Source organism: Leuconostoc mesenteroides subsp. mesenteroides (assembly GCA_009676745.1).
Lineage (GTDB): Bacteria > Bacillota > Bacilli > Lactobacillales > Lactobacillaceae > Leuconostoc > Leuconostoc koreense.
The window spans coordinates 450,344-562,500 of record CP046062.1; the positions used below are offsets into that span (position 1 = coordinate 450,344).

Annotated in this window: 104 protein-coding genes, 1 tRNA gene, 1 rRNA gene and 1 pseudogene (2 of these 107 running past the window's edge); 37 read left to right on the forward strand and 70 right to left on the reverse strand. The window is 37.5% G+C overall.

Annotated features, from left to right (window positions below):
* From GJV51_02145 to GJV51_02175, 7 genes are all read right to left on the reverse strand, one after another.
* A protein-coding gene (locus tag GJV51_02145) for a hypothetical protein (protein ID QGM24852.1) crosses the window boundary here: on the reverse strand, positions 1 to 759 show its 5' portion. 45 nt of this gene lie to the left of the window's left edge; the window shows 759 of its 804 coding nt (coding positions 1-759); the start codon lies at positions 757 to 759; the stop codon falls past the left edge of the window.
* 57 nt (positions 760 to 816) lie between these two features.
* Positions 817 to 2,109 carry a hypothetical protein gene (locus GJV51_02150; protein QGM24853.1) on the reverse strand — a complete coding sequence of 431 codons (1,293 nt, stop codon included), beginning with the start codon at positions 2,107 to 2,109 and terminating at the stop codon, positions 817 to 819.
* Positions 2,099 to 3,964, reverse strand: coding sequence for a cell wall metabolism sensor histidine kinase WalK (gene walK, locus GJV51_02155; protein QGM24854.1), 1,866 nt, complete (start codon positions 3,962 to 3,964; stop codon positions 2,099 to 2,101). Before walK ends, GJV51_02150 begins: the two co-directional genes overlap by 11 nt.
* A 63-nt stretch (positions 3,965 to 4,027) precedes the next feature.
* A complete protein-coding gene (locus tag GJV51_02160) occupies positions 4,028 to 4,735 on the reverse strand; it encodes a response regulator (protein ID QGM24855.1) in 708 nt (235 codons plus the stop codon).
* A gap of 108 nt (positions 4,736 to 4,843) precedes the next feature.
* A complete protein-coding gene (locus GJV51_02165) occupies positions 4,844 to 5,824 on the reverse strand; it encodes a ribose-phosphate diphosphokinase (protein QGM24856.1) in 981 nt (326 codons plus the stop codon).
* A 104-nt stretch (positions 5,825 to 5,928) separates the two neighbouring features.
* Entirely contained in the window at positions 5,929 to 6,426 is a 498-nt protein-coding gene (locus GJV51_02170; GenBank protein QGM24857.1) for a thiol peroxidase, read from the reverse strand.
* A 95-nt stretch (positions 6,427 to 6,521) separates the two neighbouring features.
* Positions 6,522 to 7,334, reverse strand: a complete 813-nt coding sequence (locus tag GJV51_02175) for a Cof-type HAD-IIB family hydrolase (GenBank protein QGM24858.1) — start codon at positions 7,332 to 7,334, stop codon at positions 6,522 to 6,524.
* A 326-nt stretch (positions 7,335 to 7,660) separates the two neighbouring features.
* Here GJV51_02175 and GJV51_02180 point away from each other — a divergent pair, with 326 nt between their 5' ends.
* Positions 7,661 to 8,053: a RutC protein gene (locus tag GJV51_02180; protein QGM24859.1), complete on the forward strand. Its 393-nt coding sequence runs from the start codon at positions 7,661 to 7,663 to the stop codon at positions 8,051 to 8,053.
* A 430-nt stretch (positions 8,054 to 8,483) separates the two neighbouring features.
* Here the strand turns inward: GJV51_02180 and GJV51_02185 are convergent, their stop codons facing one another.
* The gene (locus GJV51_02185) at positions 8,484 to 10,925 is read right to left on the reverse strand and encodes a phosphoketolase (GenBank protein QGM24860.1); all 2,442 of its coding nucleotides are present in this window, start codon (positions 10,923 to 10,925) and stop codon (positions 8,484 to 8,486) included.
* Positions 10,926 to 11,111: 186 nt separating this feature from the next.
* A complete protein-coding gene (locus tag GJV51_02190) occupies positions 11,112 to 11,840 on the reverse strand; it encodes a UTRA domain-containing protein (protein QGM24861.1) in 729 nt (242 codons plus the stop codon).
* A gap of 92 nt (positions 11,841 to 11,932) precedes the next feature.
* Between GJV51_02190 and GJV51_02195 the strand changes: the two genes are divergently transcribed.
* Together GJV51_02195 and GJV51_02200 are read left to right on the forward strand one after the other, a co-directional pair.
* Entirely contained in the window at positions 11,933 to 12,418 is a 486-nt protein-coding gene (locus GJV51_02195) for an aminoacyl-tRNA deacylase (GenBank protein ID QGM24862.1), read from the forward strand.
* Complete coding sequence (locus GJV51_02200) at positions 12,411 to 12,953, forward strand: hypothetical protein (GenBank protein QGM24863.1); 543 nt, start codon at positions 12,411 to 12,413, stop codon at positions 12,951 to 12,953. Before GJV51_02195 ends, GJV51_02200 begins: the two co-directional genes overlap by 8 nt.
* A 104-nt stretch (positions 12,954 to 13,057) precedes the next feature.
* Here the strand turns inward: GJV51_02200 and dnaB are convergent, their stop codons facing one another.
* The 14 genes from dnaB to GJV51_02270 form a co-directional block, all read right to left on the reverse strand.
* Positions 13,058 to 14,521: a replicative DNA helicase gene (gene dnaB, locus GJV51_02205; GenBank protein ID QGM24864.1), complete on the reverse strand. Its 1,464-nt coding sequence runs from the start codon at positions 14,519 to 14,521 to the stop codon at positions 13,058 to 13,060.
* 1 nt (position 14,522) lies between these two features.
* Positions 14,523 to 14,975, reverse strand: a complete 453-nt coding sequence (rplI, locus tag GJV51_02210; protein QGM24865.1) for a 50S ribosomal protein L9 — start codon at positions 14,973 to 14,975, stop codon at positions 14,523 to 14,525.
* Positions 14,976 to 14,991: 16 nt separating this feature from the next.
* Positions 14,992 to 17,019, reverse strand: a complete 2,028-nt coding sequence (locus GJV51_02215; GenBank protein ID QGM24866.1) for a hypothetical protein — start codon at positions 17,017 to 17,019, stop codon at positions 14,992 to 14,994.
* A 163-nt stretch (positions 17,020 to 17,182) separates the two neighbouring features.
* Positions 17,183 to 17,467, reverse strand: a complete 285-nt coding sequence (gene rpsR, locus GJV51_02220) for a 30S ribosomal protein S18 (GenBank protein ID QGM24867.1) — start codon at positions 17,465 to 17,467, stop codon at positions 17,183 to 17,185.
* A gap of 33 nt (positions 17,468 to 17,500) precedes the next feature.
* Positions 17,501 to 18,067 carry a single-stranded DNA-binding protein gene (ssb, locus tag GJV51_02225; GenBank protein ID QGM24868.1) on the reverse strand — a complete coding sequence of 189 codons (567 nt, stop codon included), beginning with the start codon at positions 18,065 to 18,067 and terminating at the stop codon, positions 17,501 to 17,503.
* Between the two features lie 33 nt (positions 18,068 to 18,100).
* Positions 18,101 to 18,397: a 30S ribosomal protein S6 gene (locus GJV51_02230; GenBank protein QGM24869.1), complete on the reverse strand. Its 297-nt coding sequence runs from the start codon at positions 18,395 to 18,397 to the stop codon at positions 18,101 to 18,103.
* A 254-nt stretch (positions 18,398 to 18,651) separates the two neighbouring features.
* Positions 18,652 to 20,082, reverse strand: a complete 1,431-nt coding sequence (pepV, locus tag GJV51_02235; protein ID QGM24870.1) for a dipeptidase PepV — start codon at positions 20,080 to 20,082, stop codon at positions 18,652 to 18,654.
* Positions 20,079 to 20,906, reverse strand: coding sequence for an energy-coupling factor transporter transmembrane protein EcfT (locus GJV51_02240; GenBank protein ID QGM24871.1), 828 nt, complete (start codon positions 20,904 to 20,906; stop codon positions 20,079 to 20,081). Before GJV51_02240 ends, pepV begins: the two co-directional genes overlap by 4 nt.
* Position 20,907: 1 nt before the next feature.
* Positions 20,908 to 22,584, reverse strand: coding sequence for an ATP-binding cassette domain-containing protein (locus GJV51_02245; protein QGM24872.1), 1,677 nt, complete (start codon positions 22,582 to 22,584; stop codon positions 20,908 to 20,910).
* Between the two features lie 31 nt (positions 22,585 to 22,615).
* Complete coding sequence (locus GJV51_02250) at positions 22,616 to 23,179, reverse strand: ECF-type riboflavin transporter substrate-binding protein (GenBank protein QGM24873.1); 564 nt, start codon at positions 23,177 to 23,179, stop codon at positions 22,616 to 22,618.
* Between the two features lie 22 nt (positions 23,180 to 23,201).
* Positions 23,202 to 24,083: a DNA-directed RNA polymerase subunit delta gene (locus GJV51_02255; GenBank protein ID QGM24874.1), complete on the reverse strand. Its 882-nt coding sequence runs from the start codon at positions 24,081 to 24,083 to the stop codon at positions 23,202 to 23,204.
* A gap of 334 nt (positions 24,084 to 24,417) precedes the next feature.
* Complete coding sequence (recQ, locus tag GJV51_02260; protein ID QGM24875.1) at positions 24,418 to 26,226, reverse strand: DNA helicase RecQ; 1,809 nt, start codon at positions 26,224 to 26,226, stop codon at positions 24,418 to 24,420.
* Positions 26,227 to 26,271: 45 nt separating this feature from the next.
* On the reverse strand, positions 26,272 to 26,730 hold the full coding sequence (locus GJV51_02265; protein ID QGM24876.1) for a Tellurite resistance protein: 459 nt from the start codon (positions 26,728 to 26,730) through the stop codon (positions 26,272 to 26,274).
* A 154-nt stretch (positions 26,731 to 26,884) separates the two neighbouring features.
* Positions 26,885 to 27,298, reverse strand: coding sequence for a helix-turn-helix domain-containing protein (locus GJV51_02270; GenBank protein ID QGM24877.1), 414 nt, complete (start codon positions 27,296 to 27,298; stop codon positions 26,885 to 26,887).
* Positions 27,299 to 27,856: 558 nt separating this feature from the next.
* On the opposite strand from GJV51_02270, the gene GJV51_02275 reads away from it, so the two are divergent.
* Together GJV51_02275 and GJV51_02280 are read left to right on the forward strand one after the other, a co-directional pair.
* Positions 27,857 to 28,051 (forward strand): helix-turn-helix domain-containing protein, encoded by a 195-nt coding sequence (locus tag GJV51_02275; protein ID QGM24878.1) that lies wholly within the window; start codon positions 27,857 to 27,859, stop codon positions 28,049 to 28,051.
* A gap of 269 nt (positions 28,052 to 28,320) precedes the next feature.
* A complete protein-coding gene (locus GJV51_02280) occupies positions 28,321 to 29,277 on the forward strand; it encodes an EamA-like transporter family protein (GenBank protein QGM24879.1) in 957 nt (318 codons plus the stop codon).
* A gap of 175 nt (positions 29,278 to 29,452) precedes the next feature.
* Here GJV51_02280 and GJV51_02285 read toward each other — a convergent pair whose 3' ends face one another.
* The 4 genes and pseudogenes from GJV51_02285 to GJV51_02300 form a co-directional block, all read right to left on the reverse strand.
* Entirely contained in the window at positions 29,453 to 29,974 is a 522-nt protein-coding gene (locus GJV51_02285; protein QGM24880.1) for a PadR family transcriptional regulator, read from the reverse strand.
* A gap of 106 nt (positions 29,975 to 30,080) precedes the next feature.
* Positions 30,081 to 31,613, reverse strand: a pseudogene (locus GJV51_02290) (DHA2 family efflux MFS transporter permease subunit).
* A 208-nt stretch (positions 31,614 to 31,821) separates the two neighbouring features.
* On the reverse strand, positions 31,822 to 33,174 hold the full coding sequence (locus GJV51_02295; protein QGM24881.1) for a sodium:proton antiporter: 1,353 nt from the start codon (positions 33,172 to 33,174) through the stop codon (positions 31,822 to 31,824).
* 356 nt (positions 33,175 to 33,530) lie between these two features.
* Positions 33,531 to 33,782, reverse strand: a complete 252-nt coding sequence (locus tag GJV51_02300; GenBank protein QGM24882.1) for a hypothetical protein — start codon at positions 33,780 to 33,782, stop codon at positions 33,531 to 33,533.
* Positions 33,783 to 34,108: 326 nt separating this feature from the next.
* On the opposite strand from GJV51_02300, the gene GJV51_02305 reads away from it, so the two are divergent.
* From GJV51_02305 to GJV51_02325, 5 genes are all read left to right on the forward strand, one after another.
* A complete protein-coding gene (locus GJV51_02305) occupies positions 34,109 to 34,990 on the forward strand; it encodes an ATP-binding cassette domain-containing protein (GenBank protein ID QGM24883.1) in 882 nt (293 codons plus the stop codon).
* Positions 34,991 to 35,006: 16 nt separating this feature from the next.
* Entirely contained in the window at positions 35,007 to 35,768 is a 762-nt protein-coding gene (locus GJV51_02310; protein ID QGM24884.1) for a multidrug ABC transporter permease, read from the forward strand.
* Positions 35,761 to 36,024: a hypothetical protein gene (locus tag GJV51_02315; protein QGM24885.1), complete on the forward strand. Its 264-nt coding sequence runs from the start codon at positions 35,761 to 35,763 to the stop codon at positions 36,022 to 36,024. The genes GJV51_02310 and GJV51_02315 overlap by 8 nt, the downstream gene beginning before the upstream one ends.
* A 429-nt stretch (positions 36,025 to 36,453) precedes the next feature.
* Positions 36,454 to 38,895: a phosphoketolase gene (locus tag GJV51_02320; GenBank protein QGM24886.1), complete on the forward strand. Its 2,442-nt coding sequence runs from the start codon at positions 36,454 to 36,456 to the stop codon at positions 38,893 to 38,895.
* Positions 38,896 to 39,109: 214 nt separating this feature from the next.
* Positions 39,110 to 39,577, forward strand: a complete 468-nt coding sequence (locus tag GJV51_02325) for a hypothetical protein (GenBank protein ID QGM24887.1) — start codon at positions 39,110 to 39,112, stop codon at positions 39,575 to 39,577.
* Positions 39,578 to 40,119: 542 nt separating this feature from the next.
* Here the strand turns inward: GJV51_02325 and GJV51_02330 are convergent.
* The gene (locus GJV51_02330) at positions 40,120 to 41,352 is read right to left on the reverse strand and encodes an MFS transporter (protein ID QGM24888.1); all 1,233 of its coding nucleotides are present in this window, start codon (positions 41,350 to 41,352) and stop codon (positions 40,120 to 40,122) included.
* A gap of 414 nt (positions 41,353 to 41,766) precedes the next feature.
* On the opposite strand from GJV51_02330, the gene GJV51_02335 reads away from it, so the two are divergent.
* The 3 genes from GJV51_02335 to GJV51_02345 all read left to right on the forward strand — a co-directional run bounded on the left by GJV51_02335 (position 41,767) and on the right by GJV51_02345 (position 44,760).
* Positions 41,767 to 43,227, forward strand: coding sequence for a glucose-6-phosphate dehydrogenase (locus GJV51_02335; protein ID QGM24889.1), 1,461 nt, complete (start codon positions 41,767 to 41,769; stop codon positions 43,225 to 43,227).
* A gap of 214 nt (positions 43,228 to 43,441) precedes the next feature.
* Complete coding sequence (locus GJV51_02340) at positions 43,442 to 43,882, forward strand: MarR family transcriptional regulator (GenBank protein ID QGM24890.1); 441 nt, start codon at positions 43,442 to 43,444, stop codon at positions 43,880 to 43,882.
* Positions 43,879 to 44,760 (forward strand): metal ABC transporter substrate-binding protein, encoded by an 882-nt coding sequence (locus tag GJV51_02345; protein QGM24891.1) that lies wholly within the window; start codon positions 43,879 to 43,881, stop codon positions 44,758 to 44,760. Before GJV51_02340 ends, GJV51_02345 begins: the two co-directional genes overlap by 4 nt.
* 99 nt (positions 44,761 to 44,859) lie before the next feature.
* Here GJV51_02345 and ubiE read toward each other — a convergent pair whose 3' ends face one another.
* The 22 genes from ubiE to GJV51_02455 all read right to left on the reverse strand — a co-directional run bounded on the left by ubiE (position 44,860) and on the right by GJV51_02455 (position 66,840).
* Positions 44,860 to 45,570: a bifunctional demethylmenaquinone methyltransferase/2-methoxy-6-polyprenyl-1,4-benzoquinol methylase UbiE gene (ubiE, locus tag GJV51_02350; protein ID QGM24892.1), complete on the reverse strand. Its 711-nt coding sequence runs from the start codon at positions 45,568 to 45,570 to the stop codon at positions 44,860 to 44,862.
* Entirely contained in the window at positions 45,567 to 47,006 is a 1,440-nt protein-coding gene (menE, locus tag GJV51_02355; protein ID QGM24893.1) for an o-succinylbenzoate--CoA ligase, read from the reverse strand. The genes ubiE and menE overlap by 4 nt, the downstream gene beginning before the upstream one ends.
* 69 nt (positions 47,007 to 47,075) lie before the next feature.
* Positions 47,076 to 47,597 (reverse strand): GNAT family N-acetyltransferase, encoded by a 522-nt coding sequence (locus tag GJV51_02360; protein ID QGM24894.1) that lies wholly within the window; start codon positions 47,595 to 47,597, stop codon positions 47,076 to 47,078.
* A gap of 155 nt (positions 47,598 to 47,752) precedes the next feature.
* Positions 47,753 to 48,778 (reverse strand): HoxN/HupN/NixA family nickel/cobalt transporter, encoded by a 1,026-nt coding sequence (locus tag GJV51_02365; GenBank protein ID QGM24895.1) that lies wholly within the window; start codon positions 48,776 to 48,778, stop codon positions 47,753 to 47,755.
* 476 nt (positions 48,779 to 49,254) lie between these two features.
* Complete coding sequence (locus GJV51_02370; GenBank protein QGM24896.1) at positions 49,255 to 50,241, reverse strand: DUF4097 family beta strand repeat protein; 987 nt, start codon at positions 50,239 to 50,241, stop codon at positions 49,255 to 49,257.
* Between the two features lies 1 nt (position 50,242).
* Complete coding sequence (locus GJV51_02375) at positions 50,243 to 50,848, reverse strand: DUF1700 domain-containing protein (protein QGM24897.1); 606 nt, start codon at positions 50,846 to 50,848, stop codon at positions 50,243 to 50,245.
* Between the two features lie 4 nt (positions 50,849 to 50,852).
* Complete coding sequence (locus GJV51_02380; protein ID QGM24898.1) at positions 50,853 to 51,161, reverse strand: PadR family transcriptional regulator; 309 nt, start codon at positions 51,159 to 51,161, stop codon at positions 50,853 to 50,855.
* Between the two features lie 204 nt (positions 51,162 to 51,365).
* Positions 51,366 to 52,154: a translation factor (SUA5) gene (locus tag GJV51_02385; GenBank protein QGM24899.1), complete on the reverse strand. Its 789-nt coding sequence runs from the start codon at positions 52,152 to 52,154 to the stop codon at positions 51,366 to 51,368.
* Between the two features lie 46 nt (positions 52,155 to 52,200).
* On the reverse strand, positions 52,201 to 52,785 hold the full coding sequence (leuD, locus tag GJV51_02390; GenBank protein ID QGM24900.1) for a 3-isopropylmalate dehydratase small subunit: 585 nt from the start codon (positions 52,783 to 52,785) through the stop codon (positions 52,201 to 52,203).
* Positions 52,786 to 52,794: 9 nt separating this feature from the next.
* Complete coding sequence (gene leuC / locus GJV51_02395; GenBank protein ID QGM24901.1) at positions 52,795 to 54,171, reverse strand: 3-isopropylmalate dehydratase large subunit; 1,377 nt, start codon at positions 54,169 to 54,171, stop codon at positions 52,795 to 52,797.
* Complete coding sequence (gene leuB / locus GJV51_02400) at positions 54,168 to 55,241, reverse strand: 3-isopropylmalate dehydrogenase (protein QGM26096.1); 1,074 nt, start codon at positions 55,239 to 55,241, stop codon at positions 54,168 to 54,170. Before leuB ends, leuC begins: the two co-directional genes overlap by 4 nt.
* Positions 55,242 to 55,245: 4 nt before the next feature.
* On the reverse strand, positions 55,246 to 56,415 hold the full coding sequence (locus GJV51_02405; protein QGM24902.1) for a 2-isopropylmalate synthase: 1,170 nt from the start codon (positions 56,413 to 56,415) through the stop codon (positions 55,246 to 55,248).
* A gap of 301 nt (positions 56,416 to 56,716) precedes the next feature.
* Entirely contained in the window at positions 56,717 to 57,028 is a 312-nt protein-coding gene (locus GJV51_02410) for a DUF59 domain-containing protein (protein QGM24903.1), read from the reverse strand.
* 56 nt (positions 57,029 to 57,084) lie between these two features.
* Positions 57,085 to 57,963 carry an NAD(P)H-binding protein gene (locus tag GJV51_02415; protein QGM24904.1) on the reverse strand — a complete coding sequence of 293 codons (879 nt, stop codon included), beginning with the start codon at positions 57,961 to 57,963 and terminating at the stop codon, positions 57,085 to 57,087.
* Positions 57,964 to 58,016: 53 nt separating this feature from the next.
* Positions 58,017 to 59,447 carry a Fe-S cluster assembly protein SufB gene (gene sufB, locus GJV51_02420; protein QGM26097.1) on the reverse strand — a complete coding sequence of 477 codons (1,431 nt, stop codon included), beginning with the start codon at positions 59,445 to 59,447 and terminating at the stop codon, positions 58,017 to 58,019.
* A 13-nt stretch (positions 59,448 to 59,460) separates the two neighbouring features.
* Positions 59,461 to 59,895 carry an SUF system NifU family Fe-S cluster assembly protein gene (locus GJV51_02425; GenBank protein QGM24905.1) on the reverse strand — a complete coding sequence of 145 codons (435 nt, stop codon included), beginning with the start codon at positions 59,893 to 59,895 and terminating at the stop codon, positions 59,461 to 59,463.
* Positions 59,882 to 61,108, reverse strand: a complete 1,227-nt coding sequence (gene sufS, locus GJV51_02430; protein QGM24906.1) for a SufS family cysteine desulfurase — start codon at positions 61,106 to 61,108, stop codon at positions 59,882 to 59,884. Before sufS ends, GJV51_02425 begins: the two co-directional genes overlap by 14 nt.
* Complete coding sequence (gene sufD, locus GJV51_02435; GenBank protein ID QGM24907.1) at positions 61,095 to 62,279, reverse strand: Fe-S cluster assembly protein SufD; 1,185 nt, start codon at positions 62,277 to 62,279, stop codon at positions 61,095 to 61,097. Before sufD ends, sufS begins: the two co-directional genes overlap by 14 nt.
* Position 62,280: 1 nt before the next feature.
* Positions 62,281 to 63,081 carry a Fe-S cluster assembly ATPase SufC gene (gene sufC, locus GJV51_02440; protein QGM24908.1) on the reverse strand — a complete coding sequence of 267 codons (801 nt, stop codon included), beginning with the start codon at positions 63,079 to 63,081 and terminating at the stop codon, positions 62,281 to 62,283.
* A 1-nt stretch (position 63,082) separates the two neighbouring features.
* The gene (locus tag GJV51_02445) at positions 63,083 to 63,925 is read right to left on the reverse strand and encodes an XRE family transcriptional regulator (GenBank protein ID QGM24909.1); all 843 of its coding nucleotides are present in this window, start codon (positions 63,923 to 63,925) and stop codon (positions 63,083 to 63,085) included.
* Positions 63,926 to 64,572: 647 nt separating this feature from the next.
* On the reverse strand, positions 64,573 to 65,562 hold the full coding sequence (locus tag GJV51_02450) for a D-2-hydroxyacid dehydrogenase (protein QGM24910.1): 990 nt from the start codon (positions 65,560 to 65,562) through the stop codon (positions 64,573 to 64,575).
* Positions 65,563 to 65,592: 30 nt separating this feature from the next.
* On the reverse strand, positions 65,593 to 66,840 hold the full coding sequence (locus tag GJV51_02455) for a tyrosine--tRNA ligase (protein QGM24911.1): 1,248 nt from the start codon (positions 66,838 to 66,840) through the stop codon (positions 65,593 to 65,595).
* 393 nt (positions 66,841 to 67,233) lie between these two features.
* On the opposite strand from GJV51_02455, the gene GJV51_02460 reads away from it, so the two are divergent.
* The 3 genes from GJV51_02460 (at position 67,234) to GJV51_02470 (ending at position 69,230) form a co-directional block, all read left to right on the forward strand.
* On the forward strand, positions 67,234 to 67,584 hold the full coding sequence (locus tag GJV51_02460) for a PadR family transcriptional regulator (protein ID QGM24912.1): 351 nt from the start codon (positions 67,234 to 67,236) through the stop codon (positions 67,582 to 67,584).
* A complete protein-coding gene (locus GJV51_02465) occupies positions 67,571 to 68,905 on the forward strand; it encodes a DUF4097 family beta strand repeat protein (protein ID QGM24913.1) in 1,335 nt (444 codons plus the stop codon). Before GJV51_02460 ends, GJV51_02465 begins: the two co-directional genes overlap by 14 nt.
* A 61-nt stretch (positions 68,906 to 68,966) precedes the next feature.
* Entirely contained in the window at positions 68,967 to 69,230 is a 264-nt protein-coding gene (locus GJV51_02470; GenBank protein QGM24914.1) for a PspC domain-containing protein, read from the forward strand.
* Between the two features lie 82 nt (positions 69,231 to 69,312).
* Here the strand turns inward: GJV51_02470 and GJV51_02475 are convergent, their stop codons facing one another.
* Complete coding sequence (locus tag GJV51_02475) at positions 69,313 to 70,206, reverse strand: alpha/beta hydrolase fold domain-containing protein (GenBank protein QGM24915.1); 894 nt, start codon at positions 70,204 to 70,206, stop codon at positions 69,313 to 69,315.
* Positions 70,207 to 70,334: 128 nt separating this feature from the next.
* On the opposite strand from GJV51_02475, the gene GJV51_02480 reads away from it, so the two are divergent.
* On the forward strand, positions 70,335 to 71,789 hold the full coding sequence (locus GJV51_02480) for a glutamate--cysteine ligase (GenBank protein ID QGM24916.1): 1,455 nt from the start codon (positions 70,335 to 70,337) through the stop codon (positions 71,787 to 71,789).
* Positions 71,790 to 71,825: 36 nt separating this feature from the next.
* Here the strand turns inward: GJV51_02480 and GJV51_02485 are convergent, their stop codons facing one another.
* From GJV51_02485 to GJV51_02500, 4 genes are all read right to left on the reverse strand, one after another.
* Entirely contained in the window at positions 71,826 to 73,007 is a 1,182-nt protein-coding gene (locus tag GJV51_02485; protein ID QGM24917.1) for an FtsX-like permease family protein, read from the reverse strand.
* Positions 72,994 to 73,683, reverse strand: a complete 690-nt coding sequence (locus tag GJV51_02490; GenBank protein ID QGM24918.1) for an ATP-binding cassette domain-containing protein — start codon at positions 73,681 to 73,683, stop codon at positions 72,994 to 72,996. Before GJV51_02490 ends, GJV51_02485 begins: the two co-directional genes overlap by 14 nt.
* Positions 73,676 to 74,716 (reverse strand): biotin/lipoyl-binding protein, encoded by a 1,041-nt coding sequence (locus GJV51_02495; protein QGM24919.1) that lies wholly within the window; start codon positions 74,714 to 74,716, stop codon positions 73,676 to 73,678. Before GJV51_02495 ends, GJV51_02490 begins: the two co-directional genes overlap by 8 nt.
* A gap of 66 nt (positions 74,717 to 74,782) precedes the next feature.
* The gene (locus GJV51_02500; GenBank protein ID QGM24920.1) at positions 74,783 to 75,271 is read right to left on the reverse strand and encodes an MFS transporter; all 489 of its coding nucleotides are present in this window, start codon (positions 75,269 to 75,271) and stop codon (positions 74,783 to 74,785) included.
* Positions 75,272 to 75,692: 421 nt separating this feature from the next.
* On the opposite strand from GJV51_02500, the gene GJV51_02505 reads away from it, so the two are divergent.
* From GJV51_02505 to GJV51_02515, 3 genes are all read left to right on the forward strand, one after another.
* The gene (locus tag GJV51_02505; protein QGM24921.1) at positions 75,693 to 76,460 is read left to right on the forward strand and encodes a helix-turn-helix domain-containing protein; all 768 of its coding nucleotides are present in this window, start codon (positions 75,693 to 75,695) and stop codon (positions 76,458 to 76,460) included.
* Positions 76,461 to 76,917: 457 nt separating this feature from the next.
* The gene (locus GJV51_02510; GenBank protein ID QGM24922.1) at positions 76,918 to 77,697 is read left to right on the forward strand and encodes a 2-keto-4-pentenoate hydratase; all 780 of its coding nucleotides are present in this window, start codon (positions 76,918 to 76,920) and stop codon (positions 77,695 to 77,697) included.
* Positions 77,698 to 77,734: 37 nt separating this feature from the next.
* Positions 77,735 to 77,805: transfer RNA gene (locus GJV51_02515), tRNA-Ile, on the forward strand.
* 7 nt (positions 77,806 to 77,812) lie between these two features.
* Here GJV51_02515 and GJV51_02520 read toward each other — a convergent pair.
* Positions 77,813 to 78,805, reverse strand: coding sequence for a putative sulfate exporter family transporter (locus tag GJV51_02520; protein QGM24923.1), 993 nt, complete (start codon positions 78,803 to 78,805; stop codon positions 77,813 to 77,815).
* A gap of 139 nt (positions 78,806 to 78,944) precedes the next feature.
* Here GJV51_02520 and GJV51_02525 point away from each other — a divergent pair, with 139 nt between their 5' ends.
* Entirely contained in the window at positions 78,945 to 79,772 is an 828-nt protein-coding gene (locus GJV51_02525; protein ID QGM24924.1) for a LysR family transcriptional regulator, read from the forward strand.
* Here GJV51_02525 and GJV51_02530 read toward each other — a convergent pair.
* The 7 genes from GJV51_02530 to rpmH form a co-directional block, all read right to left on the reverse strand.
* Positions 79,767 to 80,336, reverse strand: coding sequence for a xanthine phosphoribosyltransferase (locus GJV51_02530; GenBank protein QGM24925.1), 570 nt, complete (start codon positions 80,334 to 80,336; stop codon positions 79,767 to 79,769). The two genes, GJV51_02525 and GJV51_02530, sit on opposite strands and share 6 nt — an antisense overlap.
* Before the next feature lie 134 nt (positions 80,337 to 80,470).
* Positions 80,471 to 81,394: a magnesium transporter CorA family protein gene (locus tag GJV51_02535; GenBank protein ID QGM24926.1), complete on the reverse strand. Its 924-nt coding sequence runs from the start codon at positions 81,392 to 81,394 to the stop codon at positions 80,471 to 80,473.
* A complete protein-coding gene (locus GJV51_02540) occupies positions 81,391 to 81,855 on the reverse strand; it encodes a GNAT family N-acetyltransferase (GenBank protein ID QGM24927.1) in 465 nt (154 codons plus the stop codon). The genes GJV51_02535 and GJV51_02540 overlap by 4 nt, the downstream gene beginning before the upstream one ends.
* Complete coding sequence (gene lepB / locus GJV51_02545) at positions 81,824 to 82,429, reverse strand: signal peptidase I (protein ID QGM24928.1); 606 nt, start codon at positions 82,427 to 82,429, stop codon at positions 81,824 to 81,826. Before lepB ends, GJV51_02540 begins: the two co-directional genes overlap by 32 nt.
* A gap of 113 nt (positions 82,430 to 82,542) precedes the next feature.
* Entirely contained in the window at positions 82,543 to 83,379 is an 837-nt protein-coding gene (gene yidC, locus GJV51_02550; GenBank protein QGM24929.1) for a membrane protein insertase YidC, read from the reverse strand.
* Positions 83,376 to 83,726, reverse strand: a complete 351-nt coding sequence (rnpA, locus tag GJV51_02555; protein QGM24930.1) for a ribonuclease P protein component — start codon at positions 83,724 to 83,726, stop codon at positions 83,376 to 83,378. Before rnpA ends, yidC begins: the two co-directional genes overlap by 4 nt.
* A gap of 138 nt (positions 83,727 to 83,864) precedes the next feature.
* The gene (gene rpmH, locus GJV51_02560; protein ID QGM24931.1) at positions 83,865 to 83,999 is read right to left on the reverse strand and encodes a 50S ribosomal protein L34; all 135 of its coding nucleotides are present in this window, start codon (positions 83,997 to 83,999) and stop codon (positions 83,865 to 83,867) included.
* A gap of 268 nt (positions 84,000 to 84,267) precedes the next feature.
* Between rpmH and GJV51_02565 the strand changes: the two genes are divergently transcribed.
* On the forward strand, positions 84,268 to 84,942 hold the full coding sequence (locus GJV51_02565; GenBank protein QGM24932.1) for a cyclic nucleotide-binding domain-containing protein: 675 nt from the start codon (positions 84,268 to 84,270) through the stop codon (positions 84,940 to 84,942).
* 79 nt (positions 84,943 to 85,021) lie between these two features.
* The gene (locus GJV51_02570) at positions 85,022 to 86,377 is read left to right on the forward strand and encodes a SidA/IucD/PvdA family monooxygenase (GenBank protein QGM24933.1); all 1,356 of its coding nucleotides are present in this window, start codon (positions 85,022 to 85,024) and stop codon (positions 86,375 to 86,377) included.
* A gap of 147 nt (positions 86,378 to 86,524) precedes the next feature.
* Here the strand turns inward: GJV51_02570 and GJV51_02575 are convergent, their stop codons facing one another.
* The 6 genes from GJV51_02575 to GJV51_02600 form a co-directional block, all read right to left on the reverse strand.
* The gene (locus tag GJV51_02575; protein ID QGM26098.1) at positions 86,525 to 86,743 is read right to left on the reverse strand and encodes a hypothetical protein; all 219 of its coding nucleotides are present in this window, start codon (positions 86,741 to 86,743) and stop codon (positions 86,525 to 86,527) included.
* A 141-nt stretch (positions 86,744 to 86,884) separates the two neighbouring features.
* A complete protein-coding gene (locus GJV51_02580; protein QGM24934.1) occupies positions 86,885 to 87,748 on the reverse strand; it encodes an NAD-binding protein in 864 nt (287 codons plus the stop codon).
* A gap of 47 nt (positions 87,749 to 87,795) precedes the next feature.
* Positions 87,796 to 88,605 (reverse strand): HAD-IIB family hydrolase, encoded by an 810-nt coding sequence (locus tag GJV51_02585; GenBank protein QGM24935.1) that lies wholly within the window; start codon positions 88,603 to 88,605, stop codon positions 87,796 to 87,798.
* A 106-nt stretch (positions 88,606 to 88,711) separates the two neighbouring features.
* Positions 88,712 to 90,562, reverse strand: a complete 1,851-nt coding sequence (locus GJV51_02590; protein ID QGM24936.1) for an FAD-dependent oxidoreductase — start codon at positions 90,560 to 90,562, stop codon at positions 88,712 to 88,714.
* 180 nt (positions 90,563 to 90,742) lie between these two features.
* Positions 90,743 to 91,684, reverse strand: coding sequence for an AEC family transporter (locus GJV51_02595; protein ID QGM24937.1), 942 nt, complete (start codon positions 91,682 to 91,684; stop codon positions 90,743 to 90,745).
* A gap of 120 nt (positions 91,685 to 91,804) precedes the next feature.
* Positions 91,805 to 92,431, reverse strand: coding sequence for a carbonic anhydrase family protein (locus GJV51_02600; protein ID QGM24938.1), 627 nt, complete (start codon positions 92,429 to 92,431; stop codon positions 91,805 to 91,807).
* A 623-nt stretch (positions 92,432 to 93,054) separates the two neighbouring features.
* On the opposite strand from GJV51_02600, the gene dnaA reads away from it, so the two are divergent.
* From dnaA to asp3, 10 genes are all read left to right on the forward strand, one after another.
* Complete coding sequence (gene dnaA / locus GJV51_02605) at positions 93,055 to 94,401, forward strand: chromosomal replication initiator protein DnaA (GenBank protein ID QGM24939.1); 1,347 nt, start codon at positions 93,055 to 93,057, stop codon at positions 94,399 to 94,401.
* Positions 94,402 to 94,613: 212 nt separating this feature from the next.
* The gene (gene dnaN / locus GJV51_02610; GenBank protein QGM24940.1) at positions 94,614 to 95,750 is read left to right on the forward strand and encodes a DNA polymerase III subunit beta; all 1,137 of its coding nucleotides are present in this window, start codon (positions 94,614 to 94,616) and stop codon (positions 95,748 to 95,750) included.
* Positions 95,751 to 95,942: 192 nt separating this feature from the next.
* Complete coding sequence (yaaA, locus tag GJV51_02615) at positions 95,943 to 96,389, forward strand: S4 domain-containing protein YaaA (protein ID QGM24941.1); 447 nt, start codon at positions 95,943 to 95,945, stop codon at positions 96,387 to 96,389.
* Positions 96,371 to 97,495, forward strand: coding sequence for a DNA replication/repair protein RecF (gene recF / locus GJV51_02620; GenBank protein ID QGM24942.1), 1,125 nt, complete (start codon positions 96,371 to 96,373; stop codon positions 97,493 to 97,495). Before yaaA ends, recF begins: the two co-directional genes overlap by 19 nt.
* Before the next feature lie 63 nt (positions 97,496 to 97,558).
* Positions 97,559 to 99,568: a DNA topoisomerase (ATP-hydrolyzing) subunit B gene (gene gyrB / locus GJV51_02625; protein ID QGM24943.1), complete on the forward strand. Its 2,010-nt coding sequence runs from the start codon at positions 97,559 to 97,561 to the stop codon at positions 99,566 to 99,568.
* 73 nt (positions 99,569 to 99,641) lie between these two features.
* Positions 99,642 to 102,188 carry a DNA gyrase subunit A gene (gene gyrA, locus GJV51_02630; protein QGM24944.1) on the forward strand — a complete coding sequence of 849 codons (2,547 nt, stop codon included), beginning with the start codon at positions 99,642 to 99,644 and terminating at the stop codon, positions 102,186 to 102,188.
* A gap of 144 nt (positions 102,189 to 102,332) precedes the next feature.
* Positions 102,333 to 102,806: a redoxin family protein gene (locus tag GJV51_02635; protein QGM24945.1), complete on the forward strand. Its 474-nt coding sequence runs from the start codon at positions 102,333 to 102,335 to the stop codon at positions 102,804 to 102,806.
* A gap of 290 nt (positions 102,807 to 103,096) precedes the next feature.
* Entirely contained in the window at positions 103,097 to 104,545 is a 1,449-nt protein-coding gene (asp1, locus tag GJV51_02640) for an accessory Sec system protein Asp1 (protein QGM26099.1), read from the forward strand.
* A gap of 27 nt (positions 104,546 to 104,572) precedes the next feature.
* Positions 104,573 to 106,093, forward strand: coding sequence for an accessory Sec system protein Asp2 (gene asp2, locus GJV51_02645; GenBank protein QGM24946.1), 1,521 nt, complete (start codon positions 104,573 to 104,575; stop codon positions 106,091 to 106,093).
* On the forward strand, positions 106,093 to 107,130 hold the full coding sequence (gene asp3, locus GJV51_02650) for an accessory Sec system protein Asp3 (GenBank protein ID QGM24947.1): 1,038 nt from the start codon (positions 106,093 to 106,095) through the stop codon (positions 107,128 to 107,130). The genes asp2 and asp3 overlap by 1 nt, the downstream gene beginning before the upstream one ends.
* 45 nt (positions 107,131 to 107,175) lie before the next feature.
* Here the strand turns inward: asp3 and GJV51_02655 are convergent, their stop codons facing one another.
* Complete coding sequence (locus GJV51_02655) at positions 107,176 to 107,550, reverse strand: hotdog fold thioesterase (GenBank protein QGM24948.1); 375 nt, start codon at positions 107,548 to 107,550, stop codon at positions 107,176 to 107,178.
* 35 nt (positions 107,551 to 107,585) lie between these two features.
* Between GJV51_02655 and menB the strand changes: the two genes are divergently transcribed.
* The 4 genes from menB to GJV51_02675 all read left to right on the forward strand — a co-directional run.
* Entirely contained in the window at positions 107,586 to 108,419 is an 834-nt protein-coding gene (menB, locus tag GJV51_02660) for a 1,4-dihydroxy-2-naphthoyl-CoA synthase (protein ID QGM24949.1), read from the forward strand.
* Positions 108,420 to 108,439: 20 nt separating this feature from the next.
* Positions 108,440 to 109,234 (forward strand): carbon-nitrogen family hydrolase, encoded by a 795-nt coding sequence (locus GJV51_02665; protein ID QGM24950.1) that lies wholly within the window; start codon positions 108,440 to 108,442, stop codon positions 109,232 to 109,234.
* Positions 109,235 to 109,244: 10 nt separating this feature from the next.
* On the forward strand, positions 109,245 to 110,429 hold the full coding sequence (locus GJV51_02670) for an aminotransferase class I/II-fold pyridoxal phosphate-dependent enzyme (GenBank protein QGM24951.1): 1,185 nt from the start codon (positions 109,245 to 109,247) through the stop codon (positions 110,427 to 110,429).
* Between the two features lie 490 nt (positions 110,430 to 110,919).
* A 16S ribosomal RNA gene (locus GJV51_02675) occupies positions 110,920 to 112,157 on the forward strand (it continues 319 nt past the right edge of the window).

Here is a 112,157-nt window from a genome sequence, read left to right on the forward strand (position 1 = left end):
ACCCGTACTGCCATTAGCGCGTGTTACAACAAATGCCCATACCGGTAAATAAATATCATAGCCATTAACCTTTACCGATGTATCATAGGATAGCGCACCTTTTGATAATTTATCTCCACTATTTAGTTCATTAAATTTGTAGAGCGCGACAATTGCTGCTTCCTCTGTAATTGTCGCGCGTTCATCACGCAATACTGTCACATTAGTTATTTTAGTTTGTGTAAAATCAGTTACCTTACGATCTTTATCTTTGTTAAAAATCATCAGCCCTTGTTTAGCAATGACCGGAAAATTATCAATATATTGAGAATAGGTTACACGATTTTTGCCATTAACTTTGGATAAAATAGGATTATACCGATATCCTGCATTGTGCGCTATCTTTGATGCCTCAACATCATCAGCCGCAGCTTTCTTACCACTACTTGTACTACTGGTATTTCCTCTACCTAGTTGTGAGGTTTTATTGAAAGTCACATAAAGTGTCTGATTATTAACATTCGCATTGAAATTTGATAATTTATCAATCGTTGACATTAGGCTATTTGACCGCTTGCCGGCTAAATAGCTAGCATACTTAACTGAGGTACTAAAATTAGCCACTTTTATTTTTTGATTTTTAATCTCACTAATGATATTCGTATTTGCATCAGTCACTTTAATACTTGGTCTCTGACTACTACGCCACCAAAAAAAGAGAAACACGTCCAAAAAAATGAATAATAGCGTCATTAATATTTTTAGTCGTCTAAACTGCATAAAAAACGTATCCCTCCTTTCATAGCTTTCAGCGACCTGTATCACACATACTGAAACCTATTCTCGATTGTCTAAAAATGTATTGACACTCATCCAACCTGTCGATGTCTCAATCATCCACGTAGGATTCATATTGACCGAAACATTGTTTTCTTTATTAGCCAACCACTCGTAACCTGGTGCAATAGAATAATAATCATTACTTTTGACACCTGCGGCTTGTAATTTTGCTAAAACATCTGCTGATTTTGGCAAAGTTACATCTTTTTCCGTATTAGGAACAGGCACACCTAGCTCATTTAGCGAATAGGTACTTGTCAAATTACCATATTTATCCAACGTCATATGAATCGCACCAATCTTTGATTGATAATAAACTGGTAGCCCCTCAACGAAAGTTCGATAAGTAATATCCTTCCCATTATCCCGACTTTGGTAAAAGCGTGTATCAGAGAGATCTAATTGTAACAAATTGATTTGCGAAAAGCCGATATTCAATCGGTTGTAATAGCTGCGCTGCAATGTACCGGTTGTTCGATTATCTGTAAATGTCACTGTTTCTAAATCTGGATCATAAATAATCTGTTGATTACTATATTTATTAGTATAAATTTTTTTATTATTCTCCGTGGTCTGGGTCAACTGGTTTGTAGTCCCCAAAAGTGCTGAGACATAAGTCGTTGGATCACGATGATTCACTAAATAAGAGTACACCGGCAATTTAAACTCTTTCGGGTAGTTCAACATCACCTGACCGTTAACTACTTTAAAATTTACCGTTAAAGCTTTAGGCAATCGTGTAGCAACCTGCCATGCCTCCGTTGTATCAATTTTACTAATAGTAACTGTCGTAATCGTCTTAGCCTGTGTATTAACAAAATATGCTTTTTTAGTATGGCTAAGTGGTACCACAACATAGTTAAAGTTAAAGCTTTTATGTGTTGATACATTCTGAGAATAATAAGAATTAAAATATTCAATTGGCACAACATCTGGATAGTGATACAAAGCTGTTTGTGTTTTATCCAGCAACTGGGTAATTTCTTTATTAGTCGCTTTTTTCTTTGTAGGATTGGTCATTATAGAATCTGCTAAATACTGATGAATGCTTTTATGCTGTGCATTCGTGGTATGCATAACCATGTGCTGTGTGCCACTTTTATCATTCACGATGTAATTGGTAGGTCTAAACAATTCTGAAGCTTGTTGCGACTGCTGGTCTGTTTGTGTTGGTGCCTCCTGACTACCTGCCGAAATAAATATTAATGCAGTTAGTACAATGGAAATAATAATAGCGATCGTCAATACAATACTAATTGCAACGCCTTGGACTGGTCGATTATTCTGCATCCCAATCGTCCTCCGGTTCTTCATCAACATAAGCTAACGAAATATAGAAGGTAGAACCTTTATTTTCAACTGAATCGACCCAAATACGGCCATTAAACTTTTCAACCACTTCCTTGGAAATAGCTAATCCTAATCCAGTTCCACCCTGCGCACGTGATCTTGATTTATCGACACGGAAGAAACGATTAAATATATTATCTAAATCTTTTCTTGGGATGCCTAGCCCTTGATCAGAAATACTTAATATCGCACGTGTTTTTGTCTTAATCAGTCGTGCTGTTATGGTACCACCGTCTGGTGAATACTTCACCGCATTATTCATGATATTGTCTAATACCTGAGTAAACTTGTCTGGATCAATTTCAACCCAAACATCTTCCTTAGTAAATTCACGCAAAATATTATAATTTTTAGTGATCGTATTTTCGTTTTTAGCGTCACTTTCCAAAATCATATCAAAACGATTCAAAACAAAATTAAACAAACTATTTAAATTAATAACTTCTAGCTTGACTGCCATTGTTCCTTGATCAAGGCGCGATAACTCTAACAAATCATTAATCATTCGAATCATACGTTGCGTTTCACCCTGAACAACGCCCAAAAAATTTTGTGCCATTTCTGGATCATCAATAGCACCCTCTGCCAAGGCATCCACGTACGATCGAACCGAAGTTAAAGGTGTCCTTAATTCATGCGACACATTGGAAACAAACATACGCCGTTCGGAATCTATACGTTGTTGTTCGGTAATATCATGCAGGACTACAACTAGTCCAGAAATAAAACCAGATTGACGTTTAATCAACGAAACATAGGTCTGAACTAACAGTTCTTTACTATCGTCTGATAAATCTACTCTGAAATCATTTAGATTTTCCAATATATCACGTAGTGTACGTTTACCTTCTAAACGTAGGAGACTAACAACATTTTGTCCAAGGGCATCTTCCCGGCTGACCCCTACAAAGTCTGCTGCAGCCTGATTAATAATGGTAACTTCACCACGGCGATTAGCTGCTAAAACCCCATCCGCCATGTGTGTCAAAACCGAATCCAAACGATTACGCTCTGCATTGACTGTTTCTGTTGACTCTTCAATGCGCATAGATAGATCATTAACCGATAATGCCAATTGGCTTAATTCATCAGAACCGTAAATGTGATTCACTATCGAGTAATCACCTTCAGCAATTTTAGTCGTCTGTTCACTGATTTGTTCAATTGGTCGTGTCAAAGTTCTTGCTAAAAATAGGGCCAACGCTACACTGGCAACTAGTGCAATCAAACCAGCAATAATAAACAGCCGCATAACGCTGTTAATATTCTTATATACTGGTAATAAACTGGCTTTTACAACAATAACACCAGAGACATCCTTTAATCTTCCTGCAGTCACCCCTAGAGGTGTCGTCATAATTTCTTTACGCTCACCGTTTTCATTGATCGTTCGAGTAGCAACATACGATTGATCCCCAGCAAGTGCTTTTTGTGCATTAATATCGGTCGTTTTTTGGCTAATTGTTTGCTGCCCCGATACAGAAGTTGTTCCTCGAATTGTTCCAGTCTTATCAATAACTTGCACTTCTTCAATGTTGGTATTATTTAATCCAGACAAAACGTCTTGAATTTCATGATTGCCTTCATCAGAGTTACTATTACGTAAAGCAGTGTTAATTGGATCAGTAACATATTTAGGTAAAGTGATTTGTTGTTGGAATGTCCTTAAGTTTTGACGTTCCATTTGGCGTACGAAAAAAGCACCCAAAAGTTCGAGTGCGATAATCATTAGCAACACAAAAACAAGTGTGATGCGAAAACGAATAGATTGGAAAAATTTAGTAATTGACGTCATTTTAATTATGCTCAGTGGTGAGCATTCTTCCCCTCATTATGTACGCGTAAACTTAAATTTCATTTATTCTTCTGATGGGCGTAAATAGTATCCGACACCACGACGTGTTGCTAACCAATTAGGATGACTAGGGTTGTCTTCAATTTTCTCACGTAATCGTCGAACCGTAACATCTACCGTGCGTACGTCACCAAAATAATCATAGCCCCATACTTGCTGTAACAAGTGTTCACGTGTCATCACCTGTCCAATATGTTGTGCTAAATAATATAATAATTCAAATTCACGATGCGTTAACTCAATATCAGCACCTTCCTTTGAAACCATATAGGCTTGGGGATGGATTACTAAGTCACCTAAATGAATATCTTCTGTACTATTGAAAGTCTCTTCAGAAGTTTGCGAAACAGATTTTCGACTTCGCAAATTTGCCTTAACTCTTGCGACCAATTCACGGTTAGAAAATGGTTTAGTGACATAATCATCGGCACCCATTTCTAAACCAAGAACTTTATCAATTTCACTATCTTTAGCGGTCACCATGATGACAGGTACATCTGACTTAGAGCGAATTTGACGCAATACCTCAATACCGTCTACTTCTGGTAACATCTGGTCTAGTAAAACTAAATCAGGATTTTCGTCATTATACATATCTAATGCTTCTTGACCATCCGCAGCGGTGACTACATCGTAGCCTTCTTTGGTTAGATTAAATTTAATAATATCAGAAATCGGTTTTTCATCGTCCACAACTAATACTTTACTCATGGCAGAACTCCTATCGTATATGTGTCGTTTCTTTTCATTATAACATTTTGGATAAACGAAAAGAACAAGCAATGTTACTTGTTCTCATAAAAATGCAACAATATTTTATTAATGCCCACGTCGATAGAAGCGATTTTTAAACAAAGAACTAATCGCTTCATTTTTGCTAATACGGGTAATTGCTTCACCAATTAGCTCACCAACAGAGACAATTTCTAATTTCTCAAATTTTTTGTCTTCTGGTAAATTGATTGAATCAGTTAGAATAACTTTTGTAAACACTGAATTCTGTAGACGTTCAATGGCTGGCCCGGAGAAAACAGCATGCGATGCTACTACATAAACTTCTTTGGCACCGTGTTCCATCACTAGTTGAGCACCCTGCGTTATCGTTCCAGCAGTGTCGATCATATCATCAATCATGATAGCCGTTTTACCTTTTACATCACCAACAATGCTACCAACTTCAGCCACATTTGGTTTTGGACGGCGCTTATCAATCACTGCAACTGGTGACTCAAGTTCCAACATATTATTCAAATTACGTGCGCGTGTCATCCCACCGTGGTCAGGTGAAACAACAACCGCATTGTTTTTATCAGCAATACCTGATTCAATCAAATAATCTGCTAGTAATGGCGCGCCTTGCAGGTGGTCCATTGGAATATCAAAGAAACCTTGAATTTGAGCAGCGTGAAGATCTAGTGCTAATACACGTGTCGCTCCGGCACGTTCTAACATATTAGCTACCAATTTAGCTGTGATTGGCTCACGAGAACGTGCTTTACGATCTTGACGTGCATAGCCGTAATATGGCAGAACAACATTGATTTGATTTGCACTTGCACGACGCAATGCATCAATCATAATCAATAACTCCATCAAATTGTCATTCACCGGTGCTGAAGTTGATTGAATAACAAAAACATTATCGCCACGAATACTTTCCTCAATGTTAATTTGTACTTCGCCATCAGCAAAGCGTTTAACGGAAATACGGCTCAACGGAACACCCACCGAATCGGCAATCTTTTGCGCAAGTGGTTCGTTTGAGCTGAGTGAAAAAAGTTTCAATTTAGGTTCTGGCATGTCTAACTCCGAGTTTTTATAGGTAGCTATTGTAGTATTACTGTATTCATTTTACCAAAAAAAACAGTTAAATACAGTTGTTATTACAATTTTTAAATAAGATATTACACTAAGACATTTGATAATGCTGTCAAAGCTGCATCGTAATCAGGTTCATCTGAAATCTCTGGCACGATTTGTGAATAAAGGACAACACCTGTCGCATCGATAATGTAAATCGAGCGTGTATCAAAGCCAGTGTCTGGTACGTATAACTTAGTTGCATATCCAAATGATTCTTGTTCATCTGAAAGCATACGCATATTTTGCACACCTTCAGCTGCACACCAATCACGTTGCTCTGCTACTGTATTTGTAGATATAGTTACAAAATTAACATCTGTAAATTGATCGACAGCTTGGTTAAAACGACGTGTCTGTAATGAACAAATATCTGTATTTAAATCTGGAACGACAGAAAGTAATGTCACTTTCCCTAATAAATCGGCCGTCTTTATCTTTTCATTGTTTTGATCTATTAACTTGAAATGAGGTACCTCGTCGCCAACTTTAAGTGGATCACCTTCCAGCGCAACTTTATTACCATTTAACAGAACGTTCATCTTTTTTGCCTCCTTGGCTTATATCAGAATATTTTAAATGAAGTAATCTATACAGATTATAACAGTAGTTGTGTCAAAATCGATATACAACTCTTTTAAAGAACATATTTTTCTAGGGCCTGTGCTACACCAGATTCATTATTTGTTGCTGTTTCGACGTCAGCTATCATTTTAATCTTATCAATTGCATTGCCCATGGCAACACCCAATCCTGCTCGTTCAATCATCGAATAATCATTTTCTTGATCTCCGATCGCCATTGTATTTTCAATATCAACATTTAAAGCGTTGGCTAGCGCTTCAAGTGCATTACCTTTCGAAGCAGCTTTATTGATAAACTCTAAATTATTAGCAGTTGACCTGATTACTGACATTTTGTTAGAAATACTTGCTGGTACAGTCGCTTGAACCCTGTCCAAATCATCAGATTCAGCGTTGGCAATACCCTTAATGATTTCAATATCCTCCAGTTTATTGTCATTATCTACAATATGTAACGGCAAATTTACAAGAGAATTTTCAAAACTAGCCCAACGATGGACTAAATGATTGGTCGTATAGGCCGCAAACTGATCTTCCGCTTGAATATACGTTTTTTGCTCGCGCATAAAAGCATTCAGTTCTTTATACTCTGCCAAATCTAGTGCAGCATGAAACAAAATTTGAGCGCCATCAGCAGTTTGCATTAAGCCTCCATTATGTGTAATAACGTATTGTTGGCTTCCTGCGATACCTAACTCATCTAATATATCGCGAACACCTGGAAGGGGCCTGCCAGTTGTAATAACAACTTTGACATCTTTGGCCAGTGCCTGTTGAACTGCAGATTTTACATCTGCTGGAATTTGTCGCTCATCGTTAATCAGTGTACCGTCAATATCGATAGACACAATTTTTATCTCTGACATGTCTTGACTCCATTTTTAAGGATACTATTATTATACCAAACAGCAACGCATTCAAAACATTAATTTATATATTATTAATTGCATTATAAAAAACGAATATTTTAAATATTCAGGACGAATCAAAGGAAAAATGGAATTATTTATATCTACCCTAATATTATCCAATGCTCTGCTAAACGTGTCACCTGATTATTTATCGTCTTTTAATATTATTAATTTATGTATCATGTTTTGTCTATTTGTTCTCATATTTTTAGTTTTTTATTCTACAAACATTGCATATTATGTTTTTTTAGATTAAAATATCAACCAGGAGGACATTATCCATGTCAAAGAAAGTCGTTTCAACAACTACAGCGCCCAAGGAACTCGGACCTTACTCACAAGCTATTTTAGATGATAAAACATTGTACATTTCTGGACAAATTGGTATTGACCCAGAAACTAACGAATTAGCTGGCGCTACGACAGCCGAGCAAGTACATCAAATTTTTAATAATATTGATAACATCTTACACGAAGCAGAATTTTCAAGAAATGACATCGTAAAAACAACATTATTTTTTGATAATCTCGCAGACTTTGCACTAGTTAATGATATCTATGCAAAATACTTCGATACAACTTCAGTTGAAGAACTTCCTGCTCGTTCAGCTGTTCAGGTAGCTGCTTTACCCAAAAATGCTAAATTAGAAATTGAAATTACTGCTATGAAATAAAAAGTAAGGTGTTTTCTTGTATACATTAGTTTTTCTACGATCTCACTAACAATAGTATGGCTCCAGCTAGTTCGACGAGCTATCAGTTTGCAACAGACCGTTGTGCTTAAAGCATACTTTTTTGCCATTTTGACGTTTTTGTCATTTTGGCATTTTTAATTTTCGTCCGAATTTAATTTAACAAATCATCACTACTAACATATGCAAGTATACTATTGGTATCACTTTCTCTAATTCCGTTTCACCGGTATAAGCGATGGTTGCATATTTTTGAAAATGAGTAGCCTTCGTAAGAATACAATCATCAAATCTCAAACCAATACATAAACAAAGTATGAGTCAACAATATAACCATTACGAGTTTTTCCAATGAATTATAAAAAACCAACTATTATAAAGTAATAGTTGGTTTTAATAGAATAATTTCAAATTACTTAAGAGGTGACCATGTCCAGTCAGTGAATTCTGCGATATCACGACCTTCATTACGTGTGACCTCAAAGTGCTTTGCCAATGTGTCATCCATCTTAGCGATGAATGTATCAGCTGCTGCTTGATCAATCTTACCATTTGCTGACAAGATTTCGGCAGCTTCCTTAGCTTGGTGGAAGCGATCCAAGTGTGAATAGACACGCATGTCATATGTCGTTGTGATGTCACCATCTTCACGATAGCCATGCACGTATACATCACCCGTGAACTTACGTTCGAAGAAGAATGATTCAATCAAGTTTTCATAAGCATGGAATCCAAAGATAACTGGTGTATCAGCTTGGAAGTACTTGTTAAATTCTTCAGGTGACAATTCACGTTCATCGTTCATGTTAGGTTCTGACTTCTTTTGCAAACGTAGTAATTCAACAACATTCACATAGCGGAACTTAACTGATGGGAATGCTTGGTTAATCAACCACAATGCAGCCAAAGTTTCAATTGTTGGTTCTGTACCAGCAGATGCAAATGTAATATCAACATCACCAGAAGGTGCAGTAGAAGCCCAATCAATGATCTTCAAACCTTCATTAGCCAATACATCAGCTTCTTCAACTGTGAACCATTGTTGACGTGGTTGCTTTGAAGCAATTAACAAGTTCACCTTATGACGTTCTGAGAAGGCGCGTTCTTGAACAGCCAACAATGAGTTACCATCAGCTGGCAAATATTCACGAATGAAGTTAGACTTCTTTTCAGCCAAGTGAGTTAACATACCTGGATCTTGGTGAGTATATCCATTGTGATCTTGTTGGAATGCAGTCGAAGTTGCAATCAAGTTCAATGATGGATAGTCATTACGCCATGCTTGTTCTGAAGCGTGACGCAACCACTTGAAGTGTTGTGTAACCATTGTATCAACAACACGCAAGAATGATTCGTATGACGCAAATATTCCAACACGACCTGTCAAAGTATAACCTTCAAGCCAACCTTCTGCTTGGTGTTCTGACAATTGTGAATCAATGATACGACCTGTGTGACTCAACAATTGGTCTTGTGGTTCCTTGATTTCTTCCATCCACTGACGTGGTGTGACATCAAACAAGCCCCACAAACGGTTTGACATTGTTTCATCAGGACCGAAGAAGCGGAAACGAGTTGGGTTCAATTTTGAAACTGCACCCAAGTAGTTTGACAATGTTGCCATGTCCATGTTGCGCTTGCTGTCAGCAAATTCCTTACCACGTGTATCATCATTGATATCGTTGGCGAATTCTCTCCAGTTAGGCAACTTCAAGTCTGAACGATCAGCACCGCCATTTGTAATTGGGTTGGCTGACATACGCTTGTCGCCCTTAGGAGCGATAGCTTTCAATTCATCCTTCAAAGAACCATCAGCATTGAATAATTCTTCAGGCTTGTATGAGTTCATCCAGTCTTCGAATTCTGGCAATGTTGCAAGGTCATTTTGTGAAAGAGGCAATGGCACTTGGTGGGCACGGAATGAATTCTCAATAGGATTGTTATTTGCATCGTGCGTTGGACCACCCCAACCCTTTGGCAAGCGAGCAATGATTACTGGCCATGCAGGGATTTCACCATCTTGGTACTTATCATTTTCACGAGCATCCTTTTGGATAGCTTGAATATCTTCAATAGCTTGATCCAAAACCTTAGCAGCAAGTTCGTGGTAAGTAGCGTAATCATGAATATCATCATTTTCGATGAAGCGAGGTGAGTAACCCAACCCTTCAAAGAACTTTGTGATTTCTTCATCACTCATGCGTGAGAAGATTGTTGGGTTTGAAATCTTAAATCCGTTCAAATCCAAGACGGGCAAAACGGCACCATCATTCTTAGCATTCAAAAACTTAATTGAGTGCCATGAAGCCATTGAAGGACCTGTTTCGGCTTCACCATCACCAACTACTGCAAATGCAACTTGGTCAGGATTATCCAAAACGGCACCAAAAGCGTGGCTCAATGAATAACCCAATTCACCACCTTCATGCAATGAACCTGGTGTTTGGGCTGTCATGTGTGATCCAATACCGCCAGGGAATGAGAAACGCTTGAATAAGTGGCTCATACCTTCGATATCTTGAGTGATTTCAGGATAATCTTCAGTATATGCGCCGTCTAAGTAAGCGTTAGTAACCATAACTTGGCCACCGTGACCAGGACCACCAACGTAAAACATATTCAAACCATACTTGTTAATCAAACGGTTTGCATGTGCATACAAGAATGTTTGACCTGAGATTGTACCCCAGTGTCCAATTGGCTTAACTTTTACATCTTCAGCCTTGATAGGTGTATTCGTTACTGAGAACAATGGGTTGCTCTTCAAAAAGATCATCCCAGCTGACAAATAGTTGGTTGCACGCCACCACTTATCAACGAGTTCCAAGTACTCTTTTGAATCGAAATCTGCCATGAGATTAAGTACTCCTTATTTTTTGCAAGAATCATAAACACCGTAAACCACGAACTTCTTCCGTTATTTACTCTTACAGTATAACCGATTACAGTTTTTTCTTCAAGGGAAATGGTTCAATTGGGCCAGATTTTTAAAAGATGTGGTTGGTTTTTAGATTATATTGGAACGTACCAATTATATGATTTATTCGGAGTCCAAACTCACAAAGGCATTGTACCGAAGATATTTATAATGTAGACGCATTGTCGAAAATTCTAGCGGAGTACCATCATCCATAAAGAAAATGCCTTCCATGATACCAACGGGTTCGTTAGCAGTTAGTTCTAGCAATTCTTGGTCCTCATCATTAGAAGGCTCTGCCATAATGGTCATAAACGACTTAGTCACCGTGCGGTGCTTTGTTTTTTCAATATATTCATAAACGGATCCAGAGACTATCGTTCTGTTCAAACCAGGCAAAACATTGATGGGTACATAACCTCGTTCAATCATAAAGGGTACCCCTTCTAACCGACGTAAGCGTTTAATTTCATAAACAAAATCACCCTCGTTTAAAAAGAGGGCCTGCTGTTGTTCAGGTGTAGCTGGAATGACTTGAAAATCCAGTAACTCAATACTTGGTGCTTTTCCACCAACGCGAAACGAATCAGAAACCCCTAGATTTGATCCTTCATGTTGAAAAATTGCGTGATTCTTTAGATAAAGCGGATTAACAAAGGTGCCACTGCCTCGCTTTTTAAATATGACGCCTTGTTGTACCAGTACATTAAGTGCCCGTTTGATTGATGAACGTGATACACCATATTGCTCAGCCAAAGAACGTTCGTCTGGTAATTTTAAATTAGGGAATTCGCCCTGGTAAATTTTTTGTTTTAGATCCGCTTGTACGGTAACATAAATAGATTCTGACATAGTAATTAATAGTATACCATACATTGGTCAGACCAGTCATTGTATTGGTGGACCCAATTTGTGATAAAATAGTACTTATGAGTAAAAAGAAAATGAAAAAAACGTTGCCCGAACAAGTCATGGACAAACACAAAGTGAAATATGAGCCACTTGAACTAAATATTTTGGATAAAACACCAGCTCAACGTGATGCAATACTGGAAACGTTTCACGTGAAACATGATGACATTTATAAAACACTCGCCGCTCATGGTGATAGGACTGGTCCTATTGTTGCAGTATTACCAATTACAAAACATCTGTCGCTAAAAAAGTTAGCAGCTGCATCGGGTAATAAAAAAGTCGCCATGTTGCCTCTTAAAGAATTACAAAAAACGACTGGTTATATTCATGGTGCTAATAATCCCGTTGGAATCTGGCAAAACAAACACTTTCCTATTTATTTCGATCTCAGCGCTACTGAGCAACCGTTTATTCTTGTCAGTGGCGGTGAGTTAAGTCGTTCAGATAAAATCGACCCGCGTGACGTTGCATCACTAGTTGATGCTGAGTTTGTAGATTTATTAGAGCATGATTGATTTTTCAACACAATTTGCACAAAATATTGGTTATTTTTTGGTTCTGCCTATCATAGTTGCTTGGTTAATTAGTTTTTTGTCTGGCTTATTATCACAGTGGCTAACAATTCACACATCTTATATAATAACCGCTATTTTAAGTTTTTTTGGTGTGGTAATACATGAATTGAGTCATCTAATTATTGCCATTGTTTTTCGCCATCACATTACTGGATTTCGTTTATGGCAAATTAGTGACGACGGTGTACTGGGTTATGTCAACCGCGAATATAATCCTAGTAATTTCTATCAAAAACTCGGCAATGTCTTTATTAGTATAGCGCCAATAGCGGGTATAACATCCGTTATCTGGTTACTCATGAACTTTATATGGGTACCTGGTTTATCTATTAGAAACGTACTTGTTATCTTAATTATCGGCAGCCTATTACTTGGGTTTAATCTATCATCTGCAGATTGGCAAAATTTTAGACGCGGTATACCGTTATACTTGATGGTCATTTTGCTCATCTCAATACTTCAATATGTATTTTAAAAAGCACCAGTACTTGTTCCGCTGTTTAAGCGAACAAGTACCGGTGCTTTTTATTTACTATCTAACATAAACTGAGATTTCCAGATAATTACCTGGTTGTTGTCTTACCACCCTGGACTAACATCGGGAGCACCAGCGTTCATGTCATTTCGATATAACGGTGCCATAGCATTAAACTTAAATGTTGGTTTATTGAACATTAAGGTAGCTGTACCACGAGCGCCAGCTCGGTTTTTTTCAAATATAATTTCAATCGGCACCGCTTCTTGTTCTTCACGTGGGTCCCCGTCACCATCTTCAGAGTCACCACGTGAATAATCATCTCGATACAAAAACGCAACAACATCAGCATCTTGTTCAATCGATCCCGAATCACGCAAGTCTGACAAAACTGGACGTTTGTCAGTACGTTGCTCCACACCACGACTCAATTGTGCTAGCGCGATAATGGGTGTATTTAATTCTTTGGCCATTTTCTTAATCGCTCGTGAAACCTCAGAAACGGCTTGTTGGCGGCTCTCGGAGTTATTAGACTCAATGAGGCCCAAATAGTCAATGACGACCATACCGATTGGATGAGGATTTTGAATACGCTCTTCTTGCGTCATATCATTTAATAAATCACGTTCTAGTTGGTGTAGTTTGGCACTAATCTGGTTAATTTTAATACCAGCAGTATCATCCATGTAGATTTTCATTTGTGCCAATGATTGCATAGCAAGCGTTAACGCCTGCCAATCTTCTTGTGTCATCTGCCCTGTGGTTAAATGATTAGAGTCAATTGATCCTTCACCTGCAAGCAACCGACCAACAATATCTGTCGCACTCATCTCCATTTCAAAAATAACAACAGGCACTTTTTCATTTTTAGCTACATTACGGGCAATATTCAACACAAAAGCGGTTTTACCAACAGCTGGGCGAGCACCAAAAACAATCATTTGATCATTTCGAAAGCCATGTGTAATTTTGTCCATTTCAGGATATCCTGTTGATAGACCAACAACATCACTATCATTTTTGACCGCTTCGTCTAGATTAGCTTGATATTCTTGTAATACATCTTTAATTTTTCTAAAGTTTTCATCGCCACGATTTTCTGCAATGGTATCAATGTTACGCGATAATTGTGCTAATAAATCTTCACTTGGTTCCGCAGCATCATAGGCCAATGACATTGTTCTCGTTAATGTGTCAATCATTTTCCGTAGAACTGATTTTTCTCGAACAATATTTGCATAATGCTTCAAATTGGCAGATGAAGCTGTCGATTCTGATATTTCTGCCAAATAAACCATACCACCAACGTTTTCAAGTTGATGCATACTATTTAGTTTGTCTTGCACTGTCAGCATATCAATTGGGCGATTTTCATCTACCAATGCCTGCATGGCTTTAAAAATAGTTTGGTTCGCTAACTTATTAAAATCCTCAGGTACCAAGATTGCACTAGCTTCAATCATCGCATTTTCTGACTTAACAGCAAAAAAGATGGATCCGAGAACTGCACGTTCAGCATCACCATCTTGCGGCACTTGCCGATATTCATTTGATACCGGATTATCCATATTAACCCTCGCTTACATGAACACGCAATTGTGCTGTTACTTCTCGGTGTAGTTTAACTGGTACATCTGTATAACCCAGCGCATGTATTGGTTGATTAAGTTCCATCTTTCGCTTATCAATTTTAATCTGATATTGCTTTTCTAAGGCAGCCGCAATTTGTTTTGTTGAAACAGCACCGAATAGACGTCCATCTGTTCCTGACTTTCCTGTTATCTCAACAACCGTCTTTTCGTTAGCGAAAAAATCTGCTAATTTTTTCGCTTCAGCTAGTTCCTCAGCTGCCGCTTTCTCTTCAGCCTTTTGACGCCCCTTAACTGCGCCCAAATTTTTGCCTGTAGCTGGCTCTGCTTTTTTATTTTTAATTAGAAAATTATTGGCGTACCCATCAGGTACTTCTTTAATTTCTCCTTTTTTTCCGCGACCTTTAACGTCTTCTAAAAATACTACTTTCATTTTTTAATCCCCTATATTAATCTTCTGATTGTTCCGCAATTACATTTAATAGTTGCTGTTTGGCTTCTTCGGTTGTGACATTAGCAATTTGGGTGGCTGCATTGGATAAATGTCCGCCACCACCTAAGGCTTCCATTGTACGTTGAACATTACGTTCTCCAGTTGACCGCGCCGAAATACCAACTCGTCCATCCTGACGTTTCGTGATAACAAACGAAGCATACACACCGCTAATCTGCAATAGTTCATCCGCAGCTTGTGCGGTAAGTAATCCAGAATAGATTTCCTTGCTATCACCAACAGCAATAGCATTTCCTTCATGAATCTCCGCTAAATTGACCAAATGACTTCGCGATTTAAAATCCGAAAACTTCTCTTTCATAAATGACTGAATCAAATTACTGTCAGCTCCGTTAGCACGCAAATAACTAGCAGCATCAAACGTACGTGATCCCGTACGCAAAGTGAAATTTTTAGTGTCAATCTGTATCCCACCTAACATCGCTGTTGATTCTAACTTTGTAATAGGTGCATGTGACTGATCTTGATATTGCAACAGCTCCACAACTAGTTCTGATGTCGATGATGCATATGGCTCTATATAAGACATTAGTGGTTTCTCATCTAAACCTTGCTCTGCCAGACGATGATGATCAATCACAACGACACGGTTGGCTAAGCGCTTGAGTAGCTGTGGCGCGCCGGAAATACTTGCTTTGGCATGGTCCACTAATACTAGTAAAGTATTATCACGTACTAACTTCAAAGCTCTCGCTTCATCTACGATAGAATCGTCAATATTGGATCCTGGTGCTACAAATTCTGCTGGCTTTTTGCGAAGCTCAGCTAACAGTAGCTGGATATCACTGTACACATGCTTTTCGTCCAACACAAGAAAAGCTGGTTTATTTTTGGTCTGAGCCATACGCCAAACACCCAATCCCGAGCCAATTGCATCTAGATCCGGCATGGCATGACCGACAATCATAATATTATCAGCCTGTTCCATTAATTCAGCAATAGTTTGTGATACCATACGAGCACGGACACGGGTACGTTTTTCCATCGGATTGCTGGCACCACCGTAAAAACGTGCCGCTGCCTGTTCAGATTTCACAACCACCTGATCACCACCACGCCCTAGGGCTAGATCCAAGTTTGTCTGAGCCATTTTAGCCAACTTATTAATATCTGTGTCATCATATGCTATTCCGACCGACAATGTCACAGGTGAATTTTGTTGTGCTGTTGCTTCTCTAATATCTTTTAGGACACTAAACTTATCTTTCTCAGCTTCTTTGAGAGCTAACTGATAACCAAACATGACATAATGCAGTGTATTCAGACGGCGAATATAAATATGATGTTCGAGTGCCCAATCAGACAATGCACGTGTCACATATGTCCTTAACGTAGACGTTTCGGACTCGCTCATACCATCAGTGACTTCCTCGTAGTTATCAACCGATATCAGCCCACTGAACAACTGATGATCTTCGTATTTTTGAGTAATCGCGGCATACTCACTGATATCCATCAAATAAATAACCCGTAAGTTTTGTTGAACAAATAAAGAAAACTGCCTTCCCTGCCAGGTGATTGTATTCGTCTCGGAAGCATCAGCATAGTTATCAATCTCTAAAGCTAACTTATTATCTAACTCGGACAACTCTAATCCAAGCACATCTCTTTTGTCTAGATATGCTTGCATATATGGATTAATCCAATCAATTTTTTTATCTTGATTAAGAAGAATAATCCCAATTGGCATTCGAATTAAAGCTTCTTGTTCACTACGTGCAATGCGGTAGCCCAAGCCAGATAAGTACTCTTGTGCATCTTCACTAACTTCTTTGAAGGCTTGTCCACTAAATACTAACCCAATAATAACTATGGCCAACCAAATCAGTCCAAATGTTATATTGAAAAGCATAGCAAAAATAACACTCATTACACTTGATACAAGTAACAAAAAGGCCACTGTACTTAGTTTAGTGTTCTGAAAGAATATCGGTAAATTTTTAAAACTGAAAAATCGTTTCACGTGCTACTTCCTTCTGGTTATCATATCTTCTATTTTACCACAGGGTGTCCTGATTAATATTAGAATACTTCAGACAAACCATCACATGATGCAGTAGACATAGATCAAATCTATACGAAATATACAAAAAAGCCTGAGGCGAACCGCCTCAGGCTTTTAGGAATTAATCTTCCGTAACGAATGGCAACAAAGCCATGATACGCGCACGCTTGATAGCAGTAGTTACCTTGCGTTGGTTTTTTGCAGAAGTACCAGTCACACGACGTGGCAAAATCTTACCACGTTCTGAGATGAAACGTTCTAACAATTCAGTGTTCTTATAGTCGATATATTCGATGTGGTTAGCAGCGATAAAATCAACCTTACGACGACGACGTGGACCGCCTTGTGGGCGACGTGAACGTTGTGGACGTTCTGAATTTTGTGGACGTGAGTTTTGTTCTGACATAATAAAGCTCCTTTCGTAGTGTTTAATTTATTTTTAGAATGGTAAATCATCATCTGATATATCAATTTCTGTATTGCCACTAGCCGCAAATGGGTTAGGGGCAGTATTCGACGGAGCTGATGATTGCGTATTTGAGTTTGAACTCGCACTTGCAAAAGGATCAACACCGTTAAATGAATTGTCATTACCGCCAAATGAATGATCATTTGATCCGCTAAAGTTATCTGCACCATTATTAGATGCCGATGATCCGTTCTGAGAACGACGTTTTTCACTTTCAGCGCGGGATTCAAGTAATGAGAAATTATCAACAACAACTTCTGTCACGTATACACGTTGGCCAGCATTATTTTCATAATTTCTTGTTTGCAAACGACCTTCAACGGCCACAAGTGCACCTTTCCCAGTGAAGTTTGCAAAGTTTTCAGCTGCCTTTCGCCAAATAACGGCGTTAATAAAGTCAGCTTCACGTTCACCACTTGCATTGGTGAAATGACGGTTAACCGCCAAGCTAAACGTACCGACTGCTACACCTGATTGTGTGTAACGTAATTCAACATCACGGGTCAATCGCCCAATTAATACTACTCGATTAATCATAATTAACGCTCCTTTCCCAGTGAAAATTTAAATTTATTCTGCGTCGCGCTTAACAATCATGTGACGTAAGATGTCTTGAGAAATCTTTGCCAAACGATCAAATTCATTGATAGCCTTATCGTCTTCTGCAGTAAAATTGATAATGTGGTATGTACCTTCACGGTAACCAGCAATTTCGTATGCAAAACGACGAGTAGCCCAGTCAGCTGACTTTTGAATTGTTGCACCATTATCTGTCAAGATTGCATCAAAGCGCTCAACAAGCGTCTTCTTAGCATCCGCATCCAAATCAGGGCGAACAATGTAAGTCATTTCGTATGATGTAGCCATTTTATTTCCTCCTTTTGGTCTCTGGCAGCCTTGGCTGCAAGGAGTGATCGCACAAACTGTGCATTCACAATTATTAATTGTACTACAATATGGCCTTACTTTTCAAGTGTTTATCAGAACTATTTCCACTGGTAACTTATAGTACGATTTTTGTGTCTGTCCTACTCATGTGCTGTCGCATTATAATAACTCCCATCTACCTATGCAAAAATTCATATGATTAGTAGTTAAGTTTACTAATGACCTTGTCTTCGTTATCGAGTCATCTCATACATGACTTGCGCGAAAATGGCTTGTGTCTTAGGGATGTTATCTACCAATACATATTCGTTTGGCTGATGGCTCATGACCGGTACATCAGGAAATTGTCCACCAAAAGCCACCCCGCGTTTTAATAGGCGCGCATACGACCCACCATTAGAAATTTTATATGTTTTTTGCGTATGCGTGTGCTGGGCATAAACATTCGCAAGTACTGTAACCATAGGATCACTGAGGTCCACCATGTGCGGATGTGTACCAAAAGCTTCTTGCTTAAATATTCTGGCGCTTAAGTTCCCCATATGCCGTTGCACTTGTGTCAAAATAGCAGTTTCCGTTATGCCCATTGGATAACGAAAATTAATCCGAATTTCACTGTCAGCATTAGCTTGAAATAAAATCTTACCCACATTTACAGTTAAATCACCCATAATATCATCATGATAGACCAATCCGAGTTTTTCGCCAAAAACATTTTTATGATTTGTCAAACCAAGAAACACTAAGAATCCATGGGCTTGATCATCAAAATTATAATTTAATAAAAAATTAGCCAAGTACGTTGCCGCGTTCAAACCATCTTCTGGATAAGCGCCATGAACAGATTTACCATACAACGTTAATATAATATGCCCATCATCATATTGGCCTATACCTGAAATCATTAATGTATTTTTGAGATAACGTTCATACGCAGTTAAGAAACCATTGATATCGACACTATCCGGCAGCTCAACATCAGCAACTGCTGTTCCTGGTACAACATTATCTCTTTCCCCAGACTGAAACCGATGTAATTTCCACGAACCCTGGGTTGTGCCTTGAAATTGAATTGATAGGGTTAAAACACCTTTTTCACCAGGAACAACTGGAAAGGCTCCATCAGGTGAAAAGCCAAGTGTCGGTTCACCTACTTGATCTAAATAAGCACGCATATCACGCCAATCAGATTCTTCATCACTACCAAAAATCAAACGTATTTTTTTGCGTGGTTGAAAACCAGCATCTTTTAATTGTTTCAAAGCGTAATAACTAGCTATTAAATCAGCTTTCATGTCGTGTGAGCCTCGCCCATACAAGCGATTACCGATAACTTTGGGACTAAATGGTAATGTTATCGTCCATGCATCCCCACCAGGAACAACATCGACGTGTGACAAGACTCCAAAGGTTTCCGTTGCCTCATCTGGCCCATAGTCAATAACAACAACCATATTATCAGCCACACGATCTACTTTAAACCCGTCACGCCTACCCATATCAACTAGAAATTGTAGTGCTGTTTCGATCCCTGTTCCAAAAGGTTGTTGAACATTAGCTGTTGTTTTATCTAGTACAGATGGTATTGATAAAAACTGTAATAAATCAGTCAATAATTCCGATTTGTACGATTGTGACTTTTGTTGCCACTGTTCAGCTGTCATTTGAAAGGATTCCACATCCGACCTCCATTAGTTATAAATAGCGAGATGCCAATCACGACAATCAATGCTGACCATAAAATCATGGCCACATCACGCACAGAAAAACGTTGTTCTTGATACCATGAACGTTTATTATAGTGACCAAAACGACGCAATTCCATAGCCTGGCTAATCGTATCAATTCGGCCTAAACTTGAAAATACTAAGGGTAGAATAATTTGTACAGTTCCCTTCATTCGTTCGATTAAACTAGATTTTTTTGATATTTCGTAACCACGTGCTTGTTGCGCCAAACTAATCGTCCGATAATCACTCTGTACGTCAGGAATATAGCGCAGAGTAATTGCAACAGCATACGATACCTTGTAAGGTACGCCAATTTTATTTAACCCAGCAGCAAACTCGCTGGGATTAGTAGTGAAAAGCAATACAATTGACAACGGAAATGAGAATAAGTACTTTAATAGAAGATTAAATTCGTAAAACAACTGTTCCTGTGTAATTGTAAACCAACCACTACCAAACATCACATGCTTCGTACCATATAATTGTTCACCATATTGAGGCGCCAAGACAGTGATCATTACAAGATTAATCACACCAATGAATAATACCAATTTTAAAAGTAGTGCGTATTCCTGGTATTTGATATGCGCCATTTTAATTAAAATAAATGACAGTATTGTTAAAGCAATTAAAAAACGCGTATCATAGGAAATCATACCAATCGTTGTTAATGCCAAAAAACCAACTAATTTCGCAGTACCCGTAGCTTGATTAATCCAAGTATTTCTTGCTTTATATCCGAAAAGTGAGTTATCCATCTTATTTCCTTATAGCTGCATTTAATTCTTCTGGATGCATAATGCTAAGACGCTGAGCTAAACGGTAAATACTGGTAGTTCGTAAACTAGCAGCGTCAACTAATGCCTCATTTGCTAGTAACTCCGCTGGTGTTGTATCCGCTAATATTTGCCCATCAACAACAACCAGGGCTCGTTGAACAAAGTTTGCTAATAAATGCATATCATGTGTAATGATTATAATAGTCGTACGGTTCGTAGTGTTAATATGCTGTAAGAAACTGAGTAGCTGAGATGTGTGCGTTGCATCTTGTCCAGCTGTCGGTTCATCTAATATTAAAATTTCTGGTTTCAAAACCAACACAGCCGCAATTGTAAGTCGCTTTTTTTGCCCAAAGCTTAATGCAGAAATAGGCCAATTACGCATACCATCAAGATCGACAAGTCGTAGCATTTCACGCACACGTTCTGTCACTTGTTCTTCATCGATGTGACGTAATCTTAGCCCACTGGCAACCTCGTCAAATACTGTTGCTTTCGTAATCATATGATTAGGATTTTGTAAAACATATCCTATATGATCAGCTCGTTCTTTAATAGAATCGCTTAGCAACGAACGTCCATCTAATCGAATATCTCCTCCACTTGGTGTCAGGAAGCCAGTTAATAGGTGGGATAGAGTTGTTTTACCCGATCCATTTTTACCTACAATACCAAGAATTTCACCTTCATGAATAGATGTCGATAAATTTTCAAACAGTGGTTCTTGCTGATCATAGGCAAAGGTCAAGTTTTGGATCAACAACTGTTCGTCATGACGAGTAACTGCCCGCACTGGTTCTGCCAAAGTTTCAATTTGATCTTTAAAGTTGGAAACGTTCACTTTTTCAACATCGGCTACGTGAGGTATTTCATTCACTGGAACGCCTGCTCGACGTAATAGTTGTATGTACAGTGGCTCGTCTAAGCCGTTCGCAGACAATGTGCCCGCTTGGATAATAGCAGTTGGTGTGTCATTGGCGATAATTCTACCATGCGCCATGACAATTACACGATCAACATGAGCTCGTAACACATCTTCTATCCGATGTTCAATCACAACCACTGTCATATTACGTTCTTGTTGCAGTTCATCAATCAATGACATTGCAGCAGCACCAGCAGCCGGATCAAGACTAGCCAGTGGTTCGTCAAATAGCAATAGATCCCCTTCATCAACCAAAACACCTGCCATAGCAGTACGTTGTTTTTGTCCGCCAGATAACGATTGTGGTGCCAATGTCAAACGCTTCCCTAGCCCAAATCGATTAGCCCATTTAGCGACTTTTTCTCTGACAATATTTATCGGCTGATTATCGTTTTCAAGAGAAAAAGCTATATCTTCGGCAACCGTCATACCCACAAATTGCGCATCAGAATCCTGAAGAACCGTACCAGCTTGCAAAGATAGGTCAAACAATGACTGATCTAAGATTTTTTTACCATTGATTGTCAGTTCACCAGTAATATCTCCCTGATACGCTTGCGGAATTAAGCCATTAAGTAAACGAAGTAACGTTGTTTTACCCGATCCAGAGGCACCTGCTATTAAAACCTTTTCACCAGGATAAATCTGAAAACTCACATCATGTAACGTCGGTTCAGATTGCGCGTGATATTTAAATGTCACATGTTGAAAATCAATAAATGGTTTTACCATGTTTTCCCCTATGTACGTAGCCCATGGCTACTTATTCACTACGTAATGAACTTTTCTTAGGTCGTGACTTGACATAAGCCACCAGTAAAAGAGAGCCAATAATAGCGACTGACAAGATGTTAACAATTGCTGCTGCTGCGCCCTGTAAGAACACCTTGTTAGCTGGCTGTTTGTATATTAATATATCGCCAATTGGCGCAACAATCAACCACGCAATAACGTTAGCAATTATTTGCCAAACATTAAACTGAACTAATTTTTTTGTAGAAAGATCCCCACCTTCAAGATCCAAGAATCTTTTACTCAAACCAAGCAATAGTCCAAACGTACCGTCAGCTAAAACCCATGACCACCAAGGGGCACCATAAGTCGCATCATTAATTGTGTGTCCAATAACACCAACTAAAAAACCAACAACTGGACCAAATAGACCGGCAATCAATGCTAACCACCCTTCAGCGACATTAACATTAGTATTTGGTACACCAATTGGAATAGCAATGTACTTCATTAAGATGAAAAATACCGCAGCACCGATACCAGTTGCAACGACAGAACGCACTGATAATCCTGTTTTTCTGTTATTTTGTTTCATTTTTCTCTCCTTTTATGTGACACTATTCTATTTCTTTCGTCAATGAAACAGCCCATCCTTGGCCAGCACCCACATGGTAAGTTTGCTCAAAACTACCCGTATGCAAACCAAATGCAACTGTATACACCGAATCAATATAAATTAATGGTTCGCCCGGATTAACGTCAGTAAATGTGTGCACATATGGTAATACCTCATCAAATAATAAATTACCATCACATTTAATTTGAACACGCAAAGTATCACCATATTGTAAATTCATTTTTTCAAATTCACGCAGGGGAATATTTGACCACAACGAACCAAAATTGACATCAGTGATATCAATATTACCTACTAGTTGTGGTTGACCATAAACCGTTTCTTGGTACGCACCAGGTGTAATTGGTAAACGTACCAAATCGCTAACTGATATTTCTTCAGTATAATCTTCAAACATGACTTGTCTACTAGCTAATTTAGCACCATTATAAGCATAAATATCACGACCATGAAATGTTGATGATTTTTCTGAACCGGGGAGGCGTTGCGTTGTTTCATCGATCACACGTACACTTTCGATCAAATCATTAGATAATAAATGTGATAAAGTGCCGTTATCTGGTGTCACAATGTAGTGCCCCGCTGTTGTCCTAGCAATTACTGACAAACGTTTTGACCCCACACCAGGGTCAACAACAGATACAAACACTGTCCCAGGTTGCCAGTAGTCAAAAGTTTGAAACAAGCGAAACGACCCTTCAAATATGTTAAATGGCGTGATGCCATGTGTTAAATCACTAACAACAATATTGTCAGCAACATTGTAGGCAACACCTCTCATGGAACTTACCGCACCATCTTGCAATCCAAAATCAGTTTGTAACACTAAATGATTGTTTGTCATTTCTATTTCCTCGGTCATCTTAATTAATGGCTTTCTAGTAGGTTATCAAATCGTCAGAAATACAAAAAGTCCCTGTTAATCATAACGATTAACAGGGACGTAAAGAACGTGGTACCACCCAGATTTAGCATCATACATGCTCTCATACTGTAACGGCGCTAACCGAACGTGAAACTCAATCACTTAAATCTCACGATATCATCCACGTTCATCTTCAATAAACGGCTTCATGTCATCTTTCACTATCCTGACTCGCTTAAATTTCCGCACGTTATTTACTCTTCGCTTCAACGATTTCAATATCCTAATAATACCTTAAGATAATTATGAATATTTGTCAATACATTTATGATTAAACTACAATAAAATCATTAATAACCTTTGCAAAATCATTATGATAAATTTCAAACTTCTTTTCACCCACACCTGAAATCGCTAAGAATTCTGTATCAGTTTGTGGACGCGCCTGTGCCATACTCATCAAAGTTTTGTCTGAGAATATTAAGAAAGGTGGTAATCCAGCTGACCGAGCTAATTCTAAACGTTTTTCCTTTAACTTTGCAAACAAACGATTATCTTCGTCGGAAAGCTTCAAATCATTATTAGTCACTTTCTGACTAACAATGCGAACCTTCTCAAGACGTTTTTTAATCTCCGTTTCACCCTTTAATACTTCGGCACCTAATGCTGTTACTTTTAATACAGGAAACTCTGCGCCCTCGAAACGCAAATATCCTTCAGCTGTTAGGTAGTCAATAAATCGTGTCAGCTCTTTTAGCGTTCGCTCTTTCATCAAACCAAATGTTGGTAACTCCTGTAAGAACTCATATTTACGCACACTAGCATCAGTTGATCCCTTTAACACCTTAGCAACCATCGTTTTGCCAAAGCGTTGATTCATACGCATCACATTCGCCAGTACTTTTTGCGCATCAAGCGTAACATCAACCCATTCACGTGTATCCAAACAATTTGAGCAATGGCCGCAATCTTCTGTCACTGTTTCACCGAAATATTGCAATAAATAGCGTACTAAACAAGTTTGCGTATTGGCAAAAGCATTCATTTCTCTAATTTTGTCATATTCGTTTTGCTTATGCTCTTCTGAACCTTCTGACTTTTGAACAAAAAATTCCTGCAGATGAATATCTTGTGGTGCATATAGTAATATAGCTTCGGCGGGTAACCCATCACGACCAGCACGACCAATTTCTTGATAATACGCCTCAATGTTTCCCGGGACGGAATAATGGATTACGTAGCGTACATTCGGTTTATTAATCCCCATACCAAAAGCATTTGTAGCCACAATCACTGCGTTTTCATCATATAAAAACGCTTCTTGCTGACTTTGACGTTCCTTTTCGGATAAACCAGCATGATAACGGCCAGCATTAATGCCAATTTTATTCAGATAAGTAGCCAGTTCATCAACTTGCTTACGCGTTGCTGCGTAAATAATACCAGTTTGTTCACGGTTTTTTTGTAAATATTCAACCACATACTTTCGTTTGTCCTGATTATGTACAATATTCAAAGCCAGATTATCCCGCGCAAATCCGGTCAAGACTGTGTCATCGTTATCTACTTGTAACAACTGTTGTAGGTTTTCACGAACACGCTCCGTTGCGGTGGCCGTCAAACCAAGAACTGCCGGGTGTCCAGAAATTTGTGCCAACAATGGTAAAATATTCAAATAACTCGGACGAAAATCATGTCCCCATTGTGATAAAACGTGGGCTTCATCAACAGCAATCAACTCAATATTGAGACTTTGGACAAAACTAAAAAAGCTAGGAACCTCTAGTCGTTCGGGCGCAACATACAACATTTTGTAAAGTCCGTGCCTTAGGTCCGACATGCGTTGCGCTTGTTCTTGCCCATCAACTGTCGAATTCAAGAACGTTGCAGGAATGCCCATGGTGTTCAGCCCGTCAACTTGGTCTTTCATTAACGAGATCAATGGGGAAATGACTAAGGTAATCCCCTCAAACATCATTGCTGGCAGCTGATAGGTAATTGACTTTCCACCACCAGTCGGCATAATCGCTAAAGCATGTTTATGTGCCAGAACTTTATTAATAACATCTAGCTGACCAGATCGAAAATTATCGTACCCAAATTTTTCTTTTAAAATTGTTTGTGGATTCACAGTTTGCATATTTTCTATTATAACATGTGCCCTTGTCTAAAAAGCAGACGACCATTAGTTGTCATCTAATGCCATAGGATTTAATTGAAATCTTACTGGCGTTACACGTCTTAGCAACCAGTTCACTATTGCCAGGATACCTGACACAAGCGTTAATAGCCAAAATTGCTTTGCTTGAAAGTTGCTAAATATTTGTAATAGAACAAAACCAATTGCAAACCAACCAAAGTACGCCGCCATCGTATTGCCACCAATTCGCAATACCTTATCTAATAAGTTTTCCGATTCATTCTGAAAAAACTTAACATGTAACCAATCGAAAAAAAGCATAATAAACACAAAACTAACTAAGTCCATAGAGACAAACTTCAATATCGTTATATAGTCTCTCGTGGGCTTAAAATGTGTTGATCCATGATATATCAACAACCCATATGTCATCATAATATCTGAACCAAATATGAATAACAACCAACTCATTGGCTTAGTTCGTACCATATCGCGAATTAACATATATCCCCCAGAAATCGATTTAACATCATGAGTATTTTAAATGATTATATCATTTATTGGGGGCTCTAATGGTGACGGAACAAAACTAAAAGACTATTTTTGTTTGCATATGGCTTTTTCACTATGGAAACATGTATTCATTCCTTATTATTTTTTACATTTTCTTACAAATCTTAAGATTGATTTTTTTACACACACATATGAATATATGAATTACTGTAACAAACGTCAGTATAACCAAAAAATGATTATCCGAATTAGTTGTATAAGAATAGATAAGACTGATCACAGCCACGAGTAATAAAATAACATTTAATAAATTATCAGCTGTCTTACTGAATTTCTTTTTCAACAAAACTTCTTTATAATTTTTATCTTCTCGTATAAGCTCATCTAACGATATACGATATAAATCTGATATACGAATAACATTCAATATATCTGGGTAGTCCTTCCCGCGTTCCCAATTAGATACGGCTTGACTAGATACTTTCAAACTTTTAGCCATATCATGTTGAGACAATCCGTTCATCCCACGAATTATCTTTATCTTCTCACCAATAAGCATCTTTTATCTCCTTAATTAATAAATTGATAACATCATCTTATCAATACTCATCTATCGATGTCACTAAAGTATTACTTGGGATGCTTTTAACGCGCAAAATATCTATTTAAGAAAGCATATAAGATTAGTTTATTCACACTAGAAGAATTGTAGCATTTGCTGATGTGTCAAATATGTTTGACATATTTACCGATAATGATATACTTTAAATGTAAAAAGTTTTTGACACCAAGGAGAGCACACAATGAATAAAGGTTACATTGCGCTATGGATACTAAGTTCAATCGTATTGGTAATAGATTTGGGCATGGTTATCTCAATATTAAAAAAGGGAGACGAACGAAGGCAAATAATTATTTGGAAATCAAGTACGTATACTTTTATCACAGTAATTGTTACTCTTTTCATGGATTCCATAATAAAATTAATAGCAGGCGTATTTAACTTGACAACAAATGTTTTTAATAGTCATACTAGCTCACTTTCGATATTAACCACCACTACGATAATATATTTCATAACTCTCAAATATAATAGTAAAAAATTGGGCGATTAAATATGAAAAATAAAATTAAATCGATACGGTCCCAAATGAAAATATCCCAATCATATTTAGCGAAGGCATGTGGTGTCTCAAGACAGACAATCAATGCCATCGAAAACAATAAATATGATCCTTCGCTTTCTTTGGCTTTTAATTTAGCACGAGAGCTAAACACGACCGTGGACAGATTATTTGAAAATGATTATTAAAGCAACATTGAATAATAGGTATGGTTGCACATAAAAATCTATAAGTTTGTTTACAGTATTCGCTTAACAACAGCACCTCTTTATCCAGATTATGCACCAAAGAACGATAGTTAAACATTTTATTTTTAAAATGCCTTACTAAATAAACCAAATTTCTCCCAATCGAAATTCTTGACAAAAATATGCGATTTCCCTACGATAATATCTATGATAACTACAGAATATGTATCTTACAATTCAGATATTTCTCAGAAAGTGGTGAAATTGACATGCCTTTATTTATTCTTGGATTAGCTATTGGTTTTGGCCTGCCTATACAAACTGCGGTCAATTCCAAACTTCGTAGTGCACTTGGTTCTCCGTTTAATTCTTCCTTAATTTCATTCGGGGTCGGCACACTTTTCCTAACAACTGTAACGCTAGTAACTACTGATTCTCTGACTATCAATGGTTCCTTTTTTTTAACTGAACCTTGGTGGAGCTGGATAGGAGGTGCACTCGGTGTCATCTATTTAACCGGCAATATTATCCTATTTCCGAAATTAGGTAGTGTCCAAACTGTCATTATGCCAATTCTTGGCCAAATTGCCATGAGTATGCTTATTGATAATTTTGGGTGGTTTTACTCTAAACAACACTATTTTACTTGGTTTAGAGGAGTAGGTGCCTTATTAGTCTTAACCGGCGTTTTTCTTTCTGTTTCACTAACGCAGCTAGTATTAAAGAAAAAAAGCAGTCCAAAAGAAGCAGTCTCACAAAATAATGAGTCGGCCTTCATAAGATTGCCTTGGCAATTCCTGGGATTCGTAACCGGTATGCTTAGCGCACTCCAAACAGCGATTAATGGGCATTTAGGTAAAGTAATTAGCTCCTCACTCAAGGCAGCTCTTATTTCATTCCTAGTCGGATTCATAACATTGCTTGTTATTTTCTTAATCAACCACTATGCTCATAAACAAAAACAAGCTATCCAACTTTCACAACAACCTTGGTGGATTTGGTTCGGTGGTATCATTGGGTCTCTATTTGTCTTAGGAAATGTTTATCTCGTGCCATTACTAGGTACTGGACTAGTAGTTGTCATTGTCCTAGTCGGACAGATTGTTGGCAGCCTATTCGTAGATCAATTTGGGTGGTTTGGCGCTAAGAAAAATCCCATTTCGGTCATTCAACTATTGGGGCTATGTTTCATGGTTGGTGGTGTTATCTTAATCAAATTCTTTTAAAAAGTAACTACGCTTATTCACCAACTCAACATAAAAATATTAAAAACGTAAAACATCCATCAATGTTTTACGTTTTTTATTAGGTGCCGCAAATGAATAATATGTTGCCTATTGATAGCTCTCAATCAATCTAACATTATAATATTTTGGTCGTCAAAATAATGAACAAATTTAACTATTCATATTTGTGTAAGAATTCTTTTAAAAGTTGAAGTGTTGATGTATAGTATGTCACGCCATAATCAAACGCTACCTTTTGCACATCCGTCATGCCATTATCCTGCCATGCATTAAGTTGCGATTTTAAATCATTGAGTTGCAACTGTTTACGGTTTATTTCTTCCTTTAGAAATTGCGTTACTTGTTCTGGTTCCAAATGATTACTAAAATATAATCGCATTAAAAAATCAGATTTTAATATTTCAGGAGACGTTGGTTTTAGAAGTTCTTCTGAAAAGATTCTCGTTCCTTTTTTTGTAATAGAATATACATTTTTATTTGGTTTATCAGTTTGTGTTATTTGCTCCTTAGCAACCAATCCATCCTTCTCTAATTTCTTTAGTGTTGGATAAATCATACCGTATGTGCCATCAAAAAAATGATTCAAACGCGTCTGTATCACTTCATTAATCTCGTATCCCGTACGTGGTCCATCTTGCAAAATACCTAAGACAATTTCTTTTCCTTTCATGGTCATGCTTTTTTCCTCCAAGTAGTTGCTCGTTATTATTATACACACTTGTTACCTGACCAAGGAATTTTACATTTTTTAAATATATCACTGCTATTATATTCCTAAATACTCATTTTTTACTTTTCAAGAACAACCCAATAATAGCTGATAATAACAAGAACGGTAATGATACCAAATAGAGATTTTCAAAGGACTTTCTCAGCTGTGTACTAGTATTATGTTCGATCCTTTGTATACTATATTTCAAAGTAGACGGCACATCATTAATATTCGTTTTAACAAAATTTGTTGCATTTAGATTCGTATTAATCTTATTCATCACATTTTCTTGCTCTGTATCAGTCAAATGTAGTTTCACTATTTGATTGTGTGCATCAATTTTCGATGCTGTTTTTGCCACTAACAAATTACTATACAGACCCGTAACAAATATGGCTACTGCCAGCATTGATCCTACTTGTCTCAAGACACTTGTCACACTTTGAGAGGCAGTAAGAAGTTTTCCTTCTAAGTTTCCAGCAGCTATTATTAAAATTGGTCCTGTGATAATACCATACCCCATACCGATAGCAAACCCTGACAAAACTGTTAGCGTTTGACTCATTAAAGCACCAAATGCAAGCCATATATAACCACTAGCCATAAACATAAAACCAATTAAAAGTAGCCATTTAGCACTAACACGCGCCTGTGCAAAACCTGATATAGGTGCAAAAATAAAAATTGCTAGGGAAATTGGTGAAACTAAAAGCGATGAATGCAATGAATCAAATCCCGCAATATTGGTGAAGTAACTAGGTAAAATTACCGTTACTGCTACTAAAAACAGATTACTGAAAATAATGACTCCGCAAGATACTGAAAAGTTACGATCGAAAAATAATTGTAATGGTACCATTGGATTCTTACTACGATGTTCAATCCATACAAATAATGAAAAACTAACAACACTAATTAGAAAACATAAAACAGTAGCAAGAGATGTCCATGTCCAAACCCTGCCCTGCATCATTCCTAATGATAATGTGGCAAGAGTAATCATAATTAATATCGTACCCAAAATATCCATGGATTGTTTATGTTTCACTTCGTTACGCATAGTTAAATTAGTTATACCGATTAAAATCATGATAATCGTAAGTGGCACGTTAATCCAAAAAATCCATCACCAACCCATGAATTGTGTGACTACGCCACCAATTGTTGGTCCCAAAGCTGCTGCCAGTCCCTGCGTAATACCCAATATAGCAATCATTCGTGTCCGTTCCTTAATGTCGACTAAGGCTATCCCTAACGTCATGGATAGTGGAAATACAATCGAAGCACCTACACTTTGAATGGCGCGACCAACTAACAACATACTTAGTTCAGTAGAAAGAGCTGATAGTGTTGAACCGACACCGAACAGGAAAACACCAATTAAAAAAAATTTGTGGATGCCAAACATCTCGGCAATTCTTGTTAAGGGTATTGTGAGTGATGCAAATAAAATCAAATACACATTTAACGCCCACGACAACGAATCTAATCCAACATCTAAATGTTCAGCAATATTTGGTAAACTTACATTCAAAATGGTAGTGTCTAACATACAAATAAATATCCCAAGTATAAATAATATCGTTAAAACCATTCTTCTCATCAGATAACCCCTAATCATTTTTATATTAACAACGTTAATATATACTTTATTAATATAACTGTCAATAATTTATTGGTTATGTGAAAATTTTATATAGTACTTACAAAAAAAACACTAGCGAATGATCGCTAATGTTTTTTCATATAGATATTCGTGTTATGCTAAACAATTAATATTTCCGCAAAGAAAATTGATGTCTTCTTTGTCATTACTTCAGTCGTTTCAACCCTATGCCCGTTAGCGCGGAACCAATTGACATCACGGGTGACAATAATGCAAATAGCGTGAATGGTGCAAAAGCTAATACCGATACACCTAGTGTTTGTGCCGCAAAGGCACCGGCGACACCCCATGGTACTAAGTAATTTGTCACTGTACCACTGTCTTCAATTGTTCTCCCCAACGCTAGTCCAGATAAGTTCACACGCGTGAAGCTATCTTTAAATAGCTGACCAGGCAAAATAGTCGCTAGATATTGTTCCCCAACCAAAAAGTTGGCGCCAATACCTGTCAATAGCGTTGCCAAAACTACTGATCCTTGGGATTGCAAATGTCCTACAACAGGTGCCATTACTGCTTTCAATATGCCCAAACCATCTAATAGGCCACCAAGCGCTAAGGCTAACATAATCATCATTACGGTATCCATCATCGAAGACATACCGCCACGATTCAATAAGGCAACTAAGGTAGGGTTGTTACTTGTCGTTTTGAAACCATGAACTAATAAATCAGAAAAATTAGATACACTGTGATCTGCTAAGAAAGCCACACTGGAAACTAAAATATTAATCATTAAGGCAGCAATAGCCGGCGTTTTAAACCAGGCAGTGACCACCAACAAAGTAAGTGGCACAATCGCCCACCACGTTGGTTGTAATAATGGTAATAATGAAGCGATTTTTTGTGTTGTTCCCGTACCCGAATGATGTCCGAAACCAAGTATCATTGTCACCAGAAAAGTTACCCCGAAGGCAGGTAATGTTGTCCACATCAAATTTTTGATATGCGCAAATAAATCTGTTTCTGAAATGGCACTTGCGAGGTTAGTTGAATCAGACAATGGAGAACTTTTGTCTCCAAAAATAGCACCAGAAAGAATAGTTCCAGCGACCAAAGCTGGATTTAAGCCCATTAACGTTCCTACACCCATTAATGCCACACCTACTGTTGATAACGTTGTAAATGCGCTACCAATTAACGTTCCTACGATAGCAGACGTTAACAAAGCGGTGGGTAAAAAGAACTGAGGACTTAATATTTTAAATCCAACCCAAACCATCGTAGGGATTACACCAGTAGCAAGCCAAAGTGCTATCAGGGCACCTATTAGTAAAAATAAAAACAACGGTGCGATGCCTGAAGTAACCCCCTTCACCAAAGCCGCTTGACTTTCTTGCCAACTCACACCTCGTAATCGAGCAATCAGAACAATCATACTAATCACTAGTAGAATAGGTACACTCGGCGATAATCTAAAACCAATAACAGCAGTAGCTAAAATAATAATGACACCGGCCAATAATATCGTTGATAATTTGGTAGTTAGTTTGTTTTCCATGTTTATCTCCCGTCAATAAAACTATATTTCTACAATAAAAAACGTCCCTGCTGTTATAAAACAGAAGGGACGAATCGACATTTATAGAAATCCGTGGTACCACCCAGCTTACGCGTCAAAAACGCATCACTTTAACATTTGATAACATGGTGCTGCCACGCTTAAATACTAATAGCTGTATTTCAGATAGCGACACCTGTGCAGTTTTCACCAACCACTGCTTCTCTTCACTCCGAATGTCAATCTTACTTATTATTTATGCTATTTACAGAAATTTTATTTTACTATGAAATACTTTTTCTGTCAACTCAACCTCACATGTTACAAAAAATGATCGAATCCATATACAAAAATACTTATTTATTAATTAGTTCAAGACCATATTCTGCTAATAATTCTTTCTCAGAAACACTATTTAACGAAATTTCTTTTACTCTAAAGGAATCTAATAAAGCTGTTGTAATTTTTTTACTGTCTAACAGCTCCTCATGTTTTGTATTAGTAAACTTATACAAGGCATCAGTATCAATTACTCTGAAGACATGCTCTTTACTTTTATAAATCACTGTTATATATTGTTGTGCCCATTCACTTTTATTCTTAATCATAATTGTAGCCTACCTTTCTTAATCACATTGTACACCTAGCTTGGAAACTTTATCTAGAAAAAACATGTTTGCTCGACTGAATATTGATTTAAAAGTAGCGGTACATTTATCTATGCTAAAAATGGCGAAGAAAATTGACATTACCAATTATTTCTTATGATTTCTATGCCATAAAATCAACGTCTAATGTACTGCAACCAACAGTTGCGACCTTCGCAAAAAAGTCTATACACTAGTTTTGTGAGAAAACGTTTATTGACAAAAATGTTCATGTATAATCATTTTTATCGGCTGATGAATCAAGATCACGGAGAATAATATTAAGCATGGAAAACATTTTCAAATCGCAGTTAAGCGCTTTACGGCAAAAAAAGCACCTTTCACAAGAATTTTTAGCACAAAAATTATTTGTCTCTAGACAATCCATATCTAAGTGGGAGAATGGTGAATCTGAACCTAACATTGACAAACTGATTGCTATTTCAGAAATTTTCTCAGTCAACTTAGATTTTCTACTTGCTGGCCATACACATGGTGATACTTTAATATTGGAGCTAAAAAATTTAAATAAATCTTTTAAGAATCCCGTTTTAAAGGATGTCAATTTATCTATCTATGGTAGAGATCGTATCGCTCTGTTAGGCAGTAACGGGTCGGGTAAAACAACAATTGTCAATATGATTTTGGGAAATATCATTCCGGATAAAGGGCGTGTTATTAAACATTTTAACGCACGAGATGATCTCAGTGTCATGACGCAAGAAAACTGTTTAATTACATCTTTAAAGGTTCGCGAACAAATTGCTTTATCTTTGAAAATATATGATGCCTACTCAAAGGTCAACATAGATGCTATGCTCCAAAAATTTAAACTCACTGAGCAATCCGAAGTAATCGTTGATCAACTATCAGGCGGACAAAAAAGACGTCTAACCTTACTATTAACGTTAATTAAACCATCAAAATTATTGATACTAGATGAACCAACAGCGGGCATGGATTTGGAATCAATTGATTTATTTTGGGATTATTTGGACCATGTAGGCGGCAGCGTTGTCACTATAACACATGACTTCAATCAAATTGATAATTACTTTACACGTGTAATTTTATTAAAAGATGGTGTGATTAAGTCAGACCAGTCCGTCGCTAATATCCACTCTAATAATCAGACGATTGAACACTGGTATCGTCTCATGAATCAATAATTAAAGGAGTTATTTAATGATTACTTGGATAGAAATCAAAGACACATTCAGAAATAAACGTTTTATTTTATTCACCGTCGTTTTCCCACTAGCGTGGTATTTAATGATTCTAAGTATTTTGAATGGCACAACACACAATCCGGCTAATGATTATCTGTGGTTTACAATTGCTACGATAATAGGTATTTCAGGTAATTCTGTCGTTACTTTTTCCAAAAAGATCTGCGATACCTATCAGTTTTATAAATTACAATCTCAAACTTCGCATTATAGTATCCGAAGATGGATAACTGATCAGTTTATCGTGCAAGTTATTTTGAATTCTTGTATCATTTTTGTTATTTTAATTACCGGTATCTTGTTTGGGGCTTTGCCAATTCGTTGGCATTTAGTCCTATTAATTGTTTTGCTACTTGTAATGAGTCTATATTTAAATATAATCGGTTTTTTGATCGGTATCTATATGGATCAAAAGACAATAACTGCCCTTAGTATGCCATTAAGTACGGGATTTGGCATTCTGATGATTCGATGGGATACGGTAACATCGGCTAAGGGTGTCTTGATTAAAATAGTTTCAATTACACAACAATTTTTTCCCGGGTACTATATTTTTGACTATATTAAAAATATGGGACAAAACCAATCGGTTAATCAATCGCTATTGAAATTTTTGTTAAGTATTTTATTGATCACCATACCGTTTATAGTTATTTATTGGAAAAAACAGCAAACCATATCGCAATATAAAAGTCTTCAGGTATCTGAGCATGATTAACATACACAACTATATAAAAAATCATTATGAAAATGGTGACTATTATGATTTTCCAAATATTCATTCGGAAAACTCGGAATCTGATTATACTCTCGGTTATCAACAAGCAACCCATGACTACATCAATTACAAGAAATTTAAACGGTATCCATATTTTCTAATATTATTGGTTAATCATTTGTTTGATAATAAATTAATTGAGATAGTGAATTTTTTAAAAGGTTATCAAAATATGATCAGAGACAGTAAAAGATAAGTAGATACCTCAAATCCCAAAAGAGAGTAATTCCAACTATTAAAGGAATTACCCTTTTTTGATTTAATAGATTTCCATTGACGGTGAAATTACTTCCACCAAATGCCTTTTCTATGTCATTGATAAAGGCAGCAGCCACATTGAATGTATTATTTTGAACATAAATTTGTAAACAGATGCTTTAACTAAGCGAATAGTAATGATTGTAAATATGAACTTTTCCAAAATAATTGGACTGCCTCGTTATTTAGATTACAAAATTTTCGTAATGCATGAATCAGTTTTTATACTATCTACATACAGGAATTGGTACGACCCAATTTTTATATTGGTATTGATTAATTTTTTTTTAGGCTTATAATATGGGTGTAGACAGCGATATAAAAATCACTATTTATATAAAACCTATTGGAAGGAGTCGTTAATATTATGACAAATTACGATTCAAAAGAGTACTTGGAACTTGTTGATAAGTGGTGGCGTGCAACTAACTATTTGTCAGCTGGGATGATCTTTTTGAAGAGCAACCCATTGTTCTCAGTAACAAATACACCTATCAAGGCTGAAGACGTCAAAGTTAAGCCAATCGGACACTGGGGTACAATCTCAGGTCAAACATTCTTGTATGCACATGCTAACCGTTTGATTAACAAGTATGGTTTGAACATGTTTTACGTTGGTGGTCCTGGTCACGGTGGCCAAGTTATGGTTACTAATGCTTACCTAGACGGCGCATATACTGAAGATTATCCTGAAATCACTCAAGATATCGAAGGTATGAGCCACTTATTCAAGCGTTTCTCATTCCCTGGCGGTATTGGATCACACATGACAGCCCAAACACCAGGTTCATTGCATGAAGGTGGTGAATTGGGTTATTCATTGAGCCACGCTTTTGGTGCCGTTTTGGATAATCCTGACCAAGTTGCATTTGCAGTAGTTGGTGATGGTGAAGCCGAAACAGGTCCTTCAATGGCTTCATGGCACTCAATTAAGTTCTTGAACGCTAAGAATGATGGTGCCGTATTGCCAATATTGGACTTGAATGGATTTAAAATTGCAAATCCAACTATTTTCTCACGCATGAGTGATGAAGAAATCACAAAGTTCTTTGAAGGGTTGGGTTACTCACCTCGCTTCATCGAAAATGATGATATTCATGATTACGCAGCTTACCACGAACTTGCTGCTAAGGTTTTGGATCAAGCCATCGAAGATATTCAAGCTATCCAAAAGGATGCTCGTGAGAATGGTAAGTACCAAGACGGTACAATTGCTGCATGGCCTGTAATTATCGCACGTTTGCCAAAGGGTTGGGGTGGACCAAAATATGATGAGAACGGTGATCCAATCGAAAACTCATTTCGTGCTCACCAAGTGCCATTACCTTTGGCACAAAATAACTTGAAAACATTACCGGCATTTGAATCGTGGATGACCTCTTATAGGCCAGAAGAATTATTCAATGCTGATGGTTCATTGAAAGCCGAAATTAAAGCTATTGCACCTAAGGGTGACAAGCGTATGTCAGCTAACCCAATTACAAATGGCGGTGCTAATCGTTCGAATTTAAAGTTACCTAATTGGCGCGATTTTGCTAATGATATCAATGAGCAGACGCGTGGTAAAGGGTTTAGCGATAGCAAACGAAACATGGATATGTCGACGCTATCAAACTATCTTGGCGCAGTTTCAAAATTGAATCCAACTCGCTTCCGTTTCTTCGGTCCTGACGAAACAATGTCAAACCGTTTGTGGGGCTTGTTTGATGTCACACCACGTCAATGGATGAAAAAAATCAAAGAACCACAAGATGAATTACTAAGCCCTGCCGGTCGTATCATTGATTCACAATTGTCAGAACACCAAGCAGAAGGTTGGCTTGAAGGTTATACTTTGACAGGTCGTGTTGGAATCTTTGCGTCATACGAATCATTCTTGCGTGTTGTTGATACAATGGTTACACAACACTTCAAGTGGTTGCGTCACGCTTCAGAACAAGCATGGCGTAATGACTATCCATCATTGAACTTGATTGCAACTTCAACTGCATTCCAACAAGATCACAATGGATATACTCACCAAGATCCAGGTATGTTAACTCACTTGGCTGAAAAGAAGTCTAACTTCATTCGTGAATATTTGCCAGCTGATGGTAACTCATTGTTGGCTGTTCAAGAACGCGCCTTCTCAGAACGTCATAAGGTGAACTTGTTAATTGCTTCAAAGCAACCACGTCAACAATGGTTCACAGTTGAAGAAGCTGATGTATTGGCTAATGAAGGTTTGAAGATCATTGATTGGGCTTCTACTGCACCTTCTGGTGATGTTGATATTACATTTGCATCTGCAGGTACAGAACCAACAATTGAAACTTTGGCTGCATTGTGGTTGATTAACCAAGCATTCCCATCAGTTAAGTTCCGTTATGTGAACGTTGTTGAATTACTACGTTTGCAAAAGAAGTCAGAACCTAACATGAACGATGAACGTGAATTGTCACCTGAAGAATTTAACAAGTACTTCCAAGCTGATACACCAGTTATCTTTGGATTCCATGCTTATGAAAACTTGATTGAATCATTCTTCTTCGAACGTAAGTTCACGGGTGATGTATACGTGCATGGCTATCGTGAAGATGGTGACATCACAACGACATATGACATGCGTGTTTATTCACACTTGGATCGCTTCCACCAAGCTAAGGAAGCTGCCGAAATCTTGTCAGCAAATGGTAAGATTGATCAAGCAGCAGCTGATACATTCATCGCTAAGATGGATGACACATTGGCAAAGCACTTTGAGGTCACACGTAATGAAGGTCGTGATATCGCAGAATTCACTGACTGGACATGGTCACCTCTTAAGTAGAAAAATGACATCATAAAAGTCAATTTCACGTTCTATATTTGACACACATTTATAGAACGTTTTTGGCTTTTAACATAATTTAATACTTTTCATCTAGTATCGTGTCAAATACTCAAACTATTTTTAAAATATAAATCGAACACAACATAAGTATGAATCTATAACAACCACCATATATTATTGCAACCATATTTTTTGAAAGAGGACAATATCAATGCCTGAAAATAATAAACAGCGTATACTATATACATTTCTAGTAGCTAGTCTTATGATTTATTTCATGTTTACCTACAATAAGATTCTACTAGGTGTGCCTGTGAATGCTGAAATGATTAAATTTCCAATTAACCAATACATTATCATTTTACCTTTTGCTTTATTTTTCTCGCTTCTATTTGTGAACAAAAGTTCAAAAAACATAGCATTAAAATTAGTCACTCCAGGTAAAACACATCCTGCAAAAGTAAAAGCAGCTTTTACTTTAGGACATGTTATACATATGGCACCTTTAATGAGCTTGGTATCAAGCATAATTTGGAGTGATTTGACACTTAAAGAATTTATAGCCGTTTGGCCAATTAAAATATTAGAGAATGCGCCATTTGCTTTCATTGTAAACTTCTTTATTGTGACGCCTGTAGTAGGGCTCATTTTCAAAAAATTACAACCATATATAAAGTGATTTATGACTGCTACGTCTTTAAGATGTATATTTGGAAGAGGTGTCCCAGATTAGTCAATAAAAATAATGTATTAACTGGCCAAGAATTATTAGTTTAGGTTCTAGTTTCGGCTATTAAAAAGCGAAAAACTGATTAAATAAGTTTTTCGCTTTTTAATAGCAATCGTAAACCACGTAAATTTTACAACAAAAAACAGTTCACCCTCATGTAACAAGCATAAGATCTATACATCTTATGTGCCACAATCGTCCCTAACTACCAGCTACATGTACGTGTTCACGCGTCCATCACTTTCCAGCCAGAGAACTGGGTAAACTGTCTTGGATTGAAGAAAATCCGCTTAAGCTATCATTCGTATAGCTTACACAACTTGAATTGTTTTAGGATTCTCTCCTAATCTATGTCTATAGTATAACATGATTTCTATATATTTTGCAAGCGCTTACAAAAATAAATAAACTTCACCAAATCAATCAAAAATATACGATAAATTGCTTTTTTATTAAAAAATTTGCACTGAAAAAAAAGAATAACAAATCGTTTATTTGCTATTCTCCACTGTTATTTTCGTTCGTTTCGCCATTGTGATTGCTAACAAAGCTGTGATAATTAACATAACTATAAATACTGACAAAAATAAAATTTTCATCCAGCCTCTATCCATCATCATACCTGAATAAATTGGACCAATGACTCGACCTGAGCTGATCATCATTGAAACAAACCCTTGTGCCTGTCCTGCTACTCCTTTGGGCGTGATTTGCGCAACCCATGCCGGAACTTGCGGACTTTGTAACATTTCTCCAATCGTTAGCAATTCAAACACTAACACAATTTGCCAAAATTCTTTTACAAATATTAAGAAGAAAAAGCTAGAAGCAAAAATAATACTGCCTAAAATAACTGAAACTTGATATGGTCGTCGGTTTGCCCAATTAGAAACAAATTTCTGAAGCAAAATAATTGTTATGCCATTTACTATCCATAAATCGGCATAATTACGTGTTGGCATACCTAAACTTTTCATGTGCGGTGCCATCACGGTTTCCCACAGCATGTAGGATAAATACGTAATAAATAATAACGCGCCAATGGCAACTAAAACTGGCGTCAAACGAAAACGTTGACTTGGTACACCTACACGACCCACTTTTTCTGTTCCTTCAAGTATCGTGTCATTTGTTGCTTCAGTACTCGTGCGAACTACCGGAACATTAAATTTGGTTACAATAACTAACATTAACGTAAAATATAATGCTGCCGAAATCATCATTAACAGGTTGAACCCGTAATCAAATAAATATCCTACTGCTAAGGTCCCAACAACCACCCCAATATTCAATACAATATACATATTATTGAATACGATACGTGTTTTTTCACCAGGAATCGTTGTTGCAAAAGAGTTAACTAACGTTTGTTCCGCGCCCATACCAAAATTAGCTAGCCAAATAAAAAAAGCAAATACGGGCCAACCATTCCAAATAATCAAACTGGAGACAGCAATTAAAATGATAAAACTCGTAATTACCATCGCTTCATATGGCCGCCAACTATCAAATAGTTTACCACCAACAAATGATCCAACCATACTAATAAGTGATCCAACCATTAAAACTAGTCCCGCCATCGTAAAACTTTGATGCAAAACACCAGTCATATATAGTGTCGTGACTGGCCAAATCATTGAGTTTCCAGTGTTGGATAATAAAGTACCAAAAAGTAGCCACTTTTCATCAAGTGACCGCGGTTTATCAGTTAAGTCAATTTGCATAAATCCTCCGAATAATAGAACAATTGTAACACGAAACTTATTCACATAACGGAACATTGAACGCTTAATTTATAGTCACTTGCGCATATCCCGTTTATTTTTCATTAATCGAATGATGATATACAGCATACCAATTAAAATTAGGCCTTCGAATGCTACACCAATACCTAAAGTGAAAGTTAGAATTAAAAATAAAATAATAATTAAGTAAAACATTTAGTACCATCTCTCTGAAAAATCGTATTGTGATTATATAGTCTATTTAACCCGTTTAAACTATATTTTAGTATAAACTAGTCAGTTAATTAACTTTTGACTTGTTCAACGCTTATTATGTTTGTGAATCTCGTACTTTTCCAGACCATTTTGCGTTATAATGGAGAGTGAATTTAATTATAATATAAGGGGAACATCATGGTTTCAGAAATCAAAACGTTGGTAACTTTCTTTGGCGGAACTGGTGATTTAGCAAAGCGTAAGCTTTACCCATCAGTTTTCAACCTCTACAAAAAAGGATACTTACAAGAACACTTTGCCATTGTTGGGACAGCTCGTCAACAATTAAGTGACGAAGAGTTTAAACAATTGGTTCGTGATTCAATTAAAGACTTTACTGAAGATCAAGCACAAGCTGAAGCATTTATCGCGCATTTTTCTTACCGTGCGCATGATGTCACAGATGCCGCTTCTTATGGTATCTTGAAGTCAGCAATCGAAGAAGCAGCAACTAAATTTGATATTGATGGTAATCGTATTTTCTATATGTCAGTTGCCCCTCGTTTCTTCGGTACAATCGCTAAATATTTGAAATCAGAAGGTTTGCTAGCTGATACTGGCTATAACCGTTTGATGATTGAAAAGCCTTTTGGTACATCATACGCCACCGCAGAAGAATTGCAAAGTGATTTGGAAAATGCATTTGATGATGACCAATTGTTCCGTATTGACCACTATCTTGGAAAAGAAATGGTACAAAACATTGCTGCATTACGTTTTGGTAACCCAATCTTTGATGCTGCTTGGAATAAGGATTATATCAAAAACGTACAAGTAACTTTGTCTGAAGTTCTGGGTGTTGAAGAGCGTGCTGGTTACTACGACACCACTGGTGCCCTTTTGGATATGATTCAAAACCACACAATGCAAATTGTTGGTTGGTTAGCAATGGAAAAGCCAGAATCATTCAATGATAAAGACATTCGCGCAGCTAAGAATGCCGCCTTCAATGCACTAAAAATTTATAACGAAGAAGAAGTAAATAAGTACTTCGTTCGTGCGCAATATGGTGCTGGTGATACAGCTGATTACAAGCCATATTTGGAAGAAGCAGATGTTCCTGCTGACTCAAAGAACAACACATTCATCGCTGGTGAATTACAGTTTGACTTGCCACGTTGGGAAGGTGTTCCCTTCTATGTTCGTTCAGGTAAGCGTTTAGCTGCCAAACAAACACGTGTTGATATTGTATTTAAGGCTGGTACATTTAACTTTGGTTCAGAACAAGAAGCACAAGAGTCAGTACTCTCAATCATTATTGATCCAAAGGGTGCGATTGAATTGAAGCTTAACGCTAAGTCAGTTGAAGATGCCTTCAACACACGCACAATTAACTTGGATTGGGCAGTATCTGATGAAGACAAGAAAAACACACCTGAACCATACGAACGTATGATTCACGATACAATGAATGGTGATGGATCAAACTTTGCTGATTGGAACGGTGTATCAATTGCTTGGAAGTTCGTTGATGCAATTACTGCTGTTTACGATGCAGACAAAGCGCCATTGGAAACATATAAGTCAGGTTCAATGGGTCCAGAAGCATCAGACAAGCTATTAGCTGAAAATGGTGATGCTTGGGTATTTAAAGGATAAACATATTCAAAAAGACCATCAAACAAAACTTTGTTTGACGGTCTTTTTATATTGTCTAGTTTAGACACACAACCAATTATATGCTGCATAGGATTGATTACTATTCAAACTTACATTTGTTATCCTTGTACTCAGAAATAACTTGTTGACAACAGCTTCACTTACATTATATAATTAACTGGTTAATTAACCAGTAAACTAAAAAGGGGTGTTTATGGAAAAAACAGATGAGATTATTCAAGAACTTAACTCTTTTGTTCAAGAATACGCTACCAATTCTGAACTCGTAGTCGTAACCGCTGGACAAAAGATTAATTCAACACAAGCTCACTTGCTGATGTTGCTTAAAATAGTACAATCACAGACCAACACAGAATTAGCTGCTGAAATGAATCTATCAAAACCTGCTATCACCAAAGCTATTAAAAACCTGATGCGCTATCATTATGTCACAGCGGTGGTAGATGATTCTGATAAACGGAGCACTCACTATTTACTGACTGAAGACGGCGAAAAATTGGCACAACTCCATAAGCAGGCCCATGTCACTATGCACGATAATATTCATACCATTATGACTGATTTCACACAGGAACAACAGCAAACCATCACCCAGTTTTTAACAAAACTCAATGAAATAGGAAATAACTCATGAAAAAAATAATTATAGCACTCTCTGCCATTGTCATCATCGTTCTTGGTGTTGCCTTATTCAATGGCAATTCCTCGTCGTCATCCAACCAAAAAATAAACATTGTTGCATCCACCGACTTCTACGCTGAAATTGCCAAAACAGTGGTTGGCGAACAAGGTACAGCAACCGCGATTATCAAGGACGCGAACGTTTCTCCTGAAGATTATGAACCAACAACCACGGTTGCCAAAAAAGTTAGTGGTGCTGATATCGTTCTTGCTAATGGTTTAGGATATGACTCTTGGCTAAATAAGCTTGCTAAAACTTCTAAGAATACAAAACTTGTTCGTATCGGTGAAGATGTCTTAAACAAAAAAGCAGGTGTTAACCCGCACTTGTGGAATGATCCTGAAACGATGAGTAAAACAGCAAATTATCTAGCAACCGAGCTTGGTAAAAAAGACCCTAAGAATCGCGATTATTACAAAAAGAACGCTAAAAAATACGTTGCTAGCCTGAAACCTGTGAATGATTTAATCACAAAAATATCTAAAAAAGCTGATGGTCAAACCGTTGCCCAAACTGAACCTGTTTTTGAGTATATGCTCGATGACTTAGGATACAAAATAATGGATACAGATTTCTCTGAAGCCATTGAGGAAGGTAATGATCCTTCACCCGCAACATTAGCCGCTCTTAAATCAGCAATTACGAACCATAAAATTGCTTTCTTTGTTAATAATACGCAGACATCAAGCTCAACGGTCTCTAACCTAATCGATTTAGCCAAGGAAAACAATATTCCCATTGTTAATGTAACTGAAACCATTCCAAATGGCGAAAACTATGTTAGTTGGAAGTTAAAAGAACTGAAAGCAATCGAAAAAGTGACACAATAAAATTTCTCTGAAAAATTAAAAAATCAGCTATCCAAATCATAAAGATAGCTGATTTTTTTGCATTAATTTGCGTATCAATGCAGTATTTGGTGTCCAACCCTATTTTGTCGCATAGTGTGCGGCGGCGGCACCCAAATTAAAACGAGAAATTCTAACTTTTTTGAAGCCCGACTTTAGCAACAATTGTCCAAGGGTCATATAATCCATAAAATGCTCTGTCGTTTCATCGAGATATTTGTACTCCTGATACTTTCCCTTGGCAAACACACGTCCAAATAATGGCATAACATGACCAAAATACAACTGCCAAAATGGCTTAACAAGGGGACTATCGGGTTGCGATGTTTCTAAAATGACAAGCTGTCCGCTTGGTTTTAAAATACGATACATTTCTCTAATTCCCTGTTGTGGATCAGGTAAATTACGTAATCCAAAACCAATAGTCACAATATCAAAGCTATTATCAGGAAAATCTAAATTCATCACATCTCCTTGCTCAAGTGTGATTTTTTCCGAATAGTCACTTATGTCAACCTTTGTTTGCCCAACCGCAAGCATAGATTCACTGAAATCTAAGCCAATGATCTTAGAATCAGCATCACTATTTTCTGCCAATGCAATTGCCCAATCAGCAGTTCCGGTAGCTAAATCAATGATCTGTGCTTTTTTTGGAAAGACCATTTTGTCCATAACTTTTTGGCGCCACTTTTTGTGTGAGCCTAGACTGATAATGTTATTCATCTTGTCATATTCCGGTGCGATTGTATTGAATAAAGATTTCACATCTGTATTTTTTGGAGATAATGTCATATCAATTCCTTTAATCTTTCGAGTTCAGCTAAAAAAGGTTTACGTTGTGTTTTTCCACTAGCAGTAGTGTGCCAGTTGTGAGCCAAATAAAATCGTTTTGGTATTTTATAATGCGCAATGTGCTCTCGACCGAATTGAATTAAAGCATCTTTTTGCAATTTCTCACCCAAAACGATAGCTATTGGCACTGAACCCCACTTTTGATCCGGTACCCCGACGACGACTATTCTATTTAACCCTGGGTATTCTGCGTAAATATCTTCAACCTCATCGGGGAAAATATTCTCACCACCTGAATTTATCATATCACCTTCACGTCCCTGAACGAATAAATACCCTTCATCATCCAAATAACCATAATCTTCAGTATTAAACCAACCATCAATCAGATGTTCAGCTAGTTTATCTGGTTGATTGAGATATCCAATCGTTAAGGTTGGTGATTGAATCCAAATATTCCCCTCCCGAGATACTTTTCCGTTATGATCAGCGATTTTTAGACGCACTGAAAACAATGGTTTCCCCACTGATCCAATCTTTCGAACCGCATCTTCTGCATCGAGTGCCACAATTTGCGAGGCAGTTTCTGTCATGCCATACGATTGAATGACAGGAATTCGGTGGTCCTGTGCCTGATTTAGTGTTGCAAGGTCTGTTGGCCCACCACCAAGAAGCATTGCTCGAAAATGATGATTATAATGAGCACCTTTTGGTAGATTAGCAAGTAATTGTTTTAACATCACTGGAACGACTGATATAGTAGTAATCGGTTGTTCAATCAACAGTTGATTAACCTGATGCGCATCAAATTTAGGTTGTAGGACGACACACATACCATAAATTAATCCACGCATGATGATCGAAAATCCACTAATATGGAAGATAGGTACCACGGCTAACCAACAATCATCAGCTGTTAATCCTAAATTCAAAGCACTTCCTATCGCAGAATAGAAATGGTTTTGATAGGTTTGCATAACGCCTTTGGCTTTACTCGTTGTACCCGAAGTATACATGATACTTGTCACGAAGTCTTCAGGGAAAGTTTCAACTGGTGTTATCTTTTGCTGTGTTGACAAATCACTAAACTTAATTTGCTTAGCAATACTTAGCTCACTCACATAGGCATCATCTGTTAAAATTGTTGTCACACCCGCATCTGCAATTTGATAATTAATTTCTGCTACTGATAAACGCCAATTTATAAAAACAATGGTTTTGCCAAGTTGCTGCAGTGCCATAATCACTAAATAACCCGTGAGCGTATTATTCATTATCAACGCCACGCGAGAATCGTCTTGGGTAACTGTCGCAATTTTTTGGGCCATATCGTATGCTTGGTCAGCCACTTCTCGAAATGTTAATTGTTTATTTTTATACTGTACGGCAATCCGATTTGGCGTGAGTCGTGCACGTTTTGTAAGCCAGTTTTCCATTTTTATATCATACCGCAGAATTTCTTTGAAAACAAAAGTGTTGCTCTGTCAAAAATATTGGTTTTATGACTAAAATTCTTCAACTTGGGCTTCAATGCCTAATTCTGATACTGCGTTGAGATAGTCAGCCTCAGAAATGTCATCTGTCGTACGTAATAAATGAAAAGTCCCACCCATGTTCTTAGTCACGAGATGCGAATCGTTAACCCCATTGCGCTTATAAAAGTCGTATCGTTTCACACGTTGTACTTCATTATCTGCTTGTTGACCTGTAATTTCTGATTCTAAAATGACCCCATTGGGATACTGGTTTTTTAATGCATCAATTGTTTGACTACCAATCCCTCTTCCACGAATGTTCGTATCAACTGCAAAATAGAGTACGAATACTTTTTGTACCGATATTTCAACCAGTAGCAAAATACCAACTGGTTGTTCATCAACGATTAAAGCCATCTTAATTGACTCTTTTGTCTTAGCCATCTGGGCTAACTGTATAAAATCAAGTCGCTCATATGCTGGAAATGATTGCATATAAATATTTTGCCAATAGGCTTTATTTTCTTCAGTTACGTCAACAATTTTTATCATTCGAATGATCTCCATCTACATATTAATGATTGTTCTCATTTTATCATAATTCAAAGAGAGATAGGCCTACGCAATTTAAAATAAAAAACGCAACCAGCATATCAACTTAAAATAACATTTTTGATCTGCCTTAGCGTATTTTTTATAATGATAATTCAAATTATTTGTTCCTTATCAGCCAATTTAAACACGTGCCAAATAGTAATCGCAACGACCCAGGCGACAACAAACAGTGCAACTAATATAATACCCATCTGATTAAAATCTAGCGACGTCGCCCACCGTGTCAACGCATTATTCCAACTAAACATCACACTAAATGCCTGAACAAAATCAATAAATCCAATAAATCCGGCTGCCATTATAGAAATCCCTGTGATTGTTAAATTGTAATACACTTTACGATACGGTGATGAAAATACCCAACGATATGTCGTACTCATAAAAAAACCATCAATGGTATCCATCAAACACATACCAGCTGTAAATAATAACGGAAAAGCCAATGTTGCATACCAGGGGACTCCAGCATTTGCAGCGGTAGCAGATGTTGCTAATACCGCAATCTGAGTAGCAGTATCAAAGCCTAATCCAAAAAGAAAGCCAACAATTGCTACTTGCCAATTGTGCTTAATCATTCCTAATAGTTTCAAAAATAAACGATAAATCTTAGATGAATTAATTTGGCTGTCCGTACTGGCTTTAGTATGATGATTGCGCATAGCGATAAACTTCACCCAAATATCATGCAAGATAACACTATTAACGAGAGCCAACATCAACAACATGGTAGCTGCAATCAGCGTGCCTAAAGCACCTCCTATTTGCTCAAAAATAGGCATAGAATGTTTTGCCCATTCGACAAATAGTACGGTTACCAATGCCATTAACACCACAACCATTGAATGTCCAAATGAAAAACTAAAACCAACACCTCGTGTATTTTTACCATCGTTGAGCATCTTACGTGTCATGTTGTCAATTGCTGCAATATGATCTACATCAAAAGCATGCCGCAATCCCATTGTGAAGGAAAGATAAGCCATCGCTATCATTTCAGGATATCGAGTAGCACTTGTCATTAACAATAGCATTCCTGATATCAAAAAAAGAAGAATTATTGCGCCATAACGTATCGCATCGGACTGAACGGTTGCTTGTTTTTTTATATTTAACATCATAAATTTTTCTCCCTTTTTGCTGTAAAAATAAGATTATCACAGCAGCAATTATCGCGTAAATATGCTGAACAAATTGTGTCTTTAACGAACTAAACTTGTCCTTTCATACTACCTTCGATTATTTTCTAGCACGACGCACATTTTAATTCGTGCTATTACCTTTTTAAGTTAAAAAGAACAAAAAAACACCTCAACATTTACCAGTTGGGGTGTTTTTGCTCACTTGTCCCAACTATCTACTATGCAATAACCTATTGGTTTAGTAGATAGTCACTCAAAGAACCTACTAAACATCAACTGAGAAGTAGGTAGAGGAGAGAATAATTCATTTTTTTAATTTTTTTGTTCATAATTTTTCCTCTTTTTCATATAATTTACATTTTTTAATACAAAACTAATTATATTATTTAAATCTAATCAAAGCAAGGGTTTTGTTATTTTTTTAATATATAACTAATGAAAATGTATATTAACTACTACTTAATGGTCACATCTCCGCTATCTGTTGATATGACGTATGTTCCAGTTGTTCCTTGATGTGTGTAACTTTTCTGGTCATCATTATAACTATTGAAAGTAGCAATGTCCCCGTCAAGCGTTTTGGCAGTCACACTACTTTTACCAATCATTGCTGATATATCGCCATCTTGTGCTATGACAGTAAGTTGACCAGATAGTTGATTATTCGTTAAAGCAACATCCCCGTATGAGGTGTTTATTTTACCCGTATTGATATGATTGTGATGCATGTTCAAGTCACCATCTTCAAGTTGAATATTCACGCTATCACTGACTCGTGTATTTTGTATCGTTAAATCACCATTATCACTTTTAATGGTAGCTGTAGCTGTAGTCACATCATTTAAATTAGTATCCTCAACATCATCAAGCATTACGTCATCTTTAACTGTTATGTTTTTTAAACTTGTATCAGCAACATGTTGAATCGCTATTTTATCTGCTTTAACATCAGAGAGGCTAACATCACTGCTATTATGTCCGTCAATTTGAATATCAGACAACCTTTGTGATTGCGGTACCGTAATCACAATACCTTCTTGGTATCCGTAGTTACCATGATTCCAAGATAAACCAGTAATATTCAATTCAATGTTAATATTACCTTGAGATATACCAGCAGCCTGTTTATCAGTAATTTTCAAATGATTTTGCTGATAGCTCAACTCAGGTAATTTCTGGTACGTCATTACTTTAACAGTGGTTTTCTCAACATCTCCTGTGATAATACGTACAGGTAACGATGTTGACACGTCAATATTTTTCACTTCATTATAGGTATATGTTTGTCGTACCATTTTTTCTTTTTGTGTTTTTCGATCAGTAACTTTGAGTCCATTATTCCAAGAAATAGCGCTAGAACCGCCACCAAAAATAAATCCAATTAAAGCTAGCACAGCACCAATAACGATCAAACTCAATCCAATTTTAACACTTCGTTTCATGTTATTTACCCTCCCGATGCATGTGCTTTTTATCAGTAAAACGTCGATAAATTGCCTTGCTTAATTGTGCTGTTTTATCAATTAGCCACTTCAAGAGACCAATGCCAGCTGGTATTACTGTCAACATTATTCCCAATATGAGCAAACCACAACCAATATAGTACAGACCCGTCCAGATTGATTGCAGCAAAACACTGACTCCGATGATGACTAATAAAATACTTGTCAGGCTCAGTGCACTGACAACTGCAATAAAAGTAACTAAGAGTGCAAAAAATACAGCAGCGAGCGTGACTAAGATAACGAATATAGGCAGTGCTAACGGTGATGCCAGTAATGCTAATGCAATCCACCAAATCAGCTTAATACTTGATCGTGGATTTTTACTAGTTGTATCATCCGCTGATTTTTCGTCAGCCTTAATTGAATAGTCAGCTAAAGTTTTTCGTGAGAGTTGTTTTGGCGTGCCTAATTCACTAATACATTGCTCATATGTGACTAAATCAGCGTCCATCACGTACTCTCGATAGAAATTCATCGCTTCCTCTTTATCTGAATGGTGCAACTGATGTAATAGTTGCTCTAACTCAGCTAAATATTTCTCCATCTGCTTATCTCTCCTTTAATAATGTGTCAACGTTTGCTTGAAATATTACCCAATCTTGGCGTATGTTAGCCAATTGGTCACGACCTAGTGTTGTAATCTGATAGTAACGCCGATTTCTGCCTTGATAAGGTTGATCATACGTTGTAACAAATTGATTATTTTTTAATCTCCGTAATACAGGATATAATGTTGACTCTGAAACGGGAATTGTCTCCTGTACTCTTTGTGTTAACGCATATCCATAATAATCTTCCTTGTCTAATATCGCTAAAACGCAACCGTCCAATAATTCTGAACTCATTTGAATTGCCATACTTATTTTCTCCAATACTATACGACATATAATATATGTTCAAAAATATTATATGGATTTTATGTTATTTTGTCAACAAAAAAATATCTCAACAAATACTATCGTTGAGATATTCTTTCGTTTTCTAATTACCTTTTAGCAACTCGCAATCAGTAGAATAAATGATATAGGCCTAGTTTTACTTTGAACTGTTTTATGCACTTTTTAATAATAAAATCCGTGACGATAGTCCCATGACGAGAAAATATCACTCATAATTTTCATGATTTTGTCGACATCTAATCCCTTACGAATAACGATTGGGGCTGGTTGAATGCCCACGGCACCATTTTGTTCTGGAATAAGCTTACCTGACTCATCAACCATAGATACCATCACGCCTTGTTCGTAGCGTGTATCTAGTGTCTTGTCGGGTTGAATGGATGCCACATAATCATCGGCCTCAATAATTAAGTCAGCAGCATTTTCAATTTGGTCACCAATACCGGTTACCAAACCACGGTTCCCTTTACCAGACGGATTAGCTGAACTTGCAAATGAGAACTTACCGTACTTTTCCCACATTTCTTTGGCAATATTTTCACTTGGTGTACCAAACTTGATAACAAAACAACTGGTTTCACGTTTATCCATCATCAAATCTTTTGTACCGTCATTTGGTATCTTGCTCTTAGCTTCTTCTTTCCAAGGCAAAATACAACCTAACAGAATATCCTCATGCCAATGTTGCTGATACATTTGTTCGATTTCAGGTGTCATTTGTGCTAATTCTTTAACTTGCTCTACTGAACCACACAATACGACACCTGGCTTATTACGCTTACGATTCTTAGCGGCAAACTTGCGTTCTAGTCCTTTATCATCTGAAGTCATAATAATGTAACCCACTTTTGTTGGACTAACAATCATCCCCCCATCTTCTTTCAAAATGTCAATCGCTTCACTTTGAACGCCACCATTCCAATGAATCTTTGCTGTTGTTGCTTCTGTCATGATAAATTACCATCCTTTTAATATTTGATTTCCGTAAAATACTTACTTATCCAAAATTAGGTCGCTGCTTTTCGAAGGCAGCAATTAATTTTTCATACTTCATCGTATTATCAATGTCATCTTCACCATTGATAAACTTTTCTTTCCATTGTGAATTAATATCAAAATGAAAAGTATAGTTGTTATAGGTCACTGTTTGTTTAGGTAAATCAATTTGAATATTTTCATCTGCTTGAATACCCCGCAATATTCTCCGGTTTTCTTCGGGCAACACAATTGGTAACAAACCATTTTTAGTTGAATTCATGTAAAATATATCTGAAAATCCACCGCCAATCACTGCTCTAAATCCATAATCCGTTAACGCCCAAACCGCGTGTTCTCGTGATGAGCCTGATCCAAAATCATGCCCTGTAATTAAAATCGAAGCCCCTTGATGTGCTGGTTTGTTCAATTCAAACGCCTCGTTCAACGAACCGTCGTCATTATAACGCCAATCATAAAATAAATCTTTACCAAAGCCGGTCTTTAAAATGTTTTTTAAAAATTGTTTAGGCAAGATAATATCCGTATTAATGTTGTCATTTGGAATAACAACGGCTCTGCCTGTCTCTCTTACAAAAGCTTCCATATCATTCCCCTATACAAATTCATCTGTCGTAATATCAACAAAGTGACCAGCAATCCCTGCTGCAGCAACCATCGCTGGAGAAGCCAAATGCGTTCTCGATCCTGCACCTTGGCGCCCAATGAAATTTCTATTTGATGTTGAAGCAACATGTTTCCCCGCTGGAATTTTATCAGGATTCATCGCCAAACATGCCGAACATCCTGGTTCACGCCATTCACAACCAGCTTCTTCAAATATTTGAGCAATACCCGATTTAATTGCACGATTTCTTATCGCACGACTACCAGGCACGACCCAGGCAGTAACATTAGGTGCTAAGTGATGGCCTTTCATCATATTCGCAGCAATTTCAAGATCTTCATAACGACTATTCGTGCATGATCCGATGAAAATGTAATCTAAATTAATGTCAACAGGCTTCATATTAGGCTGCAAGCCAATATACTCATAGGCGTTGGCGTCATTGTCATCTTTTATTGCTGGCAAAGATTGATCAACAGGTGTAGCCATGCCTGGATTTGTTCCCCATGTCACCATGGGCTTCAAATTTGATACATCAAAGGTCAACGTCTCATCAAAGTCACTTTCATTATCTGTGTAGAATTGTGACCAATAATTTTTAGCAGCTTCAAAATTCTTAGGTGCTTGTTCACGGCCTTCAATATAGTCAAATGTCGTTTGATCTGGTTGTACCATACCCGTTCTTGAACCAGCCTCAATGGACATGTTGCATATCGTCATACGAGCTTCCATTGATAACTTCTCAATCGTTTCACCGTAAAACTCAATCGCATAACCAACGCCAAATGACACCCCATATTTAGCAATAATGCCCATGATAATATCTTTAGCGTATGTATTTTTGGGCAGCTTTCCAGTAACCTTAATTCCCAGAGTTTTTGGTTTAACTTGCCAAATTGTTTGCGTCGCGAGCACGTGCTCAACTTCGGAAGTACCAATGCCAAATGCAATTGCGCCAAACGCACCGTGTGTCGCTGTGTGGGAATCACCACAGACGATTACTTTAGCAGGCTGTGTCAGACCCCGTTCAGGCCCCACAACATGAACGATTCCTTGCTTGTCATCACCAATTGATGCTAATGGGATGTCAAATTCCTTCGTGTTTTTGACCAATGTATCCATCTGCAATCGAGACATTTGATCTTGCACATTAAATATATCTTGCGTTGGCACATTATGATCCATAGTTGCAAAAGTTAAATCTGGTCGTCTAACGCGGCGATTCGTACTTCTCAGTCCATCGAAAGGCTGCGGTGATGTTACCTCATGTACTAAGTGTAAATCGACATAAATCAATTGCGCCTCACCAACTTCCCCAGTAATAACATGTTTTTCCCAAATTTTGTCAAAGAGTGTTCTGCTCATTGTATACCTACCGATTCATTATTTTTTATGTAATCAACCATTTTTTGTGTCACTTCATCGGTCGTCATTGTTCCACCCATGTCTGGTGTCACATAGTGGTTCTCAATAATGTAGTCTACTGCTTTAGTCATTTTATCGGCAATTCTTTTTTCACCAAAGCTTTCTGTCAACATCATAGCTACTGTATTTACCATAGAAATTGGATTGGCTATGCCTTGGCCAGCAATATCAGGTGCTGAACCGTGAATTGGTTCATACAAATTAGGGCCGCTTGCACCAACTGACATCGAAGGTATTTGTCCAATGGAACCTGTAATTTGTGCTGCTTCGTCACTTAGAATGTCTCCAAATAAATTAGGTATAATCACAACATCAAATGCGGTCGGCTTGGTCATAATTGCCATTGTCATCGCGTCAATATAGTAATAGTCGATTGTCACATCCGGATAACTTTTGCCAACTTCATTAGCAATCTTTCGCCAAAATTTTGATGTAGCCAACACATTTGACTTATCAACAATGGTGACATGCTTGTTCCGCTTTTGCGCCATTTTAAATCCTTGGTGCATAATACGAGTTACTTCTTCTTCACTGTAATACATCGTATCAATTGCTTGATCTGCTTCCAGTTTACGTGGCTTGCCAAAATAAGCACCTGATGTCAACTCCCGAACAATGACAAAGTCCGTATTTTCTACATATTCTGGCTTCAATGGTGAACGGTCAATTTGTGCTGCCGTCACTTTGGTTGGCCGTATATTGGCAAATAAGTTCAGTTTTGATCTGATTTCTAACAACCCTTGCTCCGGACGTCGTGACGCATTATCCCATTTTGGCCCACCAATTGCACTAAGTAGGATCGCATCAGCTTGTTTTGAAACATCAATCGTTGATTGTGGTAGCGGGTCACCAGCCCGATCAATCCCATCACCACCAAATGGTGCATCTATCAGTTCATAAGCAAATGTTGTATCCTTTGTCGCAGCATCCAATACTGCTAAACCCGATGTCATGATTTCCGGACCGATATAATCGCCTTTTAAAACTACTATTTTTTTAACTGATGTCATATTATTAATCACTCACCATCTCTTTTTCTTCAACAACTTGCATAATAACCTTTAACTGGTTATCTGTAATCAAATCAGACTCTTCGGCAACTGATTTAAAGATTGGGAAAATTACTTTCATATCATCACGAGTCACCGCGTACCCTAGGCTATTTAATTTTGACATGACCGCATGCGATCCTGATAGTTTGCCCAAAGGTAGTGTTGCCGTAGCACCAACCATTTCTGGCTTCAAAATTTCATAGGTTTCTGGATTTTTTAAGTAACCATCCTGATGAATCCCAGATTCATGAGCAAAGGCATTGCGTCCCATAATGGGCTTATTACCTGCAACTGGCACGCGGGTTGCCCGTGCGACAATGTCAGAAATGGCTTTTGATTGATCTAAAACAATAGCTGTTTCTGCGTCAAACTTTTCATGACGCACATGAATGGCTGCTGCCGCTTCAATCATATCGACGTTTCCAGCCCGTTCACCAATACCATTAATTGTGCCTTGAATCTCCGTTGCCCCATGTGCAATGCCTGCCAAAGCATTAGCTGTTGCCATTCCCAAATCATTATGTGTATGTGTTGACCAACCAACTGTGTCAAAACCAACAATATTTTGACGCAAGTTTTCAAAAACCTCACCGTATTCTTCTGGTGTGTCATAACCAACTGTGTCTGGTATGTTAATCATTGTTGCCCCAGCGTCAATAGCTGCTTGCACACTAGCTACCAGAAAGTCGGGCTCGGTTCTTGTCGCATCTTCCGGCGAGAACACAATATCTTGCATATGTTGCTTAGTAAACATAACGTCTGCTTTAATTTTGTCTAAAATTTCTGCCTTGGTCATGTGTAATTTAAACTCACGATGAATTGGTGAAGTTGCGATGAACACGTGAATCATTGGATGCTTTGCATTCTTAGTAGCTTCAATAACTGCATTAATGTCACTTCTAATCATCCGTGCCAAACCAACAACTTTTGCGTTATCTACAACCTCGGCAATTTTTTTTACTTCTTCAAAATCTTTGTGAGATGCTGCAGGAAATCCTGCTTCAATCGCTGATACACCATAATCATCCAATCCTTTTGCTATTTCAATTTTTTCCGCAATTGAAAAATTGACGCCAATTGTCTGTTCACCATCACGTAATGTTGTATCAAAAAATGAAATAATTTTATCCATGCTGCCCTCCATTATTAATCAAAAAATCCTAAACCAATTCGTCTATCGAATTAGTTTAGGATTTCTAAATCACTTTTTTAACTATTCGTTAGACAAATTAGCCCAACGACACCAACAAAAAGCTCAGCTCGTTAGGTATACACTTAACAAGTTGAGAAGAAGCACTTCATGATTATTCATATGTTGAATTGCTGTACTTGACATGAGTTACTTTCCTTTTAGTTTATACATTCATAATACGGCGACCATATCAGTGGGTCAATGAAAAAATGATATTATTCCAATTTTATATAATTCATTCTTAATAAAGTCCTAATGATATTCGTGCATAGCGACTCATTTTTTCAATATTCCAAGCCGGTTCCCACACTAATTGAATATCAACGTCTTTAACCTCTGCTAGACTCATCAAGGATTTTCGAATCATATCTTCCAAAACTTCTACCAATGGACAGCCCATGGTTGTTAGCGTCATTTGTATAATCACTAATCCTGTTTTTTCGATAAAATCGACGTGATAAATTAACCCAAGGTTCACAATATCAATTCTTAACTCTGGGTCAACCACTGTTTGCAATGCTTCTAAGACATCAGATTCTATCGTTTGAGACATACGCTTCTCCTATTACAAAAAATACTAGTATACTAGATTAAAAATAATTATCTGGCTTAAATATTATCTGATAGTAAACTTTTTAAATTTTCTTTGAGATTATTTGCTTTAACCCCAGCTAATTCAGAAATAGCTGTTGATGTCGTTGCGAATTTTTCTTCCCTAATCGACTTTTGCAATAAAGTAATAAATTCTGCATTTTCTCTAGCTACATCATGCTTCAAAAGATAATCTGTCACACCATCATCAGATAAGGCTTTATGCGTAATTTCTGTATCCGTTATTTCACTCAATATTGTAGCAATTTCTGGATAACTGATTAAATGTTCACGGGTAAGGTAATAAATCTTATTTTCATGCCCTTCTTCACTCAAAACAGTAGCATTGGCCAATGCTAAATCATCCCGTAGTACATAATTAAATGACATGCTATCCGTTGAAGAAACCAATTCTTTGGTTTTGATTGCAGTCAAAATATTTGGCTTCAACTCATCTAAGTAAATTGCATTTTTTAAAATGGTAAAGGGAATATTTGTAGCTCGAACCATGTGTTCTGTTGCCATATCAACATCTTCTAAGCCAAATAATCTTTCCTGCGTCTCAGCAAGACTTATGAGATAAATATGTCCAACTTTTGCTTGATAGGCAGCTCTGACTACATTATATTGCTGTTGTAATCTGGTCATATTATCAAGTTCAGGTGATGAAATGATCAATAATTTTTCTACATTTTGGAAGGCAGCAGTCATTTGACTCACATCATCGTAACCACCTTTTCGCAATGTAATACCTAACTTTGATAAATAAGTTGCCTTTTCTGGACGTCTAACCAAGGCCGCTATCTCATCGGCAGGAATCTGTTTACTAAATAACAAATGTTGAATCGTCTTTGTACCAAGTTCTCCTGTTGCACCTGTAACCATTATTTTTTTCATAGCAAATACTCCATTATTTGTTATACATACCGACACTAAAATATCTATACAGCTTATCCTACTGATCCCACCATCTCAAATTTCATAAGCCGGTTTAATTCAACCGCATATTCCATTGGTAATTCTTTGGTAAACGGCTCAACAAAGCCCATAATAATCATCTCTGTGGCTTTTTCGGCAGAAATACCGCGTGTCATTAGATAATACAATTGTTCTTCGGATACGCGTGATACTTTAGCTTCATGCTCCATCGACACATTACCATTCAAAATTGTATTGTATGGAATCGTATCAGCGGAAGACTTATCATCCACCAAAATTGTGTCACACTCGACGTGTGCAAATGACCCATCAGATTCGCGGCCAAATTTCACTGTGCCGCGATAATCTGTGGACCCACCATCGTGTGCAATCGACTTTGAAATAATAGACGACGACGTATTCTTAGCTTGATGAATCATTTGCGCGCCAGAATCTAGGTTAACGCCCTCGCCAGCAACAGCAATCGATAACATTGTACCCTTTGCGCCCTCACCTTCTAAATAAACTGATGGATATTTCATTGTCGTTTTTGATCCAAAATTACCATCAATCCATTCCATCGTGGCATTTTCATGCGCCGCTGCACGTTTTGTTTCTAATGAGTACACGTTATTTGACCAGTTTTGAATCGTCGTGTAACGGCAATAACCGTCTTTTTTAACAATCACTTCTACCACAGCAGCATGTAGCGCATCCCCTGAATACATTGGTGCTGAACAGCCCTCAACGTAGTCAACATGCGCCCCTTCATCAACAATAATCAATGTCCGTTCAAACTGACCTTCATTTTCTGTATTGATACGGAAATAAGATTGAATAGGTGTCGTTACATGAACACCCTTAGGCACATAAATAAATGTGCCACCAGACCAGACTGCTGAGTTTAAGGCCGCTAATTTATTATTGGTTGGTTTAACTAATGATCCAAAGTATTCTTGAATAAGCTCCGGATATTCTTGCACTGCAGTGTCTGTGTCGGTAAAAATAATTCCTGTCTTAGCAAATTCTTCTTTCATACGATGATAAACCACTTCAGACTCATACTGAGCAGAAGACCCTGCTAGCCATTTCCTTTCGGCTTCAGGTACACCCAAACGCTCAAACGTTTCCTTTAATTCAGTTGGTACGTCATCCCAATCACGATATTTATCATTTGCTGGCTTATTATAGTAGTAAATATCCTCAAACTGTATCTCGCTTAAATCTGGCCCCCATGTATGCATAGGCATTCTGAGGTATGTTTGATAGGCTTGTAACCGATATTCTAACATCCATTGGGGCTCATTCTTTTTGGCTGAAATTTGACGAATAATGTCTTCGTTTAACCCTTTTCCTGTTGAAAATACAGCCTGGTAGTTATCTTGAAACCCTAATTCGCTGGCCTTGTCATTTGAAATGGCTGCTTTTGTTTGATTAATAGCTTCTTGTCTGTCTATTTCCATCATCGAAACCTTTTTATTTCTCTACTGCTAATAGCTCATCCAGAGCATGCCAAGCCAAAGTTGCGCACTTTATTCGCGTGGGGAATTGCGTAACCCCTGCTAGAATTTGTGCTTCTCCAAGAAGTTTAGTATCTGCTACTTCCCCACGTGTCAGTTTTGAAAACTCCTCAAGTAAGGTAGCGACAGCTTCACGACGCTGTCCTACTACTAAATCTGTCATTATTGAAGACGAAGCCTTTGATATAGCGCAACCATCCCCATAAAAATATATATCTGTTACTTTATTGTCAGTCATCTCAAAAGCTAAGTCAATGATATCGCCACAAGTGGGATTGTATTTTCGAACATGATACGTTTCTGTCCCTGACATAGGCTTATAATGGTGCGGATGTTGGGCATATTCCATGACCGTTTGACGATATAAAAGATCTAAATTATGCAAACTCACGGTTAAAATACTCCTTAATATCTTCAATGACACGAATCAATCGATCGATTTCTCCACGCGTATTATAGATATACAAACTAATACGAACTGTCGCCGCAATATTCAAATATTTCATGAGTGGCTGTGCGCAATGATGCCCTGCACGAACCTCAATCCCTTCTTGATCCAAGGCCGTTGCTAAGTCGTGAGCATGGATTCCTGCTAAATTAAATGCCATCACACCTGAATGCTGTGCACTGTTTTGCGGACCATAAATAGTGACACCTGCAATACTTTTTAACTTCGGCAAAGCATAATCAACTAGAGACTGCTCATAGCTTTCAATTTCTTTCATTCCAATATTTGTCAGATAATCAATGGCGGCCCCTAAAGCAATTGCACCAGCAATATTGGGTGTTCCCGCCTCAAACCGCCATGGTGAAGGCTGAAAAGTCGCTTCTTGCAAGTCCACCAGTTCAATCATTTCTCCGCCAAATTGAGCTGGTTTCATATTTTTTAAAATATCATGTTTGCCGTAAAGCACCCCTATACCTGTTGGTCCAAGCATTTTATGACCCGAAAAGGCAAAAAAGTCAACATCCATATCTTGCACATCAACACGCATATGCGGAACAGATTGGGCACCATCAGCAATCATGATAGCGTCGTGTTTATGGACTATTTTTGCGATTGCTTTTATAGGATTAACAACCCCCAACACATTAGAAGCATGTGTGATTGATACAATTTTAGTTTTGTCTGTTATTTTTCGCTCAAGATCAGCCATATTTAAGGTGCCATCGTCGTTAAGTTCAACATATTTTAAATGTGCCCCAACACGTTGCGCCAATTGTTGCCATGGCACAATATTAGAATGATGTTCCATGTAAGATATTAAGATTTCATCGTCCTGCTTAACATGTTCTGCACCATAAGTACTTGCTAACCAATTAAGTGATTCAGTTGTGCCACGAGTGAATAAAACCTCTTCACGTTTTTGAGCATGAATAAATTCTTGTACTTTATCACGGGCTTGTTCATATTGTTGTGTCACACGCTCTGATAATTCATAAATACCGCGATGTACGTTTGCATTATTATTTTGGTAGTAATTTACTAATGAATCAATCACATATTGGGGTTTTTGTGACGTAGCTGCACTGTCGAAATAGAGTAGTTCCTGCCCGTTGATAGTTTGATTAAGTATTGGAAAATCATGTCTAATCGTCTTCATGTTGTAATTTTCTTTCTATTTCTTCAACTATTTGCTTTTGTGCTGATTTTGTTGGCATTTTGGCCAAAACTTCACCCATGAAGCCACGAATAACTAGCTTGCGAGCCACTTGTTCGCTAATACCCCGACTCATTAAATAATACATTTGGTTTTCATCAACTCGGCCTACAGAAGCCGCATGACCAGCCGTCACATCGTTTTCATCAATGAGTAACAAAGGATTGGCATCTCCACGTGCGCGACGTGATAGCATCAAAACACGCGACTCCTGCTGCGCATCTGATCCTTTAGCACCCTTAACAATTTTTCCTATCCCATTAAATACTAAAGTGGAGCGATTGAGAATAACCCCTCGTTGAAAAATATGACCAGTGGTATGGCGACCACGATTCAAAATAGTTGTTACCATCCCTTGTGTTTGTTTTTTTGTGGTGAGTCCAATGACATTTGTATGTGATGCAGCGCCCTCACCATTTAGCTGACTAGCTAATCGTATGATTGCATTACCGTCGTTAAACTCAGCATTTTGCCAGTCCACAGTCGCGTGATTTCTTACATCAACTTCTCGATTAATAAATGCTGTTGTTTGTTCCCCAAACGCATCAATGTTAGCATAACTGACTTGGGCACCGACGTCTGCTACCGCTTCAATAACAACAGAAGCTTTTGTTTTTTGAGTCCCAATCGTGTGCATTTGTTGTAGTATGTCAACTTTGGCATTGGTACCAACGTATATAAAAATACGAGCCACAAAATCCTCTCCAGATATAGCTAAATGATTCAATGACAGATGCAAAACACTATCAAATTGAACGTTTTCTGGTATATAAACAAAAATTCCTGTGTTAAACTGTGCCAAATTTTGTGCTGATAATCGATCGGCTGTTTTGGAAATCACGCTACCTAACAGCTTTTCAACTAGTGCTGGATACTCAATCTGCGCTTGTGCCATATTCATCAGAATCACACCACGAGCAATCATATCATCCGATAATTGGTGATAAGTGGTAGATAGCCCACTCACTTCGATGCCGTGAACATTATCCTCAGCAAAATATGACATTGTCGTTTCTTCCTTGGCTGCTATCATTTTATCAAGTTGCCAGGAAGTGTATCGAACTTTAGCAAATGTTGGTAGTGGTAAAGAATGCATTGCACTATTATCAACCATGTCAATCCTCCACAAAATATGAATTCACATCTTCATCTGTCAACGTAACGTTCAATCCAAGTTCATCTCGTAATCCCGCATATCCTTCAGATTCTAGTTTCTTAGCCAATTCAGCACCGCCTGTCTTAACTATTTTACCGCCCATCATCACATGGACAAAATCAGGCGCAATATAGTCAAGTAACCGTTGATAATGCGTAATCATAAGTGTGCCAAATTCACTGGAACGCATTTCATTGACACCACGAGAAACAACCTTTAGAGCATCAATGTCTAATCCTGAATCAATCTCATCTAAAATAGCAATTTTTGGCTCTATCATCATCATTTGCAAAATTTCATTACGTTTCTTCTCACCACCAGAGAATCCTTCGTTAAGATAACGTTCTGCCATTTCTTCTGACATCGATAAGAATTCACGTTTTTCATCGAGTTTTGCAATGAAAGACATCACACCAATTTGGTCGTCCTCGGCACGACGAGCGTTGATGGCTGCTCTCATAAATTCAGCATTAGTCACCCCTTGAATTTCAGATGGGTACTGCATAGCCAAGAATAGGCCTGCGCGAGCACGTTGATCAACTGACATGTCAGCCAAATCTTGATCGTCCATATAAATATGACCTTCAGTAACTTCATATGCTGGATGTCCCATAATTGTTTGTGACAACGTTGATTTTCCAGTTCCATTTGGTCCCATAATAGCGTGAATTTCACCAGTATTGACGACTAAATTAACCCCCTTTAAAATTTCTTTTCCTTCTACTGAAACATGTAAATCCTCTATCTTAAGTGTTGTCATATTATTTTTCCCCTCTTCGCTGACTGATTTTTTGTAAAATAACTTTATTTTTATGCATTTTTGCAATCACACGCGCATTTTCAATCATCTCATTTACAATAAAATGCTGACTATCCCAAGTATCACTAGCTTGCACCAATAACCAAAAAAAGTTTTCTAAGAAATAAGTACTATCACTTGTGTTCGCTAAATCAATGCCATAAGTTGCCAACATCATAGCATATTTGTAGTTTTTAATCGACATTTGATATTGAGCTAATAAATAAACAATTGCCGCTTGAAATCCAGAATGGTCTACTGTTGTATTTTCCTTTTGATAACGCCAAACATCTTCAAAAGCCTGGTGTGCTTCTTCAAATTGGCCGCGTTGATAGTAGTAATGACTCGTTATGGCATAAAACAATAATTTGTGTGTCCTATTAAGACCTGCTATATCAATTTTTTTAATGATTTGTTTTGCTCTGAAACAGTCTTGTTTTAAGATAACTGCAGAAAAATATTGTGTAATTTGATAGCATTCCCGTTCAGTATCAATCATTTTATCCGTTTGTACTTGTTTGATTAGATGCTCAAATTTTCCAATGTCTTGATAAAAAAGTGCTTGAGTGGCCAATGATAAAATACGCTCGTTGTCTGTTTGACGTATAGTAACATCGATTGGGAAAACATCATTCAGCGTTAACCCTAACCGTTCACACAAAGCAATCATGATATCAAAAGCTGGCACTTGTTGATGCTTTTCAAATTTTGACAAAGTAGCTTGTGTACAAATATCAGAACACAACGCCATTTGTGACATTTTCAAACGTTTTCTCGTAGTGATAAATTTTTCTATGTTGATCATTATCCCCCCAATTCTATGAAAAAAGGCATCTAACTGCGCTAACAGTTAGGTGCCCGAACAAAAAATATCCCAACCGTCTACTAACTATAAGTTAATTAGCAGACAATCACTCAAAATAACCTACTAATCATCAGTTGATAAGCAGGTTACTGAGAATATTGTTTGGTTTTCTTGCATTTTTATTCATTAAGTCATTTTTCATTTCTGAGTAAAAACTCATATCTGTGTTTAGATAATTATATTCCTATAATTTAAAAATGTCAAATATCATTGGAAAACGGGTGAGTATGCGTCTGCATTTCACAAACATCAATACCTTATGGTTACTTTCTAAAAATAAACCAAATCATAAAGATTGGGGATATTTTGTTGATAATTATTGTACATCTCCACCATCCTTTTATATCATTAGAAAAACATTAGAGATTAAAATATAAGGAGATTTATTTCATAAATCAAATTTTTAATGTAAATACCGATCATTCAATCATATCCAAATAGCCATTCAGTACGCTGCACTGGTATTTTTTGATGAACAACGTAATTTAATACGCGTTGGCATCAAATTAAAAAGACGATGAATTCAGTATCATCGTCTCTTCTTAATAAAAAAGCCAGTTTATTACTGACATTTAGATATCTGGGTTTTAACGTAAAATTTCGTTTTCAGTAACACCACCATTTGCCATCGTTACGGCATCATTTAAAGCCATTTCCACCATATTTTTGATTGCTGTATTTGTATAAAAAGCGATATGTGGTGACAGTAAAAAGTTATCATATTCAACTAAACGTTTTATATCCGCTGGTAGTGATGTTGGATCTTGATTTTGATTCATAAAATCATTTTCATTTGGTGTCACATCGAATGCTGCACCAGCCAATAACTCTGATTCAAGCGCTTTTTCAAGCTCAACCATGTCCACAATTTCACCACGGGCAAAATTCAACATAATTGTTCCTGGTTGAATTTTGGCAAAGAAACTTTTATCCGCCATATAGCGTGTCTCTTCATTTAATGGTGTATGAAAACTAACAACATCTGCTCGAGACAAAGCATCGTCTAACGTTGTATAAGTTACAAAAGGTTCGTTTTGGGCGCGATATATTGGGTCCACACCTAAAACTGTTGCGCCCAGCGCGTGAAGCATTTCTGCAAAGGCCGTTCCAATTCGTCCTACACCAATTACAGCAACCGTCAAATTATGAATTTCTCTCGCTTGACCACCAGCAGCCCAAGTATAGTCACCTGTACTCATAGCACGATCAAACTTTTTATTGTGTCGAATCAAATTGAAAAGTTGTGTTAGCGTGTATTCTGCAATTGCTCGAGGTGAATAGGCTGCAACATTAGACAAACGAATATTGTGAGCAAATGCTTCTGGCAAATCCAACACATCATAACCAACCTGTCGAATAGCGATTTGCTTAATATTGAATTGAGCTAATTGCTCATAAACCGGAGCATTGATTGTCGTTGTTTGTTGTGTGGTAATTGCATCAAAACCTTCAGCGCGACGCACCGTTGTTTCGTCAAGAGGTTGATCAATGGTCACCACTTCATGTCCTGTTTTTTTGGTCCATTTTTCTACATAGGGCATTTCATCTGAAACTGTATTATACATTAAAATTTTCATAGTATCCTCCAGAGGTGCGCTAGCAATAAATTATTTAACTTTTCCCAAGAAATATTTTTTCTTACCACGACGAACCAATACAAATTTACCATCGTAATGCTTTGTTGGATCAATTTCGAAGTCAACATCCGTTATTTTTTCACCACTAATGGTAATCGCTCCATTTGTAACATCTTCACGCGCTTGACGCTTAGATTTCTCAACTTCTCCGTCAACTAAGAAATCAACAATGTTTTTCTTTTCAGATGTAATGTCAAAGCTTGGTACACCACCAAATGCATCAGCAATATCTGCTGCAGATAAATTAGCAACATCGCCACTAAATAATGCTGCTGATAGCTTCTCAGCATCAGCAACAGCCTGTTCGCCATGAACAAATTTCGTTACTTCTTGTGCCAAGCGCTTTTGTGCTACACGACCTCCAGGATTATTTTTAGCTTCTTGTTCGAGGTTATTAATCTCATCAACACCCAAAAATGTAAAGTATTTCAAATACTTTACTACATCTTCGTCACTTTGGTTATACCAGAATTGGTAGAAAGTATATGGTGAGGTTTTTTCAGGATTCAACCAAATGGCATTCCCTTCCGACTTACCAAACTTTTTACCTGATGAGTCAGTCATCAAAGGAATTGTTAAACCAAAAGCTGTCGCGTTACTTCCTTCAATTGAGTGAATTAAATCAATGCCAGAAGTAATGTTTCCCCATTGATCCGAACCACCAATTTGCAATCGTACATTATGACGACGCCATAGTTCATGGTAATCAATACCTTGCAAAATCTGGTAGGTAAACTCTGTAAACGAAATACCTGTTTCTAAACGTGAAGCGACAACGTCCTTTTTCAGCATCACATTGATAGAGAACAACTTTCCATAATCGCGTAAAAAGTCTGTCAATGTTAATTTGCCAAGCCAGTCATTATTATTAACAATAGCAGTTTTTTCATCGCCAAATAGCTTGGTTACTTGCTCAGTAATCCCTTTTTCATTTTGACGTAACTGTTCTGGTGAAAGTAATTGGCGTTCTGTAGTTGGACGTGGATCACCGATAGCACCAGTTGCACCGCCAATAATAATAACAGCTTTTCCGCCAGCATTTTGAAAACGTTTTAACACCATAAATGGAATCAAGTGCCCTAAATGTAATGAATCAGCTGTTGGGTCGGTACCCACATAGGCCCCAACTTCTCCTGATGCCATTGCTTCAATTAATCCTGCTTCATCTGTCACTTGGTTCAGCGCACCGCGCCATTTCAAATCTTCAATAAAATTCATTGCCATCTCCTTTAATTACAGAAAAAATCGTCCTAATCTTAATAGACTAGGACGATTTTCACCGTGGTACCACCTAAATTGTAAGTCATCGGACCTACCACTTAATATGCCTTATCGCGGCAGACGTCATTGATTTGCACACTGTGTAACTCAATAATATCCACGGATTAGCTCACAGCAACCGCTAACTCTCTTTGACGCGTATGATATTATCTTTATCAGTGTAATGAATGTTTTTATTATACCAGAATATTGAATAAAAAAGGACATTTTAATTTTACAAGAAAACGATCAGAATGTTTCATGTGAAACATTCTGATAATAGCCTATAACATATTACTTTGACAGCCACAGTAATATGTTATATTATGTAGTTGTAAGAGGTACCTGCATATGGATATATCAAAAGATCTCATTCGTGGTCATACGGACACTATTATTTTAAATATTCTTAATCAAGGTGATTCTTATGGATACCAAGTTTCAAAATCCATTCGTCAATTATCCGGTAAGCAATATGAACTGAACGAAGCAACACTATATACTGCATTTAGGCGCTTGGAAAAGGTCGGAGACATCCGTAGTTACTGGGGCGATCAAACCCAGGGGGCTAGACGAAAATACTACACCCTTACTGATCAAGGCCAGCAACATTTCAAATCAGCAGAACAAGAATGGCATTTCGCCAAAGATATCATTAGCCATTTAATTAGCGGAAGGGTAAAAGATTATGATGAGTGTTGAAATGGAAATTAGAACCCGTTTGGATGTTATTTTTTCTAAATATATGCCAAACGCACAATTAACGGAATTTAAAGAAGAACTTGTAGCCGATTTATTAGAAGCTTATCAAGATTTTTCCAAAACTGATCGATCCCATAATGAAGCTTTGGACGATGCTTTTGAGCAATTAGGTGACATTGATAACTTGTTAAAGGACTTAAGTGAAGCCAGTACCAAAAAGGAAACAGACAACGAATCTGAACCCAAACGACCTTACGTGGATATTTCAAATAAAGGCGTGCATATTGGAAATTTACACATCAACAAACAAGGCGTAGCGCTTGGTGATGATATCATACTTGATGGCAAAAATAATAAACTTCAATTTGGTGACTGGCTACACGTTGACCGCGCCGGTGCTCGGGTGGGTGACAAATACTACCAATTTGAAAACAATGTTAATTCTGGCATCAATGATGATTTTGAAAATAAAGATTTCAAGGAACCTACCTGGGCTAAAGCACATCACCAATTGACAGTGCCAACCAGTATCAAAGATTTTGTAATCAATTACAGCGAAGCTGCGATTCACTTCTATACAAATGATAAAATCGATCTCATCACTATTGATGAATATTTTAGTCGTGATAATAGACGTTATTTTGCCACTATTTCAGAAAATGATGATAAAATTGTAATTAATCAGGGCGAACATCCTATAATTTTCCACGTCCGCACTTCTGTGAACATAGGAATTCCGAGTTCATTCATCACTGGGAAGATAGAGGTACGAAACCAAGCGGGTAGTTTATATGCGCAAGACTTAGTTACCGAAAAATTTAACGTTCAAATTAACGCTGGAAGTTTCAAAGTCAAAAATATGAACACCAATATTGCAGATTGGCAGCTTACGTCCGGATCAATAAAGGCATCACATATCAAGGCTGAACAAGTTAAGATACACGCTAAATTAGGAACTGTTAATATCAGTAATGCAACTGTTGATTATGCCAAAGTTAACGCTGACCTGGGCTCTGTGCTTATAGATAATCTTGTTGGTGGCGGAGAATTCACAATAAATTCAGGTTCACTTCGTTTGAGAATTGACCAACTAACAAACGATTTGAAACTAAACTCAAATTCTGGTACCATTCGCCTAACAGCTCCGGCTGATCAAGACTTCAATTTTGAACTAGCCACTAAGTCAGGGGCAATTGATTTGGATCGCAATGATATTCATTATCATAAAAGCTTCGATGGTTATAAAAGTGGATTTGTTGGTGCTAACCCTGAATTTACAATCGATGCACAAGCCGCTATGGGTTCTATAAAAATATACTAGTCCTAGTACCTATATTTGGTTTTTAAGACTAAATCGGCAATTATTACATGGAGGAATAACAATGACAAAACATAAAAAATTAACTCGCTCACGTGATAACCGCGTTATCGCTGGTGTGCTTGGCGGGATTGCTAACTATTTTAATTGGGATGCTACGTTAGTTCGAATTATTTTCGTGGTATTAGGTTTTCTACCCGTTTTGCCTGGAATTTTAGTTTATATCATCGCTTGGGTGTTGATTCCTGATGAACCACGTCAAACACATTATTATTCAGACGGTTTCAGAAAAGATGTCACACCTGATGACTACGATGATCGCCCTTAATTAAAACATTTATCTCAAATAGACCTTGTGGATTTTTTTCATATCCACAAGGTCTATTTACTTGCTTGATAAAAACGCATTGTTAGTTAGTATTTCGTCTGATAAACGCCAATTTTTTTGCATGAATATCATCCGTGTTGAAATCATGTGGTCCATGATGTGCATCATCAACTAATATCATCTCAGCTTGTTTACCCACTTTTTGATAATACCTTTCAGCCAGTGAAACACTCTGCAAATAGGGTACTACATCATCCTTAGTCCCAGCAAATAATAACAAAGGCGGCATATTCTTTGAAAAATAAGTTGCTGGATTCGCTTGTGCAACCTTACTTGGCATCTGATCCGGCCGCTTGGTTCCTAACATTATTCCTTCAAATGACTGTGCCTCACCAGTTTCGTTGAACTGTGGTTTTATATTGAGTTCGGCAAATTGTTTAGCAAAATCGTCAACTTTGTAAGGACCATACATCCCAATCACACAACTGATTTTTGGAAAAAATGTGTGTTCCGCTACATCTTTGAGTCTGCCCAATAATAAATGCTCAGATATTGTTGCTGCCGTTAAAACAGCTAGCTGGGCCCCGCTAGATTCCCCAATCAATATAATGTTGTTCTTATCAAAGCCATACTGCTCTGAATTCTTTATCAGAAAAGTTATTACTGCACGAATCTCAGCGATTTGAACAGGGAAAGTTTCTTCACCTAACTGATTGAGTGAATAATCTGGACTGACCACTGCAAAACCATCATTTAAGAACCGTAAACTGGGATTAAGTTTATATGAGGATTTTTGTCCTCGAAGCATACCTCCACCGTATATATCCACAATAACTGGATAATTTCTCCCCATTTTAGGTAAATAAAGGTCAAGCTGATTACGCTTTCCAACCGAATAGCTAAGATTATGAAAAACTTTAGCGTTTTTTGGTATATTTGCTGGAACATATTTATATGTTTTATCTTTGAATAACATACTTTCATTATAAAACAATTAATGTGTTCGTCAAATTGTAACAATAATATTAAAACGGATACCAATTTTACCACTACCTGCTTATAATAAGTTAAAATGGTTTAAATATAACAATTGGAGAACGTTGTATGCTTAAAAATTCTATACAACTTACAGATAACAAGCTACGTGACATACTATTTGCTGGTCGTTTCGGCATTGAAATAGAAGAACACCGTGTGCAATCAGGAAGCAAAAGCCTATCTCAACATCCACACTCTCGTAATTTAGGCAATCGACAATATCAACCCTACTTCCAGACTGATTTCTCTGAAAGCCAAGAGGAACTGGTCACCGGCACTAAACACTCTTCAAAAGATGCCTTAATGCACTTGCACGAACTCCAGACTATTTTGGCATCTGAATTAGCTGAGGATGAAATCATTTGGCCACTTTCGATGCCCCCACATTTGTCTGCCAACGATATTGATTATTTGCTTAATCATTTTGAACGATCTTGGTATCAAGAATATCGAGATGTTTTAGTCAAGCGTTATGGGCCTTTCAAGCATATTATGGCAGGAATTCATGTTAATTTTTCACCAAGTGACAACTTGGTTTGGTGGTTTGGTTCTCAAAAACAAATCAATTCTTATCCTGCTGCTAAAAATGAGTTATACTTTCAAATCGCCCAACAGATAGCTAGTTATAGGTGGCTACTGACCTATCTTTTTGGTGCAAGTCCCGTTTCTGAAAATTCAACAGATAATTTACCAACCGATTTCAAAGATATGCAGCCGGTTCGTTCTTGGCGTGCCAGTAATTTTGGTTTTGCAAATCATAGTGATATTGAAGTTGACTATACTAGCTTTGAAACACATATTCAACAAATTCAACATTATGTCGATACTGGCCAGTTCTATGATAAAAGTGAGTTTTATGGTCCAGTACGTTTAAAGGCTCCAGGAAGTTTAACTGATATGGTACAACGTGGCGCCTCATACCTAGAGTTCAGGATGTTTGACACCAATCCCTTCACACTAGATGGGATTTCACAAGATGCGCTAAGTTTTCTTCATTTGTTAATCATCGATGCCATCATTAATCCACAGCAATGGTCAGATGACGACCTAAAAAATGCGCAGTCTCTAAATCATACGGTAGCTTTACAGCATCCAACTGATCATCTCATCCCATCACTTACCACTTCCGCTAAACACTTGATTCAACGCTTGGATAATATTATTAGTCTGTCCCCCGCTGAATTACAGAAAGATTTCCTTAGTGCTCTCACATTCGCTAAAAATGCCCTTGCTGATCCATCGAAAACGATTGGGGCCCAGTTATTAAGCTTCATTAGTAATGATTCTCTGGAAGCATTTGCTTTGAAACGCGGACAACAGATTTTGTCAGAACGCAAGTCTAGTAATGATAGGTTTATTTTTGTCCCTCAGCATTTAAAACAAACTTATATTCAGGCGCATAAATTAGGATTTAAAACATTAATGCGCAAAGATAATTATCTACAAATAAGCCGAAATGGCCGTGTCTGGACGTTCACAAAAAATACTGACTTGACTAAATACGTCAAAATAAAAAAGTAATGATACGAACTGTATCATTACTTTTTTTATTAGTTACTATCTCAAAATATCAATCAAGTTTTTGTTACTTGCTGTTTTTGCTGGTAAAATACCAAACACTAGACCAACAACTGTTGACGTGCCGAAGGCCAATAAGAATGTTGATAATGAAACACTAGCTTTAAATGGTAGGAAAGCAGAAATTCCCATCGCTATCCCTAACCCTGCGAGATAGCCAATCATCCCGCCACTAAGTGTTAACATAACTGCTTCAATCAAAAACTGCCATAAAATTTGTTTTTGAGATGCTCCCACAGCCATCCGAATACCAATTTCTTGAGTTCGCTCGCTGACTGCAATATACATCATGTTCATGACCCCAATACCGGCAATAAATAGCGAAATACTTGCGACAGCAACAATGAAGTAAGTAATCCCCTTAATGACTGCTGTTATCCCTTTCAGCATAGCTGCTGTATCAAAGAACTCATAAGATCCAGAATCATGTTGTGAACCATTTTTATTAAGCTGATCTTTAATATCAGTTGTTGCTTTAGATATATTTGTTCCAGGCACAAAAGTTAACTTTAACGTATTCGCATTAACTGTTGCGTTACTGTTCTCAAAAACGTGTCGTGGCACAACAATGTCGTAATTGTAAAATTCACCCTTTACCGCATTGTTCTCAATAATACCAACAATTGTATACATTGTGCCATTAATTTCAATTCCTGAATTCAACGCATTTTGGTTAGTTCGATAGCCTTTCTTAGCAATCGATTGACTAACCATTGCAACTGGGTTATCCATGGCAATATCCGTTGCTTTAAGACCTTGACCAGTAATTATTACACTATCATTTGCTGTTGTTGCTAAGTATACGGATGCTGTTAAGCTCTTTCCATTAATACTTCCCTCACTAGATAAGATGCCATGATCATCAGACTGTACTGTCACTTTACTGACTTTGTTATTAGCACGAATACGGGCTAAATCATCATTATTAAATCCAGAAACTTTAGCATCATTACTTGGTGAAAAAGTAATTTCTGTCGACTGTTGTCCACTACTATCGGCCTGCAAATTTTTCAGCATTTCAATTCGTGCACCATCACCAAGAGATAGGATGGTAATCACCGAGGCAATACCAATAATAATACCAATCATAGTTAGAATACTGCGTCGTTTATTTGAAACTAATGACCTGAATGAACTGACAATTAACTCACGAACCTGCATGTTGCACCTCCATGTCACTTTGTAAGCGACCGTCTAAAATTCTAATCAGACGATTTGTTTGGCGTGCCACGTTTTCATCGTGTGTCACCATAATGATTGTTGTCCCAGTACGATTTAGCTCTTCAAAAAGTGCTAGTATTTCTCTAGATGTCGCTGAATCTAATGCCCCTGTAGGTTCATCTGCCACTAAAAAGTTAGGGCGTGTGACAATTGCTCGAGCAATCGCAACACGTTGCTGTTGCCCGCCCGATAAATTTTTAGGTAGTTTGTCATAACTACCAGGCAATCCCACTTGCGCCAACACATCATTTACACGAGCAATAATATCACGTCGCTTCAAACCAGCATATAATAATGGCAACCCGACATTTTCGCCGACACTTTGGTTCCTAATTAGTTTGAAATTTTGGAAAATAAAACCAACTGATTGATTACGCAATCGCGCATGATCACGTCTATTCAAATCGTTAACTACAGTATCATTGAAATTATATTGTCCATCAAAATTATTATCTAAAAAACCAATAATGTTAATCAATGTTGATTTTCCTGAACCGGAAGGTCCCATAATAGCCACAAATTCACCAGCATCAATATTTAACGAAATTTCATGTAAAGCCTTATAATTCTCGTTTCCCTGTTGATAACTTTTGCTGACTGAAACTAAGTTAATCATCAACAACCTCTCCGTTTGTCAACTTTGCATCCGGATTAGTAACCAATTTTTCCCCCTTACTAATCCCTGAGTTAACAATGTACGCGTCCCCATTTTGCGTTAAGTCTGCTTGAGCTCGACTAGCCTTACCATCAATAACCTTGTAGATACTGCCTTTATATACCGCTGATTTTGGAATTTTCAACTCTGACTGTGGCACCTTTACTTTAACGCTCTGACCATACAAAAAGTCATTATTGACGCTGGCAGAGAAAGGATAGTATGTTGTTCCTTTGCCCTGATTCGATGGGATTTGTTCAATTTTTGTAATCTTAGTACTTTGTTTTGGCGAGCCATCAATACCGCTCACTGTAACAGTGTCCCCAGCATGTACTTTGCTGTAATCATACTCTGACACATTAGCCTGCAAAACTTTTTGACTTGAATTCATTGTAATGGCTGGTATACCATCTTTTGTATCATTACTTACTGAAACAACTCCGTCAAAAGGTGCTTTCAACGACACACTTAATTTACCTTGTAATTCTACCAGCTTTCTTTGGGCATCTTGCAAATCACCATTTGCATCAGTTAATGCTTGTTGCGCTTGTGTAACCGTATCCTTTAGCGAAATTTTAGTATCCGCATCTGCTTGGTTGTAACTTTGTTGCGCATTTTTCAGAGTAGCCGATGCGCTGTTAACTGCGCGATTGGCTTTATTTACAACATCTTGTTGTGAACTAATAGACTCTTGCACATCTGTAGCGGTTACGGTAAGTAAAATATCACCACTTTTAACAGACTGCCCATCTTTCACATTAAGCTGTTGCAATTTTCCAGTTGGTGAGTTCAAAGATTGTGTTTTTTCGGCAACCACTTTTCCTGACATTGTAAGTGGTAAGGCGCTGGTTACTTTATACACTTGATATTTGTTTTTAGCAGTTGTTGTTGGATTTACCAATGTATGATAAGCTTGCACACCAGTGGCAGTTAAAATACCAAGTGCAGCAACACTTCCAGCAACAGTTACTATAATTTTTGTCTTGCGTTTCATATACTTCCCCTATATCACACATTAATGATTATTCAGAATTCTTTACGCTGCGTTAACTACAACAGGTTAAAACGCAAAAGTTATACCAGCGCTAAGTACTACTGAAATCACAATAAAAATAATCTGTGTACGTTTTGTAATCGTACCCTCTTGACGCAAAATTAATGTATATAATAAAGTAGCAACCACATTACCAATAACACTTGCTACTTTATTATCGTTCTTATATACATTCAAAACAGTTACTAGAAACAGATTAATGATTCCCACAGGTAGCATACCTACTACTGTTGCGTACCAAGAATTCATGAACGATACGGATTGCTTTGTTTCTTGTCCAAGTTGCGAAAGATAAATAAATAATTTGCTGAACAACGCACCTATTATAACAGATGCTATTGCGCCAACAACTATAGCCATCATTACAGGCAAAGCTGGCGTATGAAACTCAGATCCACTTACGTCTTTTATAGCAATCAAACTGCTAACCATTGTTATTGCAACTAGCACCAAAGTACCAACGATTGTTAACACAATCTTCACTGCTTTTGTCATATTTCTCCCTGTTGATTACCAAGATTACAAGATTCATCATGCTTGCACCTTAACAATAGTTCAAACCGTAACAATACTTGAAGTAAAATAGATGAGTTTTGAAAATATCCCCACAGACTTTCAAAAAATCATCTATTTTTTTAAATACAAGTATTCAGTGAACTATTCAGATAATCCCTTTTCTCCTTTATTTGTATCGGCCCTATACTATTTGGCCGATAGTTATTATTATATCAAAATCATGATACCCAAAATTCATCAAAAGTTACATCACACCGGATTTTTCTCAATAATTATTTTATTGACTTTTGTTGTAAAATCTGATAATAATTGTTTTAATTAAACAAACGACAAATAAATGTCATTTCTCATCATATTATTCGGAATTTATTATTAATTTATAAAAACTAGTGGTATTTTCATGTATGAAATTAATAAAATAATTAAAAAAATCAGAAACGACAACAAACTCACGCAAACAGAGTTTGCTGCTTTTTTGTCTGTATCTCACCAAACTGTTTCAAGTTGGGAACGCGCGAGAACTCGACCCACACTTGTGATGTTGAAAAAAATATCACAATCATTTAATATACCACTTTCAAAATTATTACCCGTCGATAAGGTAGCAAAGAAGAATAAACGTGATTTAGATAAAGAAAAGTTAGCGCATTCATTCCTGTGCTTGTTGTCTCGCTCTGATATGCGCAATATTACCATGCACGATATTATTCTTGAATCCGGTCTGAGTTCTCATCATGTTTCATCGCTTTTTTCAACACCTTTGGATATATTGACTTTTATTGCAATGAAAATTGAACAGGAAATATCAATTGCGCTAGAGTATACAACAGCAACTGACCCGCTTATCATACTTGCTGATGTCATGTTACCTGTCTTATACCAACATTGTCATGTTCTAAAAATACTCTATTCAAAAAATTATGCAAATGGTGAATGGCTGCACTTTTTAGAGCAACGATACATCAAATGGGTAACCCCTTTTTTTGATAATTATTGTGTTGAGAATGCCCCAGTTAGTCGATTATTTGCTATTGAACTCAGCGTGAAAATGACACTCTCAATTATTTCAACTTGGCTAACGCAACCGATTCCTGAAGCACCAGAAACTTTTCGAGCTCGTTTCTTACAACTAACCAAGATGTCCATTACTGATATCGCCAATTTATAATGTTTAAATAAAAACACCGTATTTTACTAGTACGGTGTTTTTATTTAATAATTATGCATGCTGCATCATCAACTGTTTGATTGAATTTTAAATTGTGATTTTATTAACTAATGTAATAACAAAGATGTTCTTCCGTATTTGAATAAAAATGCAATAATCGTGTATTCCACCAGGTTTTTATTTATAATGGCGATTTAATTATAAAAATAACAATATTATTGTTATTTTATCTTTTTTGTTTTATAATTAAAGCCATGAACAAACAAATGAACTCACAAGTAAACAATATAATTATCAACGCAATTATTATTATTTAATAGTTGGGTTGTTATTTAACGTAACGACTCTTAATATCTGGTCGTTACGGTTATCAATGAGTTTAAAATCCCATTTAATAACTGTAACAGTTATTAAATGGGATTTTTTGTTTGAAATATCAATAAAAGAGGAAAATACCATGACAACACACAACGTACAAGAATTAACTACTAAACTCTTCCAAGCATTTGATACCAACACGCCACTTGACCGAGACGAATATGTCGGCGTTGTTGATAATTTCGAAGATGCCTATAAAGTCCAAGATGCTGTTCTTACTCAAAAGAATGCACCAGTCGCTGGTTACAAGGTTTCCCTAACGTCCCAAGAAACACAAGAGTTATTTAACTCTGATTCACCACTATATGGTGCCCAATTGGCTAATCGCTTTGTTCAATCTGGTTTCAATTTAGATTTAACAGCATACAATGAACCATTGGTTGAGGTGGAATTAATGTTTACTGCAAAAAAAGACCTAACCCCATCGATGAACGAAGTAGAACTACTTCAAAATACAACCGTCGCACCAACTTTAGAATTACCAGATGCTCGTTTTAAAAATTGGTTTCCAAAGCTCGATAAATATCTCGTTTTGTGCGATGCTGCTGTAGGCGGTGCTGTAGTTTATGGTCGGCAACGAGATGGTGCTGACTTAGATTTAACTACTTTAGCAAGTGTTTCAGCTGTTTTGCTGCATAATGATCAAGAAGTTGCCAATGGCGTTGGCAGTGAAGTTCTTGGCAACCCAGTGACATCACTAAAATGGCTGGTTGAAAAACTATTTTCACAAGGTAAGGATTTCCCAGAAGGAACGCATGCCTCGACAGGAACATTCTTGCTCCCCTTATCACTGACAGCCGGCACTTGGACAGCGCAATTTACCGAAGGCTTTGGATCTGTTTCGGTTCATGTGAAGTAATAATAAAAAAGCGTTCCACGTGGAACACTTTTATAATAGGCTTGTAGCTCAATGGCAGAGCGTTGCGCTGATAACGCAGAGATAGAGGATCATTACCTTTCAGGCCGATATATACTTAAAACAGAATTTTTATTAAAACAATAGCGAGTACGACCTGTACTGCACCAGTCACAAGGCCAAAGCCAAGAAATTTCCCTCCAGACTTTTTGATTGTGTCTAACTTAAGATTCAATCCGATTCCCGCCAAGTTCACGACACCGAAAAATCCAGAAATCTGTTTGGCTCCACTTGTTATTAAGTGCGGTAATGAAATAAAACTATTAACGAATAGTAAAAATACGAATACCATGATGAACCAAGGAATTTTGACACCTTTACGATTAATACTTGTTGCTGATTTGTCTTTTTTTTGTGCCATTTTAGCAAAAACTAACACAACAACGGTTAACATGATAACACGTAACATTTTAAACAAAGTCGCATACGTGACAACAGTAGGATTAATCAATGATGCTGTTCCAACAACTTGCCCAACTGACTGAACCACACCACCAACAAGTGCACCCAACAGTAAGTTATGTTCTCCTACCACGTGTGTCCCAAGAATCGGCAAAATCAGCAACAACACAACACCAGTCAAACTAACTGTCGCAACGCTTGTTCGGCGTTGATCATCAGTGGCTCCTATCGCCGGTGCTACTGATGCAATAGCACTTGATCCACAAACAGCATTACCCGCCCCCATCAACATGGCAGATTTGTCAGAAACTTTGAAAACACGCCCCCCCATCCAAAGAACTATTACGATAGTTAATGTCATCTGTATCAAAATAAAAGCCAAGCCATTAATACCAAGGTTTTCAATGGTCCGAAGTGTAACAGTAAGCCCCATCAAGGCAATACCTATTTCGATGGGGAATTTTTCTGCCCATTTTATTCCCGGTGCGAAAATGGGCTGATTCAAAACAGTATTACCTAATAAAATCCCTAGTAACATGGCAATTGCTTCCGCACCCAAAAACGGTAACCAGGTAGCTAAAACTTTAGCAACTGCAGACAATATTAAAGTAATGATAATACCAGATATCATGGCCTTTTTAATTTTCATGTCAATTCTCCCACACATTTAGCAGTATCAATGAGCTACTAAATTCTAATTTCGATAGTTATTATGTTACCCCCACCTTTGCTATTTGTAAAATAAATATTTATAATATATTCAATTAATTTTTTTAATAGGAAGTCTTATGTTTAAACAAATTCAATCTTTTATCGCAGTTTATGAAACACGTTCTTTTTCAAAGGCGGCTGAGCAATTATTTATTTCTCAACCTACCGTCAGTGTGCATATTAAACAGTTAGAGTTACAATTAAACATTCAGTTATTTGAACGAAACGGGCGTACTGAATTAGTACCGACTACAAATGCTAGAAAATTTTACCAACATGCTCTCCATCTACTTGATGACTGGCAAAATGCAACAGACAGCTTAGATTTAGATGAAGAACGGCCACGTACTACAGTGAAAATAGGTGCATCGCAAACCTCAGCAACCGTACTACTACCCAAGATTTTTGCACAAATAAAAAAAGATGAATTTAACACCATTGATTTCAAAATTGAAATGCACAATTCTGAAGAAATTCTAGCCGGTGTTTTAAATCATCAATTTGATTTTGGTATAATTGAAAAACCTATCACACATGATTTTATTATTCGTGATGCAATATCCAGTGATCAACTTGTGTTAGCAGGTGATCTGGACAGCGCAGTTTGGTTGGTTCGAGAAAAAGGTTCTGGTGTATACCATTACACACAACAATACTTTAAGCAGCATAACATTTTACCAGACCATTTCTTGACTATCGCAAATAATGACATTATTGTAAAAATGCTGGCGCAAAATATTGGCAAATCTATTGTTAGTATTCAAGCTTTACCAGAATCAGTTCCTTATAAGAAACTGGATAACGCATTCAAACGTCATTTTTATATTATTCATCATGAGCATAATAATCAGAACATCATAAAAAATGAGATTGCACGTTTTATTCAAATTGGCAGAAGTTTATAAGAAAATAACTTCATTATTATCAAAACCTTGAATTCTTGCCAAGCTTTCAACGCGTACCCCGCGCTCATCTAGAATTTGACGACCTTTTTGAAAAGTCTTTTCTATGACAATCCCAACCCCCACAACATTAACATCTGCATCATTGGCTATCTTAAGTAACCCCTCGACAGCTTGTCCATTAGCTAAAAAGTCATCAATTATTAAGATATTTTCAGCGGCATTTAAGAAGCGATGATCAATCATGATATGATTCGTCGTTTGCTTTGTAAATGAATATACATCTGCAGTCCAAACATTGTCTGGCAATGTTAAAGATTTATTTTTTCGCGCGAATACAACTGGCACATGGAGTGCTAAACCTGCAAAAACTGCTGGAGCTATTCCAGATGATTCTATCGTTACAATCTTATCAATTTTTTCATCGGAAAATTTTTTTGCAAATTCTGCACCCATGGCTTGCATAAGTTCTGGATCAACTTGATGATTTAAAAAAGAGTCTACTTTCAATACATCTTTGCCCAAAACACGACCATCTTTTTTAATTCTTTGCTCTAATATTTTCATCATTCATATCCTTTATCGTTTACTGACATTATTAATAACTATTAACTTTTTAAATGAAGACATTGTTTAGAAAAAAATAAACAATTATCTCAATATCAAATTTAAATTGACTGTTATTACCCGTTTCCACAAGATTATTTTCGAAAAAAACCAGAAATCAGCATTAAAATACTAACCAACGCCATTAGTATAAGGGTAATAACAATGGTTACCCACCAACCACTTTGTGCATCTGCAAATGGTAACCACTTCACATTTTCACCGTAAAACCCGCTGACAATGGTGGGGACTGTCAAAACAATTGAGTATACGGTTAATACCTTCATCGTCCAATTCAAATCACGGTTACTGAGATTGCCCATCGCGTCACTGACTGAATTAATCACCTCTAGTGCCAAATTAGCCATTCGCTTAGCTTGTTCAACTTCAACCCTGACATCATCAATATGCTCTAATTCAAACTCTTTCAAGACGGTTTTAAAATCCGTTCGAAAACTGTCTAGCATCACATGATTATTAGCTAATGAATTTTGAATATAAATCATTTGCGTTTTTAAATATAATAATTCGTTCATCTGGCGTGTCGTTTGTTTTTGTTGACCAAATTGTGCTTGAATAACACGGCGCTTTTTATTAATTTCTGTTATTTCGTCAACATACTTTATCATCAAAGAATATAACCCTGTCATGATAAAATCAAATGCGCTAATTTCACCTTCTTGTGCTCGTACTTGTTGATTTTTCGGATCTAATAGGATCGGTTTGATATACTCCGTAGGCCCATGCGTAAATGTATAGACATCATTATGAGCAAACAAAATACCGATTGGTCTTGTTTCTACATTGTTGTCTTGATGTACAATCACATCAACAACCATCAAAGTTTCGTCCGCATGCCAATCGTATTCCATACGCACACTTTCATTATGATCAACAGCATATCTTATCATTTCATCGGTTAAATGATGCTCTTTGACTAATTTTTCATGTTCTTCAACTGTCAAATTTGAAACATGATACCATGTAAATTTTTTTACGTGCTTAACTATCTCAATCATTTTTTGCTGTCCCTATAAGTCAGATTTTGTGGTTTTGATAATACTGATTTTCCAACAACTAAAAATCCTTCTCGTTCGTAAAAACGTTGTGCAGCAACATTGGCTGTAACCACTTTTAATTCTAACGCTTGCATTACTTGATTACGTGCCCAGTCAAGTAACTTTGCGCCAATACCACAACCATTCCAGCCTTCTTTAATAAATAATAAATGTAAAAAACTATCATGCTCGGATATGGATGCAAATCCTACAACTTCTTGATTAATAATAGCCACCTCAACCATCTCACCATGAGAATCTCTAGCAAAATCCTCTAACTTAGGATGCTTAATCCAAGAAAAGTTATGCTGTCGCGTACCTAAATAAATACGCGCAAGTGCCTCTGAATCGGTAGGCTGCATTGCGCGTAATACTAGATTTTTCGTTGATTTAATTTGCAAAGAATTTTTTGGACTGGTCATTAATATTCTCTTTTGATTGCTTATCTGAATTCCAGAATGGCACATAGATTTTACCAAGTACATGCTTTTTTTCAACGTAACCAAACATACGACTGTCATTTGAAACCGATCGGTGATCGCCGAGTACAAAGTATGAATTCTTTGGTACCATTGTTGTATTACGATCTTTCTTTTGCCAAAAATCTCGAGATGATAATGTTTTTAACGTCCAATCACCCCAAGTACCCCCTGATTGTTGCTCTGATCCAATGTAATCCTGATTAACTTTTCTACCGTTAACATATAGATTTGCACCTTTATGTGATACTGTATCACCACCCACAGCAATCACCCGTTTTACGTAATCTTTGTGACCAGATTTAATTTGTGGATCCTCATTGGTTGCATCAAAAACTATGACATCCCCACGCTTCACAGTAGATATTTTACTCTCAACTACTAATTCACCGTTGTCTAAATTGGGGTTCATTGATGGTCCGTCAACCGTCACCAAAGTAAACAAAAAAGTGCGAATAATCAAAGCAATGAAAAGACCAATGGCAATGGGTATTACCCAGTTTTTTATAAAGTTCATATCCTATCTGCCCCTCTAACATTAAATAATATTATATCAGTTTTTAAAAAATATTTATACAAAAAAAGCTGTAAACAGTGTTATAACAACATTGTTTACAGCTAATAATATTTCTACCGCTTACGGCGTTTTGCTTTTCTGATTTTACGTTGCTTTTCTTTTTCAAGTTGCGCTGCTGCTTCACGTTCACGTTTTATTTTGAAAGGATTTTGCAAGAAAAATGTCTGTACCGTCTGGAAAGCATTTCCCACAACCCAGTATAGTGACAAGGCACTTGGAACGGCTAGAGCGGAGAAAAAGATAATTACAGGAAAAATGTATGGCATGGCCTTAGTCATACCATTTTGGTCAGGATTCGATTGCATTGAAAGCCATGATGATGCAAACGTAAACAATGCGGCTAATACCGGTAAAATGAAGTACGGATCATTACTGCCCAATTGTAGCCAGAGAAACTTTCCCGATTTTAGAACAGGTGAATTCCAAATTGATTGGTACAGTGCAATTAAAATAGGCATTTGTACAATTAAAGGTAGCATTGAAGCAAATGGATTTACTCCGGCATCTTTATAAAGTGCTTGTTGCTCTGCCATCATTAACTGGCGGCTTTCAGTATCTTTACCTGGATACTTCGCCTGTAGTTCTTTTAATGCCGGCTGAACTACTTGCATTTTCATCATCGATTGGACTTGATACACCATTAATGGCAGAATCAGGAAGCGAATGAAAATGGTAAACAAGATAATACCCATACCATAATTATTGCCAAACCAACTTGAAGCACCCAAAATAGCTCTTGTGAACACCGCGACAATTGCACTCCAGAAACTATGCGATGTCACATGCCCATCATATGACAACCCGGATACAATGATTAAGACCAAAGCTACCCCCGCCATAATCAAAGGTAATGGTCCAATTCTTTTCAAAATATTCTCAAATCGCTTCATTCGTTCTCTTCTTTCAATATCTTAGCCAATTTTAACACATGAATCATTTGGTTTTTCAAAAATTTTTGACTTCTATGTGCTGCAGCAGGGCGTGCAATGACTAATAAATCCAACTCTTGAGGTAATTCAGATTTTAATTCTAACAAGCTTTGACGGATACGACGTTTAACCCAAACCCGCTCATGTGCTTTACCTACTTTTTTACTAACCGAAAGCCCAACACGAAAATGTTTTTGCTCTGGTTTATCCATTTGATAAACAATAAAATACTTATTAGCTACAGAACGGTGTTTATTAAAAACATGTTGAAATTCTTCTGGTTTTTTTATGCGGAATGTTTTTCTCATGAAATTACTCCCTATTTATGTACGTAGCCGTATCAACATGCCTAAATGGTTACTAAAACGATTATCTTCACGATAAAAAAATGTATTATTTTTTCTTCATGTACTAAATAAAAAAGCCACTGCATAGCAGCGACCTTGTTAGGCAGATAGAACCTTGCGGCCCTTTGCACGACGGCGAGCCAAAACTTTACGACCGTTGCTCGTGCTCATACGTTTACGGAATCCGTGTACGCGTTCACGATGACGCTTTTTTGGTTGGTATGTACGCTTCATGTGTGTTCACCTCCATTCACGATTTTTACCTGCAAAAACTTTGCAATTCGAGTTTAATTGTATCATGAAAACAATTGCAATACAAGCATACTAGATTTTTTCAAATACTTAATTATTATACGCTCTTTGATGCGGTAACAGCAACAGAATCTTTATCTCAGCATTGACAATCAAACCTTTGTTACAATAAGCTTTGAAATAACGTATAATATGTTATTTTTTACCCCTATTTGCTCAAATATTATCAAGATAATCTAAGGACACTCCTATGCGTAAACTAATACATCCTAACCACAATTGTATTTCTGCAACCGTTCTGTTTAGTCAACTGCCACAAGATGAACTAGACATGATCAGTGAACAAATCAATTACATTGAATACGCGCCTGGGGAAACCGTTTTCAATGTAGAGGATGATTCAGATCGATTACTATTAGTACATCAAGGCAAACTAAAGATCAGCCAAACTGCCAGCAATGGAAAAGAACAAACACTTTATTTCTTAAATGATGGTGACATTGATGGTGAAGAATCTCTAATTACAGGTTCACGCCACGCAGTAACGTGTGTCGCTGTAATCAAATCTCGCATTTGCGAGATTCGCAGAACTGATTTTCTAAATTTAACAAAACGACAACCAACCATTGGTCTATCATTAGCTATGTCTATTGCTGTAAAGATGCAGAAACTACAGACACAACAGGCTAATCTTTTAACAGGATCTGTTGAAGACAGATTATTAAAATTTTTAAAGGATATTGCAGAGGAATCAAATAGTTTGAGTTTCGAACTGCCTATGTCAAAAAAAGAGCTAGCAGCTTATCTCGGAACCATTCCTGCTACCTTAAGCCGAAACCTTACAAAACTTGAAGAAAAAAGAATTATCAGCAATAGTTCTAAAGGTAAAATCGTGTTAAATATCACAAAAATTGATAATCCTTGACTTAGGTCAATTACTTATGTGATTGTTTGAGCTTATAATTGATGTACAGATTACCCTTACTAATCGGAGGACATACATCATGAAAATAGGTATAATTGGCGCTACACATGCTGGCGTATATGCAGCTAAGCAAATAAAATCAGATTATCCTGAGGCAGAAGTAACTGTATTTGAAAAAAACACTACAGTTTCATTTTTGTCATGTGGCATCGCTTTGTGGATTGGTGATCATGTTTCTGATCCTAAAAAAATGTTCTACGAAACTCCTGAATCAATGCGCGATCAAGGGATTACCATGCTGATGGCGCACCAAGTTAATAAAGCTGATTTAAAAGCTAAAACATTAACAATAACCAATTTAGATACAGAAGAAGTTACAACACAACAATTTGATAAAATTGTCATCACAACCGGTTCAAAGCCTGTTATTCCAAATATTCCCGGAATTGACAGCAATCGTGTGTATTTCTGTAAGTCTTGGGATGACGCTATCCGTATCAAAAGTGTTGCCAAAGATCTTAAGCGTGTGGCGGTCATTGGTGCCGGTTACATTGGTGCTGAATTAGCCGAGCAATTATCTGTTACTGGAAAAGAAGTGACACTAATTGATGGTGCTGACCGCGTATTGGCAAAAAACTTTGGCCCAGCTTTTACTGAACGCATTCAAAAAGAGTACGAAAAGAACAATGTTGATGTGGTGCTCAATCAGTTTGTATCTAAATTCGAAAATACACCTAATGGTATTAAAATAACTACACCAAATGGCTCATATGAAGCCGATATTGCAATACTAGGCATTGGCTTCTTACCAAACACTGATTTATTTACTGGTCAACTTGAAACACTTCCAAATGGCGCAATACTTGTAAATGATTATATGCAAACTAGTGAAGACAATGTCTACGCTGCTGGGGATGCTAGTACCGTCTTTTTCAATCCAACCCAAGCAATTGATTACATCCCCTTGGCTACCAACGCTATTCGCCAAGGTATATTAGTCGGTAAAAACATTATTGAACCAACAACTCGTTATCTTGGAACACAAGCTACTTCCGCAGTAGAATTATATGAACAAGCCATGGTTGCTACCGGGTTAAATAGTGCGACTGCTAAAGAAAAAGGGCTTGATGTCATTGAAACAGTTATCGAAAGTGATTATCGTCCCGATTTTATGTTAAGTACAACTTCTGTTCTTAGTTCATTAACTTGGGAAAAAGATACTGGTCGAATTGTTGGTGGTTCATTTATGTCTCAACATGATGTATCACAATCTGCCAATCTTGTTTCCATAGCTATTCAAAAACAAATGACAATTGATGAATTAGCAATGTCTGACTTTTTCTTCCAACCCAACTTTAGTCAACCAATTAACTACATTCCTGAGGTTGCTCTAGCCGCTGTCGCTGAGAAACAGGCTCTGACATTAGCTTATTGATGAATTTATTGCATTAATGGATACAAATAAAACACGACTTGCTATAGCAAGTCGTGTTTTATTTTTGTAGCGTGTTTTTTATATTTAAATTATTAGTCCTTATCATTTCAGATTATAAAGAATTCCAAAGAACCATTCATTACGATGTCATTTTTTCAGCAATATTCTGCCATCTTTTGACAAATGTTGGGTGAGGGATAGCTTTTGAAGTTCATTAGTCACACTGACTATTTCCCTGTACTCTGATGCTTTTGGATTATTCAACCTCTTAATTGCATCAAAAATTAATTTTTCTTCCATATAATTTAAATTGGGGTGTTTTTCTAAAAATTTTAATAAATATTTACGTTTGTCCGTTTTGAACATCATTTTCTTTTTACTTTTTACGTCCGTCAATTTTTTACTAAATTAACATACAAGATAACTAAAAATAGTCTAGTGAAAATGATTCGAATCAACCTCACCGGACTAATTTGTTTATTTTATTCAGCTCAAACCATACAACGATTATTCAAATGAGGTCCAAAGTTTTACAATTGCTTGCACACCTTCATCCCCATGTTCTTGACTCAAACGCTCAAAGAGTTGTTCAGCAAGTTGAGTATTGGGTAAGTCTATTCCCATTTCCTTGGCTGAGTCTAAGGCTATTCGTAGGTCTTTTAATAAGTACTTAACATAAAATCCGGGTGCATAATCTCCTTGGAAAATACGAGGTATATAGTTATCGACCGACCAAGATCCCGCAGCGCCTTTGCGCCAAACATTGTAAGCACTCTCTAAATTGAGACCAGCTGCTTTTGCGTAAACTAAGGATTCTGCCATTGTAACCACTGTTGCTGCAACACCGATATTGTTGCTCATCTTCATGTGTTGTCCCTTACCAGCAGAACCAGCAAAAACAATTTGCTGTCCAATAACGCCTAATACAGGTTTAATTTCATCAAGAACCTGTTGCTCACCACCAACCATAATTGCTAATGTACCGTTCTTAGCGCCAATATCCCCGCCTGAAACTGGTGCATCTAATACTTTAAATCCCAAATCAGCACCGGTTTGCGCTAATTGTTCAGCCAAAAGTGGTGTTGAGGTTGTCATATCAACCAAAATTGACCCTTCGTTAGCACCAGCAAAAACACCATTCTCACTCGTCCACACTTCTTCAACATCTTTTGGATATCCAACCATTGTAAAAGTAATATCCGAGTGCTGAGCAACTTTAGCCGGTGTGTCGCGCCAGATAGCACCATTGTTGAGTACTTCATTTGCTTGGCTATGGGTACGATTAAAAACAGATACCTCGTAACCCGCTTGCAACAAATTATTAATTATTCCTGTGCCCATTACGCCAGTACCAATAAATCCGATATTCATACTTCATTCTCCTTAATTTAAAAGCCATGTGTGTTGCTTTTAAATAACTATTTTGTAGCAATCAGTTGCTGAATAGTCTTTAAAACTCCACTATGATTATTATCTGACAATGCGACATTAAATGGACCGATGACGTCAGCATCCGGCATTTTATATGGTAGCCCAACTGCGTTTAACATTTCCAAATCATTACCACCATCACCAAAAGCAACAGCACGAGACAAGTCAAGTGCATAACTTTCAGCCAACATTTTTAATCCTTCAGCTTTATTGACATGGGCAGGAACAATATCAATAGCCCCAGTACCTGTTTCCGTAATATGCACATCATCACCAAAGAATGCAAGAGCATCCTCGTAAAACCTTTTTTCGTCAAAGTTGGTCCAACTCATAGTAACTTTGTAAATTGGTTCGTTAATTTCACGCACGTCCCCGAAACTTTTAACGTACTTAAAGTATTTAAAATAACGCTTGTTATTTGCCGTGTCCAGGCTCAATGGCAAATAAGCAGTCTCATCTGTTGAAAAAACCAAACCACGGTCTGGACGCATACTATAGCTATTCAGGAATCGTTGAATTTTATGTAAAGTTTCCGGTGAAAGAACTTTCGAAAACAACACGGTACCATCGCTCTTTACCACACGAGCCCCATTATTGGTCACAAAATTCAATGGTTCATTAAGAAAATCCTTAAACAAGATATTAATACGTTCTTGATGAACACCCGTCGTTATTGCAAATTGAATATGCTTCTTATTTAGTTCATGCAGTACATTACGAAACAACGCGCGATCAAACTTTTTATCGTCTGTCAAAAACGTACCATCTAAATCCGTTGCTATCAGCTGAATGGTCACTGTTAGAAAGTTCCTTTACCTATCTACTAATCTATATGCTTTTCATTCTACCTTGATAAACGAGGTATAGCAAATCTATCTTTTGTTTCACGTGAAACAATCAATCTTATGCCAAAATTTGCTGTGCAATCCATGCCCCTTCACGCAAAACAACCGTATTAACACCCGGCCGTGGAATAACTGTCCCAAACCACTTTTTGCCTTCGAGAGGAATACCGTAAATATATAAGTTAGGCATTCGCTCTCCTTTGGCATTAACAACCTCAAAGGTACGACGATCCGCATTAGCTGAACCCAATTTATAGGTGGATCCATCACTACGTGTCCAAATAGCAGTTGTCAAAATACCCTTCTCCCGCAAACTAGCAATCAATGGGTTTGTCGATAAATCAATATTTATCACACCAATACGTGCTTCAACTAATGCATTCCCGTGTACTTCATTTCCCCGATCATCACGAGCAATAAAGTTACCTGATTCAGTGGTAACCTGCATGTTAGTAGCCATCACTTCTACAATTCCAGCCTTAATCAAGGCACGTAACTGTTCAACACGTTTCAAAGGTGGTCCAACAGATAACATAGCGTCTAACGGTCTGAATTTGCTCAAAAATATTTCATACTCATCTGCAGAGAAATAATCATGCTCAACTACAAAACGAATCCGATCGCGTAAATCACGTAGAATGTCGAAGGTTCCCGCAAAAGGCGCTATTTTATTGCCTAGGCGAGCATCTTGAATATCTTTTTCTAAGTAGTCTAATAACCACTCCGTGTAATCAGCACGCTTAGGTAAATACTTTGCTGGTTGTCGTATAACCTCAATATCGAAAGGCGGTTCGTCAATCAAACCAAATGATTCTGCTGTTACATTTAAATCAGCACTCATTAATAACGCCTGCTTCAGCTCCTGTGCCTGATCGTATGTCAAATTACTGGTTGGACTGTCGATTCTATTCAGTAAGTGTTTATAAGTCATTTCTTTAACGAGCAACTTTTCAAAATCATCGTATTTGATTTGTCCATGCCCGGCTGCGCGCAAAGCTTCTAAGGCAGGCAGTGTGAAAAAGATTGGCTCATAAACTTCGCTTGTCTTTTTTTCATTGATACCCCGAGCATGGAACGGCACACCACTACGAGACCCTGCAATAATATGCGGTTCCCGGCCAGATGCATGATAAGTTAAATCACCATCTGTTTCACGTTCAAAGTACCCCCCTTTTCCAATTGACAGTCCCGCCATATAATCGAAAAAGCTTAATCCAAGACCACGAATAATGACTTTATCTTCTTGTGAAAATATAGAAAGATTGGCCTCTGATGGATGCATAGGTGGTAAATACTTTAGGTTGTTTTCGTCTGCAAATGACTTAAATTTAGCTTCCTCGTTCGTTAAAACATTATTTGAGTGCCCTAAGGCCATTACGACTTGATTAGCTAAAATTTGGGAACCATCTGCCAAAACTACTTGATAATTTGCACCGATTTGGGTAAAGTTTACTACACTTTGCTGTGTAAAGGTTAAAGTTTGCTTACTGCGGACTCTTTTTTTCAGCCATTCAAAATACCAAGCCGCGTAAATGCCCATCATGCCCCTCGTAGCAAAATCACTAGGTGATGTTAACTGTTGTATTTCGGCTCTATAGGCATCATCAAACTCCGAATGGTTCTCCAAAAAAGTATGTGCGTCTTCTTTTAACCACTGAAACAACGTCGGTCCATGTAGTGGCTTACCGCTATGTTCAATTGAATCATCAGTAAATAACGTAATTTGATCAATCACTGTATTCATTAGAAACAGTTTATTTTGTGGTATAAATGGATCCCAGACCCGTCCACCAATGACGTAAGGGTCAAATATTTGAACATCGAGTTGAACATTGTCATCCACTAAATTAATCAATCGCTCAGCTACCGCTAAACCACGCGGACCGGCCCCAATGATTGCTACCTGCATTATTTATCTTCTCCAGAACGTCTAAATTTATTAAACGCTTTTATATTATTATTAACTTCCCATTATTATAGTTGTTTATAAAAATATTTTCAAAACGCGCAATAAATATCATAAGATACCTTAAGACACAAAAACGACAGCCATCAGGCTGACGTTATTCGTATATTCATTCACTTGCGACTAGTTATTTATTAATGTCATCAGAATTGGAACCACTATCAAACTAAGAATAGTTGATTCAGTCACCATGATTGCTGCATAATCAGCATCCGCACCATATAAACTAGCCACTACTGGCGCATTTGTCATAACTGGCATCGCTGACTGTAAGATGAATACTTGTTTCATTAGATGCGGCACATCAGCCTTCCATAAAAGGAAAAACATGACAATTGGTGCTAAAATAAAACGACCAAATAATATACCTAAGCTATATTTATTGAACTCCATATTTCTTAAGCCGGCACGCTGCACGGCGATACCAATAAAGAACATTGATAACGGTACCGTTAAGTTACCGATGTATTGTAAATCAGAGACTACAAACGTTGGTAGTTTAACATCTGTCCAAACAAAGATGATGCCTAAGATAAAACCAAGCAACGGTGGTGAAAAAACCTTTGACAGCGTTGCCCTGATATCAAATTTCCAGGCCCCTTCCCCATCACGCTGGATGAGATAAGTGCCCAATGTCCAGAAGAAAGTCGTGTTGACCATATAATAAACTAGCACATACGGTAAACTTTTAACACCAAACAAAGCCATATTTATTGGTAAGCCGACAAATACAGTATTTGAATTGAAAAACATGGATTGAAAAAGGCCACGGCGATTTTTTCGAATACCTAAAACTCGTGCAAATCCAACCGAAATTGCAAATAAAACTAACATCGAAATGATTGGAAATTTGATTTCAGGTAATAAACGTACCAGTTCGCCTTTGGTGAAATCATGCGTTATTGTATTCACCATGTACATTGGCAACGCCACCTGTGTCACGATACGTGCAATAATCTGTCCACTTTTGTCTGTGAACCACCTTGCACTTGCTAATCCATAACCAATGGCAACCATTACTAGAATTACCAAGACGCCCTGTATACTCTGTAAAAATACACTCAAAACACTGCCCCATTTATGTGAGAAATTTTAAAATTATTCACATAACATCATATCATTTACGAGTTTTGTTTGCATCATCTACATAGAAATATACATAAATGTGATAATGTCCTAACGTGTTCAATTATTTTTTTCAGAAAAAAAGTCGATTTTTCGCCCGTTTAAGTCTTGTACTTCGCGATAATTATTTGGATAATCAGCATGTAAAAATGCTTTATCTTGCTTCGATATTTTTATTGTTGATGTTAAAACTACCCAGTTAATATTTTTCCCTAATGGCGGCGTTGTCAACGACCCCATATAGCGATAATAACTATGGTTGTCGGGAATTAATTTCATTAACCCTTCTGCGTTAACATTTTCATCATAAATATTTTCCACATCAATACCGTTATCAGTATTTGTTGTTTCTCCAAAGACTGCCAACACTAACGTTTGATTGTCTCGTTGGAAAACAAAGTGAATCTCAGCATCGTATCTCTTACCGTCTACGAGATGTTCTGCCCCATCATGAAAATGAAATCTTTCCAATTCCCAAACTGTCCCATCAACACGCAATTTACCGCGAACTAAAAACTGTTCTCCTATAATTCGATCGTCAGAATGAACTCGATCCTCAAAATGAACAACCAACTGACTGTTTTCTTGTTGTTGAATACTTTTCAACGGAATGTCAATCGGTGATTGATAAATCGTGTCATCGGCCTTTCGCCAATTCTCTTGTTCTCTATAATCTAAGTGCTCCATTTAGATACCTCTTAAGTTCCCTACTATCATATTCATATCTATATATAGTAAAGCAACAACAAAGAAAGTTCCCAAAATATGCTCATAGTGTACCATCATATGCTAGCTTGTTTTATTTTTAGAAAATAATTCTTAATATATGTTGGTTTATTTTCCTAATAAACAAAGTTCTTAAGAAATTCTTTAACATTCACAGTGTTATAAAAACTTATCCTCTTCCTGTTTATTCACAGTGTTTTTCAGCTTTTTACTCACATGCCCTTTCACAAGTTATCCACATATCCACAAGTTGTGAACTCATGCCTGTGGATAATGTTTATAAATAACCTCAATTATTGTCCTTTCGCTCTTTTGCGTGTGTATAACAATGTTCATTTGTGGATAACCCACACATTTGTTCGTCTTAATATCAACAACCTCACTTTTCCATTGTCCACAACTGTTGATATTCTCTAAAGTTGTCGTTTGCCTGTGGAAAACTATTTTTCTTATTGTTATAATTATCTTTGCTACTTCTTCTATGATTAGAAAAGTTGTCGGTTCAATCCACAATCTTCGTTAAATACTATCAATGCAAGATCGTCATTTTATTATGACTTGAACCATATTTAGGAGAGATAATCGTGACAAAACCAATAACCAAAGAAGAATTATGGTCAAAAGTGCAAGCCGAATTTTTTACCAAGCTCGGTCGTGTTACTTTTTCCACCTATATAGAACCGCTAAAACCGCTGACACTAGGGGATACTAGTTTAACATTATCGGTCCCAAGTGATATGGCACAAGATATCATTGATCAATGGGATAGTGAATATTCCATGGATTTTGTACAATTTGCTATGTCGATTGCTGATGGTTTTATTAAACCTGACTTGCAGGTAGCAGAAGCAAAGCCTACCACCATACCAACTTTTTCAGATAATTTATCATTTACGCGCGAATCTGACTTAAATCCAGATTTTACTTTTGAAAAATTTGTTATCGGTTCAGGCAACGAAAATGCCTATGCTGTCGCACGTGCCGTTGCTGACGAACCAGGACAAGTATACAATCCTTATTTAATTTATGGCGGAGTCGGCCTTGGAAAAACACATTTGATGCAAGCTATCGGTAACGCTTATGCTGTGTCAACGCCAAGCGCACATATTAAGTACGCTACAGCTGAAGATTTTTTGAACGATTTTACTGAATCTTTACGCGCAGGAGATGGCGCTACAGCAGCTTTCAAGCAAGAATATCGATCTGTTGACCTTTTACTTGTTGATGATATTCAATTCTGGTCTGGAAAAGAAAAAGTTCAAGAAGAATTTTTCAATACATTTAATGTTTTGACAAAAAATGGTAAGCAGATTGTCATGACTTCAGACAAATTACCAACAGAAATCGTTGATTTGCAAACACGATTAACATCACGTTTTGAAGCCGGTATTATGATGGATATTCAAAAGCCTGATTTACCAACAAGAGTAGCTATTCTACAAAATTTATCTGAATCTGATGGCTTAAATATTCCTAATGATGTATTAGAACTAATTGCCGAAAAAATTGATTCTAATGTGCGTAGCTTAGAAGGGGCATTCCATAAGTTTGAAGCCAGTTTGCGATATATGAATAAGCCGGCTACAAAAGAAACTGCGCAACAAATATTAGGTGATTTAAATATTAACCAAGGTTTCAAGATCACTGTTGAACGTATTCAACAAGTTGTGGCAGATTATTACATGCAAACTATCGATGATCTTAAAAGTTCAAGTCGCAAAAAAGATCTTGTCACTGCACGACATGTTGCTATGTATCTCACACGAACGCTGACAAATGAAAGTTTACCTGATATTGGTCGTTCATTTGGTGGACGTGATCATTCTTCAGTCCTACATGCTACAACCAAAATAACTGAAAAATCAGAGAGTGATCCACGTACAAAAGAAATGTTAGATGCCCTAACGGATGAAATTAAACATGGAAAATAACGCAAACCATTACTCACGAAAATATATGTTTATAACATTGTACAAATAGGGTAGTTACCAACAAGGTTGTGAACAACTGCTTTTAAACGTTCTTTTAGCCACAGGGTACTTTTCCACAACATCAACACCCCTTATTATTACTATTACATATTTTTTATATCATTATTAATATCACTATCACTTATTTGCTTATTTTAAAAAGGAGCAACATTATGCAATTTACAATTAACCGTTCGGCCTTTATTAAAGCGCTCAATGATGTATCACGTGCTATCTCATCACGAACAACGATTCCAATTTTGACGAATATCAAATTAGTATTAAACGACGAAGAATTAGTCCTTACTGGTTCAAATGCAGATCTTTCTATTGAAACAACAGTGCCACAATCAGATACGAGTGCCCAATTAATTATTACAACTCCTGGTGGCATTACCTTACCTGCAACTTTCTTTATTAATATCGTTAAACGTCTTCCTAGTGATACAATGACACTCAATGTCGAAGGCTTACGAGCTACTATTACATCAGGAGCTTCATCGTTTACGATTAATGGACAAGACGTACAAAACTACCCACAATTACCAGAAATGGATGATGTGCAAAGCTTGAGCGTTTCTGCGGCACAACTTGTCGATATTATTTCACAAACTAAAATTTCAGCTTCTACACAAGAAAGTCGTCCAATTTTAACTGGGATACATCTACAACTAACAGGAAGTAGCGTGAAGGCAGTTACAACTGATTCTCATCGTTTGTCCCAGCGTATCGTTCAATTAACAGGAACTGACGCCAACGATATTGATGCAAATGTTATTATTCCAGCAAAATCATTTAATGAATTACAAGCATTACTCGAGGGACAAGATCGTGTAGAAATCAAATTTTCTACAAATCAAGCAGTGTTTGATTTAGGACATACGACATTTTATTCACGTTTACTAGAAGGTAATTATCCTGAAACAGATCGTTTGATTCCTACGGAGAGTACGACACAAATCACGATTGAGGCAGTTTCCTTACTGGGTGCAATTGATCGAGCAAGCTTACTGAGTCACGAAAGTCGCAATAACGTTGTTCAACTATCATTAAAATCAGGGCGCGCAGTATTGACCGGTACATCTCAAGAAGTTGGACAGGTAACCGAAGAGTTGAATGCCAATAGTATTGAAGGGGAAGACTTAGATATCTCTTTCAATCCGGATTACGTTCGTGATGCTTTGCGTATTTTTAATGGCAAGCGTGTAGATGTTAAATTTACAAGTAATTTACGTCCGTTTACTGTGACGCCTGAAGGAGAAACGGACAATAAGCAATTACAACTTATAACACCAGTACGCACATTTTAAATTGAAAAATATGTTATTTGTTCAAATACTTGAAAATAAACCCGTTTAAACAAAAATAAACAAAACACACTGACGAGGCCTAGAATTGCTTATATACAATTTTAGGCCTCGTTTTTGAGCTTTTAGGGTTAAAAAATGGTATAATACTATGGTAACTACCGTGACCATTAACTCATAAAGAGAAAGCGATATATGACAACCAGCGTACGTATCACAACTGAATACATTACTTTGACACAATTATTAAAAGAAGAGAACATTATTTCATCAGGCGGCCAAGCCAAATACTACTTAATGGATTTTCCGGTGTTACTCAACGGAGAAACAGAAAATCGCCGTGGTAAAAAGTTATACGATCATGATGAGATTGTTATTGATGGCGAAACATACATGATTGAATTAGCAGAGAACGCTGAAGAATTGATAGCAGAAGCTGAGATTCAAAAAGCTGAACGTGCTATGAACGCTAAAAAAACTGTCCGTGATGATCGTATTAAGGCACAAAAGGCAGCTGTAGCGAAAGCTCGTAAGGAAGCTAGATTTGCTGAACTACGCAAAAAGAATCGTACTCGTGCTGGTGGCTTTGGTCGTTCGACAAATAAACCTAAAGGACCTGGTTCGTGGAACTCGAATCGTTAAAACTTGATCATTATCGTAATTATTCAGATTTAGCGCTGGAATTTAGCTCGGGTGTGAATGTTTTTCTTGGTGAAAATGCGCAAGGAAAAACAAACTTATTAGAAAGTATTTATGTATTGGCACTGGCAAGGTCACATAGAACCAGCAGTGACAAAGATTTGGTTCAATGGCAAGCAAAAGAAGCAACCATTAGTGGCCGGGTTAAACGCTCCGTTAGTGAAATTCCGCTGTCACTTCATTTTTCTAATAAGGGTAAAAAAGCACGAGTTAATCATCTTGAACAATCAAAGCTGTCGCATTATATTGGACAACTCAATGTCATTTTATTTGCACCAGAAGATCTTGAACTTGTTAAAGGGGCACCTAGTGTACGCCGTCGGTTTATTGACATGGAGTTTGGACAAATGAATCCCTTGTATCTGTATAACACGACACAGTATAAGCGGATTTTAAAAGAAAGAAATGCCTATCTTAAGCGTTTGCAACTCAAACAAACAACGGACACAGTATTCTTGGATGTATTGAGCGAACAATTGGTTGATGTAGGGTCACAAATTTTAGTTGCACGTCAAGAATTTTTAAATAAATTAGAATTAGCTGCGCAACCAATTCATGCGGAAATATCTGATCAGCGTGAAGCCTTGAAATTACGTTACATGAGTTCAGTTGATTTTACGACAGATGCTAGTCTTGAAGAGGTAAAAGCGGTATTTTCTGATGTATTGTCACGTCAGCGCTCACGTGAAATTATGCAAGGATCGACAATGGTTGGTCCGCATCGCGACGAATTACAATTTGATGTTAATGGAAATAATGTGGCTGTTTTTGGCTCACAAGGGCAGCAGCGCACAACGGCGTTAGCTATTAAGTTAGCTGAAATTGATTTAATGCAACAAGAAACTGGTGAGTATCCAGTATTACTTCTCGATGATGTACTTAGTGAACTTGATGCCAGTCGGCAAACACATTTGTTACTGGCAATTCAAGATAAGGTGCAAACATTTATTACTGCGCCAACACTCAGCGATATTGCACGGCAGCTCATCCGAAAACCACGTATGTTTCATGTGAACCAAGGCATGGTTATACTCGAAAACGACACGTAGGTTAAATTAATTCATTGGTTTAACGCTATGTGATGATAATAGATAGTACATAAAGGATACAAAATGGCAGAAAATAAAGATCAAGAATTAGAATCAGTTGGTGATATCAATACTGATGACGAAGAAATTCGACACGCTAGCACGGTTGATGCAAATGCTGGTGACTATAATGCTGATCAAATTCAAGTATTGGAAGGCTTAGAGGCTGTTCGTAAGCGTCCTGGAATGTATATAGGAACGACTACAGCCCAAGGTTTGCATCATTTGGTGTGGGAAATTGTCGATAATGGTATTGATGAAGCCTTAGCAGGATTTGCTTCCCACATAACGGTAACAATTGAAAAAGACAATTCGATTACTGTAACAGACGATGGACGAGGTATTCCAGTCGATATCCAAACAAAAACAGGGAAACCAGCGCTAGAAACTGTTTTTACTGTGCTTCATGCTGGTGGAAAATTCGGCGGCGGCGGTTATAAAGTCTCTGGTGGACTTCATGGTGTTGGTGCTTCTGTTGTTAATGCGTTGTCAACGGACTTAGATGTTAAAGTGGTTCGTGATAATAAAGTCTACTATATGGACTTTAAAGTTGGCCGTGTTCATACAACGATGAAAATGTTAGACGAGGAACCAACGATTGACCGCGGTACAATCGTTCATTTTAAGCCTGATGCTGATATTTTTCGCGAAACAACAACTTATAATTACAAGACTTTGTTGACACGTGTACGCGAGCTGGCCTTTTTAAATAAAGGATTACGTATTTCTATCGCTGATAAACGTTTAGAAGAGCCAATCCAAGAGAGCTTTCATTTTGAAGGTGGTATTAAAGAATATGTTCAATACTTAAACGAAGATAAGCAAGTTATTTTTCCTGAACCAGTATATGTTGAGGGGGAAGAAAATGGAATCGTCGTTGAGGCCGCTCTACAATACACCACTGATATCAAAGATAGTTTGCGTACTTTTGCAAACAATATTAATACTTACGAGGGTGGGACACATGAAACCGGCTTTAAAACAGCATTGACACGTGTGATTAATGATTATGCACGAAAAAGTGGTCAAATTAAAGACGGTGCGGAAAGTTTGACTGGTGAAGATGTTCGTGAAGGCATGACAGCCATTGTTTCTATCAAGCATCCAGATCCACAATTTGAGGGGCAGACAAAGACAAAATTAGGCAATTCTGATGCACGCCAAGCTACTGACCGTATGTTTTCAGAAACGTTCAGTCGTTTTATGATGGAAAATCCAAATGTTGCTAAACAGATTGTTGAAAAAGGTGTTTTGGCTCAAAAAGCACGTTTAGCTGCTAAACGTGCGCGTGAAATGACACGTAAACAATCGGGTTTGGAGATTGGTAATTTACCAGGAAAACTGGCGGATAATACATCAAATGATCCTGCTATTTCAGAATTATTCATCGTTGAGGGTGACTCTGCCGGGGGTTCTGCCAAGCAAGGCCGAAACCGTTTAACACAAGCTATTTTGCCAATTCGTGGTAAAATTTTGAACGTTGGGAAAGCGTCACTAGAGCGTGTTTTGGCAAACGAAGAAATTCGTTCACTCTTTACAGCTATGGGTACTGGCTTTGGGGATGATTTTAATGTTGAAAAAGCTAATTATCATAAAATTATTATTATGACTGATGCGGATGTTGATGGCGCACATATTCGTACGTTACTTTTGACATTATTCTATCGCTACATGAGACCTTTGGTTGACGCTGGGTATATTTACATTGCTCAGCCACCTTTGTATGGTGTTGCTTTAGGCAATAACAAGTCAATGACTTACTTGGACTCTGATGAAGAGCTTGAGTCATATTTGTCACAATTACCATCCAATGTTAAGCCAAAAGTGCAACGATACAAGGGACTTGGAGAAATGGACTATGATCAATTAGCTGATACGACCATGGATGCTCAGAACCGTCGTTTATTACGTGTTGATCCAGCTGATGCTGAAGAAGCCGAAGCGGTTATTGATATGTTAATGGGTGGTGATGTACCACCACGTCGAAAGTTTATTGAAGATAATGCAGTCTTTGTTGAAAATTTGGATATTTAATCCAAGTGTGTTTAGTATGAAATTTAAAAGCACAATATAAAAGTCATAAATATTTGCGAGGAGTAAATAAGTAATGTCTGAGTTAAACGACAGCCGTATTAAAAATGCGAATTTGTCAGAACAAATGAAAACGTCATTCTTGTCATATGCCATGTCTGTTATTGTGGCACGTGCACTGCCAGATGTACGCGATGGTATGAAACCGGTACATCGACGAATTTTGTATTCAATGATTGAACAGGGAAACACACCAGATAAGCCACACAAAAAGTCGGCTCGTATCGTTGGGGATGTAATGGGTAAATATCACCCCCACGGAGATTCTGCAATTTATGAGTCAATGGTCCGGATGGCGCAACCTTTTTCGTATCGACACATGTTAATTGACGGTCATGGAAACTTTGGTTCTGTCGATGGGGACGGTGCTGCTGCTATGCGGTACACGGAAGCACGTTTGAGTAAAGTCGCCATGGAAATGGTTCGTGATTTAAACAAAGATACAGTTAATTTTATTCCCAACTACGATGGTGAGGAACGCGAACCAGAAGTATTGCCAGCACGTTTTCCAAATTTATTGGTTAACGGGGCGACTGGAATTGCCGTTGGAATGACAACGAACATCCCAACACATAACCTTGCTGAAGTGATTTCTGCACTTCATATTTTGATGAGTAATCCAGAGGCTACTACGGCCGAACTCATGGAAGCACTACCAGGACCTGATTTCCCTACCGGTGGGATTGTTATGGGAAAATCAGGAATCCGTCGTGCATATGAAACTGGACGTGGTACTGTAACTGTACGTGCAAAAGTAGATATTGAGCAACTCAAATCAGGTAAAGAGCAGATTATTGTAACAGAACTACCTTACGCCGTGAACAAGGCACGTTTAATTGAGCGTATATCTGAATTAGCACGGGACAAAAAGATAGAAGGTATCACAGGAATTCGTGATGAATCCGATCGGGAAGGTTTACGAATTTCTATTGATGTTCGTCGTGATGCCTCGGCAAGTGTTATTTTAAATAATTTATATAAGCAGACATTATTGCAAACTAGCTTTAGTTTTAATATGTTGGCGATTGACCATGGTGCACCTAAAACAATGAGTTTGAAAGAAATACTTGTTGCTTATCTGGCACATCAGCGTGAAGTTATCCGTCGTCGTACAATATTTGAATTACAAAAAGCACAAGCGCGTGCACACATCTTAGAAGGGTTACGCATTGCGCTTGACCATATAGACGAAATCATCACCATCATTCGGTCGTCAAAGACTTCTGAGGAAGCTAAAACTCGTTTAATTAATGGTTATGCTTTGTCCGATAAACAAGCACAAGCTATCTTGGACATGCGTTTGGTTCGTTTGACCGGATTGGAACGTGACAAGATTGAAGAAGAATACCAAAAACTTGTTGCTCTGATTGCTGATTTGAAAGATATTTTAGCGCACGAAGAACGTGTTGATGAAATTATTTATAATGAGTTACTAGAAATCCAAACGAAGTTTGGTGACGAGCGTCGTACAGAGTTGCAAGTCGGTGATGTTCTAAGTATTGAAGATGAAGATTTGATTGAAGAAGAAGATGTAATCGTAACATTAACTAATAGTGGTTACATTAAGCGCGTTGCAACTGGAGAATTTAAGGCACAAAATCGTGGCGGTCGCGGTGTTCAGGGAATGAACGTTCATGATGAGGATTTTGTTGACCAGATGATTTCTACATCGACGCACGATACTTTGTTATTCTTTACTAATAAGGGCAAAGTCTACCGTATGAAGGGCTATGAAGTACCAGAATATGGACGTCAAGCGAAGGGAATCCCAGTTGTTAATCTGTTGAATTTTGAGGGAAATGAGAAAATTCAAACAGTTATTAACGTTCGTGGGGAAGCCAGTGAAAGTGATGATTACCTATTTTTTGTAACTCGTTTGGGTGTTGTCAAGCGTACAGCGGTTAAGGAATTTGCAAATATTCGTACGAATGGACTAAAGGCCTTAACTTTGCATGAAGATGATGAAGTGCTATCTGTTCAAATTACCGATGGTACGCAAAATATTATTATTACGACACATAATGGTTATTCAGTTAGCTTTGCCGAAAACGATGTACGTGTTATGGGACGCTCAGCTGCTGGAGTCCGTGGTATTCGCTTGCGCGAAGGGGATCTAGTGGTTGGTTCTGACGTGTTGAAAAAGGATCATAATGTTTTGATCATCACGGAAAAAGGCTACGGAAAGCAAACACCGGTGAGCGAATATCCAATCAAGGGTCGAGGTGGTAAAGGAATTAAAACAGCCAATATCACCGAGAAAAATGGTCCTCTTGCTGGAATGACTATTGTTAGTGGTCAAGAAGATATTATGGTTACCACGACACAAGGTGTAATGATTCGGTTTAATGTTGATTCTGTCAGTCAGACAGGACGTGCAACGTTAGGTGTACGTTTGATTCGCTTAGAAGATAATGCTAAAGTGGCAACGTTAGCAAAAGTGGATCATGAGGAAGTGCTTGATGATGTTTCACGTGAAACATCTGACAGTGTACCGTTGAATGAGCAACAAATTGACCAAGTTTCAGAATTATTAGATCGTGCACAAGACGATAGTGATAAATAATAAAAAATAAACCAACAGGACGTTAGCAACCTGTTGGTTTATTTTTTATAAAGGATAGAACAACCGAGAGTCTGGTAGCAAACAAATAGTATAACAATTGATTTTCATAATGGTATAATACATTAAAATTAAGGAGTAATGATTATGAGCATGTACGATTATTTCGCAACCTTAGAAAATGGGGAAACTTATTCACTTAGTAAGCTAGCCAATCATCCAGTAGTGATTGTTAATACTGCTACAAAGTGTGGTTATGCTCCACAATTTGGTGAGTTAGAAAAATTATATAAAAAGTATAAAGATAAAGGACTAATAATTTTAGGTTTTCCATCTAACCAATTCAAGCAAGAGTTAGAAACTGCATCAGAAGCAGCTCAAGCATGTCAGCTCACTTATGGTGTAACTTTTCCAATGCATCAACTCGTTGATGTGAATGGTAAAGATACAGACCCTTTGTTTAAATATTTGAAAGAAAATTCAAAAGGAATGCTGGGTAGTAGCACAATCAAATGGAATTTTACAAAGTTTTTAGTGGACAAAGAAGGAAACGTTGTGAAACGTTACGCACCAAAAACAGCGCCAAAGGAACTTGAAGAAGATATTAAAAATGTTTTATGAGAGTTAAGTATGCCATAAAAAACTGAAGTACGTATCTTGGTTACTAGAAATACGAATAATGCTATCGACATATTAATGCGATATATCATGAACTTCCTGTAATCGCGTATAATATTAATTATGGATCAAATACAGACATGTCAAATGAGCAATTAAAACAATTGTTCATTATGATTAGCGCTGTAAGTAGTGGCAAAATTTGAACTTGCAATGAGTTCACTATGATTTAGTCTAAAATCAGGAGAATTGATCTCCGTACATATGAGGTACTTTCGATGAAAATTCACATTCTGCCAGACTGGAGCGAACTTGGTGCAGAAATACCACAATTTAATGACAGCATCCATCAAGCACAATTATTTTTAGAACAAGGACAAAAAGTTACTTTCATCTTGTGTAATTATCTGCCTAAATTGCGTGGTATATTGTCAAACAAAAATATTGATAAAGTTTCTGTTTGGTCTGCATTTGATGTATTACAACATATTGATTTGTCAGCGCCACGACCTGTGGCATTAAATGATTTTACTTGGCCGGATTATGCACAGTTTATGACATTGGCTGATCGAATCTTAGTCAATGTTTCTGGTCGGCACTACGCGACAATTTGGCGTAATCAGTTATCATTTGACCATATTGATTTGTTTACTAATGATATGATGACACAACAATTAATTATTGATGATAGAGGATTTGTATCAAAAGTTATCGTATTTGATGAGGGCAATAAAATTCGAACAGACTACTTGACCCCTAGTGGTGACATTGCATTGCAAGAGGATGAACTGACAGGTCTTGTAACAACGCAACAGTTGTGGACAGAGCAGACGCAATTTTCTAATATGACGGTATTAATTCGTAAACTGGTCAGTGATTACTTGGATAAAATACCAGATGATGAAAACATAATTATTTCTCCAAGCCCAACTACTGATGAGCTATTCGAGAATATTATTGTCAGACAACCAATCATTGTCAGCGTACAAAATCAGCATGTTGAATTAGGTAAAAAATTAGAAAAGATTAGCGATTTTATTGTTACGGACAATGAACGGCATCGACAACAGGTAATAGCATTTGATGGTGAAAAAAAGGAAGTTGCTATTGTGCCACCATACGCAACAGATATGATGGCAAACGAACAACCTCATAGTCCATTGATAAGTCTATTTATTTCAGCACATAATTTATCTGTTGCACAGCAAACAATCGTTATTGCTGCATTAATTAATATTATTAATGCATATGATACGACGACAGTTATATTTGAAACTTCTGATAAAACTTCAGCAATGCAAAAACAAATTCATGAAGCGAGTTTGAAAGCTAAAAATGAGCATGGTTTGATAGATCAGGACAGTCAAATGGCCTTTAAATCACGTTTTCATTTCTTGGAGCCTCAAAATGAAGAACAACTTGTGCGTTATATGAAAAACACACGAATCTTAATTGATTTGGATAATGAGCCAAACCAATTCTTACAAACTTTGGCCATTAATTTTGCTATACCACAAATTAACAACACGGAAACAGTCTACCTCAAGCATGACAAAAATGGTAAAGTATTGGCAGACTTTGTAGAGTTAGACCAAGCAATAAGTTTCTTTTTGGACAATAAAAAACATTTTGAAATAGCGCGAGAAGCATCTGCAGACATACAAGCGAAATACACTGGTGAAATGCTGTGGATTAAATGGCAGCAAGTATTCAACAAAATAAAAAGTAACATGAATAATTAAATAATTTGATGCAATGACAGGTGAAAAATGACAATATCAATTTTACAAATTGGCGCAGAAAATTGGGCCCCATATATAACTGATAAGCTCGATTGGTATCACACATCAGTACTCGACTTACCTACTTTTTTGGCCATGCAACGAGATCCGTACGTATTGGAGCAAACTTATGTGCTACTCACAGATGATTATCTTGAAAGCACACTACTATCTAGTCAAATTAATGAATGGCCTGCATTACGAGTGATTTACTTTGCTCATGAAGTAGCTTCTGATTTTCAAAAAATTCTTGATGAGCGGCGCGCTTTTCATATCGAAGAACATACACCAGTAAATGTTGAAAAAAGAATAGTTACTGATATGGATACTAGCCAACATGGTTGTTCGACACGCTTTAGCGCCGAACAATTTGTTCCTCGTGTGCCTGAAGGGATCCATTTACAACGGCAAGGAGATTTTTCAACACAATTTGAAGGTGAATTCGGAGATGATTGGCAACAATTAGGGACATTAAAGGCTGGTACAAGCGATTTTCAAAGTGGTCGAGCAAACGAGGTATGGTTGGAATATAATCATACAGAGACAGCCGAGCCAGCCTTGTTGTTTGTGTTTTACCAAAATGGTGAAGTATTGACTCAACAGTTGATAGCCGGTCAATCACTACGCCAATTGACAACTGTAGTTCCCCCTGAAGATTACGAAAATTATGAAATTTTGGTTTTGGGTAAAGGCCAAGGAACTCTTGATTTTTACACGATTCACCAAAGAGTCTCTCGGCATGGGCTAGGGCATTTGCTACCAGGTGGAACATGGCAACTTACTAAAGAAAATGAAGAAGTGTTAAGTTATTTTAATCCTGGGGATCGTCAAAGGCCACTGATTGTCAGCTTTGCGGATACGAGGCTTCATGTCGATGGGTTTGAAATGCAAGAAGCCTTAAATCGTTTAGGAACACCCTATTTATTGTTTACAGATGCGCGTATACAGGGTGGCGCGTTTGATATTGGAACAGCAGAATATGAAGCGACCATCATTAAAATAATTAAGCAAAAAATGAAAATATTGGGACTGCGTGCCAATGACCTTATTTTGATGGGTGCCTCCATGGGGAGTTACCCTGCTTTGTACTATGCTGCTGATCTTAATCCTGCTGCCATTGTCATTGCAAAGCCGATTGTTAATTTGGGCACGTTCACTGCTGGATCAACTACTGTACGTAGTTTTGACTATGGTTGGCGGTTAGATGTACGACGTTATTTAAGTGGTTATGCGAGGCCTGATGATAATGTAGCTATGAATGAAAAATTATGGAAACATATTGAGAATACGAACTGGACAAATATCAAAGTAGCATTATTTTCCATGTCTGAAGATGAATATGATGGTCAAAGCTTAGGTCAATTATTAGATTTTTTTGCTATGCATAATGCCCCACTAAAGCATAAAAGTGAAGAAGGGCAACATGCGGAGAAACTTGATGAAATGGTTGATTTCATGATGACTAACTTAAATTTATTACGAAACACTTTACGAGCGGAGAGTGAATAATGCAGTATCAAATTTATTGGACACCTAATACCGAACTACTTGAGCTTCAAGGGGCAACAGTTGACTTTAGGTCGTTGAATGAAGTGTACTATGAAAATTATTTTTTGCCGAGTGGAGAAGTTGTTGCGCGATGGCATTCTGTCTATAACGCAATGAACGGACAACCAGTAGCAAAGGCAGACTTGCCTCAGTTGTCAAACGATGAGACATATGTAATAGAACGTCATATTGATGTGAGTGATCGGATGTTTGCTTATTTGGTGGTAACTTTCTTTGATCAGCAATACCAGCCAATTGCTACTTTTAGTGAAAATACTGAAAAACTGTTAATCAATACACCAAGTGAGTATGCTTTTTATGTGATTGATTTAGTTTCTGCAGGAAGCGGACATTTTACATTTCATAATTTCGATATCCGCGTAAAAAAGGCTGGTATTTTGCGAGAAACGGACCAAGAAATAGCACCACAATTATATACTTATTTACACCAACCAAAGAAAGTGACGAGTAAAGTATTACGGGTTATTTTTTCAGAGCCAGAAAAAGCAGCGACTGACTATGTTACGCAAAAAATAAAAACAACGCAGCAAGCTGTATTATTCGTTGCAAGCGGCGCACTGAAGGCAGGTTATTATCGCCAGTTAGCGTTGATATCAGCTATTAAAAATGCACGAAAACAGACTAAGGCGCACAACATTGAGTTTGTTGGTTATGGACCAATATCTAGTTACGCTGCCCTCTATTATCAGCAACAAATTAAAAAGAGTGTGGCGATTATTAGCGAAGATATTTTATTGTCTCCTGAAAAGTCGGAATGGGCAATTGAACGTAGCGTTGATGGTGTTAACTATCTTACTAGTTCGATATTGCCTAACACGCAACTTGATCTGATCATTCCACATCCAAAGTATGAGCGATTAGAGACACTGACATATGAGACGCCAACGCCTGAAGAATACGAGCAGCAATTGCTATATGAAGCTGAACACCCGAAACCTAGCGCATTCGCTAAGTTTTTTGGTCAAAAAAGCAAATGATAAGTTAGCCAGAACCAACAGAAAAAGAGTCAAACAGGTAAATGTTTAGCTCTTTTTCTGTTGGTTTTTTAAGGTAACGGTAGCAATACTCGTTAATTGATTATTAATATTCTCGGTAATTTTAACATGCCATACTTGGAGTGAATGGCCAATATTTACTGGGATTGCAGTAGCAATCAAAATCCCCTTGTTTACTGGTTTTAAATGATGTGTTTGAATATCGACACCAACAGGAAAGTAATCATCAGATAAAGCTTCTTTTGCACCTAATGAGGCTGCTGTTTCAGCTAATAAGGCGTTAATACCACCATGAACAATGCCATAAGGTTGCATAATTTTATCAGTGACAGCTAACTCAACAACAGTTTTATCAGCAGACAATATTGTGGTTTTTAATTCTAAAAGTTCTATAATATTCATAATAACTAATTTCCTTTCTGAATGGAGTATAACAAATGACAACTTGGAGTGCTATTAAGAAATACGACGAGATTATTTTTGAAAAAAATAATGATGGCAAAAATCCTGGAAAAATTGCTAAAATTACGATGAATGACGTCGCAACACATAATGCTTTTACACCAGGAATGGTATCTGAAATGATAGATGCTTTTACAATTGCACGTGATGATGCGCACATTGGTGTGATTATTTTAACTGGTGCTGGAGATAAAGCTTTTTCTTCAGGTGGAAACCAAAAAGTACGTGGTAATGGTGGGTATGTTGGATCTGATGGTATTCCTCGTTTAAATGTTTTGGACTTGCAACGACTAATGCGTATTATTCCTAAGCCAATCATTGCTATGGTCAAGGGCTGGTCTATCGGTGGTGGGAATGTATTGCAATTGGTTGCTGATTTAACTATTGCTGCAGACAACGCTAAGTTTGGCCAAACAGGACCAATGGTAGGTTCATTTGATGCTGGATATGGTTCAGGCTACTTAGCTAGAGTAATAGGGCATAAGCGTGCCAAGGAGGTATGGTTCTTGAATCATTTCTATACTGCTGAGGAAGCTTATCAAATGAACTGGATTAATAAAGTGGTGCCAACAAATGAAGTAGAAGACGCTACAATTGAATGGGCTGATGAACTATTAACTAAATCACCAACTGCCTTACGATTCATTAAAGCGGCTATGAATGCCGATACAGATGGACTTGCAGGCTTACAGCAATTTGCAGGGGATGCAACCATGCTGTACTATACATCAGATGAGGCTAAAGAAGGTCGTGACTCTTTCAAAGAAAAGCGCAATCCTGACTTTGATCAATTCCCAAAGTTCCCATAAACAACGGAGGTTTAACACATATGGCCTTAAAAATTGCGGTTGCACAAATTGATATAGTATTGGGGAAACCAGCTATTAATGAGCAAACAGTAATCGAGTATGCTCAGCAGGCTGCAACAGTAGGGGCTGATATTTTAGTTTATCCTGAAATGTGGAACACAGGTTATGACCTACTTAATTTGGAGGCCACAGCTGATTCCCAAGGACAAAGAAGCATTAAGTTGTTGCGTACTCTTGCTAAAAAATATCGTCTCAACATTGTTGGTGGCTCTGTGGCAACTGCCCAAGCAGAGAACAATTTTTACAACACGATGTTTGTTTTTAATGATAAAGGCGAACAAGTAAGTGAATATAAAAAGCTCCATTTATTTGGATTAATGAATGAAGAAAAATTCATGTCAGCGGGAAACAAAACAAATTGTTTTAATTTGGCAAATGTATCGTCTGTTGGTGCCATTTGCTATGATATTCGCTTTCCAGAGTGGTTACGAACCATGATGAGTGAAGGACCACAAGAAATTTTGTATATTGTTGCTGAATGGCCGATTCAACGAATAAAACAATGGCAACTTTTGCTGCAAGCACGAGCCATTGAAAATCAAACATTTGTAGTCGCTGCAAATCGTGTTGGTCGAGATAACGACAATAGATTTGGTGGTCGTTCATTAATTATTGATCCACTAGGAAATATTATCGAACAAGCAAGTGATGACAAAGCGGAATTATTAGTAGCGGAAATTAATATTAATGATGAAAAAGCTATTCGAGGAGAAATCCCAGTGTTTAACGATCGTCGTCCAGAACTCTACAGATAAGGTGAATAATATGCATTTTGAAGAATCCGACTTACTTAAAACACTACCGAAACAATTTTTTGCAACACTTGTGGCTAAAGTTAACGCGAAAATCGCTGCCGGAAAAGATGTGATTAATTTGGGTCAAGGAAATCCTGATCAGCCTACGCCTAGTTATATTGTTAAATCTTTACAAGCGGCTGCAGAAAATCCGGCCGATCATAAATATTCGTTATTTCGCGGTGAAGAACGCTTTAAGAAAGCCATTGCAGAATTTTATGCTGATGAGTACGGTGTTTCAATCGACCCAGAAACAGAAGTAGCTATATTAGCCGGATCGAAAATTGGTTTGGTTGAGCTGCCATGGGCATTAATGAATCCTGGGGAGACACTATTATTACCAGATCCAGGGTATCCGGATTATTTATCTGCTACAGCATTGGGACGCGTAAATTATGAATCAGTACCTTTAAAACAAGAAAATAATTTTTTGGTTGATTATGAAGCAATTCCAAGCTCAGTAGCTAAAGCAGCCAAATTTTTATACCTCAATTATCCTAATAATCCAACTGGTGCAATTGCTACTTCAGAATTCTATCAGCAGACTGTTCGTTTTGCAGAAGAAAACCAGGTTGGCATTGTATCTGATTTTGCCTATGGTGCAATTGGCTATGATAATCATAAGCCATTATCGTTTCTACAAACTGAAAACTCAAAAAAGGTTGGCATTGAAACGTATACTTTCTCAAAGACGTTCAATATGGCGGGATGGCGAGTAGGATTTGCGGTTGGAAACGCAGAAATGATTGAAGCAATTAATCTAATTCAAGATCATTTATTCGTTTCATTGTTCCCAGCAGTTCAAGATGCAGCGATTGAGGCTTTAACAAATAAAGTAGCGCGTGAAAAAGCAGTTGCAGATCTGACCAATCTTTATCAACGTCGTCGTGATGTCTTTATTAATGCGGTTCGAGAATTTGGTTGGGAACCTTATGTACCGCAGGGAGCCTTTTATGTATTGATGCCTGTACCTAAAGGGTACACATCGAGTGAGTTTGCAGATTTACTATTAGAAGAGGCTAATGTTGCCGTAGCTGATGCATCAGGATTTGGTAAAGAAGGACAAGGTTATATACGTGTCGGACTAACAATTGGTGAAGAACGGTTAGCTGAAGCTGCGAAGCGAATTAGTAAGCTAGCAATATTTTCAAAGTAAGCTATATACGGCTTACTTTTTATTTTCATAAAAACGAATGTCATGAAACTTTTTTCTAAAAAAACTACTAAAACACGATTGATTATTTATGAAAAAAGAAAAAAATAAGTAAAAAAAGCAAGTAAAAAAGAAGTAAAGAAAGTAGTTGACTGAAAGGGATAAAGTTGGTATATTAATATATGTTCCGACGGAGCGAAGCAACGAAAAGGTTGAGGCGTAGGGAAGGAACGAGCGCGAAAAGAGAGAGGAAGCAACGAAAAGAAGTAGTTGACAAATCGAAAAGAGCGTGATAAGATAATATAGTTGTCTCAGCGACAACAAGTAGCACATTGAAAACTGAACAAAACTTTGAACAAACGAATCTGTAGCTGTTACGTAAAGTAACAAAAACAAATTTGCGAAGTCAATTCGTAACAAACAATAAACGGATTACGTTATAGAGATATAGCGAAAAATAGTCAGTTTAATCGAAGAGCAATCTTCAAATTTTCAAATTGAGAGTTTGATCCTGGCTCAGGATGAACGCTGGCGGCGTGCCTAATACATGCAAGTCGAACGCACAGCGAAAGGTGCTTGCACCTTTCAAGTGAGTGGCGAACGGGTGAGTAACACGTGGACAACCTGCCTCAAGGCTGGGGATAACATTTGGAAACAGATGCTAATACCGAATAAAACTTAGTGTCGCATGATACAAAGTTAAAAGGCGCTTCGGCGTCACCTAGAGATGGATCCGCGGTGCATTAGTTAGTTGGTGGGGTAAAGGCCTACCAAGACGATGATGCATAGCCGAGTTGAGAGACTGATCGGCCACATTGGGACTGAGACACGGCCCAAACTCCTACGGGAGGCTGCAGTAGGGAATCTTCCACAATGGGCGAAAGCCTGATGGAGCAACGCCGCGTGTGTGATGAAGGCTTTCGGGTCGTAAAGCACTGTTGTATGGGAAGAACAGCTAGAATAGGAAATGATTTTAGTTTGACGGTACCATACCAGAAAGGGACGGCTAAATACGTGCCAGCAGCCGCGGTAATACGTATGTCCCGAGCGTTATCCGGATTTATTGGGCGTAAAGCGAGCGCAGACGGTTTATTAAGTCTGATGTGAAAGCCCGGAGCTCAACTCCGGAATTGCATTGGAAACTGGTTAACTTGAGTGCAGTAGAGGTAAGTGGAACTCCATGTGTAGCGGTGGAATGCGTAGATATATGGAAGAACACCAGTGGCGAAGGCGGCTTACTGGACTGCAACTGACGTTGAGGCTCGAAAGTGTGGGTAGCAAACAGGATTAGATACCCTGGTAGTCCACACCGTAAACGATGAACACTAGGTGTTAGGAGGTTTCCGCCTCTTAGTGCCGAAGCTAACGCATTAAGTGTTCCGCCTGGGGAGTACGACCGCAAGGTTGAAACTCAAAGGAATTGACGGGGACCCGCACAAGCGGTGGAGCATGTGGTTTAATTCGAAGCAACGCGAAGAACCTTACCAGGTCTTGACATCCTTTGAAGCTTTTAGAGATAAAAGTGTTCTCTTCGGAGACAAAGTGACAGGTGGTGCATGGTCGTCGTCAGCTCGTGTCGTGAGATGTTGGGTTAAGTCCCGCAACGAGCGCAACCCTTATTGTTAGTTGCCAGCATTCAGATGGGCACTCTAGCGAGACTGCCGGTGACAAACCGGAGGAAGGCGGGGACGACGTCAGATCATCATGCCCCTTATGACCTGGGCTACACAC

What these genes read in the sequence shown, in the direction of transcription:
- GJV51_02150 (QGM24853.1), bottom strand. Translation starts at nt 2,109, where the DNA reads ATGCAGAATAATCGACCAGTCCAAGGCGTTGCAATTAGTATTGTATTG.
- walK (QGM24854.1), bottom strand. Translation starts at nt 3,964, where the DNA reads ATGACGTCAATTACTAAATTTTTCCAATCTATTCGTTTTCGCATCACA.
- GJV51_02160 (QGM24855.1), bottom strand. Translation starts at nt 4,735, where the DNA reads ATGAGTAAAGTATTAGTTGTGGACGATGAAAAACCGATTTCTGATATT.
- GJV51_02165 (QGM24856.1), bottom strand. Translation starts at nt 5,824, where the DNA reads ATGCCAGAACCTAAATTGAAACTTTTTTCACTCAGCTCAAACGAACCA.
- GJV51_02170 (QGM24857.1), bottom strand. Translation starts at nt 6,426, where the DNA reads ATGAACGTTCTGTTAAATGGTAATAAAGTTGCGCTGGAAGGTGATCCA.
- GJV51_02175 (QGM24858.1), bottom strand. Translation starts at nt 7,334, where the DNA reads ATGTCAGAGATAAAAATTGTGTCTATCGATATTGACGGTACACTGATT.
- GJV51_02180 (QGM24859.1), top strand. Translation starts at nt 7,661, where the DNA reads ATGTCAAAGAAAGTCGTTTCAACAACTACAGCGCCCAAGGAACTCGGA.
- GJV51_02185 (QGM24860.1), bottom strand. Translation starts at nt 10,925, where the DNA reads ATGGCAGATTTCGATTCAAAAGAGTACTTGGAACTCGTTGATAAGTGG.
- GJV51_02190 (QGM24861.1), bottom strand. Translation starts at nt 11,840, where the DNA reads ATGTCAGAATCTATTTATGTTACCGTACAAGCGGATCTAAAACAAAAA.
- GJV51_02195 (QGM24862.1), top strand. Translation starts at nt 11,933, where the DNA reads ATGAAAAAAACGTTGCCCGAACAAGTCATGGACAAACACAAAGTGAAA.
- GJV51_02200 (QGM24863.1), top strand. Translation starts at nt 12,411, where the DNA reads ATGATTGATTTTTCAACACAATTTGCACAAAATATTGGTTATTTTTTG.
- dnaB (QGM24864.1), bottom strand. Translation starts at nt 14,521, where the DNA reads ATGGATAATCCGGTATCAAATGAATATCGGCAAGTGCCGCAAGATGGT.
- rplI (QGM24865.1), bottom strand. Translation starts at nt 14,975, where the DNA reads ATGAAAGTAGTATTTTTAGAAGACGTTAAAGGTCGCGGAAAAAAAGGA.
- rpsR (QGM24867.1), bottom strand. Translation starts at nt 17,467, where the DNA reads ATGTCAGAACAAAACTCACGTCCACAAAATTCAGAACGTCCACAACGT.
- ssb (QGM24868.1), bottom strand. Translation starts at nt 18,067, where the DNA reads ATGATTAATCGAGTAGTATTAATTGGGCGATTGACCCGTGATGTTGAA.
- GJV51_02230 (QGM24869.1), bottom strand. Translation starts at nt 18,397, where the DNA reads ATGGCTACATCATACGAAATGACTTACATTGTTCGCCCTGATTTGGAT.
- pepV (QGM24870.1), bottom strand. Translation starts at nt 20,082, where the DNA reads ATGACAGCTGAACAGTGGCAACAAAAGTCACAATCGTACAAATCGGAA.
- GJV51_02240 (QGM24871.1), bottom strand. Translation starts at nt 20,906, where the DNA reads ATGGATAACTCACTTTTCGGATATAAAGCAAGAAATACTTGGATTAAT.
- GJV51_02245 (QGM24872.1), bottom strand. Translation starts at nt 22,584, where the DNA reads ATGGTAAAACCATTTATTGATTTTCAACATGTGACATTTAAATATCAC.
- GJV51_02250 (QGM24873.1), bottom strand. Translation starts at nt 23,179, where the DNA reads ATGAAACAAAATAACAGAAAAACAGGATTATCAGTGCGTTCTGTCGTT.
- GJV51_02255 (QGM24874.1), bottom strand. Translation starts at nt 24,083, where the DNA reads ATGACCGAGGAAATAGAAATGACAAACAATCATTTAGTGTTACAAACT.
- recQ (QGM24875.1), bottom strand. Translation starts at nt 26,226, where the DNA reads ATGCAAACTGTGAATCCACAAACAATTTTAAAAGAAAAATTTGGGTAC.
- GJV51_02265 (QGM24876.1), bottom strand. Translation starts at nt 26,730, where the DNA reads ATGTTAATTCGCGATATGGTACGAACTAAGCCAATGAGTTGGTTGTTA.
- GJV51_02270 (QGM24877.1), bottom strand. Translation starts at nt 27,298, where the DNA reads ATGCTTATTGGTGAGAAGATAAAGATAATTCGTGGGATGAACGGATTG.
- GJV51_02275 (QGM24878.1), top strand. Translation starts at nt 27,857, where the DNA reads ATGAAAAATAAAATTAAATCGATACGGTCCCAAATGAAAATATCCCAA.
- GJV51_02280 (QGM24879.1), top strand. Translation starts at nt 28,321, where the DNA reads ATGCCTTTATTTATTCTTGGATTAGCTATTGGTTTTGGCCTGCCTATA.
- GJV51_02285 (QGM24880.1), bottom strand. Translation starts at nt 29,974, where the DNA reads ATGACCATGAAAGGAAAAGAAATTGTCTTAGGTATTTTGCAAGATGGA.
- GJV51_02295 (QGM24881.1), bottom strand. Translation starts at nt 33,174, where the DNA reads ATGGAAAACAAACTAACTACCAAATTATCAACGATATTATTGGCCGGT.
- GJV51_02300 (QGM24882.1), bottom strand. Translation starts at nt 33,782, where the DNA reads ATGATTAAGAATAAAAGTGAATGGGCACAACAATATATAACAGTGATT.
- GJV51_02305 (QGM24883.1), top strand. Translation starts at nt 34,109, where the DNA reads ATGGAAAACATTTTCAAATCGCAGTTAAGCGCTTTACGGCAAAAAAAG.
- GJV51_02310 (QGM24884.1), top strand. Translation starts at nt 35,007, where the DNA reads ATGATTACTTGGATAGAAATCAAAGACACATTCAGAAATAAACGTTTT.
- GJV51_02315 (QGM24885.1), top strand. Translation starts at nt 35,761, where the DNA reads ATGATTAACATACACAACTATATAAAAAATCATTATGAAAATGGTGAC.
- GJV51_02320 (QGM24886.1), top strand. Translation starts at nt 36,454, where the DNA reads ATGACAAATTACGATTCAAAAGAGTACTTGGAACTTGTTGATAAGTGG.
- GJV51_02325 (QGM24887.1), top strand. Translation starts at nt 39,110, where the DNA reads ATGCCTGAAAATAATAAACAGCGTATACTATATACATTTCTAGTAGCT.
- GJV51_02330 (QGM24888.1), bottom strand. Translation starts at nt 41,352, where the DNA reads ATGCAAATTGACTTAACTGATAAACCGCGGTCACTTGATGAAAAGTGG.
- GJV51_02335 (QGM24889.1), top strand. Translation starts at nt 41,767, where the DNA reads ATGGTTTCAGAAATCAAAACGTTGGTAACTTTCTTTGGCGGAACTGGT.
- GJV51_02340 (QGM24890.1), top strand. Translation starts at nt 43,442, where the DNA reads ATGGAAAAAACAGATGAGATTATTCAAGAACTTAACTCTTTTGTTCAA.
- GJV51_02345 (QGM24891.1), top strand. Translation starts at nt 43,879, where the DNA reads ATGAAAAAAATAATTATAGCACTCTCTGCCATTGTCATCATCGTTCTT.
- ubiE (QGM24892.1), bottom strand. Translation starts at nt 45,570, where the DNA reads ATGACATTATCTCCAAAAAATACAGATGTGAAATCTTTATTCAATACA.
- menE (QGM24893.1), bottom strand. Translation starts at nt 47,006, where the DNA reads ATGGAAAACTGGCTTACAAAACGTGCACGACTCACGCCAAATCGGATT.
- GJV51_02360 (QGM24894.1), bottom strand. Translation starts at nt 47,597, where the DNA reads ATGATAAAAATTGTTGACGTAACTGAAGAAAATAAAGCCTATTGGCAA.
- GJV51_02365 (QGM24895.1), bottom strand. Translation starts at nt 48,778, where the DNA reads ATGATGTTAAATATAAAAAAACAAGCAACCGTTCAGTCCGATGCGATA.
- GJV51_02370 (QGM24896.1), bottom strand. Translation starts at nt 50,241, where the DNA reads ATGAAACGAAGTGTTAAAATTGGATTGAGTTTGATCGTTATTGGTGCT.
- GJV51_02375 (QGM24897.1), bottom strand. Translation starts at nt 50,848, where the DNA reads ATGGAGAAATATTTAGCTGAGTTAGAGCAACTATTACATCAGTTGCAC.
- GJV51_02380 (QGM24898.1), bottom strand. Translation starts at nt 51,161, where the DNA reads ATGGCAATTCAAATGAGTTCAGAATTATTGGACGGTTGCGTTTTAGCG.
- GJV51_02385 (QGM24899.1), bottom strand. Translation starts at nt 52,154, where the DNA reads ATGACAGAAGCAACAACAGCAAAGATTCATTGGAATGGTGGCGTTCAA.
- leuD (QGM24900.1), bottom strand. Translation starts at nt 52,785, where the DNA reads ATGGAAGCTTTTGTAAGAGAGACAGGCAGAGCCGTTGTTATTCCAAAT.
- leuC (QGM24901.1), bottom strand. Translation starts at nt 54,171, where the DNA reads ATGAGCAGAACACTCTTTGACAAAATTTGGGAAAAACATGTTATTACT.
- leuB (QGM26096.1), bottom strand. Translation starts at nt 55,241, where the DNA reads ATGACATCAGTTAAAAAAATAGTAGTTTTAAAAGGCGATTATATCGGT.
- GJV51_02405 (QGM24902.1), bottom strand. Translation starts at nt 56,415, where the DNA reads ATGGATAAAATTATTTCATTTTTTGATACAACATTACGTGATGGTGAA.
- GJV51_02410 (QGM24903.1), bottom strand. Translation starts at nt 57,028, where the DNA reads ATGTCTCAAACGATAGAATCTGATGTCTTAGAAGCATTGCAAACAGTG.
- GJV51_02415 (QGM24904.1), bottom strand. Translation starts at nt 57,963, where the DNA reads ATGAAAAAAATAATGGTTACAGGTGCAACAGGAGAACTTGGTACAAAG.
- sufB (QGM26097.1), bottom strand. Translation starts at nt 59,447, where the DNA reads ATGGAAATAGACAGACAAGAAGCTATTAATCAAACAAAAGCAGCCATT.
- sufS (QGM24906.1), bottom strand. Translation starts at nt 61,108, where the DNA reads ATGAAGACGATTAGACATGATTTTCCAATACTTAATCAAACTATCAAC.
- sufD (QGM24907.1), bottom strand. Translation starts at nt 62,279, where the DNA reads ATGGTTGATAATAGTGCAATGCATTCTTTACCACTACCAACATTTGCT.
- sufC (QGM24908.1), bottom strand. Translation starts at nt 63,081, where the DNA reads ATGACAACACTTAAGATAGAGGATTTACATGTTTCAGTAGAAGGAAAA.
- GJV51_02445 (QGM24909.1), bottom strand. Translation starts at nt 63,925, where the DNA reads ATGATCAACATAGAAAAATTTATCACTACGAGAAAACGTTTGAAAATG.
- GJV51_02450 (QGM24910.1), bottom strand. Translation starts at nt 65,562, where the DNA reads ATGAAAATTTTAATGTATAATACAGTTTCAGATGAAATGCCCTATGTA.
- GJV51_02455 (QGM24911.1), bottom strand. Translation starts at nt 66,840, where the DNA reads ATGAATTTTATTGAAGATTTGAAATGGCGCGGTGCGCTGAACCAAGTG.
- GJV51_02460 (QGM24912.1), top strand. Translation starts at nt 67,234, where the DNA reads ATGGATATATCAAAAGATCTCATTCGTGGTCATACGGACACTATTATT.
- GJV51_02465 (QGM24913.1), top strand. Translation starts at nt 67,571, where the DNA reads ATGATGAGTGTTGAAATGGAAATTAGAACCCGTTTGGATGTTATTTTT.
- GJV51_02470 (QGM24914.1), top strand. Translation starts at nt 68,967, where the DNA reads ATGACAAAACATAAAAAATTAACTCGCTCACGTGATAACCGCGTTATC.
- GJV51_02475 (QGM24915.1), bottom strand. Translation starts at nt 70,206, where the DNA reads ATGTTATTCAAAGATAAAACATATAAATATGTTCCAGCAAATATACCA.
- GJV51_02480 (QGM24916.1), top strand. Translation starts at nt 70,335, where the DNA reads ATGCTTAAAAATTCTATACAACTTACAGATAACAAGCTACGTGACATA.
- GJV51_02485 (QGM24917.1), bottom strand. Translation starts at nt 73,007, where the DNA reads ATGCAGGTTCGTGAGTTAATTGTCAGTTCATTCAGGTCATTAGTTTCA.
- GJV51_02490 (QGM24918.1), bottom strand. Translation starts at nt 73,683, where the DNA reads ATGATTAACTTAGTTTCAGTCAGCAAAAGTTATCAACAGGGAAACGAG.
- GJV51_02495 (QGM24919.1), bottom strand. Translation starts at nt 74,716, where the DNA reads ATGAAACGCAAGACAAAAATTATAGTAACTGTTGCTGGAAGTGTTGCT.
- GJV51_02500 (QGM24920.1), bottom strand. Translation starts at nt 75,271, where the DNA reads ATGACAAAAGCAGTGAAGATTGTGTTAACAATCGTTGGTACTTTGGTG.
- GJV51_02505 (QGM24921.1), top strand. Translation starts at nt 75,693, where the DNA reads ATGTATGAAATTAATAAAATAATTAAAAAAATCAGAAACGACAACAAA.
- GJV51_02510 (QGM24922.1), top strand. Translation starts at nt 76,918, where the DNA reads ATGACAACACACAACGTACAAGAATTAACTACTAAACTCTTCCAAGCA.
- GJV51_02520 (QGM24923.1), bottom strand. Translation starts at nt 78,805, where the DNA reads ATGAAAATTAAAAAGGCCATGATATCTGGTATTATCATTACTTTAATA.
- GJV51_02525 (QGM24924.1), top strand. Translation starts at nt 78,945, where the DNA reads ATGTTTAAACAAATTCAATCTTTTATCGCAGTTTATGAAACACGTTCT.
- GJV51_02530 (QGM24925.1), bottom strand. Translation starts at nt 80,336, where the DNA reads ATGAAAATATTAGAGCAAAGAATTAAAAAAGATGGTCGTGTTTTGGGC.
- GJV51_02535 (QGM24926.1), bottom strand. Translation starts at nt 81,394, where the DNA reads ATGATTGAGATAGTTAAGCACGTAAAAAAATTTACATGGTATCATGTT.
- GJV51_02540 (QGM24927.1), bottom strand. Translation starts at nt 81,855, where the DNA reads ATGACCAGTCCAAAAAATTCTTTGCAAATTAAATCAACGAAAAATCTA.
- lepB (QGM24928.1), bottom strand. Translation starts at nt 82,429, where the DNA reads ATGAACTTTATAAAAAACTGGGTAATACCCATTGCCATTGGTCTTTTC.
- yidC (QGM24929.1), bottom strand. Translation starts at nt 83,379, where the DNA reads ATGAAGCGATTTGAGAATATTTTGAAAAGAATTGGACCATTACCTTTG.
- rnpA (QGM24930.1), bottom strand. Translation starts at nt 83,726, where the DNA reads ATGAGAAAAACATTCCGCATAAAAAAACCAGAAGAATTTCAACATGTT.
- rpmH (QGM24931.1), bottom strand. Translation starts at nt 83,999, where the DNA reads ATGAAGCGTACATACCAACCAAAAAAGCGTCATCGTGAACGCGTACAC.
- GJV51_02565 (QGM24932.1), top strand. Translation starts at nt 84,268, where the DNA reads ATGCGTAAACTAATACATCCTAACCACAATTGTATTTCTGCAACCGTT.
- GJV51_02570 (QGM24933.1), top strand. Translation starts at nt 85,022, where the DNA reads ATGAAAATAGGTATAATTGGCGCTACACATGCTGGCGTATATGCAGCT.
- GJV51_02575 (QGM26098.1), bottom strand. Translation starts at nt 86,743, where the DNA reads ATGTTCAAAACGGACAAACGTAAATATTTATTAAAATTTTTAGAAAAA.
- GJV51_02580 (QGM24934.1), bottom strand. Translation starts at nt 87,748, where the DNA reads ATGAATATCGGATTTATTGGTACTGGCGTAATGGGCACAGGAATAATT.
- GJV51_02590 (QGM24936.1), bottom strand. Translation starts at nt 90,562, where the DNA reads ATGCAGGTAGCAATCATTGGGGCCGGTCCGCGTGGTTTAGCGGTAGCT.
- GJV51_02600 (QGM24938.1), bottom strand. Translation starts at nt 92,431, where the DNA reads ATGGAGCACTTAGATTATAGAGAACAAGAGAATTGGCGAAAGGCCGAT.
- dnaN (QGM24940.1), top strand. Translation starts at nt 94,614, where the DNA reads ATGCAATTTACAATTAACCGTTCGGCCTTTATTAAAGCGCTCAATGAT.
- yaaA (QGM24941.1), top strand. Translation starts at nt 95,943, where the DNA reads ATGACAACCAGCGTACGTATCACAACTGAATACATTACTTTGACACAA.
- gyrB (QGM24943.1), top strand. Translation starts at nt 97,559, where the DNA reads ATGGCAGAAAATAAAGATCAAGAATTAGAATCAGTTGGTGATATCAAT.
- gyrA (QGM24944.1), top strand. Translation starts at nt 99,642, where the DNA reads ATGTCTGAGTTAAACGACAGCCGTATTAAAAATGCGAATTTGTCAGAA.
- GJV51_02635 (QGM24945.1), top strand. Translation starts at nt 102,333, where the DNA reads ATGAGCATGTACGATTATTTCGCAACCTTAGAAAATGGGGAAACTTAT.
- asp2 (QGM24946.1), top strand. Translation starts at nt 104,573, where the DNA reads ATGACAATATCAATTTTACAAATTGGCGCAGAAAATTGGGCCCCATAT.
- asp3 (QGM24947.1), top strand. Translation starts at nt 106,093, where the DNA reads ATGCAGTATCAAATTTATTGGACACCTAATACCGAACTACTTGAGCTT.
- GJV51_02655 (QGM24948.1), bottom strand. Translation starts at nt 107,550, where the DNA reads ATGAATATTATAGAACTTTTAGAATTAAAAACCACAATATTGTCTGCT.
- menB (QGM24949.1), top strand. Translation starts at nt 107,586, where the DNA reads ATGACAACTTGGAGTGCTATTAAGAAATACGACGAGATTATTTTTGAA.
- GJV51_02665 (QGM24950.1), top strand. Translation starts at nt 108,440, where the DNA reads ATGGCCTTAAAAATTGCGGTTGCACAAATTGATATAGTATTGGGGAAA.
- GJV51_02670 (QGM24951.1), top strand. Translation starts at nt 109,245, where the DNA reads ATGCATTTTGAAGAATCCGACTTACTTAAAACACTACCGAAACAATTT.